The following is a 115343-nucleotide window of genomic DNA, read 5'->3' on the forward strand; positions in this document are numbered from 1 at the left end:
TTGGTGAAGTACACCACATAGCCGTTCGACGCAAAATAATTAAAACTCCGGCGCGAGGAACTTTTGCCATACTGCGTCCACGGTCCGCCGTGAATTTGGAGGATGGACGGATACTGGGTTTTGTTCGGGTCAAAATTGGGCGGAACGCATGATCCAGCCTTGCAGGTCGGTGCCGTCCGCGCCGCTGTGCCAAACCTCTTCCACCTTGAGCCTTCACCTGCAACAACAAAATAATCGCGACAGATGTGTGTCAGATATCGCACCGTGCTGCCGCCCAACTCGCGCACATGGACTTGCGGCGTATCGTGCATACTTCCATAAAAATACGCCACCTGTTTTTGGGATTTGTCGAACGAGATAGTTCCCAGCGCGCCGCCTTCGCCGATCACTTCCCGTGGCATTCAGCACACCCAGCGATGTCGATCCGCTTCAATACCGTGGACCCGTGAACTGCTGCCTGGAAGTAGATAGCTTTTCCATCGTTCGACCACACAGGCGCAACCGTCTCCGCCGAGGCAAAATCGGTGATGATATCTGCCGCGGTATACGGGTCATATTTCCTGGTCAGGTTTCCCGAGCCGGTTCAGATTAGAATCCTTGGGCACTACCCATAAACTCGTGTTCTGATAATCCAAGTGTTTCGCCTTCGGTGCCTAAATACGCCAGCCATTTGCCATCAGGCGAGAATACGAGAAAGAACTTTGCCCCAAGTGGTGTGATATTGAAGAACTTACGCGGCTTGCCGCCATCTGCAGGCATGACAGAAGATGTCATCGTGTTCAACATTAGCATCGGGGATCTTCTGAGCGATTGGATGTCCATAAGCAATCGACCTGCCATCAGGCGAATGGGGCGGAAAATTCTCCCGTACGGCACCTCAGTTGATTGCTTGCCTTTGCCCGTACGCGCATCGACGACCCCCAAATGTGAGGTCCGCTCGTCGGGAGGGTAGCCAGCGTATCCATCTTATAAAGAGACGTGTGTAATGACGCACCACCGCCCAAAAACTTTTTCTTCTGCTCATCTTTTTCGCGTTTCAACTCTTCTGCCTCCGTCTTGCGGATTGTACACAACGGTTCTCGCCCATCGGGCGACCAGCCTACGCGGTCGATCCCCCCGTCAATGGACGTAAACTTTGCGGTAGACCCACCGCCATCTCAAGGGAGTTGGGATGAATTTGCGGGTTGTCATTTCCCGCGCGGCTGGAAGAGGAAGGCGATCGTATTTCCATCCGGTGACCAACTCCCGGAGAATAATCTGACTGATTGCCATGTACGTGAACTATTGCGGCTCACCGCCTCCGCCGGGACGACCCACAAGTTGCCATATTTTTCTCAGTTTTTGCGGTCCACTCGCCCTTTGCGATACGCAACGTGCCACTTATCGGGTGAAATGCCCATTCGATGAGTGTTAGGGGAATACAGGTCTTCGGCGAGTGACTAAACGTTTCTTTGGGGCTGGCATAAAGACTCCTTTTCGGAATGTTGTTTGGAGAATGCAGTTGAATTTTGTAGCATTCCCGGGTGGGTAGATAATAAAAACGTAGTCATCAAAAGATGGCTGTGTCATACTATTCGGATGATACCTATTTCTGTTTCAAGGTATGTACGACGATCTCCGGCGGACAATAGAACCTCAGACGCTTACCCGAACAACCCCCGCCCGCGGAAGTGTATCCGTTCACCTCGTTGCTACTTCCACTGCCAGCAATATATTTCGATTTGCAGCGGGCATTTCTCAGGATAAGGATCCACTCGCAGCTGAGACATTTCCGCGGCATGGGTATACGCACGATTAAAGTGGGCAAAACCCAACTCCTGCCTCGAGGAGAGCAGTTCAGGGTATGTCGGGGGTGACTGCATCCGACGGCACATTTTTTTGATAACTGTTGAGAATCTTGTTGCAAATAAAATGGGCATCGTCCGGACCGACAGTCAAGTTTTCTCCATTGGTGTCGAGTGCATGCTTCGTTCATCAACAAGGGAATCCCCTGATTCGATCATGGGTACCATTTCAATAAATCATGGTTGCCAAGAATTCCGTAGGCTCCATGCACTACAAGGCAGGTGCCAGAGGCTACCCAGTTCTTCAACAATATGCAGGTAGCGCGGTATCCCAGAGTAAGTCGCCATTCACAACGCAAAGGTCGAAGGCTCAGCCTGAAATAGCCCTGGCAATATGCTTCCCAAAACAAGGGTAGCCGTCAATATGAATATCGGAAAGATGAAGGATACACGCAACCCGTTGAGGCATCAGGCAGGTTGGGGAAGGGGACAGGTTTCCCGAACAATGAACTGTAGTGCGTTTACGTTCCCAGATCTTTTTAGCCCGCTTATCCGTAGAGTAAACTCAACAAATTTCTCAAACGCGGAATGTTCTCGTGATGGAACGACCCCTTACACAGCCTTTATGACGTTGAGGATATGATCCACCTGGGTCCGCATTCGTCTTCCAAAATGCTCATCCCCAAGCGTTCACGCAGTGCGTGAAAGTTTGCTCGTCCGCAGGTCCTCAATTCCTTTTGCCTCATCTTTAGCATAGACTTGAGTTTAACCCCCCAGACTGTAATGAAGGGGTATTGAAAAACAACAGCCACTTATAAATTGTATTTTTAAATGTCTCTTCCATGCTTTTAAGCCCTTCACCATCAACTCTTCGCAACGATTTCGGGTCTGCTTTGCCTTTCGTGGACCTCGCGACCTGACCATGAACCATTGGAAGAAGAGTCTTTGCCTGCAGGACACTCTGTCCACTTCTTTGGGGTTGTCGTTCCAGAATTTTTGTCCTGCCAATTCTTGGAATGGCGTCCACATCTGTCATTTGCAAAGATTGCTTTTCTTTGACGATCTGCGCCGGGTCGCCGCCATTGCCAGAAGAGTTCAGTCCGCCTGGTCTTGCCTGCGCATTTGGCGCCGAAATGGAATTTTACGTCACCATGTCGATCAGTTTAGTTTCAGGGAGAGTTACATCGTCAATGCTTAAACCTGATTCGTTCAAGTAGCGCATGAATTCGCCCGCGATCCCACGCGTGGATGGTCCCCGCAGAGCCGGCACCGTTCGCGAGCCCGCTCTCAAAGCACTTGGCGTGAGTCCGCTCAGGGTGAAAAACGCGCGCCGGACGGAATTAAGCCAGATCCCGAAATCAAACGGGCGGTCTTTGCTAAAGGTAGTTGGGGTAATTGGCTGGAGATCGACTCGATCCACGCATCCGATAATTGTAGGGGAGGCAGGTCAGGCTCGGGAAGTAGCGTTCGTCGTGCGCCTCTTCCTTCGACCGTTGGCTGGTCGTCACTTCACGAAACTCATCCCCAGCCGAGAGTTTCCTGCCCGACCGTGCCGCCTTCTTCATAAAGTTTGATCAGACGTTCGATCTCATGGCCGCGAAGCGCAGCGGACAACCGCGCGGAAGGCTGTTGAAGTTCTTGATCTCGGTGCGCGTGCGAAACTCATCGCTGCCGACGGGGCGCTTGCTGAAATGTTGGCCTCCGAGCGTAACGCCTTTTCCATGTCACCAGAAGTTCACGCCGAGATAACGCAAGATCGCGCCCCCCTTCGTGGCGTAATCAATTGCGGCTTCAACGGTGCAGATCTCAGGCTCAGAGGCGATCTCAAGCAAGGGGACGCTACGCGATTGAAATCGACCAGCGCATGATTTTTTCGTGCGCAAGTTTCGCCGGCTGTCTTCTTCGATGTGAACGCGGTACTTTTATCATCCCCAGCCCTTCTCCGCAGGGAGGAGATTAAATCCCCCTCTTTCCTTTGGGAGGGTTGGGAAACCAGCCCCTTGTCAAGTACCCTTTTTCTGCGATCGGCAATTCGTATTGCGAGATCTGATACCGCTGGGTAGGTCGGGGTAGTAATAATTTTTTGCGCGCGAAGGTGTTGTGCTTGTTGATGGAACAGTTCTTGCGAGACCGACCAGCGCGGCAAGTTCTGACGCCTTTTTGTTGACGACGGGCATGGCACCCGGCAACCCCGTGCAGACCGGGGCAGATGTTAACACTATTCGGCTCAGGCGCGGAGCCATAGTCTGCAGAGCGGCTGGGGTTTGTTTGGAGTTGGTGACGAAAACCATAGCCTTGAATTTCAAATTCGATTGCAGGTTCGTGATGGGTCATGGATAGTCGCTGTTGTGTGAATTGACGATGGACGATTGACGATAGACGATGGACCATGTTTGTCCATTGTCGGTCGTCTATCGTCTATGGTCTAGAGGTTTTTCAACTTTCTTTTTCAACGGTGCTTCGGTTTGGACGTATTCTTCGGTCATCTTTCCACATTTTGCCGATTAGGTTTGCCAAGCCAGCCGTTGAAGGCGAAGGTCAATGTGACTTCAGATTGATTGGCATTGACTGATTGGCGACTATGCTCTGCCACCATATGCATGCCCGGAGATTTTGACTCCCACGTAAGTTAGCGAATTAAGCTCGGTTATAGTCAAACACGGGCTGGAGTTTGGGTTGGAATAACTGGCGGTTGCAGGTTTTTAGTTCGGGCGTGTTCAGCACTTCGACCTTGTTCACGGTCGGGGTCCACTCGTACCAATGGGCGACATTGGACAAAACGTTCCAAACAGCTACCTGGCTGGCATGGATGAGATGGAGGTTGAGAACTTAGTGTTTAGATTTCTAGAACACTTGCACTATAATGATTTCACTGAATATAAGGAGCAGCTTGTATGAATGCAGATGCCTTTCGTCATTTCTAACTATCACTTTGCCAGAACCGCAAGGTCTGGGAGCATGTCCTTCGTTGACCTTTGAGTAGTTCAACCAGAAAGTAGATTCTCACGCCTCCATCAGCCAACAGGTCGTTCACTTGCTGGACGTGGAAGATGTTTGGTTTCAGCGAGTTGCAGGTATCCAGCCCAGCGATCCATTGCCTGAGACTGTAGAGACTGACCGCGATACCATCCGTGCTCACTGGGATAAGGTGGAGAAAAAGTCCGCGCTTATCTTGCTGCTTTACAAGATGACCAATTGATTTCCAAACCGATCACCGATCCACGAGGACATAGACAGATCCTCTGGCAGGTGCTTCTTCATGTTGTTAATCATGCCACCGATCATCGCGCTCAATTGTTGCGTGCCTTGCATGATCTAGGCGTGGATACAAAATCTCAGGATTACATTTTTTTATGTGTACGAAAATCAATTGCAAGGGGGCGACTCGCGGGTCGCCCTACGGGGATTATAAATTCGGTTGCTGCTTATGCCAATCGGTCACTTGCTGGTAGGCATGCGCGACTTGGAACAGAGTTGACTCGTCCAAGTGCTTGCCGATGAGCTGCATACCGACGGGCATGTTGTTGGAGAATCCAGCGGGGAGCGCAAGGGCAGGGACGCCAGCGGGGTTGGTGGCGACGACGTAAATATCCAGGGTACATTTCAGGCGGGTCGCTGGTCTTTTCGCCGAGTTTGAAAGCGGTGGTGGGACAGGTTCGGGGCGAGGAGAAGGTCAACGGAGGAAAAAGCAGTTTCAAAGTCCCGACGAAGAAGCGTGCGCACTTTCTGTGCCTTCAAGTAATACGCGTCGTAATATCCGGCAGAGAGAGCGTACGCGCCAAGCATGATGCGGCGCTTGACTTCATCGCCGAAACCTTCGTGGCGAGTCTTGAGATAGATGTCGATGACATCCTTCGCGCCGTCGAAACGGAGAGACCAAAGCGCGTACCGTCCATGCGGGCGAGGTTGGCGCTGGCTTCGGCGAAAGCAGAAGATAGTAAACGGGCAAGCCGTATTTGGTGTGGGGGAGCGAGACTTCGTGAATCTCCATGCCGGTTTTCGTAGGTGCAGATCGCTTCTTGCATAGCGGACTCAACACCTGCTTCCATGCCTGCCACGAAATATTCTTTCGGAATGCCGAGTTTCATTCCCTTGACGGGCTTGTTGATGTTTGCAGTGTAGTTGGGAACGGGGGAATTGTATGTTGTGCTGTCATGCGGGTCGTGACCTGCGATGTGTTCGAGGACGGTCGCGCAGTCGTAGGCGTCGCGGGTCATGGGCCAATGCAATCGAAAGACGATGCAAGCGCGATAAGACCGTAGCGAGGAAACACGTCCGTAGGTGGGTTTGATGCCTGTGACGTTGGTAAAGCCCGCAGGCATACGGACAGAGCCGCCTGTATCTTCGCCGATGGAGAAGGTGCAAAGACTGGCTGACATACTCGCCGCCGCCGCCGCTCGAACCGCCAGGGGACGCGTTCAAGTCCATGGGTTATGAGTGGGGAAGAGGGCGGAATTCTCGCAAGGAGGACCCATGCCGAACTCGTCCATGTTGGTCTTGCCGACGAGGACCGCGCCAGAATCCGCGAGTTTGTTTGTGACAGTGGCGTTGTATTGCGGGATGTAATTTTCAAGAATCTTTGAAGAACAAGTCGTGCGGACATCCCGTGTGGAAATGCAATCTTTCATCGAAAAGGGGATGCCCGTCAGCGGGGTGACGTTCTCGCCTTTGGCAATGCGCTCATCGGCTTTCTTTGCCTGTTCGAGCGCAAGGTCATCCGTGACTGTGACATAAGACTTGACCTTCTTGTCCACGTCGTGGATGCGGTCGAGCATGGCTTGAGTCAATTCGACGGATGAGATTTTCTTGGTGGTGAGAAGTTCATGGGCTTCTCGGATGGATAGTTGAGTTAATTCCATAGTGCTCTCTGGTGACCATCGATATTCGAGCACTGAATATTAAAGTTCGAGTACCGTAATCCCTAATGGCGAATCCTTTTACTCGTCGCCTAAAACTGTCGGCACTTTGACATACCCGCGCTCAGACTTTGGCGCGTTCTTGAGAAATTCTTCGCGGCTCATGGACGGTTTGACCACATCTTCGCGCAGCACATTTTCAGCGTTGGCGATATCCGAAGCAGGCGGGACGTTCTCCGTGTCCACTTCGTTGAGCATGTTGAAGTAGTCAATGATGGACGAGAATTGTCCGCTGAAGGTTTGCGCTTCCTCTTCAGAGATGCCCAAGCGAACGAGGAAGGCGACGTGTTTGACGGTCTTAGTGTCTATGGTTTGGGTCATAAAACCTCTTTACCACGAAGTGTCACAAAGGGTCACGAAGGAAAACCTTTGTGTACCTTAGTGACCCTTTGTGGTTGAAAATTAACTGAACTTAATATGCAGTTCTTTCAACTGCTTCGGTTCCACTTCCGACGGAGCATCCGCCATCACATCGCGTCCGTTCTGATTCTTGGGGAAGGCGATCACTTCGCGGATGTTCGGTTCGTCTGCGAGCAGCATCACGAGGCGGTCAATGCCTGGAGCCATGCCGCCGTGCGGGAGGCGCCATACTCGAACGCTTCGAGCATGTGACCGAACTTCGTCTGAATTTCCTCATCGCTCAAGCCAAGCATCTGGAACATCTTCATCTGAATATCGCGGCGGTGAATTCTTATCGAACCCGAAGCGGTCTCGTAACCGTTGCAGACCATGTCGTACGCTTCCGAATACACGTCACCGGGGTTCGTATCGAACTTCGGCAAGTCTTCCATCTTCGGCATCGTGAACGGATGATGTTCAGACTCCCATGCCTGCGTTTCTTCGTTGAACGCAAAGAACGGGGAGATCCACCACCCATGCAAACGCCATCATGGATTTATCCGCCAGGTCGAGCTTATCGCGGAACCACAAGCGCAGTCCGCCGGAGTCTTGTTCACAACAGCACGAGCATCAGAAGCGAAGACGATCAGATCGACGAACTCCTGCTCCCGATTTTTCTTTCAACGCTGCGAGTTCTTCTTCCTTAAAGAACTTTGCCGCGCGCTCACGCCCTCGGCTGTTACCGCCAAATAGGGCATTCCCTTCGCTCCAAACGTCTTCGCCACTTCCGTGAGCGCATCCAGTTCCTTGCGAGACATCTCCGCCGACTTCGGCGCGACGATGCATTTGATTACCCCGCCTGCTTCAAGCGCAGACTGGAAGACCTTGAACTCGATCTTCGCCAAAATATCGGTGACATCGATCAATTCCATGCCGAAGCGCAGGTCGGGCTTATCTGAGCCGAAGCGTTCGAGCACTTCCTTATAAGAGAACTTGGGCCACGGCGACGAATACAACTTCTTATGTGGCGCCACGGCGGGAATCATCGCCGTGAACAAGCCTTCGACTAAATTCAATACGTCATCACGATGGACGTAGGACATCTCAAGGTCGAGCTGTGTGAACTCAGGCTGACGGTCGCCGCGCAGGTCTTCATCACGGAAACAGCGCGCGATCTGGAAGTACTTGTCCATGCCTGCCACCATTAGCAATTGCTTCAACTGTTGCGGTGACTGTGGCAAGGCGTAGAACTGTCCCGGGTAGACGCGGGAAGGCACGAGGTAGTCACGCGCACCTTCGGGCGTTGCTTTGAACATGATCGGTGTTTCAATTTCAATGAAGCCCTGTTCATCGAGATAGTCACGCATGAACTTGATGACCTTGTGACGCAGCACCATGTTTCGGGTCAGGCGTTCGCGGCGCAAGTCAATGTAGCGATACTTGAGGCGCATGTTCTCGTCAGGCAGATCCGCATCGGTGTTGACCATAAATGGGGAGTCTTCGAGGCGTTGAGCACGATCACGTTCTTGGCGATGATCTCGACTTCGCCGGTTTCCATTTTGGGATTCGCCATCCCTTCGGGGCGTTTCTGCACCATGCCTTCGATCTGCAAGACCCATTCGTTGCGAACGCTTGCGACCTGATCAAGCACTTCCTCGGGAAGGTCTGGGTTGATGGTAACCTGAACAAGACCGGCACGATCACGCAGGTCAAAGAAGATGCCACCCCGCCGTGGTCGCGGCGTCATTCACCAGCCCGCGAGCGTAACCGTCTGCCCGGTGTGACTTGTTCGTAATTCTCCACATAAATGAGTTCTGCACATACTTGCGCCTCCGATGATTTTCCTCGTCTTTGCGAGGAGGATGCTCTTTCCGACGACACCGTACTTACGTTCGGTGCAAGTGGAGCAATCTCATAATGATGGCTGAGATTGCTTCGGGCTAAGAACAAGAGCGCCCTCGCAATGACGGGGATGAAATGTATATAAAAAATCGCCCTGCGCTTTCGCGTTGGGCGATTTGGTTTCGACTTTTATTCGTCAACCAGCAAAGCTTCGCCCAACGATTTCGGGATCGTTATTATCATTATTATTATCGTTATTATTGGCGAAGTTGTTGTTGTGACGGAACATTGTGCGGCATTATAGCACAGAGTTTTCGTATTCGTTCTACTAGATCGATACCGAAATAGACGTAAGACAGGATATGAGCGCTTTGCGTGTAGTCATTTCGAGGGCTTATCTCTAGAATAAGAAGAAAAAAACAAATAAATGGAAAGATCGATGGGCAAACCAACTCATAGTTTGGAACGAGGCGAAAGGGTTTCTTCTTAAAATAGAACAGGATATTAAGATTTCATGAACATTTATCTAAAATAGGATTTTTCAAGGTACCATCCGGCGCGCTATTAATTCAAACAGACGGCCGTATCGCCGAGAAATGGAAGTATCAGAATGGTTGCAGGAACGATATTGACCTTGATCGCACTTGTCATATTGTATGGTTTGATCGCCTCGACAGAAAAAATACTGACCCAGCGTCAGGAACATGTGGTGATCGACGAACGCATGACAGAACATCGCTCACGCTTGTAGGTTAAAATAAAAAAGCGGTTTTGCCACTTGGCAAGACCGCTTTCGTTCTAATTCGTTTGGGCTTCTTTTGCCCGGGAGTATGCTGCCCAGCGTTTGTTGATCTCGTCGCGTGCCTGCGGACGGGTATAACCATACTTGACCTGGAGAATGGTCACGAATTTATCGAGCTTATCCTGTGCCTTATCCACTTTTTTCAAGTCGTGTTCGGCAATCAGACTCCACCATTCCACAGATTGCCCGCGGATAAGTTTCCATTTCTGATCAAATTTTGATTTTGGTTTCTGCATACGATTCTCCTCAAAGAGTGTGAAAATTGTTGGACTCAGTTTGGAGTTTTCAAGATTTCGTTTCTTGCTTATTCCCCTTTGAATAGGCAAAACAAAATTGACAAACTCTTTCAATCTCATTTACTACGTGATGGATGAAAAACGGTGCTTTTGGGGCGCAGATTTCAGAATTGATAATGCTCCATAACAGGAAAGATTGCTTCTACTTTTTTGAATAGAGGAGTAACGCTAAAGTACCATTGTGAATTATCTGCATACACATAGAATAAGGTCAGCTTTCCAAAGGAGACAGTATTCATGGAAGATAAGAAGTTGGTGGAATATTTTCAGTTCGATGAATTTGATTTTAACGCCAATCGTAATGGAACTCTCACTGAGAACAAAAGAAGCATTGGATTGCTGTCTTAAAACTCTGATCGCAAAGGCAGAAGACGCTTCGCATATTTCTTGTTCTTTTTAGCCGCCATCGGGCTGGCTGATTGCTGTGGGGGGTCTGGTTTATTCCAGAATCGAGTTGGGGTTTGCGGATCGGATTCGCGCTTGGTTTTTGGGATCGTGTGGCCCGTCATGTATGGATTGGTGGGGTTTGCATTTCTTCCGCCCGCCTCCTACATGGACCTGGAACTGACCAGCGAAACAGGGCGGGTCAACATTGTGAAAGTGGAAACACGCAATTCACAGACCAGCACCACCAGTACGCGTTACGATCTTTATATTGGGAAGCGCAGGTTTAATGCAGACCACCGCATTGGTTTTGTCTTGATCCAGGGCGATGAATATAAGGTCTATTATTTGAAGAACTCAAATCGCATTGTTTCGGCAGAGTTCATTTCACGAGGTAGCAATTGGGTTACTTTCGCTGCAACCGATGCGGCAAAATGACGGGGTCAAGCCGGGTTGGGTACCCATCCATTTGATAGGCGACAAAGGTAGCCTTGATACTCGTCCACTGAAAAGGCAGGGACTAACGTTGATCTCACCGTTTTCTACATGAAATTCCACCACGACTTCAGTCTCTTCAGCGTTGTGTGGGAAAACGGATAACCTCCCTAAGGCTGGCGCTTCGAAACAGAACTCAAAGACGGTGAGTCACACAGGTCGGTAATACGGTCAATGCGGTCGAACAAAGTTTGTGAAAGCTTGTGCTGCTGCAGTTGTGTTTGGATGCCTAGTGAGAATTCCGCATGCAATTCTTTGCGGATACTGCTCGTTCCGTAACTGGCAAGGCGCCGGAAGTGATATTTGACGATGGTATCTGCAACAACATCCGAGCATGGCATGTTGAACCCGCGGCGTGCGATGACCTGCCATTCTTCATCGCTCATGCCGCCGATGGGGGAGTTGTCAAGATAGCCATATCCGCGGTCATGCAAGCCTATCCCTGCGACCAGGGAATGTTGTTCGATGGGTGGAACTTCAAATTGTTCGTTTCCCCAAAGCATTGCCAATGTGCCAGCCAGCTTAAGATGTTCCGATTGCGGAGTGACGATCTGCCTGCGTTTAGACTTGGACATGCTGACCTCTCCTTGATACCTGTAAGACTTGAGAATGGAATTTTACTCATAAAAATGGTCTCGAACCTGTTGTCCGAGACCATTTTTTTTCTCTGAAACGTTTGCGTTTGGTTACTTCCGTCCGGGAATGCTGTTCTTTCGCGCTTCTTGCTTGACCTTGCGGTTATGCTTACGCTGTCCCTTGGAGGGACGTTTTGGTTTTCCTTGTTTTTTTCGATGGGGGTATTCAAGTTGTATTGCTCCTTTAGATCTTGCTTCGTTTTTGGTTTCGGTTTCAGACCAGAGTTTGCTGATCTCTTCTCTGGCTTGTTGGCGGGTGTACCCATATTTGACTTGCAGCATGGTGACGAACTTATCGAACTTCACATCTGCCTTATCCGCTGACCAGGTCGTATTCGACCATCAGACTCCATTGGCATTAAACCTGCCCGCGGAGCAGGTTCCATTTTCTTCGAACAACGATTTGTTCATAGTGCGCTCCTCCTCAAGGCGGCGCGTTTGGGGTGACACAGATTGGGAGTTTTGTGATTTCGTTCCCATCCATCTCCCCCATGAACAGGCATGACAAAATATTCAAACTCAAGCTTATTTTCATTGTACTATGATATCCGGCGATTCCCAGCCTTTTGGGTGGGTGTCGTAAAATGGATATTTTTGCGGCATCGTGAATTGAAAACAAAAGGAGATATCTGAGCAGCCCGAACGATTGGAATAAGAAGGTTATTGAGGAATTTCGTGCCAATGCAGGCAAAGTGGGTGGGAACTTTGAAGGTAAGTCCTTATTACTTTTGCATACGAAAGGTGCCAAAGGGGACAAGAACGAGTCAACCCAGTTGCCTGTGTACAAGATGGCGAGCGGCTGGTGGTGATCGCCTCCAAAGCTGGAGCGCCAACTCACCCAGACTGGTATTACAACCTGGTTGCCAACCCTGTAGTGACGGTTGAATACGGCTCGGATACATTTCAAGCCAAGGCGGTTGTTGCAGAAGAACCGGAGCGCACCCGCCTGTACGACAAAATGGTGGAAGTGATGCCCGGCTTTGCTGACTATCGTGCAAAAGCTGCGCGTGTGATCCCCGTCATTGTGTTGATACCGGCGAAATAAGGGCTGGCTGTGTAGAAAACCAAACGGTCTCGGTGAAATTTCACCGAGACCGTTTCTAAATTTGAAACCCACCACTTCTGCTGCGATCAGGCTTTTACCCAATTATTGCTGGAGCGGACTGCCTCCGCCAGTGTTTTTGATTTCCATACATCGTACTGGTTTCAAAAACCTGAATATCAATTGGCGGCAATCTATACAAAGGAATGCCTGGGTTTGGAACAAGGCAGGAAATTATCCTCCGCCAGCATTTGCAGGATAACGCCATCCTTGTGCCAATTATTACTCGTGTTCTTAAAACGTTAAACGAGCCACATTTCGAGCATTTTCGTTCTTGCATAGGAATCTCCTTCATACACATAAACGTACCCGCCTTGCCATTAAGACAGACGCGGTTGAATAATGGGTTTTCTGGAAGGTATCTTGTTATGAGGCACAAGCCATGCACTAAATTCCCCGTTTACCATCTGGTAGCCTAATTTCATTGTACTCCCTTCTACGAATAAAGCTATGCAGGCAATCGGAATAAATTTTAAAAGCATCGTCATTGTCCGTACCGTGCAGCAGTTACGTGTATGGGGAGGGCGCTCTTCCAGCACTTGCTCTGCGTTCGGTGCAGGGAAGTGTTCGGCACGCAATGACGGAATTCTAATTATTTTCAACAGCTCACATAGATACTTTTCATTAGAAATACAAAACGGTCGCGTTGATATGAAACCCGCGACCGTTTTGTTGTATAGAACCTGTCTCAAAAATGTCATCCTGCCTGCACCGTGCAGCAGGCACGCGTGAGCGATAGCGAAGACACCAATGTAAGAGACCCTTCGGTCGCAAAAAACGCTCCCTCAGGGTGACAAGGTATTTTTGAGATAACTTGTAGTAATTCTATTGTTCCCACCACCCTAATAATTCCTGAAATGCCAAGCTCGGCGTCGCATCGCCCTGCCTGCCAGTATTCCACGTCACGATCAAATCACGCTTCGCGCGGGTGATGCCCACGTATAACAGGCGCAATCTCTCTTTGACGTAATCCAAGCGCGAGCGCATCGTCGCTGCGCCTTCTTCGTACCAATCATATTCACTGGTCGACTCAAGCGCCGTCAACTGCGCCAGTGACTCAGCCGCCAAATCCAAGCCGCCGCGAATAAACCACTTCTCCGAAATAAAACGATCATTCGGCATGTTCGCAGGGAAGTCATAATTATTGACCGACATCATATACACGCGGTCCCACTCCATGCCCTTCGCCTTGTGCATCGTCGTCACCACCACCCGTCCGCGATGGCGCTCGGGGTCAAAGCCCGAATCATCCGACGAGAACCCGATGAAGCGCCGTTCATTCTTCGCGATCACCGCCAGCTCCGCCGTCAACTCGGGCAAACGCCAATCCGCGTGATCGTCCGCGGCGGCACGCAGCACCAACGCCAGCTTATTCGCCAGTGCTAAATCCGACACATCGCTGAACACATCCTGCGCCAGCGTCAACACCAACTGATCGATGGGCAGCGAAACCGCATTCAACCAACGCTGCACGTTGACTCGGAATTGCGTCAACTCTTCGATGACTTGCTCCGGTTCAGACTCACTCAAGCCTGCCAGCCAGTCCCTCTCCCCAGCCCCTCTCCCTGAGGGAGAGGGGTAAGGGGTGAGGGGTGCGATAAAGTTTTCCACATTAACCATGCGGCGGAGAAGATTTGATGTCGTTGCGAGGAGCGAACTTTGCGATATCATCCCTGTAGGGGACGAAGCAATCTCCCCGTCATCCATTTCCCGATTCCCGACTCCCTTCTCTCTCCAATCCCTTCTCCACACCTCATATGCCTTCGCCAATTTCCGCGCAGACCCCGGCTCGGATAGATACGACAGCAAATAGCTCAACGCTCCCGCCGCCGCACGCGTCTCCGACGTGGACGAGATCAACTCGATCGGCTCGATCCCACGCTGACGCAGCGCATTGACCATCTCCACGCCGCGTTGGTTGCGTGGCACCAGCACCGCAATCGTCGGCTGTTCTTCAATGGGGGAGTCTGCAAACGAATCGACAAATCCCTTAATAGACTTCGCCACCGCTTCGAGTTCCTGCTCCGGCGTGTACTTCGTCGAAATAAACTTGATCCCCTCCGGGTTATCGGGCGGATTTTGCTGTGGGTCATTTTCTGGCACCGGCACAATATACGGCACAGACAACGCCGTGCGCACATTCGGGTCGGGATGCGAGTTCATGACCCAATCGATCAAATGATTCGCCAACGCCAACACCGAAGGCTGTGACCGCCCCGACTCGGGCATGTCCACGCTCGGGTTTTCACGAATGAAGGCACGCAAGAGTTCAGGCGATGCCGTCGTAAAGGTTTCAAAGATGGCTTGGTTCGGGTCACCCACACGCACCCAATTGCCCTCACCCCTAACCCCTCTCCCAAAAGCGGGAGAGGGGGACTGTGCGCCAGATAACAAACTTAAAATTCTTTCCTGCGTCTGACTCGAATCCTGCGCCTCATCTTCCAAAATAAATGGATAGCGATATTGCAAACGCTCGCGGAATTCATCGTCGCTTTCGAGCAAGGTCAGCGCCAAACGGATGAGATCATCAAAGTCCACGGCGCCGCGATAGGCGAGGGCACGTTGATAGTCCGCGTAGATGCTGTAACCAAGCTCCGCCAAAGGTAACGGCGCGAACGAAGCGTCGAGTTGTTGACGCAGCTTCTCCGGAGTCAAGAGGCGATCTTTGGAAGAACGGATAAAGGCGAGGGCGATGGAGTCCAATAGATCAGGCAATTGTTGACGCTTGACCCAATCCCGCTTGGAGTTATCCAGCGCCGGGTCGAGGTAGTCATCCAACGAGTGACTCGCCAGCCAGGCATTGACCGCCTCACGGCGAATGAAACCCGCCTCACGTTCGTCAATGATGCTGAAGCGTTCATCCAAGCCCACGCTGGTTGGCTTCTCGCGGACAATGTCATGCGCCAGCCTATGCAGTGTGCGGACGCGATATTTGTACAACACCTGAATGGGGTTATCGAAAAAGCGTTTGATGCGCGTCTCGAAATTATCCACCGCCGAGTTGACGAGCGTAACGATGAGCACTTCCTGATCGTCGCCGAGCCGCCCTTCTTGAATGAGCTTTGCCGCGAGGGCAGATAGGATGTGCGTCTTGCCCGCACCGGGCACGGCGGCAATGCCCAACCTCCCGCCGTTATAGCGGAGGATTTGTTGTTGAGAGGGGCGGGGGTGAAGGTGGGTGTCAAGGGTTAGTCCGCTTTAGCGGGGTTTGTAGGGATAGCGCGGGGGTTCATCCCCGCGCGGTAGTCAGATGTGGATGCTGCCAAATAGGTAGAAAAAGCCTTCGGTAGAGTCGCTCCACGTTTTGGCATTCTCCTGTTTCAGTCGATTGATTTTACCCTGCGAACCCGTTTCGGCGGGCTAGGCGGCTTTAGCCGCCTTTGTAGGCATAGCCGTGGGGTTTATCCCACGGCGGATAATATTGCGCAACGCGATCTACCCAAGCAATTTACGTTTCGTCCACTCTCTCCATCGCCGCGATCAACGTCCCATCTGCATGATGTTGTTTTTGGTTATGAATATATCGTACCACTGCGGGAAGATTTTTCTCGCCGAAAGAAAGCACTCCATATTCATCCTGCCAATAAAATTCAAAATCAGGTTTGATAACGTGGTTAACGAAATGCGAGCTATTCCCTTTCACGTCACCAATGAATTTTGCAGGCGCGATCTTGGGTGGAACTGAAGCTGCAAGATGCATGTGGTCTTCCATTCCGCCGATGGCATAGACAAACCCACCGAACTCCTTGACCTTTGCGGCAATGACGCGATGGATTTCAGGTTCAATGGCGGACTCGATCAAAGGCAAACGTTGTTTTGTGCCCCAAATGAAATGATAGTACAACTTCGAATAGGGCATGGAGTATCTATGGTTTTTTCACGAACATCAGTAATGTGGATGGGAATTTATCAGTCACAAGCAAAAAGCCCTGGTCATTCAGCAATACCAAACCTTCGAGGTTGCGGGCGGTATCGCCGTCGAGCGTCAATTGGATGGGAGCTGCATCTGCAAATGTGATGCCATTTGGGGAATAGGTCATTTCAACGAGACGTTCCACCTGATCTTGCTGGGCGTGAGTTGGACCTTCGCCATATTTCTCGACAAGCGGATCTGTTTTGGGTGTCAGGTCTGTGTCACCGGGGAAGAAGTAGTTGATGACCCAGAAGGTGTTTCCATCCGCGGCGGCGTCAGTCAATCGATATTCGATATTCGGAAGAGAGACTGTGCCGGTTGGTTTTAATTCAAAATCGAAGGCGTGGGCAACCGGGGTCGAGTTCAGGGTTGCACCGTTGATCTCGAAAAGGGTCAGCACCGAATCACCCATGATGAGGACAGCTTCATCAGTGTGATTATCTGACGGGAACGCCGTTGGAATTTCAACGACGTTGGATGTATCCAGTGTGATCTTGCTTTCATCTGCAGAGATTTCACCTGCGACGATATACCCGTGCATATCCGTCCCTTCGCCTGCTTCAATGGTCAGGAAAACCTGGTCTCCGTGGAAAGCAATGGATTCGTAGCCCTGAAAATTCGGTATGGAATCTTTTAACCCAGGAGCGTTTAGAAAAATAACAGCAGGTGTGAGCGGAGTCTGACCGTCTATTGCGGTGAGAATATCAGCTTTGGGGAGGGCGAATAAAGCGCCATCCCCTTCACCGAAGCGCTCAGGATATTGCGGCAGGAGGATGAGAGTCTCGCCATGCCATCCCAAGCCGGAGAGTTCTGCTTCTGGAACTGCAATGGGACCTGTCAATTCGAGAATGGTCACGGGTTGTTCTGTGGCGGTTGCGGGGGCAACGGGGTTTCGCAAATAAAATAACCCTGCCAGCACGATCAATAGGGTGAGTAGTAAGATGGGCAGCCAATGTCTATTTTTTGATTCCATGATGTTCTCCTACATTTGTGAGTTATTGAGGATGCCTCGTCTGTGAAGGAAGTAACCGATAAATATGAACCCGGCAAGTTCGAGGATGCGGTACAGTGTGTGGATGTTGAGTTGTAGTGCAAAACCGCCGTAAAAGTTGCGGTAGGTTTGAATGTCCCAATCGGGGAAGTACATCCACAGGCGGTTGAAAATGAAGAGACAGGCGAGAACGATGATCAGCTTTTGATTTGTAACCTTGTTTTCGAGGGTGCCAAGCAGCATAACCTGCGGCAGGAAAAGAAATGTGGCGAAGCGGTTGTAATCGGTCCCGCCAAAAAAAGATAATAACAGTACAAGGATGGTATAGCCAGCCAGATACCACCGCTGACTTTCAGGCAATTCTTGTACAGCAAACCTGACTTCTTTGGGGCTTACCAACAGGAATAATGGCAGGAAATATGCGAGGATGGAAAAAATGAAATTGACCGGGAAACTGGGAATGAATGGCAGGACAATGGCATAAAGCAGACCGTTCGCACTTAAGTCAATGAGCTGATAACTTTCAGTGACGGGAATCCATATGCGCGGCAGGATCATGGCAAGCAGGATGAGTACAAGAGAGATGATGCCCTGCTGGATGATTATGGAGCGTTCCACTTTTTCACGGGTGAGCATGAAAATATAGGCGAAGATCGGAATGAGCGTGAACTCTCTCAGCATAGAGCCGATGAGGGTTAGCAGAAGCAGGGGCAGGAATTTTCGCTTGAGCGCAAAGTATGTTTGCAAAAGAATAAGCGCATATGCAAGGTGGTCTGGGCGGAAGGGGTCAAAGATAAGGAACTTGACATTAAAGAGGGAGAATGCCGTAACGAGTAAAGCAATCCATGCGCCGCGGCTGGATCTGCCCAGCCAGCGTACAAATAGAAAAATACCCGTCAGTTGGGTAAAGGCGCCAATATAGGCAATGAGTTTAAATCCGCTTTCGATGGAAAGACCGGTTCGAGACAACAGATTTACGAGTCCTGGTATCAAGAAGCGGTATGCGAATGGGCTGGCAAGCGGTTCAGCGTTGAGCCCATCCTTTGCCATGGAGATGTAATAGACAAAATCCCAGACGTTGCGGGTGGTATCCAGTGAGTTGGTGAGCAGATCCAACAACAGGATGACGGCGATGGAAACAAGGCTGACTGTGATGATCTCTTTTCGGTTCATGGTGTTTTCGGCTCGCGGGTAAAGATGAGAACTTCATTGGTTTGATAAACCGGCTGATATTCGGCATGGGTGGAAAGCTCGGTAATGAGCGCGTCGCCTCGCAGAAGCGGACTGGTGACACGGCACGATTGTTTGAGCGTAGACTGCCTGGCGATATAGATATATTCGAACTCGGTCTGATGCAGCCGGGTATTTTCTTCAATGCACTCCAGTGGGCTTTCAGAGTTGAGACAGGCTTGCAGGTCACGTTGTTGTTCAAGTGCCGTATTGAAGCCTGGCAGCCATTCTCTTCCTTGCACGGTGGTGGGGCTGATGCGCCCCGTCAATGCAGGGAACCATTCGGAGATGCCATCACAAAAGGTGTCGGTTTCGCCGGTGAGCACAAGGATGCGGCTATCGGCGGGCAGGTTGGTGTGGACCCAGTCGAAGGCGGTGCGATTCGCTTCGGAAACAGCGTTGCCTGCAAATTGAACATTGAGAAATGCAGCGCTTCCGAAAAGATACAAGACAAGATATATGAGCACAATCTGGGCGGGTCTGTTTTTGAGGAAAGGTTGATTGGATAGCGCCGGGAGGATCAACTCTACAAGTATGAATCCGGTAAGCATGGCAAGTGCAATCGTAGCATAGACAGGTGCGCTGCGTGGTTCCGTCAAATACGGCAGGATATACAGAATGGGGAGCAGGTACTGTTTCTTTACGATGGAAAAAACCCAGCCGATGAGTCCCAGTACGGCGATAAGGGTCATTTGTGGTTCGTCTGTTAGTGGAAGGAAGAAGGGAAGGAACAAGGCAACAGCGGAGTGAAAGCCCGTTTGGCTGGCTGTCAGGTAGGGGGTGAGCCCGAAGCGCAGCAGGATGGGCAGCCACCACATCGAAGTGAGGAGCAGCGTCCCGGCAGCGATGAGGAGTGTGTGCTTCCATCCCAATTTTGAGCGCCCGTGGAAAAGGAAGAAGATCAGGCTGATTCCTGCGGTATGAACTGCGGCTTCAGGGTGACTGAGAACGGTTAACGAACTGAATAAGATCGCGAATGGGAGGTATTTTTTTTCCTGCGTTTTATACAGACGCAGAATACTGGCGATGGCAAGTAAAAGGAAAACCAGCCCCAGGCTGCGCGTCAGCCCGCCGCCCATGTTTGCCCAACTGCTGGCGCGCGGAGTAAAGGCATAAATGAACGTTGCAAGCCCGGCTGTAAAATTCGATTCAAAGATGGAACGTGCCAGCCAATAAAATGCGGGGATGGCAATGATGGTCACGATGGCGGGCTGCCATTGCAAAATGGAAACGAGGTCGATGCCAAAGGCCTGCGAAAGCCAACTGCCAATATAGAAGCCGAGAGGCGGATAGGCAAATGGCAGGGTAAGCCCATTAAATTGGAAGGATGCCGGCAAAATGAAATTATTGTTTTTCAGCGCATCCATCATGATGAGGAACATGCCGCCATCGTTGAGTGGGAACCCGGCTGTGAGCGGCGCAAAGAGACGCACCCAGCCGCCAAGGAGGATGGCGGCTGCCAGAAAAAGGATTCCGATATCTTCTTGTGTGATGGGGTTTCGTTTCATTCAGATGCAGGAGTTTGGTTTATTAATACTTTTTGGAATGCCCGCAACAGAACTCCGCGTTGTTCGAAGCCCGCGGCGCCGAGGTCTGAGAGGGTGAGGAATATCTTTTCGCGGCAGCGTGCCAATAGCCCGCCGGTAAGGCGGGTGAGGGTTTCGATCTCCATTTCGACTTCGTCCGAATCCAACCAGACGCGCCCTGCGGAGGCGTCCCAATAACGTGAAAGCACGTAGGGATGGGTGAGGGGCTGGATGACGCGTTGCGACCAGCCATCGGAGCCGGGATCGAGCCAGAATTGATAAGTTGCGGGGCGGTTCATCATCAGGAAGGTATATGCGGGGGCGACCAATACGGCATTCTTGTCTTCACTGCGCCACGACTCAAGATACTGTGCGGCGATGACTCCATCCTGGAGCATGGTGATGTATTCCATGCCGAGGTCGAGATTGGACTGGTCTTTGATGGGGTCCATGGCATTCCTGAATTTCTTGATCGATTCGATCAAACTTGCCGCAATGCGGACTGCATCAAGATTGGAATGGAAACCAAACTCAGGTTGAGAAACAACCTCGCCAAACAATCGGCGCAGGAAAAAATCAAGCGGCAGGGAACCGTTGGCACGGTACTCTTCGATCCAATTACGAAGCGTGGTGTAGCGCGCACCGAGTGCATAGGTGATGCGTTCCTGGGTGTCAGCATTGATCTCCTCAAAGCTCGAGAGCCGCAGGTCGCGTTGACCGTAAATGATCTCGGTCAACAATTGTGCGCGGATCAAGTCGGTGTTTAAGGTGAACATCAGGGCATGCGCCACATCGAATTTCGGCGGGCGGACGTTCCAGTGCGGATGTGCCAGTGCGGACAGCGTCAATAAGGATTTGCTGGCGGGTTCGTCTCGCAGCGAGCGTGACGGGCGATTGCTGCGCCAGGGAATTCCGGCGGCTTCCAAACGGTCGGCGATCGAGAAGCGCAGCGAATCAGACAAGTACGGTGAAAGCACGACGATCTCTGCAGGCGGTGTGCCTTGCTCGATCAATGCCTGGATATTTGCAATGAGCACATCCAACATTTCAGGGTGGAAATGCGTCATGATAAATTCCATCGCAGACTCAGTTCCTGTTGCATCGATCTCCTCCTGTTTGGTGATGGAAGAAATCAGCGCATTGGATAGCTGGATGACATTTGCGGATGAGACGAAGGACTCATTCAACTCGATGACCATATCGCAATCGCCGCTCAACCCCAAACCGCTATCCGGGTCGCCGCCCAGGAATTTTCGATACCCTGCCGCCTGGTCATAAATCAAGAGCGCTGAATCGAGGTTCGGCAGCCAGTCGTGAACGATGACATGCGCACAGGATATATCTTCTTCCACATTGTCATAGATGAGATGGCGATACGTCTGGGTCAGATAGCTGCGTGATTGTGGGTTCTGCCATAAGATATTTTTGAAAATTTCAAGCTGCAAAGAGAAATCCAGCAGGTTGTTATCGAGGCAGTATTGCCGAAATAGAGTAGCACATTCCTGTGCATCGGCATATACACGCCTTTGGGCAGGGTCGCCGAACCAGGCAGAATCCAAGCGGGCGCCGATCTCTGTATGTGGAAACCCGACAATGGCAGCCTTGTTAAGGTTGTCGATGATCTGTGAGTACAGGCGGTTGCGATTAATAGTGACCGAGTCAAAATACCCCTGTTCCTCGATCATTGGGCGCACCAGATGTGCCATGTAATATTGTGCCGTTTCCAAGGTAAGGAAGATGGGCGGTTGTTCCGGGCGAGCGAACCCGGCTTCCTCTGCCGCGAATGACCAGAACAGGTCACACATGCGCCGAGCCAAACCACCAATGGTAGCGGGCGTCACTTCTCCGCCTGCCATGCGGGTGGGACTCTCAAGCAACTCAAGGTAAGGCTCTTGCAGAGTTCGCTGCGGGGTGAGTAAAAGGATCGAGTCGGCTGGCACGCCCTGGTCAAGCAGGAAGCGGATGCGTTCAACTCCGGCAGTGGTTTTGCCGGTGCCCGCCATGCCGGAGACAAAGAGACGAGAGTCAAGGGGCGACTCAATGATCTGGCGCTGATTCAGGCTGAGTGAAGTCATGAAGCGAATGTAAATTATCGCGGGGGTTTTGTCAATGAAAAGCCCCCGATCCTTGAAGGGTCAGGGGCTTTATTTCTGCATTTATCCGCTGGGGGTGGGGGATGCCTCAGGTGTGGCGTCCGTACCCGATTCAGTAGATGATTCAGTGGATGTTTCTGTGCCACTGTCGAAGGAAGAGGTATCGCTATAACCAACGCTGCAGACCGCTACATTCGCGCTTGTTAGACAAGAACTGAGCGTGCCTGAGTTCAATATACCCATCAAGGCGACGATGTCATCTTCTGTATCTGCCAATAAGACGAGGGTGTTGCCCTTCTTGCCAGTTTCAAACAGGATGATACCGTTGCCAGAGCGCACGATTTGACCAAAAGCCAATGTGTCGATCGTATCGCTGTTGATCTCCACATCTGCTTTTTTCAAATAGGCATCTAATTCCTCTGCTGTATCGAAAGAACCGATGATGAGAGTATCCCCTGATGAGGGTGCTTTATCCATGAATTCCGCAGTTAGATTCAGGGAATGAAGTGTCGCTTGCAGGCTTCCCAAGGCGGTCACGATCGTGGATGTCTTGGTCAGATCCTGTGCGATATAGACCTGAACTGTATCATTTGAATATATATACGGAAAGAGCTCGAGGCTGGCGACTTGTTTACCCGAGAGGGCAAAATCAGCCAAATTTTGGATGAGGGTCGCATTGTCGGTGTATGTACTGTAAGGTGAAGACAGGAATGTGAAGTCACCGAAGACTGCCACATTACCATCTGCACTCAATGCCGCGCCGCCCGCGTTGGGATCGTGCGCGTCATCCAGCGACGAGAGGTTGGTCTCTGCGCCCTGGAGCAGGATCAACCCTGAGGTCGACTCGACTGAACGCGCGCCGTATAAAGCCACTTCGCCCAAGCCAAAGGTTAGCTCATTCTTGCCGAATTCATCGAATAACACATTGCGAAAGTTACCTTCGTTCTTTGCGGTGTTGTATAAATAATCGTTGTTAATGGTGATATCAAAAAAGTTTAACAGCGAGTTAGCTGCAACGGAGTCGCCATAAGCAATGGGGTTGCCAGAGACGTAGTCGTAATATAGCGCGAAACGGGTCGCATCGGCAAAAACGAGGATCTTGCCGCCGCGTTCGGTAAAGCCTTTGAGAAGCTGCGCTTCATATGCAGTAAAGGTTACGCTGGGCGAAACGCTTACAAATGCGCTGGCAGATTTCAACTGTGTTTCCAGCGAAACGGCATCAAGGACTACTTCCGTCTTACCGCCGCGCGCTTGAAAGGCAGACGTTAGGGAATCGATCTCGTTCAACGTGAATTGGTTGCCGTGATAGCCATCCACCAGAACTGTCCCGCCAAGCTGCTGGATGTTATCCAAATCAGGCGTACTAACTGCTGCTTGCGGTCTTGTAAAGGAAGCGAAGTCAGGGGTGGCGATCTCAGTCCGTGCCGGCGGAAAGCCGGGGTAGAACCACAAGATGCGCGCAAGGATAGGAAGAAGTAAAAGGACAAGCGCAATGATAAGGTTTTGTCGTTTCATGTCATCCTCCTATTGTTTTACCGGCAAGGGTGGAATGTACAACATGTAGAACCCCGATTCTTTTGGATAGGGCAGGGTCATGCCATCCGGGCTTTGAATGAAGAAGAGACCGCCATACAGGTCAACACCTGCTGGTCCTGCCAGGTCGAGAACTTCATAATTGGCAATGTTGGCAAGGTCGGCGGCTTTCTTTGCAGCATCGTCTTCAGTACCGAATGCATCGATGATCCCCAGTCGGATCGCATCCATGCCAGACCAGATCTGTCCGCTGAAGATCTCGGCATCGCTGCCTTTGAGCTTGTCTCCGCGCCCAAGTTTGACCGCTTCGAAAAAGCCTTGCCGCATCATGTCCACCTGACGCATGTCCGAATCACGTGGTGCGCCCCATAACTTGTAAGGACCGGTCGTGATGATGTCTTCGATCACAAAGGGGGCAGGGGGCAGGTAGCCGATCACACCGATATTACCAACCATGGAAGCCGACTTGGCAAAAATGTAGTCAGTATTCACAGAGAGATAATATCCGCCGCTGGCAGACATGCCGTTCACCACCGTCACTACTGGTTTCTTCTCGCGCAGGCGGGTGAGTTCCATATAGATCGATTCTGTATCGACTACAGTTCCGCCGGGGCTGTCGATCACCAATACCACTGCGCGAATTTCAGGGTGGTCAATGGCGTAGTGGATCTGCTTGATCGTGTTCTGGGCTGAATACGTGTAAATGGCATCTTCAAGCCGGATCACCCCCACAACAGGCTGCGGCACAGCCGAAGCCAGCAGCAACCCCGCGATCAATGGGGTTACCAGCCAGAGCAGCATGTTCCGAATTCTTTCCCAACGTGCATCCGCATCGCTCATGGTCATCTCCTCTACTTGTTGGAATACGTCATGAGCATATACGAGAAAACAGCCTTTGTCAACAAGGTTGTTTTACGAAACGAATTAATGTATATTATGGTTCATCTGCCGCATTGGCGGCTTCACATTCTTTCACTGGAGGTAATCCCATGCCCACCCCGATCAAAGGTACTGCCAAGAGCGGTTCCACAGCGTCCAAAGCCGCTTCCGGCTCTTACGTTAAGTTCTCTGATAAATTAACCGCCTCGATCACCGATATATCCAAGATCATTGAACAGCACAAGGAAATGATCGACTCGATCCAGGAGGTTGCCATCGAGTTGACCTCTTCCATCGGTTCGCTGCATACTCTGACGGTTAAGTACGCCCGCACCGCCAACCAGATCCTGGATGTACTTCTACCCATCCTCAAGAATCTGCCCCTCATCCCCAAGAATGTAATGCAGATGCTGGTCAACCTCGAAAGCCTGACGCAGAAGATCATCGATAACGAAGCCGCCACCACCAAGACCATTACCGACGTCAACGCGGGCTTGAAGACCGGCGACGCCAACAAGTTAAAGGCGCATGCGGGTCAATTGCAGGCGGTAACCAAAACCATTACATCCATCATCCCCAAGGTGTAATCGCATCCTCCCAGACCTTCAACCTGCCCTGGCAAGCCTATCTGGACTCCATGCCGAAAACTCGTTGACAAGTCCGCATTTTTACATGTATAATATCGTCCGCTTCCACCCCGGAGGTCAAATTCCGGGGTAGTTGTTTGTTTACAACCCCAGCTTCCCCAAAAGTGGGCGAAGGGTGCAAGATCCCCGCAAACTTTCTCGGCGAAGTGAATGACTGGAGAAAATAAAAAATGAAATTTGCAATCGTTGAAAGCGGCGGCAAGCAATATCGTGCCGTCGAAGGCACCACGGTCGACGTGGATCGCCTCGCCCATGAAGTAGGCAACTCGTTCGATATTGAGCGCGTTCTGCTCATGGCAGATGGTGATGCGGTTTCGGTGGGTACTCCCACTGTCAGCGGCATCGTTGTGTCTGTCACTGTGGTGGATCACATCAAGGGACCCAAGGTTCTTTCCTTTAAGTATCGCCCGAAGAAACGCATCCGCGTTCGTGGCGGGAACCGCGCTCACTACACCCGTTTGATGATCGATTTCATCGGCAAGCCGGGTGACAAGCCTGCAAAGGCTGAAGCGAAGCCAAAGGCTAAAGCTGAAAAACCCGCCAAGGCTGAGAAAGAAGCGGCAGAGAAGAAGCCTTCCACTGCTAAGAAATCCACCTCAACCAAAAAGTCCGAAAAGAAGTAAAGGTAGGTAGACAATGGCTCATAAAACAGGTGGCGGTTCAACCCGCAACGGTAGAGACAGCAATTCCCAGCGCTTGGGTGTCAAGCGCTATGCCGGTCAGTTCGTGCTTTCCGGCAATGTTTTGGTTCGCCAGCGTGGAACCAAGATCAAGCCCGGCATCAATGTGATGGTCGGTAAGGATGATACGTTGTTTGCGGTTGCAGACGGCGTGGTGATGTTCGATGTGTTTCATGGACGCAAACGCGTCAACATCGTTCCTGTTGAGGCGGAATAATGAAGACTGATATCCATCCCAAGGTTTTTGATGCCAAGGTGACCTGCGCTTCCTGCGGTACCACCTGGGTAACCACATCCACCAGCAAGGAACTGCGCATCGACGTGTGTTCCAACTGCCATCCTTTCTACACCGGCGAATCTGCCAAGCTTCTCGATGTGGAAGGTCAGGTGGATCGCTTCTATAAGAAGCTCTCTGCCCGCCAGAACTATGTGGAAGACCAGAAAGCTCGCGAAGAATCCACCAACATTTCCAATCGTTCAGTGGACGATCTCGGCTTGACCCCCCGCGCTACAGATGGTCTCAAGCGTGCTGGTGTTTTGAACATTGGTCAGCTGGTTGAGAAGTTTGCAGAAGGCGATGCTGCTCTTCTGGCAATCAATGGTTTCGGTCAGTCTGCTTTGACGGCTGCCAAGAAGAAACTGCGCTCCCTCGAGATCGAACTTCCCGAACCGCCCAAGGTTGAGAAGGCTGAAAAAGCCGAAAAGGCAACTGAAACCCCCGAAGCAGGCGAGTAGTTCTGCTGTTGGGGCGACGCTTTGTCAGCCCGCTCATTATCAGTTAAACTAAACAGGCAGATGCAAAAGCGTCTGCCTGTTTTTATAATAAATCCCATTAGCAGATCCCCGATCGGAGGGGGAGGAGAGTTTCAATGATGCACACGCAGGGTATGATCGAAGTTGTCTGTGGTTCGATGTTTAGCGGCAAAACGGATGAATTGATCCGACGCTTGGTGCGGGCAACCATTGCAAAGCAAAAGGTACAGGTATTCAAACCCGCCATTGACATTCGATATGCGATTGAGAAAGTCGCTTCGCACACCGGTTCGACATTCAGTGCCATCCCTGTTCAGAAGGCGTCCGAAATTCCAGCCCGGCTCGAAAAAGATACGACTGTGGTCGGTTTGGACGAAGTGCAGTTCTTCGACCCTGAGATCGTGACCATTGCACAGACTCTGGCTGAACAAGGGATCCGTGTCATTGCCGCCGGGCTGGATATGGATTTTCGCGGCGAGCCTTTTGGAGCAATGCCTGAGTTGATGGCAAAAGCCGAAGTTGTGTTGAAACTTCACGCCATTTGCATGGTCTGCGGTGACGATGCTTCGCGCACCCAAAGACTTGTGAACGGAAAGCCCGCCCGCTACGATGAGCCGGTCGTCATTGTTGGTGCTTCTGAATTGTATGAAGCCCGCTGCCGCAAACACCACGAAGTCCCGAGATAAATTTTGGTCTAGTAGTTAATGGTTGCGTATTAATGATGGATTTTGATGTAAACTAATTAACAATGGAACTCACGGACTAAGGAACTACTTTCATGCAAAACTATCAGGACGTTCTCGCAGAAACCCTCATTGATTCAGATACCCTTCAAAAGCGTGTTGCCGAATTGGGTAAACAGATCAGCGCCGACTATCACGGTCAAGACCTGCTCTTGATCTGTATTTTACGCGGCGCAGTGCCCTTCTTAGTGGATCTGAGCAGGCATATCACCGTCCCGCATATGATGGATTTCATGGCGGTCTCGTCCTATGGTATCGGCAAACGCGAATCTACTGGTTCTGCCCGCGTCACCCTTGATCTGCAAATGGATATTCGCGATCATAATGTGGTGCTCGTTGAAGATATCGTTGATAGTGGGCATACCATTGCTGCTGTCCTGCAAATGCTGGGAACGCGTCAACCCAAGTCACTCAAGGTCTGCGCCCTGCTTGATAAACCCGAACGCCGTGAAGCGCATGTCCCCATTGATTACCTTGGCTTTTCCATCCCCAATAAATTCGTCTACGGCTATGGACTTGACCTCGATGAGTATCATCGCAATTTAACTTTTGTCGGTGTCGTCGATCTGAATAAATACAAGCCTGCCGAATAAATGCCCGGTTGGTAGGGGGATGCAATGACCACAGAAGAAACCAACACCACAACATACTCACCTTATTCCGGGCGTTGGGTTGCCCTTGTACGTGGACGTGTTGTTGCACAAGGCGGCACGCCCGAACAGGCACTGCTTGCTTCGCAAGCCAGTCGATATAAAGAAAGACCAGAGATCCGTTTCATGTCCGTTCCATTTAACTTCCCGCCTTTATTGAAAAAAATAATCGATGTACTCCCACCCGATGTGGAGGTGTATCTTGTCGGTGGCGCTGTGCGCGACTTGTTGACCAACCGCCTCTCGCCCGATTTTGACTTTGCTCTGCCTTCGAGTGGAATTTCCCTCGCCCGAATCATTGCCAATGCTTTAAAAGCCGATTTCATGGTTTTGGATGATGAGCGTGACACAGGTCGCGTCATTATTTCCAATGAAAATGAAAATCTGCTTTACCTGGATTTTGCCACCTACCGCGGTGCGACGCTTGAAGAAGACCTGCGTGACCGCGACTTTACCATCAATGCCATGGCATTGAACCTGCGCGATACCACTATCATTGACCCGCTGAATGGCGGCAGCGATATCCGAGCCAAAGTGATCCGAGCTTGCTCGCCCGATGCTCTACTGCACGACCCCGTTCGTATTCTGAGGGCGGTGAGGCAGGCAGCCGCATTTGGATTCACCATTGACAAGAACACCCGCGAGTTAATGAAACAAGCCGCCGGTACCATTGGCAACGTCTCAGTGGAGCGCCTGCGTGATGAGGTCTTTAAAATGCTTGGCGGACCCAAAGCCAGCGCGTCCGTTCGTGCGTTGGAGATGCTTGGTGTTTTACAACACCTTACGCCCGAACTGTTGAAAATGAAGGGCGTTTCTCAATCTCCTCCACATATTCATGATGTTTGGACGCATACGCTTACAGTGCTTGACCAACTTGATTATCTATTGACTACATCCTTGCGGCTCGATTTTGACCCCGAAAAGACCAGTGATATGTTCATGGGCTTGGTCAGTTTAAAGATCGGACGTTATCGTGAACAGTTTGCAAAACATTTTGCTGCTGCACTAAACCCCAACCGTTCACACCGTTCGCTTTTGTTCTTTGCCGCGCTATATCATGATATTTGCAAGCCGGACACAAAGACTATCGATGAGAACGGACGAATCCGTTTCTTTGACCATGACGTCAAAGGTGCCGACGTGACCGCTGAACGCGCCCGTTCTTTCAATTTAAGTAATGACGAAGTGGAACGACTGCATAAGATCGTTACTCATCACATGCGTATTCACTTCTTTGCGGATCGTTTGGAAAAAGAAAAACAACCGCCTTCCCGTAAAGCGGTTTATCGCTTTTTCCGCGATAGCGGTGCAGCAGGCGTGGATCTGGTTTTGCTTGCACTTGCCGATGTGCGCGGCACCAAAGGCAATGACCTTTCTCAGGACACCTGGACGGCATACCTTGATGTTGCGCGGATCTTGCTTGAGAATTATTGGGAACATCCCGAAGAAGTGGTCAACCCACCGCGCCTTTTGAATGGCAATGACCTTATGCAGGAATTGGATCTCAAACCTGGGCGTTTCGTGGGGCAGCTGCTCGAGGCGATCCGTGAGAATCAAGCGGCTGGTAAGATCATTGATAGGGAGCAGGCATTGGCATTTGCCCGAGAAGAACTTGCCAAAGGTACCGGTGAACTATGAATTATGTATTCTTTGACCTTGAAACCCAGAATCTATTCGATGATGTCGGCGGACGCGATAACATTGAAAAATTGAAATTGGCTTGTGCCGTCACATTTTCGACGGCAAAGAATGACTTTTCTGTATATTGGGAGCAGGATGTAAGCGCTCTTTTGGCGGAGTTGCGGTCGGCAACCAAAGTGATCGGATTTAACCTGCTTCAATTTGATTACAAGGTACTTCAACCCTATGCGCCGCAGGTACGCCTTGCCTCGATCCCGACCCTGGATATGATGCTGGATTTGCAGAAAAATCTTGGTTTTCGGGTTGGTCTTGATAATCTGGCGGGTGCTTCACTGGGTGCAGCGAAAACTGCAGATGGTATCCAATCTGTGGAATGGTTCCGCAAAGGTGAGTTGGATAAAGTCGCTGAATATTGCAAAGCAGATGTGGATATCACCCGGCGTGTGTTTGAATTTGGGCGGGATAATGGTTTTGTTTATTACAAATCTAAACTGGGGAGCAAATTAAAGTCTGTCGTAAAGTGGAAATAGGAGCTGGCATGAATAAAATAACTATTAATGGAGCTCAGCTGGCATACATTCGGCGAGGCAAAGGAACGCCGCTGGTGCTGATCCATGGTTATCCTTTGGATCATTCCATTTGGGAAGATGTTGTACCCCTGCTTCAGAAAGATTTTGACCTCATTGTGCCCGATGTGCGCGGGTTTGGCGGCTCAACTGTAATAGAAGCATCATATTCGATGACCGACATTGCCAACGACCTCGCAGCTTTACTTGATGGACTTGGGGTCGAAAAGGCGGCATTGGCTGGGCATTCCATGGGCGGTTATGTTGCACTTGCATTTGCCAAAGCATTTCCAAACCGCGTTCACGGACTGGCATTGGTTTCTTCGCAGGCGGCTGGCGACTCTCCCGAACGGAAAGAAGGCAGGTATAAGACAGCGGAGGAGGTGGATGCAAAGGGCGTTCAGATCGTTGCTGCAGCGATGACGGATAAACTGACCAAAAACCAGAAAGTGCGCGATGTTATTAAATTACTGATCGGACAGCAAAGCGCGGCAGGGGTGACAGGTGCTCTAAAGGCAATGGCGGAACGGGAAGATCTGACTTCCTTTTTAGCTTCCTTCAATCTGCCATTGGTACTCCTTCATGGCAATGCCGATGAACTAATCCCAATAGATCGTGCACGCGAAATCAAATTATTGAACCCGTCAGCTCACTTGGTCGAACTTGCAGGTGCCGGACATATGCCAATGATGGAATTTGCCGAAAAAACTGCCGAGGCGTTGAAACAGCTCAAATAAACGAAAAGCCCATCTAATTGGATGGGCTTTTCGTTTGTCGAGACAACTTCCGGTTAGGAGAGAAGCGGTTGGTTATTCGTCTGGATGAAAGGAGTTGTTTTTTTTAACTTGGAAACATCCAGCGCACCAGTATTGCGCCGGATCAATTTCTTGATATTAGCTACCAGAACGCCACTTGGAACAGGCTTGACGAGGAAATCGTCTGCGCCAACATCGAGAACGCTTGCAACCATGCGTGGATCGTTGATTGCAGAGAGAATCAAGATTGGAACGGTGCTAGTCTGGCGGATTGCCTTGCAGACCTGCCACCCGTCCAAATCGGGCATCATCAGGTCAAGCAGGATGACATTTGGATTGGCTTCTCGTGCGAGCCGAATCCCCTCTTCGCCGATATTGGTGGTAAGAACTTCAAACCCGAAGGTTTTTAGAAGCATGCTCATCAATTCGGTGATGGCTGTATCGTCATCGATCACTAGAATTTTTGCTGTAGGTGTCATAGTATTCTAGAAACATTATCGCTGATTTATGGATTTACGCACTTTGCAGTTCATTAACAGGTTGATTTTATTACATCTTGTCTGATTCACTGATTGAAATCCACCTATAGCATGATATTTGTCAGGTGCGAATTGGACTGTTTTTGGTACAATATTTCACAATCAAAATTTACATTGAAAAATATTTACTCGATCAGGAGGCTGTAATGTCAAAATGGGTTTATCTCTATAATGAAGTGAAAGAAGTTGAAAAACGCGCCGGTGGTTCCTGGGATGGTGTCAAATCCATCGTAGGCGGCAAGGGTGCCGGGTTGATGGATATGACCCGTGCGAATGTACCCGTCCCCCCGTTCTTTACGGTGACGACGGAAGCTTGCAATGCGTATCAAAAAGCTGGTAAGTTCCCCGCAGGGTTATGGGAACAGGAACTCACTGCATTGAAAGCGATCGAAAAGAAGACCGGCAAGAAATTTGGCGACAAAAAGAATCCTTTGTTGGTTTCATGCCGTTCCGGTGCAAAATTCTCAATGCCAGGCATGATGAATACCATCCTTAATATCGGTCTGACCGATGTGGTGGCGGAAGGTATGATCAAAGAGACAGGCAATGATCGTTTCGTGTGGGACTCGTACCGCCGTCTCGTTGAAATGTTTGGAACCGTGGTGATGGATATCGAAGACGAAGCTTTTGAACATCCACTCGCGAGTTTCAAAGAAAAGAAGGGTTATAAACTAGATATCGAAATGAGGGCGGAAGACTGGAAAGAAGTTGTAGGTATCTACAAAGAAGCATATAAGCAGGCATGTGGTCAGGAATTCCCGCAAGATCCCAATAAACAATTAGCATTAGCAACGGAAGCGGTCTTCAAGTCATGGAATGGCAAACGCGCAGTGGCTTACCGCCGTAAAGAAGGTATCTCCGATACCCTTGGAACCGCCGTCAATATTTGTACGATGGTATTTGGTAACATGGGCGATGATTGTGCCACTGGTGTGGCATTCACCCGCAACCCCTCCACCGGCGAAAAGGTGATGATGGGTGAGTACCTGCTCAATGCGCAGGGTGAAGATGTGGTGGCTGGCATCCGTAATGCGGATGAGGTTGCGAACCTCAAGAAATATATGCCCAAGGCTTATAAGCAGTTCATGGAAATCACTGCCCGCCTTGAAAAGCACTATACCGATATGCAGGATGTTGAATTCACGATCGAGCGTGGAACGTTGTGGATGCTTCAAACCCGTGTGGGGAAACGCACTGCCAAAGCAGCTGTGAAGATCGCCGTGGATATGGCAAATGAAGGCTTGATCACTCGTGACCAGGCAGTTCAGCGAGTCACTCCGGATCAGGTGGATGCTTTGCTCCATCCGCAGTTCGATGATGCCGCCATGAATCTGGCTGAGAAAGAAGGCAAGTTCCTTGCCAAGGGCGTAAACGCTTCTCCTGGTGCAGCGGTTGGGCAGATCTATTTTGATGCTGACAAAGCTGAACAATATGCAAAAGAACATAAACAGGACACCATCATGGTGCGCCCATTCACCAAGCCGGATGATGTTCACGGCATGATCGCTGCCAAAGGCGTGCTGACCAGCGAAGGTGGCGCGACCTCCCATGCGGCGGTTGTGGCGCGTCAGTTTGGCATTCCTTGTGTGGTGGGTGCTTCTGCCATCAAGATCGATCTTGAGAAACGCGTTATGCATGTGGGCGAAACCGTCTTGAATGAAGGCGATTGGATTTCAGTAGATGGGACAACCGGTAAAGTCTTTGCTGGCAAGATCCCGACCTCTGAACCTTCGCTTGAAGAACAAAAAGAATTGATGACCTTGCTCAAGTGGGCAGATGAAATTTCTGCGCGCAAAAATGTTCGCGAAGAAGTAAGACCTGGTTATCCGACCCGCGGTTTACAAGTTTGGGCAAATGCTGATTATCCTAAGGATGCCCGCCGCGCCCGTTCTTATGGAGCCGTGGGTATTGGCTTGTGCCGCACCGAGCACATGTTCTTTGAACCGGAACGCCTGCCCATTGTACAGCGCATGATCCTTGCTGAATCTAGTGAAGCCCGCACAGATGCCCTCAATTTGCTCCTGCCGCATCAGCGCAAGGACTTTGATGGTCTCTTTGAAGCGATGGATGGATTCCCTGTCATCATCCGCTTGATCGACCCGCCTTTGCATGAGTTTATGCCTGATGAAGAAAAACTCATGGAAGAAGTCATCACCATGCATGTCAAAGGTGAAACTGAAGGTTTGGAAGAAAAGGAAAAATTACTTGCTGCCGTCAAGGGTATGCACGAATCCAACCCGATGATGGGTCTGCGTGGTGTGCGTTTGAGCATCTCGATGCCTGAAATCGTGGAGATGCAGGTCCGCGCCATCTTTGAAGCTGCTGCTGATTGCACCTTGCGCGGCGTCAAGGTCAAACCGGAGATCATGATCCCGCTTACCGGAACCGTAAAAGAACTCGAATGGATCCAGCCGCGCCTCGAACGCATCGGCAAAGCTGTGATGAGCGAGAAGAAAGTCAAGTTCGCGTATAAGTTCGGAACCATGATCGAGATTCCGCGCGCGGCAGTGACTGCCGACCATATTGCCACCAAGGCACAGTTCTTCTCCTTTGGTACCAACGACCTCACCCAAATGACCTTCGGTTATTCGCGTGATGATGCTGAGCGTAACTTCCTTATCACTTATGTTCAAGAAGGCATCCTTGTCAAGAACCCATTCCAGACCTTGGACCGCAATGGCGTGGGGAAACTGATGAAGAACGCGATTTTTGAAGGTCGCGCTGCCCGCCCTGAACTTGAAGTGGGTATCTGCGGTGAACACGGTGGTGATCCCGAGTCCATTGAGTGGTGCCATATGATCGGTAACAACTATGTCTCTTGCTCCCCGTTCCGCGTGCCGGTTGCACGTCTTGCTGCCGCACATGCCGCATTGAATCACATGCCTGTGAAAAAGGCAGTGACCAAGAAACCCGCTGCCAAGAAACCGGTCAAGAAGGTTGTGAAAAAAGCTGTAAAGAAAGTTGCCAAGAAGAAGTAGTTAAACAAATCGCAGGAAGACTTGATTTCCCAATAGCCTTCCGCGTTTCGTAAGCCTGAAGACCTCCGAGCCATCGGAGGTCTTTTTTTCTATGAGACCGTTGCGGACGAGTTCCTCGATCTCTTTTGGGAAGACATCCGCAAGCCCGCTTCCGAATCTTGATCTGAAATCTGCATCAGCAATACCGGCTTGTACCAGCCGTAAATTATTGATCATGTAATCGGAGATGTCGTCTTTGCGTGTCTGTTTGTGGTGGTTGACAGTGGCGGGAGTTAGAGGGTAGGTGGTAACTGATGATTGGTAATTTATTAAGCGGTCAATATAGGTTTTTATTCTTAGGGCATTGGAATAACGATACCCGCCTGCATAGCCATGTGCGCCTGCACCAAGACCGAGATAGGGCAGGGAATGCCAGTATTGTAAATTATGTCTGCAAGCATAGGTCGGCTGATCGCTAAAAGCTGAGAGCGGGTTCACAGTTTTTGCCCAATTCGATATTTCATATTGCACATATCCATTGTCTGCAAGATGGTCCATCGTCCACTCGTACATATCGGCGGCAAGGTCGGGGTCGGGGAGGGGCAGGATGCCCTTGTTCGCCCATTTGCCGAAGGGGGTGCCGTGTTCGAGGGTGAGTGCATAAGCGGAGATGTGCTCGGGTTCTAATTCCAGAACGCGTTGGACGGTGGTCTGCCAGGACTGCAGGGTCTGTTCGGGCAGGGCATAGATCAGGTCGAGGTTGAGGTTGGTGAACCCGGCTCGTCTGGCAGTGGATACGGCTTCGATCACGGTGAAAAAGTCATGTGAACGTTCGAGCATGCGCAGTTCTTCGGTGTTTGAGGATTGCACACCAAAGCTGATGCGGTTGATGCCTGCCTTGCGAATAGCCTCCAGCTTTTCGGGTGAGATGGTGCCGGGGTTGGCTTCAATGCTCACCTCTGCATCAGCGGAAATGCTGAAGGCGGAGGATAAAGCCGACATGATTGAAGCAAATTGAGTTCCAGATAGAAGCGAGGGGGTTCCTCCTCCAAAGAAGATGGTCGAATATCGAGTATTCGAATATTCGATGCTTCGATTTTTTTGATTCCCAATGAATTGAATTTCTTTGACGAGGGCTTTGACATAGGCAGGGATCAGGGACTCCTGCCCGGCGTAGGTGTTAAAGTCGCAGTAGGCGCAGCGATGTTTGCAGAAGGGAATGTGGAGGTAGATCGAAGTGTCGGGTGTCATGTTTGAGGCTCAGAGTCTTGCACCATGATGCTGGCATGTTGATTGGGTGGGCTTGAGTATAACCGTCCTTGTAGAATGAGAAATTAACTTTGTGTGACCCATCCTCAGCTTTGCAATCTCATCCTTATCACAATGGCAGCAGGGATTTCGCTAAAGTTGCCGCCCCAACCGAGTGGGTGAGTCTGTGGGGTTTCTGGCGGAAAGGCACGTTCTTCAAAACCGTCGAGGACAAATCCATGTTGAAAAGCTAGGTTGAAATAGTATTGAAGTGGACGTTCAAAATAGACTTGCGGCATGGGCTGATTTCGAAGGGCAAGTCCGCGGGTGGAGTAGGGGGTCATATAGCGAGTGGTTTTGATGGCGTAGCTGATCTGCATTTCGCCATTGTTATCAATCTCTTCCACTACATGGGCAGATGAGGCGTTATTGAAACAAGGATGAGTGATGGAGAAGACGAACGTCCCGCCGGGTTTGAGCAGTTTGGGCAAAGTTCGAAAGAGCGGTTCGATATCTGCCATGTCGAAAAGCGCCATGTTGGAAAGGGCGGAGTCGAATTGGGACTTGCCAAGGGAGAGCAGTTGTTCTTCGTTTGTGGCATCAATGACGCGCAGAGTAATTTGTGATTGATAATTGGCAAGGCGTTGTTTGGCATATTCAATCAGGTTGGCGGAGAAATCGAAAGCGGTGACTTTACATCCCAGCTCGGCGAGGCGGCGGGTGGTAAGTCCGTTTCCGCAGGCGATATCCAGAATATGGGCAGCAGGCTGCGGGCTGAGGAACGAGACGAGTGTGGGCCAGCAAAGGATGTTGAAGAAATCGTTGCCGTCATCGCCCATGCGCTTATCCCAGACTTCGGCGTTGACTTCCCAGGCAGCGCGGGTTTCTTCATGAAGCGGGTTTTGGTTTGGTGACATCTCATCTCCTAAAGGTTGAGTGGAAACCTACTATACCGTAGATTTTTGGGTTGTATGTTGGCTGCCAACGTTAACCTTTGGAGGTGGTCTAATTCAGAACGAAACGCCTTTTGGGTTGTTAATTCCAGTAAAATCAGCTAAATTTTTCCCAGGAGAATGGCATGGACAAAGAACGAAAACGCGCGCAATGGGGCTGGTATTTGTTCGATTTTGGAAATTCTGCCTATGCGGCGGTGGTGTTGCTGGCGATCTATTCGGCGTATTTTAAGGGCTCTGTGGTGGGCGGGGCAGAAGGGTCGCGTTTATGGGGAATTTCGGTGGGAATTGCCATGCTGGTCAGCGCCATCGTTTCGCCGATTCTGGCGGTGATCGCGGATTACTCGGCCTTCAAGAAGCGATTCCTTTTCTTCTTTTCATCTCTTTCCTGGATATTTACGGGACTATTGTTCTTTGTGCAAAAGGGGGATGTGTTCCTTGGTATGTTGTTCTTCATCCTTGCCGAGATCGGATATCGTTCGGGACAGGTCTTCTATAACTCCCTGCTTACCGAAGTAGCGGAACCTGATGAGATCGGGCGTGTTTCTGCGAATGGCTGGGCGATCGGCTCATTGGGCGGCATCATTTGTTTGTTAATGGTGCTTCCGGCGATCGTATTGATAAAAGGTACCAACCTGCCTGTTCGTGGGGCATTTGTATTCACAGCGTTGTTCTTCCTGTTTTCGGCATTGCCTATATTCCTGTGGGTGAAAGAAACCGGTGAGCGTAAACCTTTACCAGAGGGTAAGAATTACTTTTCGTTGGCATTTAGTCGGCTGGGGCGCACTTTTGGTTCGGTGAGGCATTTCACTGAATTTCTCAAGTTCATCGTTGCTTTCCTGATCTTTAACGATGGCATTGTGATGGCGCTTGATTTTGCCGCCATCATCGGTTCGGTCTTGTATGGCATGAACCAGACTCAGCTTATCATCTTGATGATCGCTGTTCAAATGGCGAGTGTGGTGGGCGCTTATCTTTCCGGTTTGTATAGCGAACGTGCCGGGTTGATGCGCACCTTGTTCATTTCACTTGTTTTGATGATCGCTGCGGTTGTATGGATGTTCTTCAATAAAACCCTGACCGGGTTCTTCATTATCGCTTCTCTTGCCGGTTTGGCGTTGACCGGTGTGCAGGCAGTCACTCGTACGATGGCAGGGGTCTTTGCACCGAAAGGACAGAGCGCTGAATTCTTCAGTTTCTTCGCCATTGCCGGAAAGACCTCATCCTTTATTGGACCGACCATCTATGGTTTTCTTGCTACAGGTGTTGCCTTACGCCTTGAGGCGCAGGGGATGGAAACCCTGTTGGCTGAGCAGACGGGGCAGCGTGCGGGTATCCTTTCGATTGTGGTCTTTCTTATAGTGGGCACCCTTGTTCTGTTATCGGTGAGCGAAAAGCGCGCGCGTCAGGCGGCGCTCGAATACACCCCGGCAGATTAATGTATGAGTGCTGAAAAATTCTCATCCCCTCGACGCAAGCTGGTGCGGAATTTTCTGCGTTGGCTTGCAAAGCCGGTTTTCCATGCGGTGACAGACCTTGAGATCAACGGCGCGGAGAATTTCCCTGCGTCGGGTCCACTCATTATGGTGGGGAATCACTTTAGTTTTGTCGACCCAGCCAGTTTTGTGCGAGTTTCACCGCGGGAGATCGAGTTCCTTGGCGGTGCCGAAACTCCACACGCACCAAAGCTTTCACGCATCCTTCCATACTTGTGGGGATACCATCCCTTGTATCGTGGTACAGGTGCCAAAGACTCGATCCGTGCCGCAGAAGGTATTCTCAAAGAAGGAAAAGTACTGGCGATCTTTCCGGAAGGGGGCAACTGGGCGACTGTTCTGCGCCCTGCCCGCCCTGGGACAGCATTTTTGGCGGTCAAGACAGGCGCGCCTCTCCTTCCCGTTGGCTTGGTCAACATGCCCGAAGTGCTTCCCAACCTCAAGCGTGGACGTCGCGCCAGGATACAGGTCAATATCGGTAAGCCATTCGGTCCTTTCAAAGCCGAAGGACGCGGGCAACAACTCCGTGACCAGTTGGATGAGATCGGTCATGAGATCATGCGCCGAATTGCCGAATTGCTTCCAGGGGAAAGCCGCGGGCATTACTCCGAAGACCCAATCATTCGCGAAGCTGCCAAAGGCACTGAGATATACCCTTGGGCAGATAAAGTGGAAGGACAGGTTATTGGAATGGTGCGGTGAAAACTCAACAAAATTAAATCATCATAGAATAGGGTTAACGAATCATCATTGTGGACTGTGCAAAGTTCATAATGATGATTTTGATTTTACTGATGGACTGCAGTAAATAATATTCACCGCCCAAAAAGATTGACACTCCGTCAGCACATAGTATAAGTACTACAACAGAGTCTGCTTAGAGACAGTTTCATTTGTCACGCAGGGATACATCCTGCGGATCAATGGAAAAGGTTTTTAGGCGGGTTCTTTACTTTTTAACCCCAGAGGTGTGAATGAACGCAAGTTTAAAATTAGGTGAACATTATATTTTTGATCTTTCCGATTGCAACCGCGAAGTACTCATGGATAGCGAGAAGGCTTACTCGTTGTTTTCTCAAGCTGTGCGTGATAGCGGTCTGACCGTCGTTGATGAAGGGTTTTATAAATTTAGCCCGCATGGCTTTACCTGCTTCCTGCTGCTTGCCGAATCGCATGCCAGCCTGCACGCCTGGCCTGAGTATAATTACTGTGCCATTGACCTCTTTACTTGCGCCGTCGGTCAGGATTTTATGCCCGTGCTGATGCGCCTCAAAGAAGCCTTTGGTGCAGATGATTTCGCGGTTCGCAAGCTCGACCGCGAAGCTTCTGTCGAAACCAAAATGCCGATTGCGGCTTAAGGACATTGAATGAGTATCTGGTTTACCGAAGAATTACACCCTTACTATCGTAAAGGCATCCGCGTCAAACGCGTGCTTGCCGACGAGCAGACTCAGTATCAACATCTGCAACTTGTCGAAACCGAGTTTTTTGGCAATGCCATGATCCTGGATGGCATCATCCAACTCACCGAGCGCGACAACATGGGCTATCACGAGATGATCGTGCATGTACCCATGCTCGCAGTCGGAGCGCCGAAGCGTGTGTTGATCGTCGGTGGCGGAGATGGCGGCTCGCTGAAACAAGTATTGCGATATCCATCCGTGACGGAAGCTGTGGTCTGTGAATTGGATCAGCGCGTGGTGGATCTTTCCCGCGAATACTTCGCCGCCTCCTTCGGGGACCCGTGGTCTGATCCACGCTCCAAACTGCTCGTTCGGGATGCCTTTGGCTACTTGGAAGAAAACCCCGGTCAGTTCGATGTCATCATCTCGGATACCACCGATCCTATTGGCATGGCAGAGCGACTCTTTTCAGACGAATTCCAAAAGTTGGTGGTGCGTGCCCTCGTCCCTGGCGGTGCGGCGGCGACTCAATGTGAGCAGCCCTACTTCGACACGGCGCTGATCAAGACCATATATCAATCTGCCAAAGCGCTCACGAAGAATCCTGCTTATTACTATGCCAACATTCCCACCTACCCCGGCGGCGGGATCGGTTTCATGTATGTCTCGGACACTCCTTGGGAAAATGGACTTAAGACTCCGCTTCCACCTGGTGAGAATCAATATATCAATCCTGAAATTCACAAAGCGGCATTTGCTTTGCCTGAGTTTTTCCGAAAAGAATTATACGGGTAATATATTCAAAGCCTCTGCGGTCTACACCCGGAGGCTTTTTTGTACACAAATCCAACGAAATTTTTTTCCTGATGAACAGATCTGGAAAACAGGAGTAAAACATGGACCCTATTAGAGGTTTGCATCATGTGACTGCGGTAGCAAGCGACCCACAACGTAACGTGGATTTTTATCGAAACGTGCTTGGGCAGCGGCTGGTCAAGCGCACGGTCAATTTTGACTCGCCCGATACCTATCATTTTTATTTTGCCGATGAGGTCGGCAACCCCGGCAGCGTATTGACCTTCTTTGCCTGGCCCAATATGCGCCGCGGTGTGCGTGGTAACGGCGAAACCAATGTTGTGGCATACAACGTTCCGGTTGGTTCTTTTCCGTTCTGGCAAGAACGGCTTAAACAGAATGGTATTAAAACCGAAGCCATTGACACACGGTTTGGGCAGAATGTCCTTGCCTTTTCAGACCCCGATGGGATGGGTGTGGAATTGGTCGAAGTGGAAAGCCTGCCTGCCATTCACCATTGGGAAGAGGGTCCCATTCCACAGGCTTATGCGTTACACGGGTTTCACAGCATAACCCTTTGGCTGGAGGAAGTGGAGTCAACATCCGCATTGTTAACTGAGGGAATGGGTTATCAGTTCGCAGGTGCGGAGGAGAATCGTCATCGCTTCAAAAGTGACCGGCATGCACTCGGTCACATCGTAGACCTGATTCATCGCCCCGGTAAGATGCAGGCGGGGTTCGGTGTGGGCTCCATCCATCACATCGCTTTCCGTGTGGCGAATGATGAGGAGCAGTTGACCTATCAATCCATGTTGAGTGAAGCGGGGTTCCGCGTCAGCCCGGTCATGGACCGCAGCTATTTCCATTCCATTTATTTCCGCGAGCAGGGCGGTGTCCTGTTCGAGATCGCAACCGACACTCCCGGCTTTTTGATCGACGAACCCAAAACGTCGCTGGGCGAAGCCCTGAAGCTCCCGGCATGGGTTGAACCGCAGCGTGCTGAGATCGAAGCCAGCCTGTTGCCTCTTACTCTTAATCCCATTAAAAAAGCGAGCCTCTCATGACCATGCCTCATGCAACATCTCCTGTGTATACAGCGGGCGCAAAATTGGAAGATGCCAGCGCAGCAATGATCCTCGTCCACGGGCGGGGAGCCTCGGCGCAGGATATCCTTTCCCTTTCAGCGCCTCTGAACTTTCCCGGAGTTGCCTACTTCGCCCCACAGGCGGAAGGCTCCATCTGGTACCCAAATCGATTGATCGCGCCGGTGGAATCGAACGAGCCGTATCTTTCGGCTGCCATTGCCAAGATCGACGGACTGATCAAACATATCGAGGCGAGCGGCATTCCAGTGGAAAAGATATTCATCGGCGGGTTCTCACAAGGCGCCAGCCTCTCTACTGAGTATGTCATTCGCAATCCGCGCTCGTATGGTGGTCTGCTCATTTTTAGCGGGGGTTATATTTGGCAAAGTGGAAAACCGCGCGAGGCGGTGGGGAATGTGGCGGGGATGCCGGTCTTTAATGGTTGTTCCAATGTAGATCCGTTCATTCCACTGGAACGGGTGAAGGAAACTACTGCATTGCTCACTTCTCTTGGTGCGGAAGTTACGGAGAGGGTGTATCCCAATATGGACCATACCATCATCGATGATGAGCTTGAACTGGCGAGAGACCTGATCGCGAAACGTTTGTAGAAGAGAATCTTCACAAGAAACTGAAGATCGTATTCCAAGGCTCGAACGGACCCGTTCGAGCCTTTTTATTTTGTCATGCTACCGGAATTGTATTTTAGAATGCGCGTGCTATAGTGGAATTGAAAAGAGGCGTTTTCGTCTCATTGGTGTTCCTATGAAAGCAATCTCAGAATTTTCGAAGTTTTTTCGCCCTCTGGCCTTTGTTTGCATGATCGGGGCAATGGCGTTTTCTGTGGGTACGCCTGCGCAATCAGTTGATGCGAGTGCAGCGGGGGATTTTAGTCAGATTAGTTTTGTTGCGAATATCGAAACAGCGGGAGTTGTTGTCAGCGGTTCTGGGCTGCCCGCCTCTGCGCAATTGACCTACCGTCGCAGCGGTGAGGCGAATTGGAGTCCGGGTCACCCGCTCATGCGCATCAAGGATGGACGGTTGGTGGGGAGTCTATTCAATCTGACGCAATCCACGACCTATGAGGTAAAAGTTTCGGATGGTTCCTCTGAGGTCAGCGGTACATTTACCACCCAGCCGGACGAATTATCCTTTACACCTACCAATGTAATATATGTAAACGACGACGCGTTCCCTGGCGGGGACGGTTCGATTACCGCGCCTTTTCGTACGATCCAAGAAGGTGTCAACCGGGCACTGCCTGGCTCGCAGGTTTTGGTTGCAGATGGAATTTATAAAGAGGCGGTTACATTCCCAGACTCGGGCACATCCGGGAATTGGATACAGGTCAAAGCGGAGGGGGGCGGCGCGATTTTGGATGGGTCCATTTCCATTCCGGTGGAGGAGTGGAAGCCAATGGATGGGAAGCCGAATGTCTGGTTCACGAAGGTCAACCCTGGCATTAAATATCTGGCGCGGGATGGGCTGCGGTTTTATAAGTATGATTTTCTGAACGACCTGTTGGATGCAAATGGGCACAATAATGTGCCCATGGGTGAAGGCTGGTTCTACGACCCGGTTAACGCGCGCTTGTATGTTCATACCAACCGCGAGCCGTATAAATATACATGGCAGGTGCCGCAGTTCAATGCCGCCTTTTTGGCAGAAGAGCGCGATTGGATCTGGGTCGAAGGATTTGAGATGCGTTATTACGGCACCGAATTTGGCTGCGGTGTATGCTCGAAGAACTCCTCCCATATTGTGATCCGTAAGAACAGAATTCACAACGTACAGAATCCGGTCTTTGTAGAGTGGACAGGCGGGGAAGATCGCGGCAATGATACGCGTATTGAATACAACGAGATGTCTGATCCGGTGTTCGGCGAGTGGGCGTGGAATGCCGTCAAAGGGACTTCGATGGAGTCCATGGCGATTGTCCTACGTGGACATATCGGCGCGATCGTGCGCGGAAACACCATCCATCATTATTTCAACGGTATTTACACCAGCTCATCGGCAGCATTGAATGATCCGGGTGTTGCCTTCGATGCCGATATTTATAATAACTACATTCATCACATCGGCGATGATGCGCTCGAACCGGAAGGGACGTGTGTCAACCATCGCTTTAGGAACAACCGCATCGAATCGACATTGGTGGGGATCTCACTTGCGCCTATAACCATGGGACCCGTTTGGATTTTGCGGAATACCTTCGTAAACTTTACAGCTCGTAGTGTGAAATGGGACAGAAATTCAGATGGCTGGGTTTTGATGTATCACAATACCAGTTTTACGACATTTGCCAATACACATTCTGTTGAGTTGATCAGCGCGGCACAAAATTCCATCTTGCGAAATAATATTTTTCATGCCAATGGATATTCAGTAGAAGCCCATAACCCCGGTTCGATGGGTCACGATTGGAATTACAACAACTGGTTCACTTTAAACGCCAGTACCCGCTTTGTGTGGGAAGGTATTTCGTATGCCGATTTGAATCAATTGTGCCATTCAGCAGGTTTGGATTGTAATGGGCATGAAAGTTCGCCTGGTTTATCGACAGATATGACTTTGCTGCCGAATAGCTCAAATATTGACCGCGGTATTCTGCTTCTTGGAATCAATGATCAGTTTGGTGGCAGTGCCCCAGACTTGGGCGCGTTCGAGTCTGGGTATGGCATTCCGCCTACGACCAATACGCCTGCCCCAATTACAACGGATACACCTGCACCAGCAGAGCCTGCGTTTCCGACAGTCAGTACCATTTTGCGCACAGATCCGACTCCAAGTAATGCAGAGTTGGTACATTTTAATGTGACCTTCTCTAAAGAGGTCAGCGGTGTGGACGTGGGTGATTTTATTTTGACCACAACTGGCTTGATAGCTAACTCGTCCATCACCGAGGTTTTTGGTTCAGGAAATTCATATATAGTCACGGCAAATACAGGCACGGGCGATGGGACGTTACGTCTTGACCTGGTGGATAACGATAGCATCGTGGATTCGACGTTTATTCCATTGGGCGGGGCGGGCACTGGGAACGGGGACTTTTTCGCTGGCGAAATTTACGTTAATAACAAGAACGCTCCAAGCGTGACCTCGATCTTGCGCGCAGACCCAAGCCCTACTACGGCTGGAAGCGTAGGCTTCACCGTCACGTTTTCGGAGCCTGTCACCGGCGTGGATGCGGCTGATTTTGCCGCAACCGTTATCGGCTTGAGCGATGCGGGAGTTGCATCCGTGAACGGCGCAGAGGCAGCATATACCGTCGTCGTCAATACAGGCAGCGGCAGTGGGTCGCTGCGCCTGGACCTGGTCGATAACGACAGCATTCTCGATGCGGCAGGATCTCCGTTGGGTGGTGCAGGTATGGGGAATGGCGATTTTACTGCTGGCGATACCTATATTGTGGACCGTTTGACCCCTGTCATTCAGTCCGTCTCTTTTAGTTCTGATGGGGCGCAAGACGGCTGGATCCTCGAATCAAAAGAGACTAGTAACAAAGGCGGCACACTGAATTCGAACGCTATTACCTTTAGAGTGGGTGACAATGCACAGGATAATCAGTACCGTTCGATATTGCAATTCCCCACAGCGTCGCTGCCGGATACAGCCATTATTACGCAGGCGATCTTGACTTTGCAAACTGAAAAAATCGTTGGGACAAATCCATTTGATACCCATCGTGCCATGTGGGTGGATCTGCGTCAGGGTGCCTTCGGTAGTTTCGGTCCGCTTCAGATCGGTGCGCTGCAAATATCCGATTTTCAAGCACCTGCCAGTTTGTACAATGCCGGGCTGATCCTGAACAACCCGGTGGGCGGCTGGTATTGGACGAACCTCGACGTTTCCGCCTTTCCTTATATCAATTTGAAAGGGGGCACTCAGATTCGTTTGGGCTTTCAATTGGATGATGATGACGACCGACGCGATGATTATCTTTCCTTTTTCAGTGGAAATTATGGGGTAAATTCTGCCCGCCCTCAATTAACGATCAAGTATTACGTCCCAAAATAGGAACGTGCAGATCAAAAGTACCTTCGGTTAATGAAATCTAAGCCTGAGAAGTTTTTATGCCCAGCACAGGTATAATTTACTTTTATTCAATAGACTTCTTGTAAAAGTCTATTTTTCGCCCTGCTCAAGGCGGCGTCCTCGCCGCCGGGGATTGCGGCGAGAGCACTTATGCTAATTTACTTTTATTCAATTTATCTAGAGGTTGGTGACGCATGGCAGGTATTTTTATTTCATACTCGCGTAAGGACTCTGAAGTTGCCCACAAACTGATGGCGGATTTTAAGTCCGCTGGAATGGATGTATGGGTGGACTGGGAAGACATCCCTCCTGCGGTCGGCTGGCTCGACCAGATCCTTCAGGGCATTGAGCAGGCAGATGCTTTTCTTTTCCTTGTCAGCCCGGATTCTATAAAATCTGAGGTGTGTAAAGTTGAATGGATGCACGCCAAAAAGAACGCCAAGCGCATCATCCCCATCGTTGTTCGCGACGTTGATCCAAACGCCACCGAAACCACCATCCGTGATTTGAATTGGATCTTCCTGCGGGAGACGGATGATTACGCAAAGGGGATCGATAAAGTAAAACTGGCGATCGATCTGGATGTTGAATGGTTGCGTGAACATCGTCGGTTACAAGTCCGCGCCCTGGAGTGGGATCGTAAAAAAGAAGCCAGCCTCCTTCTGCGTGGAGCCGATTTGCGCAGTGCTGCACTGATGCTGGCTACACATGGGAATGGCGACCCCAAACCTTCTGAATTGCAGGATCTATATCTTTCGGTCAGTAAACGCAGTGAGCGGGCTCGAACAGCCGTATTTATTACCGCAGCCGCAACCCTCGTCATCATGATTTTGTTATCGCTTTTTGCCATCAGCCAGCGGCAAGTTGCTTTGGAAAATGCTCAAGCTGCCGAAGTAGCAAGACAAAAGGCTGTCGAAAATGAAGAACGCGCCAAAAGCAGCGAGAAAGCTGCCGTTGCAGCCAAAGCGAAAGCGATCACGAATGAGGCGATCGCAGAAGCCCAGCGCAGTGCAGCCCGTGGGCAGATCTACCAGTCCAGAACGGGTGGCTTATTCACCAGTACATTATTTGCGATCGACTCGCTTCGCAGAAAACCGTCTGTAGAAGCGGACGATATCCTTAGAAAGAATATCAGCCTGCTGCCGATTCCTGTTAAGCAGTCTGAAAGGGAAGGCTCGATCCTCCACATAGAAATTAGTCCAGATGGTTCAACCTTTGTATCGACCAGTGAAGACGGCAGTGCCTGTCTTTCCCGCTTTGAGGATGGTCAAAATAAATTCTGTGTAAACAGCCCAGGGGCAGTTCTAGATGCGGTCTTTAGTCCCGACGGAAAGATTCTGGTCATCAGTGATTCTTCCGGCATGGTTCAAGTCTTGAACGCAAATGACGGCACACCCTTAAAACAATTCGATTGGGGAGTTTCGGTGCGCGATGTGAACATCAGCCCGGATGGAGACCTGCTTGCAATGACGCGCGATGATGCGCGTATCAATCTGATCCGGCTTTCCAGCTATGAGCCATACGGCGAGTTCTCTGTATATGGGAATTTACGCGTCACTGCCTTCAGCCCCGATGGTGAATGGTTTGCCGCCGCCTCGGATATCGGCTCGATCACATTTTGGAATTTGGGCACCAAGCAGATCATCACCGGGGGAGCGCATCGCGATGAAATATTCGAGATCGCTTTCAGCCCGAATAGTAATCAACTGATCTCAGGTAGTGCCGATAACTGCGCTGTGCTAACGAGTCCCTTCACTGGTGAGGAGATCCTGCGCGTCCTTAATGAAGACCGGGTTACGAACGTAGCCTTCAGTCCGGATGGAACCTGGTTTGTAACCGCCTCCGATGATTTTCGTATCCGTGTTTGGGATACAAAGACAGGCGAAGAGCGTCTGCGCTTTTTGCAGGATAGCGTAGTGAGTGAAGTCAAGATCAGCCCCGACGGTTTATGGATCGCATCTACCGGCTCCGACCGAACCGTGCGCGTGTGGAGCGCTGCCAGCGGCTCCGAAATGTTCCAAATCCCTTTGCGCGAAGATGGAACCGTACTGGAATTTAGCGCGGATAATCGCTATCTTGTAGCAGGAGATTTGGGAGGTAACATTTCCATTTGGGATATCTCCGCTCTTTCGATGAACACCGGATATATGCGTTTCGACGAATTTGTCTCAAATATTGAAATGAGCCCCGATGGTGGGTGGTATGCCGCTTCAGCCGGGGGAGAGGTCTGGGTATTCGACCCCGCGCTTTTTGACACGCGGATAACCCCCCAAGGCAAGCCGATCATTGATTTTCATCCGGATTTCGTTTATGACCTTGCCATTGATCCGCAGGGTAACTGGCTGGCTGCATCAACCTTTGAGGGACAGGTCGCTCTCTTTAATAAATCTCAGGGCAATACTCGCTCCATTGCGAGCGCAGGTCCTGCTCAGTTATTGGCTTTTACACCCGATGGTCAATCTCTAATTCTTGGCAGCGAAGATGGCATGCTGCAAAACCGTGGCTTGGATGGCAGTGATAATGGCATTCTCTGGCAGGCTCCCTCGGCTGTATATGCAATCGCTGTCTCCACAACGAACCAACTTGCTGTCGGCATGGATGGCAAGGTCGTCATACTTGATCTGGATACGAAAACTGTTGTGAGCGAAGTCAGTGCGCCCGGCGCAAATTATCTGCTCACATTCAGCCCGGATGGAAAAACTCTGGCGTCGAGCGCATGGTCCAGCACCTCCTCCGGGCAGACGTATGTCTGGGTATTGGAGGACGGTGAGTACGACAAACTCGCTGAATATTCGGGTCCTCCAACATCTTCCATCTTGTTTGACCCCAAAGGCAGCCAGTTGTTCCTTGGCGGTACGGATGAGATATTCGTTTACGATGCAATTACCGGCATGGAATTGAATCGCATCCGTCAAAAGAGTGATGTGACCGGGCTGACATTTTCACCCGATGGAGAAACCCTCTTTGGATCTTCTCTAAAAACCATTCAAGTTTATGATCTCACGTTAATGAAGACCATACCTGAGGAAGAGGTTGTCGCGGCGGCGTGTAGTCGTTTGACACGCAACTTTAGTACATCCGAGTGGCGCTTTTTCTTCAACGATGAGAAATATGTGCAATTGTGCCCAAACTTGCCTATCCCATAAGAATGCACCTTTAATTGTCCTTAAAAACCGCCGTCTGACCCAACGAGATGGCGGTTTTTTCATTAAAATTTTGAAAGGTGTGGGAAAACTTTTATATGTGAATAATGGTACAATTCAACGGAATTCAGTAAATTCCCATATTTAATAATAAAATTTTTAGCCTTAATTTTAGACGCTGAAGTCGCACCTCGTGCAGGGTGGAATCGCACCCAATTCAACGCACCGAGAGATTGAATGCTGAGCCATCATCATGCGAATCTTCATCTCCTATCGTCGCGCAGATAGCACCTATCACATTGGTCGCATCAAAGACAGGCTTGAATCTGCTTTTGGAAACAAAAGCGTTTTTCGTGACCTGGATGATATCCCGGCCGGGGTCGATTTTCGATCCGTGTTGGAAAAAGAAACCCATGGGTGCCAGGTCATGCTTGTTATCATTGGTCCGCAATGGGCAGGTATTACCGATTCAGTAGGGAACAAACGACTCTTCGACCCAAACGATTTTACGCGCATTGAGGTGGAGACGGGTCTCAGGGGCTTGGAACAGAACCGTATCATGGTGGTCCCAGTCCTTTTGATGAATGCCCCCATGCCATCGCCGCATGATATTCCCGAAAGTCTATTACAACTTACCTTCCAAAACGCCATCAGCATTCGCAATGATCCGGATTTCAATGCGGATATCGAACGACTCATTCGCGATATCCGCCGTTGGCGCGGATATGCCGAAGAAGATATTGCCGTTGAATATTTTGAGCCAAAAACCGTTCACATCGCAGAGGGGAAATTTTGGATGGGCAGCCCAGCGGCTCAGGGCGGACCCGGAACCGAATCGCCGGAACATGAAGTTTTTCTACCCGATTATCGCATCGGCAAGTATCCCGTAACCAATGCCCAGTTCGAAGAGTTCATTCGCGATACCGGCAGGCTGGTCACGCCCAATATGGGTTGGGACGGTCAACATTCGCCAAAAGACCGCCTCAATCATCCGGTCACGGGAATCACATTCTATGATGCCATAACCTACTGCCAATGGTTATCGGGGCGAACCGGACGGAAATACACCCTTCCAAATGAAGCTCAATGGGAAAAAGCCTGCCGTGCAGGCGGGCGAACTTTATACCCATGGGGGGATGAGTTTGAAAATGGGCGCTGTAACCACGGCGCTGCCCTGCTTGCACCAGTGGACGCCTTTCCCGCACAAAATGAATTTGGCTGCTTCGATCTGGTGGGCAACATCCGGCAGTGGACATGTTCACTTTGGGGAGAGAAGCGCCTTGCGCCTGACCCTGATTTTACATATCCATGGAAGGATGACCGGCGTAATGACCTGAATGCCAGTCGTCAGGTTCGCAGAGTGATCCGCGGCAGTTCCATGAAAGATGATACGGCTTTACTACGTTGCGCTGCTCGGAGCGGGCAGGCTCCCGATGATGCGGGGCTTCCCGGTGCTCGCAACGGTTTTCGAATTGCCATGAGTGTTTAGAAGGCAGAAAATTGTAAAAAAATTGAGGCGGTGAACGATGGGAATCAACAAAAGATTTGCAGAAGCAAGGGCAAAGCTTTCACAGGAGTCTGGGGCAAAGCCAGGAGTGTTGGATGATATTCTGCCGCGCATTAATCAAGGCATTGTGATCCCGATCGTCAGTAATTCATTTCGGGTCGAGCAGATCTTTCGCGAAGGCGGTGAAACCCTCGAAGAAGGACTGCCTTCCATTAGTGAACAGTTGACAGCAGAATGGGCCAATTTCATTGAATATCCCATGCAGGATAAAGAAAACCTGGCGCGGGTGGCGCAGTATTTTTTGGTGGAACAAAAAGACGACCCGCATGCCCGTACTAAATACATTGAATTCCTGAAGACCGTTCTACTCACCATTGCCAAAGACGACCCCAACTATGCCGACATTGCCGAACGGCTGATGCCGCGTATTCATGAAATGCGATTTTCCGAGATCGCCAATCAGCTGGATTATCCGCGCTTTGCGGATGGGGGAGAAGACCCGCTGCGTTTGCTGGCACGCCTGCCGCTGCCGATCTACGTTACCACCAGTCAAAGTGACTTTTTAGAGCGGGCGCTCGAGGCGGAAGGGAAAAAGCCGCGGACGCAGATCTGTTTCTGGTCTGGGGAGATCTCAAGCGCTTCACCCGAACATCGCACCGACCTGGACTATCTGCCGACCGTCACCAATCCGCTGGTCTATCATCTCTATGGCTTGGAAGATTACCCGCAAACCATGGTTATGAGCGAAGACGATTATCTCAATTTCCTGATCGCCATGGTCGAAGATACCAATACACTGAACCCGGTGGTGCCGCTTAGCTTGCGGCGGGCGTTGGGCGAATCGCACCTGCTGCTGCTTGGCTATCACCTGCGCGATTGGGATTTTCGTGTGATGTTCCGCTTCCTCTTGAAATTCCGGCGCGACGAATTCTCTCCACGCGGCATGGTCATTCAATTAAAGAAAGATGACCGGCGTATCGAGAACGAAGAGCGCTCTCTCGATTATCTGGGGCGCTACTTCGACCGCCGAAAATTTGATGTGGAATGGAATGATTCGGAAGCGTTCATTCAAAAGCTTTGGAATGATTGGAATACGTACAGGCAGGGACAGGCATGAATACAATCGTGAAAAATCCCTATGTGGGTCCGCGCACATTTCAAAAAGAAGATGGCGCATTCTTTTACGGCAGAGAGCGCGAAGCCCGCGATCTGCTGGCATTGATCTCCTCTGAAAAATTGATCCTGTTCTATGCCCAATCGGGCGCAGGCAAAAGTTCCCTGCTTAATACCCGCGTGATCCCGGAGCTGGAGCAGGGTGACTTTGAAGTCCTGCCCGTGGGACGTGTGCTTGGCGACCTCCCCGAAGGGGTACAGATCGAAAATGTATATGCCTTCAATTTAATGAACAGCATTTTGCAGCAAAAGACCGAGCCCGCTGTGCTGGCACACAAGACCATCCCTGAATTTCTTGCCGGGTTGGATATTAATGACAACGGCTATTACTTTGATGCAACCCGCACATCTGGTGTGAATCAGGAATTGCACTGGCGGCGTGTGCTTATCATTGACCAGTTCGAAGAGATATTCACCACCCAATTGGATGCCTGGCTCAAGCATGGTGACTTCTTCCGGCAGGTGGCGCAAGCCTTGCAAGATGACCCGTACCTGACCGTGATCCTGATCATGCGTGATGACTACATTGCTTCACTGGATCTGTACGCGCATTTGCTGCCTGGCGGGTTGCGTACCCGTTATTACATGCAGCGCCTGACCCGCGAAGCCGCATTGAAAGCGGTGAAGAATCCGGTGGAGAATATCCGCCCGTTTGCTGAAGGCATCGCTGAAAAATTGGTGGAAGACCTTTCGGGTATTTTGGTGCATAAAGCGGGTGGTATTCCGGAAGTGCAATCGGGGCAGTATGTGGAGCCGGTGCAGTTGCAGGTGGTATGTTTTTCGCTCTGGCAGAATCTACCGCCCAACGGCACCCAGATCACCGGCAACGATTTGCTTGAAGTGGGTGATGTTAATCAATCACTTGAAGTTTTCTACAACGGACGCGTGTCTGCGGTTGCCAAAGAGAAGAACTTCCCTGAACGCCTCATCCGTGAGTGGTTCGATAATGAATTGATCACCGCCAACAAGACCCGCAACATGATCTTGCAAGAGACGGGCAGCAGCGCCGGGTTGAACAATGAGGTGATCCGCGCTTTGCAAGGTGATCTGGTTCGTGGAGAGTTGCGTGCCGGGCAGATCTGGTACGAACTTTCTCATGACCGTTTGATCGAGCCGGTGAAGACCAGTAACCGCAAATGGTTTGAGCAGAATCTGAGTGTATTTCAACAGCGTGTGTTGTTGTGGGGGCAGCAAGGTCGCAGTGAAGGCGTGCTGCTCAATGAGCAGGAACTGGCTCAGGCGGAGAAGGAAGCGGCTGCTCTTAATCTCACCACAGAAGAACAGGAATTCCTTGAACAATCCAGCAAGCAGGTGCGTCGCCGCAAACGTGACCAAATGCAGCGCCGCATGATCTTTGTTGGGTTTGTGGCTGCCATCATTGCGTTGGTGGTTGCGATCGGGTTTGGGGTGCAAGCCAATGGTGAAAAGACCAAGGCAGAAAGAGCCGAACAGGAACAGGCAAAGTCGGCGCAGGAAGCCAATGAGGCGAAAGTTAAAGCGGAGGAACAGGCAGAGCTCGCTCTGGCTGGCAGCCTTGCTGCGCAGGCAGATTCGGTCAAGAACAGTGACCATGCGCAGGCTTTGCTGTTGAGCATGGAAGCTTTCAAGCGTGATGAGTCCAGCCTGCTAACACGTTCAACTTTGTTCAACCTGCTTGAATTCGTGCCTTACACCCGTCTGTTCGGTTATCAAGGACCTGTCGGCAGTGTGGCGGTCAGCCCGGATGGCACTGTCTTCGCTGCTTCGAGCTGCCGCGAGTACGACAACAATCAATGTAAATACGGCGAGATCATCCTCGCCGACTCAAATGGTCAGCCGTTGGGGAAAGTGCTTGGCGATTACGGCATTGCCAATTCGTTGGTGTTCCATCAATACGACGGAACGCTTTTGTTGGCTGCTGGCGGATGTGTGCCGGTGGATGACCAATACCAGGGCTGCACCGATAACAAGGGGCAGATCACTCTTTGGGATGTGACAAATGCGGCAGAGCCGAGTCTGCTTGCCGATGTGCGCCAAAATCATAACAACCAGATCAAGACCCTTGCCATCAGTCCCGATGGCATGTTGCTGGCATCAGGCGCATTCGATACGCATATCATCATTTGGAATATTACAGACCTGAAGAAGCCCACAATGAAAGGTGCGCCGCTCACCGGACATTCCAGCTTTGTGAACAGCCTGGCATTCAGCCCCGATGGGGCAGTCCTTGTTTCGGCAGGCGATGACCAACAGATCATTTTATGGGATGTATCGCAGTCATCTTATGCGCAGATGATCGGAGAGCCGATCGTTCAGCATACATCTGCGGTCAACTTTATTGCTTTCGACCCTCAGGGTGTTAAGTTTGCCTCGGTCAGTGATGACCGCACGGTGGTGCTATGGGATTGGAATGCAGCAGCACAGCAATTGCAGGATCCGAACATCCTTGGCGAACATGGCGGCTATGTGCGCAGCGTGGCATTCAGCGCCGACGGTACTTTGCTTGCCTCGGTCGGTTTCGATAACAAGATCATGCTCTGGCAGGCAGATACAGGCGATCAGGTGGGTCTGCCGCTGGTGGCGCATACCAAGCCCGTCAATGCCGTGGCATTCGGCAAGTTGGCAGATGGGGAACCCTATCTCATTTCCGGCGGCGATGACCGTGTAGTTGTGCGTTGGGACCTCTCCACGTTTAGCCCGCTTAGCCAGCCGGTAACGAATGCCCCTGCTCCCAGCGATGTGGGCACAAGCGCCTCCAGTGGTGATATTCAAGCAGAAGTGGTGGATGAACAGAAGATTCGTCTCAGTGACAACGATACCCTTTTGACGGAACACACCGGCTCCATCCACGACTTGAGCCTGGGCACTCTTTCAGGAAAAGTGTTGCTCGCCTCAGCCAGTGACGACCTGACCGTGATCGTGTGGGATGTGACCAACCCAGCCGCTGCCCTGCCGTTCTTAAAACTGGAAGGCTTCGAACGCCCGGTGATGGCTGCCTACTTTGACGGTTCTTACCTTGTAACCGTGGAGAAGGGGCAAAGCGAAGACTACGGACGTACCATCCGTTGGAACATTGATCCGCTCACGTGGGTGGGGCTGGGCTGTAACGCCGCTCATCGCAACCTGACCGAACTTGAAGTGGAACGCTTTATGCAGAGACAAGCCATTCTCAATTCTTGCCCGGTGAATCCTTAAAGGCGTTGGAGGAATACTATGAAAACAAAACTATGGACGACCGTCTTTGTCGTTGGTCTGTTGATCTTATTGACCCACTTCGTATGGGTCACTCCTGCGTTGGCAGATGATGTCACCCCGCCGCCTGTTCCCACCGAAGAGGTGGTTGTAGAAACGCTGCCCCCAACCGAGGAACCCGTGGCGGAAGTATTGCCCATCGAACCTGTCGCTACAGAAGAACCTGTAGTTGTTGAGCCCGTAGCAACGGAGCCGCCTACAACAGAAGAACCCATCCCCGTGGACTTGCTCCAAGACCTGCCTGCAGATACCTCCCTTGTCGTGCTGGGCGAAAATGGCGAAGTCCTGCCGCTTGCCACACAAGAGGCGGCGGAGGTTATCGCAATTGCAGATCCGATTTGGTGTCCAGTTAATGTATCACCAACTCCCGGTGCAAATGGATGTACATCATCATTTGCTAGTTTATCTGATCTGGTTGCCGGGTTTGTGCCAACTGGAAATGGAACTATATGGATTGAATCGGGGAATCAGGGTGGCAGTGCTGCAATCATTAATGGCACCACCTATAACTTCCCTGGCATGATAGGGAATTGGTCTGCTGCCAAATCCTATGATTTGACGTTGCAAGGCGGTTGGAGTGGTGTAAGTGGAGATTCTGGACGATTGGAGAAAACTCAGTATTTAATGTTCCAATAGTAGTTGTATGGTGGAGTGGCGATCTTACTATTAACAATATTACTGTTACGGGTGTTACGAATCCAGTATTGTATCCAACAACCATTGACTGGGTAAATCGGGAAACCGAGACAATAGGTGTATACGGATTACAATTAACTCGTGTCAAAAAAACAAGCATTAATAAAAGTAATTTTAACAACAATACTAATGGCGCTTGGATTATGGGGTGGGAAAATCCAATAGAACCAAGAACTGAGCAAATGCCTTTATATATATCGAATAGTACTTTTAATAATAATTCTTACGCTGGATTGTTTGGTGGGCATTTCTCAGATATGTATATAGTTAATAGCGAATTTAATGGTAATCATAATAAAGGCGCACATATACAGGACTCAAATGGCGTTGTGGAAATTTCTAATAGCCACTTCGATAATAACTCGCTTGAAATGGGTTTTTGGCTTAAGAATTGGGATTCATACTACCCAAATGGGAAAAGTGTAACTATTACAGATAGCACATTCAACAATAATGTTGCTGGCATGCATGTCCAAACAAGTGGAATTTTTACCTTGAATAGTGTTTCTGCTTCCGGTAATAATAAAGGTGATAATGTCTCGGGTAATAGTGGCGTTGCTGCTTACGGTTATGGAAGTATTTTTGTAAATGGAGGTAATTATTCAAATAATTCGCATTGTGGTCTGTATATAGAATCAACTGTCTCAATTATGCTTAACGGTGTGACTGCAACTGACAATGAAGCATGTGGCTATTATGCATTGGCACCGTCTCTCACAATTGTGGAGGCAGAAGTACAATCTTCGCCTGTTGGAATTTTAGAATTCCTAGGTACTTCCACCGGCTCACAGATCGAATTCGAACTTTCCTGTGCAGACCGCAGTAACTACTATGCTACCCTGCCTAATGAAGACAAGATCCAGATCGTTTGCCCAGTAACTGGCAAAGCGATCATCAAGCGTTTGAACAACACAGCCATTCCCGGGGAGTTGCCAGCGGGCTACACCTATGCTTCAGCATTCTCGCTGGATATTCTGCAAAGCGGCAAGTCAATCTCCTACATCAGCGAGGGCGGGCGGGTCAACGTCTCCTTTGATGTGCCGAACCTGGAAGAAGGCACTGTCTACACCCTGCTGTATTGGGACAATGGCAGCTGGCTCCCGCTCAAAGATTTCATGCTGGATGAGAACGGCAATCCGCGTGAATTCAACCTGCATCCGAATGATCCGCGCATGATTCTGAGCGGATTGAAACTCGTCTTCGAAGACGGCACACCCCGCCTGGAACTCTCCACCAATTTCCCCGGCATCTTCGTATTGGTGCAACGCTAAAAGGCGAAACTTTCACACAGAAAGACGGTAGAGCAAGGCAGTCCAAAACTTAGGGCTGCCTTGCTCTTATTTTTTTACACAATCCAACATCGCCTGCCAGGCGATCTCCACATCTATTTCTTGGGTGCGCCAATTGCTGAATGCAGCCCGAATGCCGGGAGTGCCGAGGTAGGTGGTCGGTGTCATGAACACCCGCCCGTCCTCGCGGAGGTCTGCCAGAAATGTTTTCACTTTTTCTGCAGTGACCTCTCCGCTCAAGGTAAAGCAGACCACGTTCATGCGTACCGGGGCGAGCAGGCGGAACTCCTTGCTGGCTTCGATCCTGTCGCCCAGCAGCTTCGCCGTTTCACAATTTCGCTCAACGATATCCTGATAGCCTTCCTTCCCATAGGCCATCAAACTGAACCAGGCAGGCAGGGCACGCAGGCGGCGTGAATTCTCAGGTGTAAGGTGAATGAAATCCACTGGTTCTGAGATCGGACCCAGGTAGGCAGCACTGTTTTGGAAGACCGAAATTTGCAGGTCACGGTGCCGGGTAAAGACCATCGCCGAATCATAGGGCACGTTCAACCATTTATGTGCATCGATGGTGATGCTGTCCGCATGTTCAATGCCGTTGAGCAAATGCTTGAACTTTGGTGAGCAAGCCGCAAACCCGCCGAACGCCGCATCCACATGCAGCCAGAAATTAAATTCAGACTTCAGCGCCGCGATGGCTTGAACATCATCAAAGTCCACTGTGTTGACCGTGCCCGCATTGGCGATGACAATGCACGGCTCGCCGTTCAACGTTTCCAAAGCTTTTCGCAATTCGACGACGTTCATCGCCTCTCGATTTTCGGGCAGTCTGGCGATCACTTTCAGGGAGTTTCGCCCCAGCCCAAGCATTGCCATGGCTTTGAACGAGCTGCTATGCGCTTCACAACTCAAGACCTTTACGGGCGGAATTGCCTGCAGCCCTTCCTGCGCTACGGACTTGCCCGACTGCTGACCGATCCATTCACGTGCAATGGCTAACGCTGAAAAGTTAGACATCGTCGCGCCCGAAACGAACGTCCCTGAGAAAGAAGCGGGCAGCCCAAACAATTCACCCAGCATATTCAGCGCTTCCATTTCAATATCCGGTGCCACAGAATTAGCGGCATGGCTCAAATTCAGGTCATAAATGCTGGTCAGCCAATCTCCGATCACCGCCGCGGGAGTCGTGCCTCCGGTGACCAGCCCCCAGAAGCGCGGTCCATTGCTGGCGGGCATGGCGTCACCGTAGCGTTTGAGAAAGAGTTCCAGCGTTTTTTCTGCACCGATCCCGGGCAGGGGAATGCCAGGGTTTTCCTTTTTCAAATACCCGGTTGCGGGCGGGCGTTGTTCGATGGAATCAAGGTACTGCTTGGAAGATTCTTTGGTCTTTTCAAGCAGGTGGTTGAAATTTGCAAGGTCGTTTTTAAGAAGTTGATGCATGGTCACCTCAAAAGATTTTGGTCACATGAATTCATGTGACCAAAAAGATTCTACACTACCGCTTATTGAATAGATCCTATCCGAGCACCTGATCCAACCCGCGGCGCGGACTGGGAGACGCGGCGGTTGTGGGGTGTCCCATGCGGAAGGGCATGATGCCTGTCCAATTTTTATCGCCGATCAGTTCTGCAATTGCATTTCCAAATTCAGGTTCAATGCCAAGTTGCGCTTCGCGATCGGCGCGTTCGGTCATTTGGTTGAGGGGCTGCATGGCAAGTCCCTGCGTGGTTGCCCACAAGTGAATGCGCTGCCAGACCTGCCCGCATTGCAGACGTTGGGTATTGTCCCTGCCGTTGTTCACCGCCAGAATGCCAAACGCCCCGGCAGATGGAATGTAAATATCGCGCACGTTTTTGACAAAAGATTGATCGTTCGATGAACGCGACATATCGGGTAAAAACTTTGCCGCGCCCAAAATGAAAGGCGGGATACCTTGCGCGTCTAGGGTGATGCCATCGGCGTTTTCCTGCAATTCATCCCAATCCTGCCGCCACCATTTGTGACTGTCCATGCTTTGCTGCTCGTCAGCCACAAGGGCTTCAGCGGCGGCAATGGCAACTTCGCCAAATCTTTTATGGGATGAAGAACCACGCATCCAAATTAAGCGGACAGTTGATTCTGTTACCAGGGCATTGATTCCGCTGAAGGTGGATTCGTCCACGCTGCGGGTTGTATCGTAGGCGGCGCGATTGGTGTGGCGCTGGGGAATCGCTTCGAATAGCGGGGAAGTGGCAGGCGATGATTCGGTCAGGGAAATGCTTGCGGCGTGTAGTTCAGTTGTCGGGTCGGGCATGAGGCGGATGTCTGCTTTGAATCCTTCGGCTTCGGCGGCGAGTCGCATGTTTTCGAGCGCACAGCCGAGTCCGATATACATCTCGCGGCGGAAGGGATCGATCACACCGATCTGCCGTTCTGGTGCAGCGAACAGGTCGATCATTGATTCGGAAATGCGGAAGATCCACGGCTGCGAGTTGTGCGGGTTGGATGCGAGGATGCCCGCCGCAACGATCCGTTCGAGCGGATTTGTCGCGTCGCGCCAGTTTTTCCACGCTTCGTAGGCAACACCTTGACCTGCACTAAACATGCCCTGATCTGCGGCGCGGAATATACTTCCACCGACCGCGGCAATGAGTGTTACGCCGCCAAGTTTAAGAATGTCACGTCTTGTTAATTTCATCTTATTTCCCTATCACCCCCAAATGAGTATGTTGAAATGCGTCGGGGTACTTTAGCCCATAACCAAGGATGCGATCCATGCTGGAGTGCCCGAAGAGCATAATGCCTGTAAGCTGCAAAGGGGTGTTGGCAAGGGCAATGCCGAGCACATAAAGGCTGATTCCTACGGCTTTGTGATGAACGCTGTTATACGTCCACGCGCCGACTTTTGGATTTACCAGGTAGCCCACCATGCTGAGGTCGGGCACGAACAAAAGGACGGGATACCACCACCAGGCAATCTGTAAAGTTGAGAACAGGAAAATACTAAATGCGAACATGGACAGTTCTTCGAGCTTAAGGATATTTTTCACGCTTCCACTCCCATGACCTTGGATAATTGCGCGGTCATCATATTGTTTGAAAATGTATTTACTGCAAAATTGCGCATGGCGCATGCCAACGGATTTTCCATTTGTGCTACACGTCCGATCTGCCAGGATTGATTTGTGATGAAGGCTGTGCGCGGTTTGCGGCGGGTCTCGTATTCTTGAAAGGCGGTTTCAATGGCGGCGTTTTTTACCAAACATTGCCCCAGCACATCAGCAGACTCGATCGCCATACACGCACCTTGCCCCATGTTGGGAGTGGTGGCATGTGCCGCGTCGCCGAGCAAGGTAATGCGCCCCGAACTCCATTGTTTCATGGGTGCGAAATCTGAAATATCGTTATGCAAGATCGCTTCGGCGGGAGTGGCTTCGAGCAAGTGCTTTATCGGATGGTGCCAGCTGCCAAAAATCTTAAGCAGCATATTCTTGCGCTCATGGAGCGGATAGGTGACGCCTTGTTGTGCATTGGCAGTCGCGAACCAATAGATCCGTTCTGTGTCCATGCGAATGATCCCAAAGCGATATCCGCGCCCCCAGGACTCAGAAGTAATGCCAAGCGCGGCTTCGTCCTGACTGGTGACTGCTCCGCGCCAGGCTGTGTAACCAGAGTAGCGCAGGCTCACTTGCGGGAACAACTGTCGGCGGATGACTGAGCGGACGCCATCTGCGCCGATGAGAAAATCTGCGCGTGCTTCGCTTCCATCTTCGAAGCGAGCTGTTACACCATCCGGATCCTGATCCACGCTGATACATGGCGCTCCCAGCCGAACAGCCCCTTCGGGTAGGGCGCCCAACAAAACCTTGTGCAGTGCGGCACGATGGATGGCAATGCCAGGTGCGCCAAATAGATCTTCATAGTTGCTCATGTCCGTTTCTGCAAGGACATCGCCTGTGTGGGTGCGGATCTGTGTGCGCATGATCTTCGAACCAGCGGCAATGGCTTGCTCTGCCAATCCCATACGTCTTAGCGAACGGACTGCATTTGCGGCGAGCACCAGTCCTGCCCCCACATCGCCGAGCATTTCGGCTTTTTCAAAGACTGTTGTTTTGATCCCGTTATTTTGCAGGGCGATCGCAGTACACAGTCCGCCTACGCCTGCGCCAATGATGATGGCTGTTCTCATGCTGCCTCCAGATATGGTTTGTAATGCTGCACCATGATCTCCACCGCCTCGGTCAGCGCGGTTTCGTTGATCTTTTGCCCCATACTTTCGGCATAGGAAAGCCAGGTATTCCCCAGCACCCAGCCAATGAGCACCACCTTATGCAATTCTTCGGGGTGAAGGTCGCTTCGGACTACGCCTTCACCTGCCAGTTGTTTAATCAGATTTTCCTGCTCTGTTACGCGATACTCTTGGATCTCACGAAACCGCTTGGCAAGAACTTTGTCATTGCGGAGCAGTGCGGCAAACTCGCGATAAAAGAAACGATATTTCCAAATAATGCCAAAGTTCAGGCGCATGAGTTGCCGCAGCGTATCGAGTGTGAACTGTCCCTGGGCGGGTTGGTAGATCACATCGAACTCCTGAAACATCACCTCCAAAATGGCGCGGATGACCTCTTCCTTGTTGCGGTAGTGATATTGCAAATTCCCTGCGCTCATACCCAAAGACTCTGCCAGCGCATTCATGGATATGGATGCCGTGCCCGATTCGTTGAATAGCTCAATGGCTTTTTGAAGAATATTGGCTTTTGTCAGTTCCGATGCCTTGTATATTCGTGGGGACATGCTTTCTCCTGATTTAGTATGTATTTACTAATTTAGTATATTTATACTAAATTGTCAAGGGTGTGAAATTAACGTTGTATCCCCTATAAAACGGATAAGACCAACTCTTCTCGCGGGTATAATTCTCTGGATATTTTTTGTTTTGCCCACTTTGAATCGAAAGGAAGATTTTCATATTATGCAGCTATCGGAAAATGGAAAATGGTTTGTAGAGAAAGTGTTGATTCCACTGCTTGTGGCAGCTATTGCGGCATATGCAACACTGACTGTTGCTGGGATATTCCCTAGTCCATTTGGGAAGAGTGAAGCCCGATCGGCGACCTTCTCTTCACTTTCCTCGAATTCTTCTGTGAATTCCCTGAATGAGGGGCAGGTGTTGACATCACCAAACAAGCAGCATGAGTTGAAGATCGAAAATGGAAATGTGATTCTTTATTCGAACGGCAGCATTGCCTGGATGACAAACACGGAATGGAGTGGGGGGAATCATTTGGTCATGCAAGGTGATGGCAATCTTGTTCTATATGCTGACGAAAGATTTGTATGGAATACTGACACCCCGGAAGATCCGCCCGCAAAATCATATACCTTCAGTATTTTGGATAATGGCAATTTAGTCGTTTCTAATAGTACGGGTAAGATGATATGGTCGATCAAGTAACTAATTGTTAATCAAAAAACCGAAGCCATTAGCTTCGGTTTTTATTTTTACACCAGCATTCTTACAGGATTTTCAAGGAACCCAGCCAGTGCTTGCATGAACTGGGCGGCTTCGGCGCCGTCGCTGACGCGGTGGTCAACGGAGATGGTGGCTTTCATGCGCGAGCCGATCTTGATCTCACCGTTCGCGACCACGGGCGTTTCCTTGGCGGAGCCGATGGCGAGGATGGCAGCCTCAGGCGGGTTGACGATGGCGATGAATTCTTCCACGTCATACATGCCGAGGTTGGAGGTGGAGAAGGTCGAGCCGTCCACGTCTTCTGGCTTGACCTTGCCATCACGGGCTCGGGCAGCCATGGTTTTGATCTCGCCTGAGATCTGGCGCAGGGATTTGATGTCCGCATCTTTTACGACGACGGTCATGAGTCCGCCGGGGACGGTGACGGCTACACTGACGTTGACATGCCCGAACTGGATGATCTCGTTGCCTTTGAGGGTGGCATTGAGGTTGGGATATTGACGCAAAGTGAGCGCGGCGGCTTTGATGATGAAGTCGTTGACGGAGACCTTTTCATTATCAGGCAGGTACGCATTGATCTGTTTGCGCATGTCCATGACCGCTTCCATCTTGTACTCGTGAGTCACATAGAAGTGGGGGATGGTCTGCTTGGATTCGACAAGGCGGCGACCAATGGCTTGGCGCAGTTTGGTGGTTGGGATGGCTTTGTCTTCAGTAGAAACAGGTAATTGGTAATTGGTAATTGGTTGCGCAGACTGTTTACTGGTTACTGATGACTGCCCACTGGATAGTGTGGCTTCTATATCTTTGCGCACCACACGTCCGCCAGGACCTGAGCCCTGAACAGAGGCGAGGTTAACACCATTATCTTTGGCAACTTTGCGCGCGAGAGGCGATGGCTTTTACGGGACCGCCATCAGCGATGGACGAGGATTGGCAACGGGGAAGCTGCTTGGGTTGTTGAAGCAGGCTTCTCTTGAGTCTGAGGCGCAGCTGTGGTTTTTGGTCCATTGTCTGCGGTCGGTTTTGCATCCACTTTTTCACCTGCAGCACCAACGATGGCAATCGGTGCATTGACGGGAACCATGGTACCTTGTTCCGCAATATGTGAAAGGACGACACCGCTCGCGGAAGATTCAACTTCCACAGTGGCTTTGTCGGTTTCGATCTCGGCGAGCACGTCGCCTTTGTTGATATTTTCGCCCACCTGCTTCACCCAGCGGACGAGCAGACCTTCTGCCATGTCGAAGCCGAGTTTGGGCATGGAAATTGTTTCAGCCATTATTTCAAGACCTCCTTTGCCGCGGCGACGATATCGTGAACTTGCGGGAGAGCGGCTTGTTCGAGGGTGCGGTTGTAGGGAAGGGGAACTTCCTTTTGCGCCACACGGATGATGGGTGCGTCAACATAATCGAAGGCTTCTTCGTAGATGCGGCTTACGATTTCGCTGCCGACACCGTAAGACTTCCAACCTTCTTCAACGACAATAGCACGATTGGTTTTCTTGAAGGATTCGAGCACGGGTTCCATGTCGAGCGGGCGCAGGGTGCGCAGGTCCACGATCTCAGCTTCGATGCCTTGCTTGCTGAGTTCGTCGGCAGCCTTCATGGAGAGTTCAAGACCCTTGCAGTAGGTGACAATGGTGAGGTCTTTGCCGGGGCGCTGAATTTTCGATTTGCCGATCGGGATGGTGTATTCGCCTTCGGGTACTTCGCCACGGACCTGGTACATGGTGGCGTGTTCGATGAAGAGAATCGGATCATTCGAACGAATGGCGGATTTCAAAAGACCCTTGGCATCTTCCGGCGTTCCGGGGCTGACGACTTTCAGACCGGGGAAGTGCGCGAAGATGGCGTCGGGAGTCTGCGAGTGGGTAGCGCCAAGCTGACGTCCACCGCCGCCGACAGCGCGGATGACGAGCGGCAGCATGAACTGCCCGCCGAACATGTAGCGCAGTTTGGCAGCTTGATTGACGATGTAATCCATCGCCGAGAAGGCGAAGTTGATGGTCATCAACTCAGCGATCGGGCGTTGACCGACCATTGCCGCGCCGATCGCACCGCCAAGAATGGCGTTCTCTGCGATGGGGGTGTCCTTCACGCGGTCAGGTCCGTATTTGTCGTAAAAACCTTTGGTGACGGCATAAGTGCCGCCCCAAACGCCCACTTCCTCGCCCATGATAAAGACAGCGGGGTCGCGGTCCATTTCTTCCATTAAAGCTTGCGAGATCGCCTCGCGCATGGTTATCTTAGCCATAGTATGTTCGTTTCCTTGTAAAACGATATTCGATACTCGAGAGATCGAAGTTCGATTATCGAATATCGTTTTTAATCCGCGTAAATATCCGCGTACAGGTCTTCCATTGTCGGTTCGGGGGAAGTCTCGGCGAATTCCACTGCCTTGGCAACTTCCTCTTCCACGCGGGCTTCGATCTCATCGAGCGCCTTGCGAGTGGCAACTTTCTTGTCAAGCAGGTACTTGTTGAAGATACCAATGGGATCTTCTTCCTGCCACTTTTTTACTTCTTCGGCTTTGCGGTAGCGTTCCGGGTCGCCCATGGAATGCCCGCGGAAGCGATAGGTATCGATCTCAAGCAAATACGGTTGCCCTTCCTTGCGAATGTATTCCATTGCCTCTTTGGCGGCTTCATAGACTTTCGTCACATCCATGCCGTCAACTTGACCGTTCTTCATGCCGTAGCCTTCTGCCTTTTGGCGGATCTCGGTCACAGCAGAGGCGCGTTCCACAGAGGTCCCCATGCCATACTGGTTGTTTTCACAGACCCACAATACGCGCAGCCCCCAAGTTTTGGCGAGGTTCAAAGATTCATGGAAGTAGCCGATATTGGTCGCACCATCACCGAACATACAAATCGTAATGTTGTCATTTTTGGCATACTGATCGCCAATGGCAAACCCAGCCGCAACGGGGAGGTGTCCACCAACGATGGCATGCCCGCCCCACATGTTTTTTGAGACGTCTGCCATGTGCATGGAACCGCCCTTGCCCTTGGACATGCCCGTCGCCTTGCCAAGCAATTCCGCCATCACTTCATTGGCAGAGATGCCGCAGTTCAAGGCCACACCGTGGTCGCGGTAGGCGGTGATGACACGGTCGCGAGGTTCGCGTGCCGCGATCAAACCGGTCGAAACGGCTTCCTGACCAATGTACAGGTGCATAAAGCCGCCGATCTTGCCAGCCTGGTACAGTTCCGCGCCGCGTTCTTCCACACGCCGGATCAGTACCATCTGGTGATACAAATCAAGTAACTGTTCTTTCTTCATCTAAAAAACTCCAAAATAGAGGGGTGCATGCCTTAACGGCATGACAAAATTTGGCAGAATACTTAGGGAGTAAACACCGAAAGTTCTCGGGCGTTATGATTCCCGTAAGCCGAGTCGGGGATTATATCAGAGAAAAAACATCCGATTTTAGACTTGATAGGATTTGAAAGAACCAAAACAAAACTCCCTGCAGAAATCACAGGGAGTTTGTACAATTTATTTCAATGTTGTTACTTGCAAGCAGGGACGATCTGGGTTGCTCGTTCGGAAGTGCCGTTCTCATTCACCGCTTCAACCTCATAAACGAGGTTTTTGTTATACGGCGCATTGGTATCTTTATAGGTCAATCGGCTGGGCTTGTATTCGCCGATGCGATTCCCATCACGATACACGCGGAATGCCGTTTCACCGCCGCCGCTGGACCAACTCATTGCCACCGAGAATTTTTTTGGTCCTGGCTGGCACAGTTGGTCGGTGATCACAAAGTTCAAAGGGATGCCTGGAAGTGGGGGGGCTTCACCAATTGCCAGCGAACTAAAATCCTGGTTGGGGGTGGCATTTTCCATAAAGACCCAGCATTCCCGCCCTGTATTGTTGACAATCTGCCACCAATCACTTTTTTCGCTGCGCCCGATCACTGGCATTACACTGCCCGAAGCGATCTGATCCACTACATTGTAGTAGGTACTCGGACCCAGACGGCAATTGGAGTTCTTCGTTAAAGTCAGCTCAGGCTGAACCTGCGGCGTAGCTGTGGCAGGTATCGGCGTGTCGGCGGGGATTGCTGTAGATGTATTCTCCACGACCACCACATACGTCACGCCGGGGCTCACTACCGCCGCCGGCTCTCCACCACCGGTGGTACTGCCCGGAAGGGGCAGGTTGCATGCAAGAACGAAAAAGATAAAAACGACAAGAACAAACGCAAGTTCTCTTCCTGCTTTCATGACATCTCCTCTGGTTGTTGAACCGATATTTTTGTTATTATACACTTCGCAATATAAATCGAATTCGATTTCATGTAAAATAAATTTATGGCATGGTTCGCAAACCCCAAACAAGCTGAAGCAAAACGATGGATTCCCCTGCTGGCAGATTCTGCAAAGCGCGACCGGGCTGCACAGGAGTTGATCCGATTCGGTGCGGATGCTGTTCCCGCATTGATGGATGCGCTTCAGTCCCAAGACTTGAACCTGCTAGCCATCTATCAGCAGATTCTTGCCCGCATCCCTGCCGCCTCTCCCGAACTGATGAAGGCTTTCAAGTTTGCCCACCCAATTATCCGCGGACGGGTAGCTGATATTTTCGGTATGAGCAAGGATAAGCATGCCACCCCCGCTTTGCTTGAGGCTTTGCAAGGTGAGTTTTTTACAGTAAAGGCGCGTGCCGCGCTTGCCCTTGCGAATATCGGCGACCCGCAGGTGATCCATGAACTGCTCCCACTCTTGCAAGATCCTGAAGACGAAGTCCGTATTGCGGCATGCACTGCCATAGGAAAATTCCGCGACCCCTCTACATTTGACGAACTTGCCAACGTCACTTTGGATGACCCCATCATTGATGTACGTCAGGCGGCGGTAAGAGCACTGGGTGATTCACATAGCCCGGCAGCCATTCCCTTTCTAATGGAAGCCTTGCGCGACTCGTTTTGGTGGTTTGAGCGTGAACAAGCCGTACGTATTCTGCTCGCTGCCATCGAAAATATGGGCGAGCCGGTTGTTGAGCCGTTGATAGAAGCTCTGGGTGACCGCGAAGGAACTGTTCGTAAATTTGCCGCAAAACTGCTTGGAAGACTTGGCAACCCAAGCGCTATTGAAGAATTGGGCATGGCAGTCTATGACCTGCATCATGAAGTGAGTCAAACTGCGGCAGAGGCATTGGCAAAATTTGGAGCGCCTGCCATCGACGTTCTAGCTGAGGCACTTATCCACCCGGAAGCCTCTGTGCGCAAACATGCCGTCATTGGGTTGGGATCTATAAAAGACGAACGAGTTGTGCCGTATCTGATTGAAATGTTACAAGATTCAGACCGTGAGGTGAAAACGCAAGCTATTCAGGCTCTTGCAGACATGAAAGACACGCGCGCACTCCCTGCTTTACAGCAAATCGTTACGAACCGTGCAGATCGGGAAATGGCTTCCTTTGCAAAAGAAGTCATCGCAAGATTACAGAAGTAACCTGTTGATCGTGGGCGCAATTCCCGCCAGATCTGAGACGTCTGCAAAGGCGTCTCTTTTTGTTTTATCTCCAAATAATAGTAAGGGTACTTGTGCGGCGGTATGTTTGCGTGTGCCGAGGTCTTCCATGTTGCCATGGTCGGAAGTGAGCAATATGAGACCGTCTTCGTTTTGCCAGTTGGCAAGCAACCCTTTCAAGACACCGTCGAATGTCTCCAGTTGTCTTACGGCCCAGGGCATGTCCTGTTTGTGACCAGCATAATCGCTTGCCCAATATTCAAAAAAGGAGAAATCATAATGGCGGGCAAGGCTGCCAAGGTTGACTCCAGCATTTTCCGGGTCAAAGATCGGCGCATCAGGGAAGCCAAGAAAGTCGCGCCAGCCTTCGCCGGTGAAGTCTGCCGAGAGGGCGGTTCCGGCGAAATAATCTTTTTCAGTAAAGAGCGGGATGCCTGCATTGGTTAATGCGAGCGGTATGGAGGAGTACAGACGCTTGCCCGAGTCGATGCCGTCGAAGTAACGTGGGGGATAAGCGTTGAGCAAGGCGGCTTTTCTGCCAGCATTCACCGTGCTGGAGAAGATAGTTTGCCCGTTGAGATATTGCGCCACTTCAGGGTTGGGTTTTGGTCCATAGTGATAGCCAAGTTCTGCGGGAATATTGATGCCTGTGAGGAGCACAGCCTGCCCGGTTGCGGATTGTGGCAAACCTTTAACGCCGAGGTTGGGGTCAATCGCCTTGAGACTGATCGTTTCCCCTTCAAATGGCGCAGCGGATTTGGTCATCTTTTTGCCGCCGAGCAATGATTCTAAAAGCGGCATGTTTGCACGAAGAAACGGGTTTATTTCAGGGTTGTCTTCGCCGAGCCCGATACCGTCGAGAAATAGAAAGAGAATTTTCATAGGGGGATTTCACACATCATAGTCTATAGGTCGTGATGCGTGATATGGGAAAAGCCTTACGAGCCAGCCTGCCACAAAAACCATGCCGAGGGGCGTTCACGTTTGTCCCAGCCGTCTTTGCGGGAGACGAGGGTTAGTCCATGGTGTTGGATCAGGGCAAGGTCTGAATCAGCAAGCCCAGGCGCGGCAGGATCGGCGGCAGGTTTGAAGAATCCGTATAGCAGCCAAAATCCACCTGGGGCGAGGATTCGGGTGAGTTGGGTAAGGTAATCCGCTTTTTGTTCGATACCGTGAAAACAACCAAGGTCAAGCGCAAGATCAAAGGGCGGCGAGACATTCTTCATTTCGGTGGCGTCATCAATAAAGGCGGCGGCTTGAACACCTGCTTTTTTGATCTTTTGTTTTGCGAGGTTCACGGCGCGAGGGGCGAAGTCGAAGCCCTGGGTTTGCCAGCCTGCATTTGCAAGAGTGATGATATTGGTTCCGGTACCGCAGCCGATATCGAGGGCTCGCCCAGCGGGGTGAGCTGCCATAAAGTCATATAACTCGGGCGGTGTGATGCCGCTATCCCAAGGGGTGCTGCCAAATAAATAGGAGATGTCGAAACGCAGCCGACGGAGGAGTTTACTCATTTGCGAGGGTGTCACGCACGCGCTGGGGGTCAAATTCTCCGACCATGCGCCAGACTTCGCTGCCTTGCGCATCGAAGTAAATAAAAGTGGGGGTGAATTCAAAACCATATACAGGCGCGAGTTCCATGCCGATGGTTTCTTGAATATTGAGGCGAATGAAATGGATCTCATCGCCGATTTCCTGTTCGAGCTCGTCCACGACGGGCTTTATCGATACGCAGCGTATTCAGTAGGGAGATTGGAATTCGAGCAGGACGGGTTTGCCAGCCCCGATCATTGCCTGCACTTCTTTGGCATCATCCATTAACAGGGTTTGGCGCGGGTGCAGGATCGTCCAGGCAATGACCAGCCCTAAAACGATCACGCCAAAGGCTAGATAGTCGTTCCATTTGGGTTTATTGGAGAGCAGAATGACCCCGGCGACCAGCGCAAAGCCTGCCGCAATGAAAACAAAAGAATAAAGGGCAAAAAGAGCGCTCATTTATCGCACCGTTTGATAGTCCACAATGTCATGATTAATGGGTGACGCTCCACACTTTGACAATTCATTTGAGTTCTTTTACAATCGTGTAACCTGCTTTACATCCTAATAGACAGGAAGGTTATTTACGATGAAAGAGTATACCACCGAGTTTATTCGCAATATTGCGTTGGTTTCACACGGGGGTGCAGGCAAGACAATGCTTGCAGAAGCATTTTTGCACGTAACGGGGGCGACGACCCGCCTTGGCAAGGTAGAGGATGGGACATCAGCATCGGATTACGATGACGAAGAGCACAGAAGAAAAATTTCAATCTATACGAGCGTGATCCCGGTTGAACACAAGAATTACAAAATAAATTTTCTTGATGCGCCAGGCTACACTGATTTTGTAGGCGAGATGGTTTCCGCCTTGAGTGTGGCTGATGGCGCAATTATTTTAGTAGATGCCGTTGCGGGCATTGAAGTCGGCACTGAACTTGCCTGGCGTTATTGCGATCAGTTTAATCTGCCGCGCTTTATCGTTATCAACAAGATGGATCGCGAAAACGCGGACTTTGAAAAAGTCTACGCTCAGGTCGAAGAATTCATCAAACTTCATGACAAACGCGCAATCAAGGTGCATTTGCCTATTGGTCAGAAGCACGATTTCAAGGGTGTGGTCGATATTATCGGCATGAAGTCCTATTTGGGCGACGGCAAAACAACAGGAGATATTCCTGCCGAGCTCAAAGAAGAAGCAGAGAAAGCTCACTTTACGATGGTGGAAGCCGCAGCCGAGGGCGAAGATGAATTGATGGAGAAATACCTCGAGAACGGCTCTCTCTCGGATGAGGAGATGGTGCGCGGTCTTGAAGATGTGGTCTACGCCGGACAGTTTGTTCCGATCTTCTGTGCGGCAGGTGGGCATGAAGTGGGAACGATCGCCCTGCTTAATGACATCATTGACTTGATGCCTTCCCCGATCAATGCTGTGAAGCGCACAGCTCAGGGGAAAGACGGTGCAGAAGAACTAAAACCTTCCAACCAGTCTCCACTGGCGGCGTATGTTTGGAAGACCACCGCTGATCCGTTCGTCGGCAAGATGACTTATTTCCGTGTGTTTTCCGGTTCCCTTCAAGCAGATGCGCATGTGTGGAATCAGCCCAAAGGCGCAGATGAGCGCATGTCGAGTTTGCACTTCCAGCGCGGCAAGGAAATGCTGCCTGCCAAAGTTGTCCATGCCGGGGATATTGCCGTTGTTTCGAAGTTGACAGTGACCTCTACGGGCGACACCTTTTGCGACAAGGGTCATCCTTTAACCATTGAAAAGCCTGCTTATCCGGCAGCGTTGTATCGTGTGGCAATTGCCCCCAAGACCCAGGCGGATGCCGCAAAGATATCTACAGTTCTATCCCGCCTGAGCGAAGAAGATATGACGCTCGTTTGGCAGAATGACCCCGCCACTCACGAGACCGTTTTGCAGGGCATGGGTGACCAGCATATTGATGTGGCAGTCCATCGTGCCCAGGCAAAATTCCAGGTGGGTATCGTGACCCATGAACCAAAGGTTCCTTATCGTGAGGGTATTACCAAGAAAGCAGCTGCCCAATACCGCCATAAGAAACAATCGGGTGGTGCGGGGCAGTTCGGCGAAGTTCATCTGCGGATTGAGCCGTATATGGAAGGTGACTTCGATTTTCAGGATGCATTGGTGGGTATGAACCTATCCCGTTCTTACCTGCCTCCAATTGAAAAGAGCATCCGAGCCACGATGGAAAGAGGCGCGTTTGCCGGTTACCCGATGAGCAATGTGCGTGTGATCGTTTATGATGGCAAGGAACACGAAGTAGACTCAAAGCCGATGGCGTTCGAAATTGCCGGGCGTGAAGCCTTCAAACTTGCAGTGCATGATGCGGGTCCCGTTTTGTTCGAGCCGATCATGACGGTACGTGTCACCTGCCCGGATGCGAACATGGGCGATGTGATGAGTGACCTTAATACCCGTCGTGGACGTGTACAAGGCACCGAAACCGAGCGCGGCAACACCACCATCATTGCGCATGTGCCGATGGCAGAAATGTTGAAATACACCACGCAGGTCCGCTCGATCACTGGTGGACGCGGTTACTTCAGCATGGAATTCGATCATTACGACACAGTGCCATCTCATATTGCGGGTCCGATCATCGAAGCGCATAAGAAGGAAATGGAAGCAAAGAAGGAAGAGTAGTTTTAGTGAACAGTGATTAGTAATCAGTAAAAAGCCCCGAGCCATTCAAGTTCGGGGCTTTTTGAATTAAAATTCAAATCATGCCGACTGTGAAATTCCCCGCCTTGATGAAATATTATGTAGATAACCAGAGTGAGTTTCCTGTGATTGGCAATACTGTTTCTGAATTATTGGAGAACATTCTTGTGCGTTATCCTGCACTTAAGCCGCACTTATATGATGCAAAAGGCGACCTCCGCCGCCATTTCAATATTTTCGTGAACGGCGTCCATGTGCGGGACCTGAACGGAATGGAAACACCTTTAAAAGAGGAAGACAAGGTCATTTTAATGGCTTCTGCGGCTGGGGGCGGCGGTGATTTGGGAGAGATTTGATATTGACAAAATCGGTAAGATTCATAAAATAGGCGCAATCTATGTATAAAACCATGAAACCTTTTGAATCTTGCTTGTGTCTGTCGCGGGGCTCGTAACTACCGCCTGAGATAGACACTCCTTCCGCAGTCAACGGAATTAGACGGTAGAACGACCCCCGCTTGCGAATATTTCTAAAATCGCATGTGGCGTTTGTTCGCCGTCTTTTTGTTTGTCCGTTGACTGTTTTTATTTTAATGAACCAGAAGAGAGAAGAGAAATGACCTTACTAGACTTACGATTAACTGAGTCGAATACGATTCCATTGGATAGCCTTGCCTATCATGTGGGGAATACGCCCCTTCTTCCGCTTCACCGTGTGACCTCGAGTCTGTCGCCGCGGGTACGGGTTTTTGCCAAGGCTGAATGGTTCAACCCCGGCGGCTCGGTCAAGGACCGCCCTGCACTGAACATTATCCAGAATGGCATCATTAATGGCTATTTGGATGGCGGTAAACGCCTGTTGGATTCAACCTCTGGCAATATGGGCATCTCGTATGCGACCTTTGGCGCGGCATTGGGCATCCCGATCACGTTGGCGGTGCCTGCTAGTGCCAGCACGGAACGCATCTCCATTCTCAAAGCTCTGGGCGCGGAGTTGGTGTTGACTGATCCGCTTGAAGGCTCGGATGGGGCGATCCTCAAGGCGCGTGAGATGGCAGAGGAAAATCCTGATACATATTGGTATGCGAATCAATATAACAACGACGCGAACTGGCAGGCGCATTACGTCAGCACGGGACCAGAGATCGTGCGCCAAACGAATGGGCAGGTGACGCATTTCATTGCCGGGTTGGGCACTTCGGGTACGTTCACAGGCACAAGCCGATATTTGAATGAACAATTGCCGCATGTGAAAACGCTCGCCTTTCAGCCGGATGCTCCCTTCCATGGGTTGGAAGGACTCAAGCACATGCCTAGTGCGATCAAGCCCGGGATCTACGATGAGGCACTCGCGGGCACTCCGCTTGAGATTAAGACAGAAGCGGCGCATGAGATGGTGATTCGGCTTGCGCGCGAGGAAGGTCTGTTCGTGGGGATCTCATCCGCAGCGGCAGTTGTGGCTGCGCTTCGAGTCGCAAGTGAATTGGAAGAAGGCGTGGTCGTGACGGTCTTGCCGGATGCTGGGTACAAATATTTGAGTGATAAATCTCTTTGGGAGCGAGCGTAGATAATGAGTTTAAAAATAACGAACGAGTTAATTGAAAGAATTAATAAACATATCGAAGCGGCATACCCGGGGGAGGGGGCTGGGTTTTTGCTCGGCACGGATGGTGATGTGAACGATGTGTTGCCGTTGGATAATGCGCGCGAAGAGGAGGCAAGGCATAACCGCTTTCTTCTTACGCCTGAAGATTACCTGAAGGCGGAGATGAAGGCAATGGAGTTGGGCGTGGACTTGATCGGTGTTTTCCACTCGCACCCTGATTGTCCGAATGTGCCTTCTGAATATGACCGCGAATGGGCGCAGCCGTATTTCTCTTACATTATTTCGCGGGTCGATCAAGGCAAGACCGTCAGCCATCGTTCGTGGAGACTGCTGGAAGACCGTTCAAAATATGACGAAGAAGAAATTGAAATTCAGTAAAAAAGAGGAGAAACTTTAACATGGAAGTAATCAAGGAAGACCAACTGTTGGATTGCACAGGCTTGCTTTGCCCGATGCCGATCGTGAAGACGAAGAAAGCCATGAACGATCTTCAAGCCGGACAGATCTTGAAGATGATCGCCACGGATGCCGGTTCTCCGCCAGATATTGCGGCTTGGAGCCGTCAGACCGGGAATGAGTTGCTGCTTTCCACAGAAGAAAGTGGAAAGTTCGTTTTCTTTTTGAAGAAAGCCTAAGGAGATAGACATGTCTAAATCTGACCCGAATGCACCGAAGAGACTGGCACTGATCGCCAGCAAAGGTACTCTTGATTGGGCGTACCCGCCATTCATCTTATCCACTGCGGCTGCTGCCATGGGCTGGGAAGTTGGCATTTTCTTTACTTTCTACGGGCTGACCCTGCTCAAACCTGAACTTACAGCGGCTGTATCTCCGTTGGGCAACCCTGCCATGCCCATGAAAATGCCTTTTGGTTCTGAAAATTTTCAGAACATTTCCTGGCCCATGCCAAACCTTTTGATGGCGAACGTGCCCGGTTTTGAAAGCCTTGCAACCAATTTGATGAAACAGACTTTCAAGAATAAAGGCGTGGCTTCGATCGAGGAACTGCGGGATATGGCAGTGGAAATGGATGTGCGCCTGATCGGCTGCCAGATGACGATGGATGTATTTGGCTTCAAGAAGGAAGAATTCATTCCCCAGGCAGAGATCGGCGGTGCGGCTACTTTCCTTGAATATGCCGCAGACGCGGATGTACAATTGTTTATATAAGATCTTTAACCACAAAGGAACAAAGGCTCACGAAGGAAAAACCTTTGTGTTCCTTTGTGAGCCTTTGTGGTAAATAAAACAACGAAACGAGAGAGAAAAAAAGAATCCATGACAACCTTGAGAATCCCCACCCCTTTGCGCACGTACACCAGCGGGAAAAGCGAAGTGAACGTGAGCGGCGCGAAAATTTCCGAAGCGCTGGCAGATCTGACGACCCAGTACCCCGCTATTAAGCCGCATTTGTTCAACGAAAATGGCGAACTGCGCCCGTTCGTGAATTTGTTCGTTGGCGAGCACAATATCAAAGACTTGCAGGGCGTCGATACGCCCATCAAGGATGGCGATAAAGTGATGCTGATCCCGTCGATTGCGGGCGGGTAGAGACATCTGTCATTGCGAGGGCGATGCTCTTTCGCCCGACACTTGCGCCGTACGCCAGTGCGGTGAGCAATCTCCTAACTAATTTGAAGATTGCTTCGTCGGGCAAAGAACGCCCTCCTCGCAATGACGAGGAGATTGACATGATCGAAGAACTTTCACACGACCAAATTTTGCGCTACTCGCGCCATCTGCTCATGCCCGAAGTGGGCTTGCAGGGACAAATTAAATTAAAGAACTCCTCCGCGCTAGTCATCGGCACGGGCGGACTTGGCTCACCCGTCGCGTTGTATCTCGCCGCGGCGGGCATTGGGCGCATTGGCTTGGTGGACTACGACATTGTCGATTCGTCCAACTTGCAGAGGCAGGTCATTCATGGCACGTCCACGGTTGGCAAGTTGAAAGTGGAAAGTGCCAAGGAACGCCTGCAAGACCTCAACCCTGATATTCAAGTGGATATTTACAACGAGCCGTATACTTCCGAGAACGCCATGCGCATCGCGAAGGATTACGATGTCATCATTGATGGCACCGATAACTTCCCGACCCGCTACCTCACCAATGACGTCTGCGTGATGTTGGGCAAGCCGAACATCTATGGCTCCATCTTCCGCTTCGATGGGCAGGTGAGTGTCTTCCATGCCGAGAAGGGACCGTGCTATCGCTGTCTCTTCCCTGAGCCGCCTCCACCTGGGCTTGTCCCTTCCTGCGCGGAAGGCGGTGTGCTGGGCATCCTTCCCGGCACGGTTGGTACGCTTCAAGCCACTGAAGCCTTGAAAGTTTTGCTCGGCATCGGCACACCGCTCATCGGCAAGCTGCTGCTTTACAACGCGCTCGATATGAGCTTTGACTTTGTCACACTCAAGAAGAATCCCAAATGCCGCGTGTGCGGACCCAACGCCGATATCAAAGAGTTGATCGACTACGAAGAATTTTGTGGTGTCCCTGGTCACCACGCGGATGATACCTCTGCGGGCGCGAACTGGGATATTACGGCACAGGACCTGAAAGAACGCCTCGAACGTGACCCGAACCTGTTCCTGCTCGATGTGCGTGAGCCTCATGAGTTGGAGATCGCCGCCATCAAAGGCGCAAAGAACATTCCGCTCGGTGAGGTTGCCCAGCGCATGGCGGAATTGGACTCTGCCGAAGAAATGGTCGTCTTCTGCAAACGCGGATCCCGCTCGGCACGCGCGATCGAAATTTTATCCTCCGCTGGTTTCAAGAAAATGAAGAATCTCAAAGGCGGCATTAACGCCTGGGCTGAGGAAGTGGATACGTCTCTGCCGTTGTATTAATGGTAAAAAGTCTCAGCTAAGTGGTCGGTCGAAAATAATTAGAATTCCGTCATTGCGAGCCGCGCCTTTTGCGGCGAAGCAATCCCACGGCTTGAGGGCAAGATTGCTTCGTCGGAAAGAGCGCCCTCCTCGCAATGACGATGCTCTTTTTAAAATTTATTTCGATTACCTACTTAGGAATTTGTTTGGCAGAAGAGACCACAGAGTTCACCGAAGGTAACTTGGTGTTCTTTGTGGTCTCTCTTTATTGTCCGTCTTTTGGGGTCACGACCCTTCCCAAGGTATTATTGCAACTTAATTTGTAAACCGGGAAGATACCCGGATGGTATTGATTATCTATATATGAGGAGAGAGAATGAAACGTTATTTGTATGTCTTGCTGATCGTCGCTTTGTTCGCTTTACAGGCTTGCGCCACAGATGCTGCCCCTGTGGAAGGGGATGAGGCGGGCAGTTTGATCCCGCCGGTTTCTTCAGATGCTTCCAGTCTGTCACTTGAAGGTTCAGCAGGTGCAGCAAACGACCCAATTAAGGTCTCACCTGAAGGTCAATGTACTGCCAGCGATTCCAACGCTGCCCAATTTGCAGCGGATGTGATCGTCCTTGTTAACCAGGAACGTGCTGCTGCTGGGTTGAACGCAGTAACCAGCCAGGCTCAGTTGACCCAGGCTGCACAGGCGCACTCTCTCGATATGGGCTGCAATTTCTTTATGTCCCACACAGGCTCCGATGGTTCTTCCCCGTTGGATCGCATTAAGCGTACGAGTTATCCCTTCACATGGTGGGGCGAAAACGTAGCAGCAGGATACCGCACCCCGGCTACTGTCATGACCGGTTGGATGAACAGCGCGCCTCATAAAGCGAACATCCTGAATCCCAACTTTACCGAGATCGGGATCGGATATGTGTATAACCCCAACGACACTGTGAACCGATACTCCCATTACTGGACAATGGTCTTGGGCAGCCAGCAATAGATTTAAAGAGAGACGAAACGAAAAAGAACCCTCCCGCTGATTATTCGACGGGAGGGTTTATAATTTTGGTAATCGGGATACCCCATGCCAAGACAACTCCGCGTTTTTCTCTGTCATGCCTCACAAGACAAACCAGCCGTCTGGAAACTTCACCGTTACCTCAAACAGCATGGCATTTCACCCTGGCTCGACCAGGCGGATTTGCTCCCTGGGCAAAATTGGGAAGTGGAAATCCCAAAAGCCTTGTTCAATTCCGATGTCATTTTAGTTTGTCTCTCGAAGAACTCGGTCAACAAAGAGGGCTACGTCCAAAAGGAAATTGTATTTGCTTTGGACAAGGCAATGGAAAAGCCTCAGGGGACGATCTTCATCATCCCCGTCAAACTGGAAGAATGTGACGTTCCTAAACGCTTAAGCCCCTATCAATGGGTGGACTATTTCCGCCCCGATGGACGCAAGCGTTTATTAATGGGGTTGAACGTGCGGGCAAAAGACCTCGGCGACGAGGTTTCGCCCGTGATTCTGGAAGATACTCGCAGGGGAAAGCCTGTCACAAAACCTGCAGAGATTGAAAAGCAGGCAACCGCAGAAATTGCAGCGCGTGAAAACGCGGAACGCGAAACACTTGAACGAGCCGCACTTGAAAAAACTGAACGTGAACGAGTGGAACGAGAAGCACTGGAAAAAGCCGCACTCGAAAAAGAAGAGCGCGAAACCGCCGCAAGATTGACGCGGGAAAAAGAGGAAAGTGATGTTGCCGAAAAAATCATGCGCGAAAAAGTGGAACGCGAACGAGCTGAGCGCAAGAAAATTGAACTGGCGCAAGCCAAACAACCAGTAGGTCGGGTTTCCAACCCGACAATCACAACCAATGAAAAAGCAAGTCGGGCTGCAAGCCCGATCTACGAAGATGCGCCTGCCCGCGTAGTTGAAAAGAAACGGGATGCGCCAAAATTGAACGTGCGCCTATTTGGCATTGGCGGGATCGTTCTTGCCTGTTTGCTCCTTGCTGTGTTTGGCGGGAACTATTTATTCAAGAATATAAATTCTGCGCCAACAGACGAGATTCCCGTTGTTTTCGCTGCTACTGTTACAAAGACAATGCCGCCCGCCCCAACAAAGACTTTCACCCCTGTACCCCCAACCTTTACGCCTACTCCCGGCATTGGCTCGACCAAGAATGGCGAAGATGGTATGACGCTAGTCTTTGTGCCTGCGGGTGAATTTACGATGGGAAGTGATACGGGCGAGAGTGACGAACAACCAACTCACAGCGTAAATCTGGATGCTTTCTGGATCGACCAAACCGAAGTGACCAATGCCATGTATGCTCAATGCGTGGAAGATGGGGATTGCTCACCTCCCGCTTCTGTAAAGTCCTACACTCACGATAGCTATTATGGAAATTTAGAATTTGATGATTACCCCGTCATTTATGTTGACTGGAATCGGGCAAATGCATATTGCTCGTGGGCGGGGCGCAGATTGCCAACCGAAGCCGAATGGGAAAAAGCCGCGCGTGGTGAAGATGGGAGAACGTATCCGTGGGGGGAAGAGATAAGTTGTGCGTATGCCAATTATTATGATGGCAGTAAGTTTTGTGTAGGTGACACAGCCCCGGTCGGTTCATACCCTGATGGCGCAAGCATTTATGGCGCGTTGGATATGGCAGGTAATGTTTGGGAATGGGTGAGTAGTTTGTATCAAGGTTATCCTTATAGTGCATCTGATGGACGTGAGGATTTATCCGCCAGCGGTTCACGAGTGCTGCGGGGCGGCTCGTGGCGCGCGTCGTGGTACGCGGTCCTCGATAACAGCGTCGGTTCCGTTCTGCCTATTCCGTTCTCGCTGAAAGCCAGGTACGACCATCGTTTCAGACAAACTCGGTTGCTGCGGGCGTTCCCTCTTCACCCCAGTGAAAACTCCCGAAATGTCTGATTTCGTGGTTTTCTTGTGGTCTTCTGAAAAGCGGGTTTGTGTTTTTCCCCCGCCTGCAACCCCTACGATAAAATCACCTGCCCACAATACTCACACTTGTCCATACCTAATTCCAGCGTGCCGCCGCAGTTGGGGCAGGCGAAGGTTTCAGTTTTGCAGGGGGGCTGTTTTCGGTGTAATAAGGGCTTAGAGCCTTAACGCAAAGACGCAAGGGCGCAAAGGAAAGAGATTAAATCCTGGCGGCTTTGCGTCTTTACGTTAAAAATCTTGGTAAACTACAGTCTCGGTAACAATAGAGAAGGGATTTAAGATGGATGAAAATGAAATCAGCAAAATAATTGTTGAATCAGCGATTGAAGTACATAAAACCTTGGGCGGACCTGGATTATTGGAGTCCATTTATCGAGATGCGTTGGGGTTTGAGATCAAGCATCGCGGCGTTGAGGTTGAAATGGAAAAGCCTGTACCTGTCCAGTACAAGGGAGAATTAATAGCCGCACCTCTAAAGTTGGATTTACTTGCCGGAGGGTTGGTTATCGTGGAATGTAAAGCAGTATTAACCTATAATCCCATTTTTGAGTCGCAAACTTTAACCTATCTGCGCCTTACCGGCTTGAAACTTGGTATGGTCATAAATTTTGGTCAACGGCTTGTCAAGCATGGAATTCATCGGGTGGTTAACGGTTTGTAGGGAACGATCCAGCCCTTAACGCAAAGACGCAAAGGTGCAAAGAAATGATTTTCTTAGCGTCCTTGCGCCTTTGCGTTAAAGAATTAATTTTCCCACTACTCTAAAAAAACAGGTAACAACCATTTGGGCTGTCACCTGTAATCTTCAGTTTATAACCTTTAACTTGTAACTACGACAAAATCACCTGCCCGCAATACTCACACTTATCCATACCCAATTCCAAGGTGCCGCCGCAGTTGGGGCAGGCGAAGGTTTCGGTTTTGATGGGGAAGTTCGCAGTTTTGAAGGCGGCTTCGTTTTCGGCAAGGTCGCCGCGCAGGCGTTTGAGGCGCGAGAGATAAGCTTCATTGGACATCTCACCTGCTTTGCGCAGGCGTTCCACGTCCGCGATGTGTTCCTTCAACATGCGGCGTTCGGCTTCGAGGCTTTCGCGGCTCTTGTCTTGCAGCGAGAGCTTCATCTCTGGCTTGGGCGGAATGGACGCGAGGATGCCCGCGATCACAAGGATGACCGCCGAGACGATCAACCCCACCACCAGCGGCATAAACTGAAAGCCCGGAATGGAACTGAAGTTAACCTTGTTGGTTGTTACCACATCATGGTCGGCGATGACCACGTAACGCTCATTGCCGAGCTTGCCAATGTCAATGCGGGTGATGCCAGTTGAATGGTTAGGCAGGTTGTTGCGTGTGCCGTTTTCGGTAAAGACAGCAACATTCCCTGCATCGTCACCAATGACAGCTTCCTGTTTGCCGTCTTCGTTGATGTCGAGACCGGAGATCTCGGTCACTTTATCTGCCAGGGAACCGGTCCACATCTGGCTGGCGGTAGTGCCATTGAACGAGAACGCCCAAATGCCGCCATCTTTGCCGCCGACCACGATCTCACGCGAAGACGGGTCGCCATTCAATTCCACTTCGCGCACTTCGCTCACGGCTTGCCCCAATGATTTTTCAAAGAGCACTTGTCCATTTGCGGCGTTGTAGATTCGGAATAAACCATACTCGCCGCCAGTGATGATCTCACTATTGCCATCGGCATTGAGGTCGAAGGCGCGCATCCTTCTTAGCTGTTCCTGACTCACCGTCCAGACCGTTGTGCCGTCTGATGCAAAGACCTTCACGGTTCCATCATTGGATGCGATGGCAACATGCATCTGACCGCCGATCAGCGCATCATCCATGCCGCGGATCTCCGCTGAGCCGACTCTGCTGTTCCACAGCGGGGCACCGTCTGTACTCAAAGCGAGGACACTGCCTGAAGTATCGCCGAGGACAATTTCAGGTCCGCTAGCGAAGCGGATAACCGCCACGCGGGAGGGGGTTACTACATCAGTCAGATATTGCGCGATGGGGGTTGCATTTCCCTTGGAAATGACATCCACAGATGGACCGGTGCTCATATGATAAACAACGATATCTTCAACACCGTCGCCGTTCACATCCCCAAGTGTGGTCTTGAGAGATGAGTAATTGAAACTCCATAACGTTGTTCCGGAACCGTCCATAACGCTGACGTTGCTGGTATTCTGAATGAAAAGTTCGTCTTGTCCGTCGCCGGTCAGGTCGATGACCTTCATGCTTTCGGCAGTGGAATAGGGTTGTGACCATGCTTCGTCGCTGCCGAATTTTTCGGCCGTGGCCGCGCCGCTGAAAGCGAACACGCCTGCCACACCCATCACCAGACAGATCAATACGAATGCGATTACAAAAGGAATGATTTTACGACTCATTTATGCAGCCTTTCTTTCCAATAAGGTATATGCCGATTTCAGGAACGTCAGAATATCAGTCTGTCCAACTTCTTCGAAAGGGGAGATGGCAAGGATGTTGATCATGCCGCCTTCGGTGCTTAATTGTTCAACCTTGAATTTGCCAACATCTTTGCCTTGCGAGAACAGGTTATTCGCCTTGATAATATACGCTTCAGGGTTGACTACAATGCGCACCTTCAATGCCTGCGCTGAACCCTTGTACTTTTCTGGTTTGAGCTTACTCTTGCCGCTGATGCGGCTGCGCTTCCAATAGGATTTTCGTTTTTTGGATTTTTGCACCGCGGTTACTCGTAAGACGTTGCCGTCGTAAAGTTTTGCCTTGAGCGAAAGCCATGGGTCGCTAAAATGTTGGGTGGTACGGCTTTGAGTATCCTGTGTTTCGCGCGCCACCTTATTTTGAAGCATCGCACCTGTCAGGTCGAGATGACCAAGGAAGGTCGTGCCGGGTTTGAGGTCATCTCGCAGGGTATGCAGGATCTCTTTAGTCCCGTTATAGCGCGGAGAAAAATCGAGAATATCGCTTTGGCGCAGGCTGCGCGCCATGACGATGGCGGCGACCCAAAGCATCAGCCCGCCAACAATAAAAATGTAAGATGTGTAACCGAGCAGGAAAAGCAGGACGTCGACGAGTGCCAACCCAATGCCAGCAAAGAAAATGATCAACGGGATCCAGCGCCATTTGTCGCCGCTGGTTTCGGTCTTTTGCACCTGGGCAATGAACTGGTTCATGCCACGGATGATCGCATCGGGTTTATCGGCAATCGAAACATAAACTGGCGCAAAATCTTTCTTACCGAAAGCGTTGGTAACCTTTGTTTTCTTACGAGCTGTGTTTAGCAGGTAAAAGAAAATCGAGATGATGACGATGCCTGCAATGGCGATGCCGCATAAAAGACTTTCCATCCATGCCTCCGGGTTATAATTTCTCGTACAAAAGTGCGTTATACCTTACGCACCCAAGGTGAAAATGACAAACGTTCTGTATACTGCCTTTGATATCGTACCTAGCCCCAAAGGGGCGAGCACCCATATTTTGCACAATTTGCGCGGGTTGGTCAATGGGAATTTCAGCGTCCATCTTATCACGCCTAACGACGGTTTACTCCCCCCCGAAGATACTATTGAGGGTGCGCAGGTTACGCGTATTTCGCAAGACCTCTCGCAGAATTTTCTTGCCCGCGCCGTTCATTTTGGCAAGTCTGTGCTTGCCCATCTTGCACTCAACCCCGGGTATGACGTTGTCCATTTTCGCAATATTTGGGATGGACTTCACATTACCCAAAATAAAAAGAAGTTCGGTTATAAGACGCTTTTCGAGGTGAATGGGCTGCCTTCCATTGAACTCAAATATCACTACCCCGGCATGGATGCAGACCTGCTTGCCAAAATAAAGGAACAGGAACTGGCGACTCTGCACTTGAGCGATGCCATCATTTGTCCATCGAATGTGACTCGCGATTACATTGCTTCGCTCGGACTTAACCGCAAGTTGGTTACTGTCATTCCGAACGGGGTCAGCCCTTCAGATTTTCCTGCCACCCCGCTGCCCGTCCGTGATGGACGTGAGCCGGTTTTACTTTATATCGGCACATTAGCCGATTGGCAGGGCTTGGATATTGTTATTAAGGCGTTACCGAAGATTTTGGAACAACAACCTGTAAAACTGCATATTATCGGGCGCGGACGTTCACGTCAGCGCAAAATGCTGGCGAAGCAGATCCGCAAATTGGGTTTGGAAGAAAATGTGTTCGTTCAACCAGCCGTACCTCACCATGAGATCCCCGATCTGATCGCAAAAGCAGATATTTGTGTTGCTCCGCTCGGCTTGAATGACCGTAATGTTACCCAGGGGGCATGTCCCATCAAGGTGCTTGAATACATGGCGGCAGGGCGACCCTTAATCGCATCGAACATGCCCATTGTCCGCGAACTCGTCCGTGAGGATGTGGATGGGCTGTTGTTTTCTCCCAGCGACCCAGACGATCTTGCGCGGCAGGCGCGAGTTTTATTGAACGATGCGGACCTATCCAAACGGTTGGCAGAGTCTGGGGCGGCGCATGTGCGTGAAAAATTTACCTGGCACGAGTCGCAGAAGAAGTTAATAAAAGTGTATGAGAGATTGGTAAATAACGCTCATCCAATTGTCAATTAATTTTCACTTCTTGGCGCTTCAAAAATTTTCTCCACCTCAACAGGGATCGCCTTCGGGCGTCCCGTTTGGGTATCCATAAAAACCCAATCCGTTTCGCCTTTGACCAATACCTTTCCGTCACTTTTCCTCACAAATTCATACATGCGCAGGGAGCGTACTTTGCGCAGCTCTTCCACCCAGGTGCGGGCTTCGATCTCTTCGCCTTCGAAAGCGGGCAGGAAATATTCGATGCTGTGTTTGCGGATGACCCAGGTGGAGTTGGGTCCCTGTGCTTCAATGCCGCCTATGTTCGAGTAATGTTCGAGGGCGAGGTCTTGCATCCATTGCACATAGACCACATTGTTGACGTGTCCGTTCTCATCAATGGCAGAGGCGGGGATGATGATGATTTTTGTGTAGGTGGGGGAGATGGGCATGGACCAATTTTATCCGCTTCCCCCAAACGGGGGAGTTGGCAATTGAAACCTGGCTGATAAAATGAAGTTAATCAAAAATCATTTTTTGGAGAAATAAAATGGAACCATTCATTGGTGGTATGTCAATACTAATTACAGTGATTTCAATCGCTTGCGGATGTTTAATAACTCTTGTTACACTCGCTGGCACCGGTTTTCTTATGTATAAGGTGTTTGGGGGTACATTTAAGAGCATGTCTGCAAATCGAAATCTCATTCAAACTGGTGTTTCGGCTCCGGCTGTGATTCTTTCTGTGCAGGATACTGGTGTGACCATGAACGATAACCCGCAGGCGCGCATCCGTTTGCGCGTGATGCCGATGTACGGCGAACCATTTGAAGCAGAAGTCACTCAGATCATCGGGCGTTTTCAAATTGGGATGGTCGTTCCAAATGGTGCGGTAATGGTTAAATACGACCCGAACGACAAGACGAAGGTTGCCATCGAATCGTTCTCACCAGCACCAGCAGCCCAGTAACAATATTCGGTACTACAAAAAAGACGCGGACAATGCCGCGTCTTTTATTTTTGCTAGGGTGTGCTAGTCACTGCCGGGGTGGTGACACTCCCAACCACAATATTGACAAAGAGCGTATCTCCAAAAAAGATGCCATTCTCATCCGCCATTTGCCAGGCGCTTTCGATGACACCGTTAATGCCGCTTGGCACCACCAACTCGACGGATATCTCGCGTTTGGCTCCAGTGGGAATGGCTTCGGTCAATGTGACTGGGGCTCCGCGCATCGCTTCACCGCCAACATGTTGGAAGGTGAAGCCGGGGCGCCATGCGCATCCGCCAATATTTTGCACGAGCCAGGTCTTGGTGAATTTTTCGCCCGGCTTCATGCGTGTACCGTCATTAATGGTGATATCTTCAATGTAGAGCAGGTTGAAGCAGGGGTTGGAGGTGGGGGATGGTTCGGGGGTGGTGGAAAGCGCTGTTTCGGTCACGCCGACGGGCGTCAGTGTAGGGAAAGGTGTGGGGGATGGAGCAAGCCCGGTCAGGTTGGAGGCGAAGGTTTCCACGGCTTGGGTGCGGATGGCGTTTGTATCCAGCGCGGTGGTTTGGTCTCCCTGATTATTGGCGCACGAAAATAGAAATGCGCCAATGATCAAGATCGTACTGATAAGAATGGTTCTGTATTTCATTTGTTGGTAGTTTTCTCTCTTGCCAGCGCAATGCCGGTGGCGATCGCGCCGGTCAGTTCCCATACAGGGACGCCGATAAATTTAAGCGGGGCAATGCCGAGGATGACGACGGTAGTGAAGACTATGAATGTCAGCCCGCGGAAGGGGACGGTCCAACGATAAAAGATCTTTACATCATTCAGGGCGGCGAGAACGTAATAGATGCCCATGTTTAACGATGCCATGGAGGATGCGGTCATAAAGGTCAAGGTATAGTCGGAAGAGGCACGGGCGGCGCGTTCCACGACCTCGAAGCCAAGAATGGCAAGCAGAATCTCAGGACGAATGATGCCAACAACGCCAAGCAGGAATGCCATGACACCGAATATAAACATTGTCCAACCGGACGCGTCGCGAATTTTCATCGTTTTGATCTCCTGTGTTCCTAAAATTTATTTATAAATTATACCCGTAACCTTTCGGCATGATAAAATCACTAAACTATGGCTAAACATCTTGTATTGGTAGCTGGGAATATTGGTGCGGGCAAAACCACATTGACAGAACGCATCGGCGCACGCCTTGGCTGGTGGACGGGATATGAATCCGTGGCAGATAACCCCTATCTTTCCGATTTTTACGGAGATATGCGTGCCTGGTCTTTTCACTTACAAATATTTTTTCTTGGGCATCGTGCCGACCAGTATTTGGTGGCGGCGCGGGATGCGCGCTCTGCCATTTTAGATCGCAGTATTTATGAAGATACCCATATCTTTGCTCGTGCCCTGCATCACCTCGGAAACCTGAATGAGCGAGATTATCTTGCTTATCGAAAATTGTTCGAGCTGGTGGTTAACGGACTTCCTCGTCCTGACCTGTTGATCTATCTGCGGGCACCCGTTCCGGTTCTAATGGAACGCATTCGCCGCCGCGCGCGTAATATGGAAACCGGTATCACGGCAGAATATCTAACTTTATTGGATTCTTTTTACGATGAATGGCTCGGTTCATTTGACCTTTGTCCGGTGTTGACCATTCAAACCGATGACCTCGATTATGTGAATTACCCGAGCCATCTTGACCTTGTTGCGCAGCGCATTCAAGACAAGCTGGCTGGCAAGGAAATAATGGATCTGCGTGGAGATGCCAAGTGACCATCCCCAAAAAAGGAAGGCACCGTTTTTCTTAATATCCCCCTGTTTCGAGATATTCCAAAGCTGGAGTTGTACCAGCTCATTAATGAGTTGCCCATCGAAAATTACAAAGATGGCGATTTCATTTTCCGTGAAGGGGACCCCGGCAATAGCATGTATGTTGTGATGACGGGGGAGTTGCAGATCGTTCTTGCGGCTGGCTCAACGGATGAAATGTTCCTGCGCACCTGTGGACCCGGTGAGTATGTGGGCGAAATGAGCCTGATCATGCCCAAAGGCAAGCGCACTGCCAGTGTTCGCGCTTCGAAGGATAGCCGCCTGTGGGTGATGGACCGCGACAAGTTCAATGAATGCCTCCAGCGCTGGCCCCTTCTGGCGTATTCAATGGTTTCGATCATGAGCGAACGATTAGACTCGTCCAATGAGTCTGCGTTCCATGATCTGGTGGCGAAGAATCAGGCATTGCAAAAAGCCTATGATGAATTAAAAGAGGCGCAGGATCAATTGATCGAAAAAGAACGCCTCGAACGTGAACTTCAAGTTGCTGCAGACATTCAATTAAGTATTCTTCCTGATGTCCTTCCGGATACTGAGGAATTCAGTTTTGGCGCGCGCATTTTACCCGCCCGCCAGGTGGGCGGCGATTTTTACGATGTCTTTGAACTTAAAGATCACCGCATTGGCATTCTCATTGGCGATGTGGCAGATAAGGGTGTGCCGTCTGCACTGTTCATGGCGCGTGCGCATGCACTCATCATGGCAGAGGCGGATATCGGTGTGACCCCCGCCGAGGTGATGAACCTGGTCAATACACACATTACGCGGCTGCAAAAATCCACGCAGTTCGTTACGGTGCTGTATGGCATCCTCGATCTAAAGACCCGCGAATTTTCCTATGCACGTGCGGGGCATGAACCCCCTTTGATCATGCATGCCGATGGCAGCGTCGAGCGCATGCCGCATAGCCCGGGCATGGCGATCGGTTTATGGGAACCAGTGACGCTGGATGAGAAAATGATCAAGCTGACCTCTGGTGATACCCTCATCCTTTACACTGATGGCATGACCGACTGCCGCGACCCGAAAGGTGAAGCGTTTGGTCTGGAGCGCATCAAACGGACGCTCAGTGAACTACCCAAACAAAATGCCCAACACATTTGCAATACACTTCTTGAAACGTTGCAAGGTTATCAGGATGGTTCCAAGCAAGATGACGATGTGACTTTGGTGGCAGTCAAAGCAAAATAAAAAAGACCTCCCGAAAGGGAGGTCTTCGTTTTAGCGTAATGCTTGTTCAAGATCAGCGATCAGGTCATCTACATTTTCGATGCCCACCGAAAGGCGCACCAAGCCAGGGTCAACCTCAAGCGTGGAACCTTGAGTGGAGAGATGTGTCATCGCCGCCGGAACTTCGATGAGCGACTCTACGCCGCCGAGCGACTCAGCCAGTGTGAATAATTTGGTGGCTTCAGCGACTTTGACCGCTGCATCGCGCCCATCTTTCATGATGAATGAGATCATGCCGCCGCCATTTTTCATCTGTCGTTTCGCCACATGGACCTGAGGATGACTCTCATGAAATGGGTAGATCAGCCGTTTGACGTTTTTCTGCTTTTCTAAAAATGCAACGATCTTCTCGGCATTTTGCGCGTGCCTGTCCATGCGGATGGGCAGGGTTTTGATGCCGCGCAACACAAGGAACGAGTCCATTGGTCCCTGCACACCACCGATAGCATTTTGCAGATAGGCTAGTTTCTCGCCGAGTTCTTTATCTTTCCCAATGATCGCGCCGCCGACCACGTCTGAGTGTCCGCCGAGATATTTTGTCATCGAGTGAACGACCAAGTCCGCGCCCAGTTCGAGCGGACGTTGAAGGTATGGTGTCGCAAAGGTATTATCCACAACCAATAAAGGTTTATTCGGGTGATTCTTCACGACTTCTGCTACAGCGCGAATGTCTGACACTGCCAGCAGGGGATTGGTGGGGGTCTCCAACCACACGATGCGCGTGGACGGGGTTAAGGCTTCAGCGAGGTTCTCAGGATCGGTCGTGTCAGCAAATGTAAAGTCCAGACCGAAGCGGCGCAGGATTTTGTCAAAGAGACGGAAGGTACCACCGTAGACGTCATTACCAGCCACAACATGGTCGCCTTGTGCGAGCATGCGCAGAACGGTGTCTGTGGCTGCCATGCCGGAAGCGAACGCCAAACCCCACTGTCCGCTTTCGAGTTCGGCGAGACAATCTTGCAATGCCTTGCGTGTGGGATTCAATGTGCGCGAATATTCATATCCCTGACGCGGTTTGCCGATGCCATCTTGTTTGTACGTGGATGTGAGATACACAGGCGTCATCACAGCGCCATTATTCGGGTCGGGTTCCTGCCCTGCGTGGATGGCGAGGGTTTCAAATTTCATTCATGCTCCTTTGGTTGGTTTTTGTGATTATAAAAGAGAAAATTCATGTCACTCTGAGGGAGCGTTCTGTGCGACCGACACATGCACCGCAGTGCGGTGAGAGTCTCTTATATTGTAGTAGAGACCCTTCACTGTCGCTCAGGGTGACATCTTGTTGAACCTACAAGTCTTCGCGCTCAACCCCTGCGAACTGCATAATAAAATCTGCTCCATATACTTTGCTTGGTGTTTGAAAACCGGGTTTAAGGTCGTTCGATAGAATGTGCTTCATGATCTCCACCGAAGTGAGCGCGGTTAGATAATACGCTTCCGGCGTGCGCAGCTTGGCGCTGATAGTTTTTGTTCCGTCCGTTACTTCAGCGATCAGCAAGGAAAAACCCGTTTTGTTTTTCTCACGCGAAGGACCGGGCGCAAAGAAAATGCCGATCAACCATTTGATGAAGTTTCTTGCCGCTCGTGAGTAAAGCAATGGACCTGCTACCTTGGTAAATTTCATCACCGAGATCATGGATTTGGGAAAGCCCATGTACACGGTCACATTTGGAATACCTGTACTGTGGTATGCCGTACTCACATCGCCCCAGCCCATCGTAACAAGTTTCGAAGGTCCGCGCCCAAAATCAATATCTTTGCTATCGTATAAATTCGGCACGCTGACGATCTTTCCATCGCGGCGGATCCGTCCTGCTCTATGGCTATTCTCGACCCCAGAGCGAGCCGTACCGCGTGAGACTCCGCTGCCAATGCTTTTGATGTAGAGTTTCAAGTCTGTTGCGCCTGGCAATTTCCCAGCCGTGTATGCGATCAAACAATCAGAGGGCACCACGTCAAACCCACCGCCGGGCAGCAGCATCACGCCCGCACGTTTTGCTTCATCGTTCATCAATGCCAATTCTTCGAACTCTTCGATCTCGCCGCTGATATCTACATAATGTTTTTTATTGCGGATGCATGCTTCTGCCATTGCTTTGAACGTCAACACGAACGGACCGGCGCAATGCAGCACGGCATCCACTTCTTGTAATGCCGCATCGAGCTTGGCTGTTTCTTCCACCGCAAAAGAACGGTACGGCAGGTTGAATTTTTCTGCTTGTTCACGCAGGCGCTTCTCATCGCGCCCCGCGAGGATCAGATCCAAGCCTTCCTTCACAGCATGTTCAACGATCAATTGCCCTGTGTAGCCGTACGAACCGTATACTAAAATTTTTTTCATGAGCGCTCCGTCCACGAGGGGTGTGCATATTTTTCTTTGACAAGTTCTTCCGTGCGTTGAATTTCGGATGCAGACATTTCTCCGCGCTCGAATTGGATTTCCAACTCCGCCTCAAACCCGTGGACGAGGGACTGGGCAGCTCGTTCCCAATCAATTCCCACGCCGAGAACGGATTCGACAGTCGTTGCCCGAGCAAGTAATCGTTCCTTTGCATTTTGTCTCGCGGCTTCGTTTTCAAAGACCAATGCATCACAAATCCGAGTTAGGTCACCGGTCAATGGAAGCGAGCCGTGTTGCAGCACGCCTTCTTTCTTACGTGCCTGTGCCGAGTCGATCAGTTTTTTTCCATCAACAGTGATTTCATACGTCGAAGGAACTTCAAAACAAACCGGATTTAAATTTTGTTGGGTGTGCCCATCTTCATGTTCTTTCATTTCAACCGGCACACTCAATTCGCGCACAGCATGAAGCAATGCCTGCGCCAAGCGGTTATAGGATTCGAGCACACCGCCTGAAAGCACGGGCTCGTCGGCGGAACCGGTCACAGAGTAGGTCAATTCGTCGGTATGCAGAATCGCCCGCCCCCCGGTCACGCGGCGGACGACGTCCCAGCCGTGAGCATGGAGTCGTTCCACATCCACATCCTTGAAGGATTGGGCGTGCCCCAATGAAAGGCAAGGCGGATTCCATGAATACAATCTCAAAGTTGAGATCGATTCGCCGCGATGAATATGGTCGAGGATCGCTTCGTCCGCCGCCATATTCCATGCACCGCTGGATGGGGGAGTGTAAAGAAGTCGCCAGGTTGACATGGGCAGTATTGTACCTGAGTCAAAAGACCTCCGAGTTCTCAAAGAACTCGAAGGTCTGGGTTTGAAAGATCAAATCTTTAAAAATTCTCTGCAGCATCTTCGATCGTTTTCTCATCTGCACTTTCCAGCGGATGGCGGACCGCCCAATGTGGAAGCCCATACACTTTATGAAGCAAGCCTTTGAGGATGGGTGCAATTGGTGAATAGTTTTCAAGGAAATGCCGTTGTTCCGTAACTTTCGCTTGCACCCCTGATGGATCTTTGCCCGCTTGATATAAATCCCAAACCTCGCGAAGATTATCAGAGATGAGATTGGCAGGTGCCGTGATCGCACCTTGAGCATTGTTTATCAGCGCATGCTGGAAATAAGAGTCGGTTCCGTTTAGAACTAACAATTCCCTCCCAAAGCGCTGACCGAGTGCTGTAGCAAAGGCTTCATCATGCGACGAATCTTTGATGCCTGCAAATTGGTTCGGATATTTGGTTTTGAGCCTTTCAAGCAGGTCGAGCGAAAAGCCAACGCCGGTCATTGCAGGAATGTGATAGCCAAGCAGGTGTTTTCCTTGCGGTACAGCATTTTCGATCAATTCGCTGAACCAGCGGAATAGCCCTTCTTCATTGGCTTTGCGGAAGTAATACGGAGGAAGAACCACGGTTCCGTCATAACCCAGATCATAGGCAAGTTTGGTCAACTCGATCGTTTCGGTCAAACTGGGGGTGCCAGTCCCTACAATGAATTTGAAGTCACGCACCTGATGTTTGATGACACGGATGGAGCGAAGCAGGGCTTCACGTTCTCGCGGTGAGAAGGATGGACCCTCGCCTGTGGTTCCGAATATCAACGCGCCGTGGCATCCGCGCCCGGCGAGAAAATGGAGAAAGACTGCCAATGATTCGAAATCGAAAGCGGTATCTGGTTTACCTTCGGTACGTGGCTTCCCAAGGTATGGGGTAACGGCGGCGGCGTATACGCCAGCAAGGGGATGAAGATTAGTCATTGAGTTCCTGTAAATTTTGAAATTAGACGAGTCGACAGTTGGTTATTCGTTTTCTTCGATGAATTGTTTGGCGGCGGTCTCCGGCGGTTGCAGCGGCTGACCTTCCTGATACAGATAGTGCTGGTGGTCAAGTGTCCATAAATACAGATCACCTTCAGTCTTTTTCGGGAACTCGTCCAGCAGCCCACTTTCACGGACGATATTCACGATCGGCATATAAACCGTATCGTACCAGTGAACAACAGCCTCCTGCTCCGAGATATCACGTTTGAAATCAAGCCCCATAAAGTAGCGATGCACGGCAATGTGTTCGAGCATACGGTTGAAACCGTCTGGGATGTTGAGCTTGATGTTCGCTTCTGGTTTTAATTTATCCAAACCGCTGCGTTCGAGGAAATCCACTTTGGCACCAAGGATCTCAAGGTCTTCCGGCTTGATATCCGGCGTAATGTTGACACGTGTGGCACATTCGCGCACTTCGGCTTCGATGTATTCCTGTCCCTGCTCGCGGGCAACCGAGACGCGGTGGTGACCGTCCACTACGAAAAACACATCGCCGACCTTGTAAAGTACCACAGGCGGCAGGTGGATGTCTTCATAGAATGCCCGGTCCACTTTTGTCCAGCGTGTTGCGAGTTGGTCTTCCTTGGGCAGGAAGGCTCGGTCGAACTCATGATAGCGGTTCAAACTGCCTGCGATCTGATCCACGCGGACGGTTTTCATGCCCCGATAAATGGGTCCGCCAATGCGAAGCTTTTCCTTTACATCGTCATACGACAATAAGTTATTGCGCTGCCCGGAAAGAACGGAGAACACCTGGTTGATAAAAGATTTAAATCGGGCGCGGCTAAAGTCGGCACGAACCCTTGATTCCATTTCATTTGACATTTCATTACTCACTTTACGTTCTACGATCAATTTCTGATTATAAATATTGCGGTTACTTGGTGGTTATTGAAAGGTTAAGGTTTTGCATCTTTCAAGTCAAACTGGGTTTCGATCAGTCTGTACGGATAAACGTTAATGATCTTTGTAGGTCCCAGATCCGTGCTATGGTCAGCGATATTATTCCGATAGAAGTGTGTATGACCGTGAAATAGATAGCGCGGTCTGGCAAAGTTTATCAGCCAGTTCAGGGCTTTCAGACCATTGTGAGCTGGGTCGGTGTCGTCGTGGATCCCGAAAGGAGGGGAGTGGCTTATCAGGACGTCCATTGAGCGGCGATATTTAATCCGATTTATGAGAAGCTGCGGCACCATCTGGAATGCCCGCAAATAAGCTTCAGATTGAGAATATTGATTTGACCCGTTCGGGCGGTAGCGGATACAGCCCCCAAAGCCGCCGATCAAAATATTTTTGTGGTGGACAATTTTGAGATCCAGATTTGAGCCGCCTTCCGCTCTGGAACGGAGGTCGTGCAGATCGAAATTCGGGTCATGATTTCCTGGTACATAGAACATTGGGATTCCCAGAACTGTTAAAAGATATTCTAGGTATGTATAGGGCAAATCGCCGCAGCCAAGAAGCAAGTCGGCACCCTTGAAATGTCCGCTATTTGCCAGGGTATAAACCCGGTCTACTACCTGGTCGCTTACAGCCAATATCTTCACAGGGGCTCATTGTGCCGTAGAAAATGCCCCCGCGCAAGCCCAAAAGTGCTGATCCTCAAAATTGCATTACCCAGCAATCACAAATACCCTTATAATTTGTTAATTCGGACAATTAACAATGGAAACGAGAAATATCACCTCACCTATCGGGTCATCGGGTTCGAATTCGAATCCAGGAGACCAACCAGGGCGCCAGCAATTAATGGCTGGTGTAACCCTTGTTAACCGTTATAACATTCAGGATGTTATCGGTATTGGGGGTATGGGGTCTGTGTATCGTGCCCGTGATATGCACTTCCCGAACGTGGTGAAACTGGTGGCGGTGAAAGAAATGATCAACATGGCGCCTGACCCATTGGTGCGTCAGACGATTGTGCAAAACTTTGAGCGTGAAGCGAACCTGCTTGCCACGCTTCACCATCCTTCCATACCGCGCATTTACGATTATTTTTCACATGACGACCGCTCCTACCTTGTGCTTGAATTCATTCAAGGCAGAGATCTGGAAACGGTCATCAATGAATCAAGCGGCTTTCTGGCAGAAGACCAGGTCATTAGCTGGGCGATCCAGCTTTGTGATGTGCTTGAATATCTACATAGCCATAAACCTGACCCGATCATTTTCCGCGATATGAAGCCTTCCAACGTGATGATCAATCAGTATGGGGATGTGATACTTGTGGATTTCGGCATCGCAAAAACCTTCCAGACCGGCATCAAAGGAACGATGATCGGCACGGAGGGATATTCTCCGCCCGAACAGTATCGTGGAGATGCCACGCCTCTTGCGGATGTGTACGCACTCGGTGCCACTCTGCATCATGCCTTGACCCGTCGCGACCCGCGCCTCGAACCGCCCTTTACCTTTGCCGAGCGCCCAATTCGGCGCATCAACTCGAACGTTTCTATGGAGCTTGAATTGGTGGTAAGTACGGCGTTGCAATATAACCCCACCGAGCGGTTTGCATCCGCAGCAGCGATGAAGGAAGCACTGATGAATGTGGCTCGTAAAACGGGTACACTTTCCAAGCTTTCTTCAGCGGCGGTTCCATCTCCGGTCAGCAGTGGGGTGAAACCACTGTGGGATTTCAAATGTGAAGATGAGATTCGCGGTGCGCCCATGCTAAGCCAAGGGACACTGTTTATTGGCTGCTATGATAACAACCTTTATGCTTTGAATGCCGCAGACGGGGTTTTTCAGTGGAAGTATCCCACCGAAGGCGGCATCGTTTCTCGTCCGGCGATCTTTGAGAACAATGTTTATTTTTGCTCCGAAGATCAGTGCTTGCATGTTATCAGTTCCCGTACAGGTAAATTGCTGTGGACCTACTACACTGAAGGCAAGATATACTCCTCTCCGCGCATTTCAGATGGGCACGTCTTCTTCGGCTCAGATGACCATAATCTTCATGCTGTGAACTTGAATAGCGGCAGGGCAGTATGGAAATTCGCCACAGATGGGGAGATCCATTCCACTCCTTTGGTCGTGAATGAAATGATTTACTTTGGTACGGAGTCTGGGTCGTTTTACGGGCTTGATTTCCGTGGCGCATTGAAGTGGCGCTTCCAGGCAAAACGCGGCATGACCTCTTCTCCAATCAACAAGGGGCAGACTGTCTATACCGCCTCGTTGGACAGCACATTGTATGCCCTTGATGCGAAAAGTGGCTGGGCGATCTGGAAATTCCGCCTTGGGAAGGGCACCATATCCTCCCCGGCGATGATCGATGACCTTATCTTCATAGGGGCGGCGGATGGTTTCGTATATTGTGTAGATGCACGCACATCAAAGGAAGTCTGGCGTTATAAAACGGATAACCAGGTCAGCAGTTCGCCGGTGATCTATAAAGACTCCCTCTACATCGGTTCTGTGGATGGAGCCATGTACTGCCTTGAATACCGTACAGGGCGCCTACGCTGGAAGTTTGAATCCGGCGGTGCCATCACCGGTTCGCCGGTCGTTTTTGATGATATCGTTTATTTTGGCTCAACAGACCACCACGTCTATGCGTTGTTTGCCTAAAAGGAGAACTTGTGGCTGATTTCTTTCGTAAATTATTTGGTTCCAAGGAGGAGCCGGTAACAAAACCAAAACAGGTGGATTCTGCCACAACGGCTCCGCTTACTGATTCGCAGCTTCAATCGATCCTCTCGAGTCAGGCCCCCAAATATGAGATCAAACAACTGGTTGCCAGTGTTGGACAGTCTGTAGGCAAACAGCGCGATCATAATGAAGACAGCGTTCTGGCACTGACCAATACAATCTCCGGAAGTGTTGAGAGCGTCCCTTTTGGCTTATATATCGTTGCCGATGGAATGGGCGGGCACCAATTTGGTGAAGTTGCCAGCAATGCTGCCATCCGTATCGTTGGTGGAAATATTGCCAAAAAATTCCACTCCTATCTTTATAAAATCCCCACGCAGTCTTTACAGGAGTCGCTGCAGGAAGTGATGGAAAGTTCCATTCTAGAAGCGCACCAGTTCATTCAAAGGGAAGCTCCAGGCAGCGGTACTACCATCACCGCCGCGCTTGTGCTGGGTCAGCAAGTGACCATTGGGCATGTGGGTGATAGCCGCGCTTATGCCATCTACCCGGATGGAAGAATGGATCCACTTACACGCGACCACTCCCTCGTCAAACGCCTTGAGGAACTTGGTCACCTTAGCAAGGATGAAGTTGATACCTTCCCACATCGCAATGTTTTGATCCGCGCATTGGGGCAGGGCGAAATCCTTGAAGCAGATATTTTCACCGTTCCATTCCCGACGCCCGGTTATCTGATGATCTGTAGCGATGGTCTCTGGGGTGTGGTGAACGAAAAGGACATTCTCCGCATTATCAATGAAGCGCCAGATTTGCAACGCGCCTGCCAAAGTATGGTGGAAGCCGCCAATACTGCAGGTGGACCTGACAACATTACCGTGGTACTCGCTCAAATCGTTGGGTAACCTTCATTATGGCAACCAACAAGCCGGATCATTACTCCGTTCTTGGAATTTTTCGCGATGCTACGCAGGAAGAGATCAAGCGGGCGTATCTTGAAGCCGCCCAGCGTTTGCATCCTGATAAGAATAGCACTGCCGGGGAAACAGAATTGTTCCTGGGAATCCAGCAGGCATATGAGGTTTTATCCAACCCAAAACGCCGCAGTCAGTATGATTCGACCCTGCCCCCCGAGCAGATCGAAAAAAACAAGTTTATTCGCCAGGATGTTTTGTACAGCCGTCCCAGTCTTGTGCAGTTAAAAGAAGACCAGTTGCTGTACGCTCTGCTCGAAGTTGACCCGGCTGAAAAACAATCAGGCAGCCTGCCAGCACCACCATTAAATCTCTGCCTCGTTCTGGATCGTTCAACTTCCATGCAAGGCGAGAAGATGGATGTTCTCAAAGCGACTGCAATTCAGTTGATCCGCAGCCTGCGCCCGCAAGATGTATTGAGTATCGTCGTATTTAGCGACCGTGCTGAAGTCATTGTGCCTGCTTCGATTAGTCTCGACAAGCGCAAGCAGGAGGGCAGCATTCAAATGATCCAGCCTTCTGGCGGCACTGAGATCTACCACGGTCTGGAAGCTGGGTTAAAAGAAGTTCGCCGTACGCTTGACCCATCCAGAGTGAATCACATCATTCTGCTGACAGATGGAAATACATATGGAGATGAACAAGCCTGCCTAAAACTGGCGGAACAGGCAGCCGCCCTCAATGTTGGTATCACGGGCATGGGCATTGGGCATGAATGGAACGACATCTTTCTAGATACGTTGGCGGGGAAGACCGGTGGATCATCTGCATATATTTCGCAGCCCAAGGATATTGAACACTTCCTGATCAATAAGTTCAAGTCGCTTTCCAGCACCTATGCCGATGAGGTAACCCTGGAGTTTAAAGAACTTGAGCATGTCCGGCTAAATTTTGCATTTCGCCTCCAGCCTGAAGGTGGTGAAATCGAGACAGTCTCTCCAATGCGGCTTGGTCCCATTCTTAGGGATACCCCTTTGCATGTTCTGTTTGAGTTTGTTGTAGGTGCAGATGCGTTGAAAGAGGATCATGCCCTTTTATTGGACGGACTCATGAAAGCTTCGATAACCTCCAATATTGTACCTAGTGCCCCCATCCGCATCAGGATGACCAGGGATATTCACCAGAATCCCTCTGCCGAATCCCCGCCAACACGGGTACTCAAAGCACTATCGCGGCTTACTCTTTATCGTATTCAGGAACGTGCCCAGGCAGCCGCACGAGATGGGCAGTATGATATAGCAGCCCGTCAGCTTCAAAACCTGGCGACCCACTTGCTTTCGCAAGGCGAGCACTCTGCAGCAAAGACTGCATTGTTGGAAGCACAAAATCTGGAAAATAGACGATCCTGGAGCGAATCTGGGATCAAAGATATAAAATATAAAACACGAGCGCTGTTATTGGGCAGTGGCAAGGAGAAAAATCCATGATAGTTTGTTCTAATTGCAAGCATGCCAATATGACCGGCGCTATGTTCTGTGTGGAATGTGGCGCTCAGTTGGTTGGCAGAGATACGTTGACCACCCAATCCATCGTATCTGAAAATCTAGGAAAAGCGAGTAAACGGCTTACAGGGGAAGTTAGCCATCCGATCGAAGGAGTGGATGCATGGGCAAATCTGCATCTGCTTGATACCGGGCAAGTGCTGCCGCTTTCCTCCAGCAATGAGTTCACAATGGGGCGCATCAGCGAAGGGCAGCCCATCATGCCCGATATCGATCTTTCCCCTTATCAAGCATATGCTGCTGGAGTATCGCGTTTGCATGCAGTCATTAAACGTATTGGTCGATCGATCATTTTCATGGATCTTGGCTCCGCCAATGGAACATTCCTTAATGGGAATCGTCTGTCACCGAACAAGGAACAAGTTCTGGGGCACGGTGACATAATTGCATTGGGTAAACTGAGAATTCAAGTTCTGATCGATAGAAATTAATCAAAAAAGAAGGACTGGAAATGGCATTCACCGTTATTTTGCATATCGCCAATGAAGCCTCCGTAGCGGGCGAGGTGGATGAACTCCCCAAGGCGGCTGACACCATTATTACCATTATGAATCCCCGCCAGAAAGATGGCAAGGATTTACATTACATCGACCAAGGCACCGTCAAGGTTATCTGGCCTCTTGCCAAAGTCAGCTTCATCGAAATTATGGGTGACTCGGAAGAGGAAAAGATCATCGGTTTCGTGAGGGAATAACATGGCTGACATGGATAGACGACGCATCCTCGTAGTGGATGATGAAGAACGCATGGTACGTTTCATCCGTATGAATCTGGAGCATGACGGCTTTCAGGTGGGGGAGGCTTTCAACGGAAAACAAGCCATTCAAAAGATCCGTGATTTCACCCCGGACCTCATTTTGCTGGATGTAATGATGCCGGATATTGACGGGTTCGATGTGCTTGAAACCGTACGTGATTTTAGTAATGTGCCGGTCATCATGCTCACCGCAAAAGGGCGAAGAGGACGACCGGGTGCGCGGACTTGAACACGGCGCCGACGATTACATCACCAAACCGTTCAGCCCACGCGAATTGGTCAGCCGTATCAAGGCGGTTCTGCGCCGCACAGAGGGAACCTCCGGCTCCATGCACGGACTGATCGAGATCGACAAACGCCTCAAGATCGATTTCGAGCGCCGTGAGATTTGGCTCGAAGGGAAGCTTGTTAAACTTCGACCCACCGAATACCGCCTGTTGTATCACCTTGTGCAAAATGCGGGCTGGGTCGTTTCACACGATCAGTTGCTCCAAAAGGTATGGGGGTATGAGTATCGTGACGAACCGCATTACGTCCGCTTGTACATCAACTACCTGCGCCAAAAATTGGAGAAGGATCCCGCCAACCCGGTATACATCCTCACTGAACGCGGCGTAGGATACCGCTTCGTAGATTTCAAACGCAGCAAGGAATAGACCTGAACCGAAGGAAATAGAAGCATGTCTGAGCAGAAACCCGAAAATAAATTTAGCGTAGCCGGAAAACTGATCGGTGTTTGTGTGGTGTGTATCGGCATTGTGTACGGCATCGTAACCCTTGTCACCGCATTGACATCCTGATCATTTTTCTCTAATAAAATGAAAACAAAACGCTTGCGTTTTTTTAACGCAGGCGTTTTAAATTAAAGTTCGTAAGACAAATTTATTCACCTAAAAGGAGGTTGCTATGTCAAACTTAATTCGTTGGGAGCCCGCTCGTGAGATGATGACCCTGCGCGAAGCCATGGATCGCCTCTTCGACGATGCGTTCACCCGCCCGCTCAGCCTCGGTGGCAACAACTGGTCTATCCCTGCTGTGGATATGTACCAGACAGACAATGAAGTTGTGGTCAAGGTGGCATTGCCCGGTATTAAAGCCGATGAAGTCCAACTCAATGTCACTGGCGAGGTACTCACCATCAAGGGCGAGACCAAGCAGGAGAACGAGACCAAAGAGAAGGCGTATCACATCCGTGAGCAGCGCTGGGGCACCTTTGAACGCTCGCTCGTTCTGCCCACCGAAGTGGTGGCAGATAAAGCCAAAGCAGACTTCGAGAACGGCATCCTGACCATCACGCTCCCAAAAGCAGAAGAGGTCAAACCCAAGACCATCAATATCAAGACAAAGTAAGATCACCCAACCCAAAATAGGAGTCGAACAGACTCCTATTTTTGTTATGATAGGAAAGATACAGGAGAATCTGACTCATGACCCAAGCCTTTTCCTCTCTTCGCATCAACCCAGACCGGATGTTGGATGCCTTTAACCAATTAGCTGCCATCGGCTCGACGGGGGATGGCGGTGTGAATCGCATCACCTTCAGTGAAGCGCATCTTGCCGCTCGCAAATGGTTCCGTGAACACATCCAACAAAGCGGATTGGAATTTCGCACCGATGGGGCAGGGAATCACTCCGCGCTCTTGCCATGCACTGACCCAACCGCGCCCACGCTCATTCTTGGCTCGCACCTTGACTCTGTTCCCAAGGGTGGGCGCTTCGACGGCGCCTTGGGTGTGATGGCGGCACTTGAGGTGTTGAAAACGATTCGAGAAAGCGGAATCAAGCTCAAGGTTCAGTTGGAAGCGATGGATTTTACCGATGAAGAGGGGACACATCTGAGTCTGTTTGGGAGCAGTGCCATTTCAGGGCATTTGAGCCGCGAGGCGTTGAAGAATCCATACAGCGGGCGCGAAAATTTCACCGCCGGGCTGGCACGCGCCGGGTTGACCGAAGACAGCTTGTTTACGGCAAAGCGACCAAAGGAATCACTGGCTGGTTATCTGGAGCTGCATATTGAGCAGGGTAAGCGCCTTGAAAAACGTGGAATCAATATTGGAGTTGTCTCGGCGATCGTGGGGTACGGTTCGTACCGAATGGCGTATATCGGGCGTGCAGATCATGCCGGGTCGGCGGCAATGGAAGATCGCCTGGATGCAGGGCAGGGGGTGTCGGCATTTATTTTGGAAACCCGCCAGATCGTGATGCGCGACTTCCCGAATTGCGTGGCAAATGTGGGAAAGATCGAGTTTGCGCCGGGCGCCTCGAATATTGTGCCCGCCCGCGCCGACTTCTTGCTTGAGTTCCGCTCACCAGATGGAAAACAATTGTCAGACTTGGAAACTGCCTTGATGAAGCTGGCGCGTGAAAAAGCCGAACAATTTGGCTTGCAATTGAATGCCGAGCCGCTCGGTAGACATGCGCCAAATTTGATGAATACGAAAATTCAAGAAGCCTTTATTGCCTCGTGTGCAGCCCTGGAGTTGTCTAGCATTGTCATTCCATCTGGCGCAATTCACGATGCTCAATCACTGGTAGATCTATGCCCAGTGGGTATGATCTTCGTCCCCTCGGTAAATGGCACCAGTCACTCACCCTTTGAATTTACGGAATGGCAGGATTGCATCAACGGCACGAATGTGCTTTTACAGGCAGCACTTAAGCTCGGAAGCGGGTAAAATAAGCGGCTGATAAACATGGAACGTCCAACGTTTTATCTGTGCTCGATAACAGGATTTTTCATGAAGAATTTCGACCCCAAATACAACGCTATTCCCAAGACCGAGATCCACTGCCACCTGGAAGGCGCGATCCGTACACAGACCATTATTGATGTGGCACGCGAAAACAATATTTCCCTGCCTTCTTATGAGGTGGGGGAGTTGGATAAGCATGTCAAAGTCCTTGATCAGATGAGCGGACTGCAAGCCGTCTTGGACGCTTTCGATATTTTTCAGCGCACCATCACCTCACCGGCGGTTTTCGAGCGCATCTCTTGGGAATTGTTCGAAGACTGCGCAAAACAGAACATTAAACTCTTTGAAGTTCGCTTCTCGCCCGATTGGGCATTTCACGGTCACAACCTCGATTGGGATGCCTGCCTCGAAGGTTTGCTCCGCGCACAGGCGCGCGCTGAAAAAGAGTTCGACATGGCGATCGGTATCATTGCCATTACCTCGCGCGGCATGGGCGTGGACTCATGCGTTCGTACCGTGGATTGGGCGATCAAGCATAAGAAACATATCCAAGCCGTGGATCTCGCCGACGGCGAGAAACTCTACCCTGCAAAAGATTTCGTGAAGCCGATCCTGAAAGCCAAGGATGCTGGCTTGAAAGTAACCATCCACTCCGGCGAAGACACGCCTGCTTCGTATGTGATCGATACTATTAAGCATTTCCACCCCGACCGTATTGGTCACGGTATTCACAGCATTGAAGATATGAAAGCCGTTGAGATGCTTATAGAGAAGGGCATCACACTTGAGGTGAATCCCTGGTCAAATTATTTGACCAACGGCGTTCCAACAATTGAAGAACATCCACTCAAAAAACTGTTTGACCTGGGTGTGCGTGTAACCATCAATTCAGATGATCCGGAAGTGCTTGAAACGAATGTCAACAATGAATATCGAATTGCACATGAAATTCTCGGCATGAGCTTGGCAGATATTCATACCTGCAACCGTTTTGCCTTTGAATCCTCTTTCATTGAATCTGCTAAAACCAAGCCGATCTGGAATAAGTATTTTGCCTAGAATACAAATTGACCGATTCGCACCCCTTAGGGTAAAATAATGCGCTGTCTACCCCGAAATACTCATCCCATTGGGGATCGTGTAATCATCTTTTCAAGGAATAGGAAGAACGAAGAATGGTCAAGCGAACATATCAACCGAAGATCCGCCGCCGCGTACGCGTGCATGGTTTCCGCCAGCGCATGGCAACTGCCGACGGACGCAATGTCCTCAAGCGTCGCCGCCTTAAGGGACGCCACAAACTCACCGTCAGAATGAACGAGCACGTCAAGAAGACTCGTTGGTAATCTTCAGCGTCCCAGACGCGGAGACAATATGAGGCGCGGGTGCATAGACAATTTCGACTGTCCCGATCCGAAGACTTCAAGCGGGTGCGGCGAACAGGCAAGTCCTATGCCCATCCGCTTGTTGTGTTAGTAACACAAGCCAGTGAGATGAAAGATCACTTAAAGATCGGTGTTACAGCAGGGAAGACGACAGGCACAGCCGTCCATAGGAACCGCGCGAAGCGGCTCCTGCGTGAAGCGATGCGGACTCTAATTCCCTCCATCGCCTCCGGCTGGGACCTGATTCTGATCGCCAGACCCGCACTTGTGACTGCCACCTTAGAAGATACCCGCTCCGCGCTGATCAACGTACTTACCCGAGCCCGCCTATTCTCCGCGGACGAATCCTCCGGATGAACCAAGACCCTGAAGAGCAATTTATCCTGCACGATTATTCCCATGAACCGCGCCTGCGAGATATGCCGCGTACGCTTGGGAATTTTCCACGTATACTTGTCCTCTCTGTGATCCGTCTGTATCAATTGTTGATCTCCCCCGGTTTACCTGCCAATACCTGCCGTTTTTACCCATCCTGTTCTCATTACGGATATCAGGCGGTTTATAAACACGGAGCTTTCAAGGGTTCGTTCATGGCGGCATGGCGCGTTATGCGTTGTAATCCTTTTAACCCGGGCGGGTATGATCCTGTTCCATAACGATGCGTAATTCCGGCAAAGGTGAGTCCTTTGCTGTTTTCAGGAGTAAATCCAATTTGAATATGAAAAAGTTAAACTTTGTTATCTTGCTTGCGCTTGGTGCGATCTTGCTAAGCGCCTGTTCGGGAGGACGTGCCTCCATTGTGAACACGTGGGCAGGCCTTGCTGCTGATGGGGAACGGGCTTACCTTGCCTCCGGCTCGCACATTTATGCGGTAGATGTCACAACTGGTAAGGAAGTCTGGCGTTACCCGGCAGAAACCGATAGTAATATTATCTTTTATGCCAACCCCATTCTCACCCCCGATGGACAATTACTGGCTGGGAGCGAAGGCAACACTCACGAGCTGGTCAGTATCAATCCCGAAACTGGGAAAGACAATTGGACGGCTCCATTTTTAGGCGCAAAAGGCAAATGGGTGGCTACGCCCCTCATTTTCAATGAGACCATCTACGCCCCTAATTCTGACGGTTTCCTGTATATCCTCGATATGAATGGCGAGCAGATTTCTGACCCCATTGAATTGGGGGGCGCGCTCTGGTCTTCACCTGTGACTGATGGAACGTATATCTACGTCACAGCGCTAGATCATCATCTTCATATCATTGACCCGGCTACAGGCAAAACCGGAGAACCAGTTGACCTTGGTGGTGCCATTCCAGGCAGCCCTGTGGTAGGTGATGGCGGTGTGTATGTCGGTTCGTTCTCGTCGAACATTGAGTTCATCAAGCCCACCGGCAATCATGAAGTGATCACCACTGCCGCTGACTGGATCTGGGGAACCCCTTCATTGGATAATGGCACACTCTACTATGCAGACCTGAGTGGAAACCTGTATTCTCTGGACGTGGCATCCAATAGCCAGAACTGGGATGCCGTTCAACCGGATGGTCCCATTGTGGCAAGTCCGCTGGTGGCGGGCGATACCATTTACATTGTGACAGAGGCGGGCTCGCTCCTGTCTTTGGATCGCGACGCCAAAGTCGTCTGGGAAAAGACTGTGGGTGGAAAGATCTACACCAACCCCGTGCTCTCAGGCGAGATCGTACTTGTTGCGCCCTACAAGGCTGAATTTGCTCTCGCTGCTTACGACGCCGCAGGCAAGCAAGCCTGGACGTTTACCCTCGAGAAATAAGGAACCCAGATCATGTGGGAAACACTCATCATCCAACCGATGGTTAACCTTCTGTTGTGGATCTACGACATCCTTGGTCATGGTCCGCAAATGTTTGGTCTTGCCATCATTTTGTTCACTATCGTCATACGTCTCATTACTTGGCCGCTTAATGCTTCACAGGTAAAAGGCGCTCAAGCCATGCAGGAATTAAATAGCGACAAAGAATGGCAGGAAATTCAAAAGAAGTATGCCAAGGACCGCGAAAAATTGGCGCAGGAACAAATGCGCATTTACAAAGACCGCGGTATCAACCCCTTTGCCTCCTGTCTGCCGACCCTGATCCAGTTCCCGATCATCATCGGTTTGTATCAGAGCATCATACGCGCCATGGCTGCCACTCCGCTCGATATGCTCAACCTGGCTCGCACCATTTACCCCTTCCAGCATGTTTCAAATATCATCCCGCTTAACAGTACATTTTTGTGGATGAACCTCGGTCGTCCTGAAGGCATTCCTTTGCCGTTCGATGTATCTTTCCTGCCGAACGGGTTCCCGCTTCTTGCGATCGTTGTGGCGCTTACTACCTATATCCAAACCAAGTTAACTATGCCGACCACACCGCCCAACCCCAATGATCAGGCGTCGGCACAGACCGCTGCCATGAGTAGCAGCATGTCCATTTATATGCCGCTCATGCTTGGTTGGTTTGCTCTTACTTTCGCATCTGGTATTTCAGTTTACTTTATTACAAGCAACCTACTCGGCATAGTTCAATATGCCGCAACCGGACGCGCCAACTGGCGTAATCTTCTTCCCGGCGGAAATAAATCTACCCCGGCAAAAAAATAGGGAGGCACCATGAGTGAGCAGACCACCTTATAAATTATCGCTCCAACTGTTGAAGAAGCCATTCAGCAGGGTCTCGACCAACTCGGTCTTACTGCCGACGCGGTCTCAGTGGAAGTTTTGGATTCAGGCTCAAAAGGATTATTCGGACTCGGCGGACGCCAGGTACGTGTGCGTCTTTCTGTAGCTCCTCCGTCCATGCCGGACTTGCCCGCTACCCCTGTGCCCGCGGCAAAACCCGAACCTAAGACTGCTCCAGCCAAAAAGGCAGATTCCAAGCCGAAAGCGAAAGAACCCAAGCCGCGTGCCGAGAAAAAGCAGGCAGAACCGAAGCCACAGCAGCCCAAACCTGAGCAGAAACCCGCCGCACCAAAGCCTGCTCCGCAGCGTCCCTTGAACGTGGAGCACGATGCAGTCTTGAATACCGCGGAAGAGGTCGTCTCCAAACTGATCTATCACATGGGTATGACGGCGCAAGTCTCGGCTCATTACGATGAAGATGACTCTGCTGACAACCGCACCATTCAGGTTGATGTTCGCGGCGAGGACCTCAGCGCTCTGATCGGGCGTCATGCTGAAACGCTCACAGCATTTCAGCATGTTGCTTCGTTGATCGTCGGCAAACAGACCCAGCAATGGGTGCAAGTGATCGTGGATGTGGAAGGCTATCGTGCCCGCCGTGAAAAGCAGATCCGCCAGCTCGCCAACCGCATGGCAGACCAGGTGACCAAGACCGGTCGCAAAGTGACCATGGAACCCATGCCATCCAGCGAACGCCGCGTTGTTCACATTGAATTGCGTGGACACCCCGCCGTGAAGACCGAAAGCTCTGGCGACGAGCCGTACCGCAAAGTGGTGATCTTGCCGAAAGAATAATTAAGATGATGGATGATAGACCGTGGACGATAGTTCACGGTCTATTTTTTTATGGTCTATTGTCCATCGTCTATGGACTGCATCACGGTATAATTCACCCATGTCTGACCTTCATCCAGTGGATTATCTCTTGATCGGTCATGTGGCTGTGGATTTAACTCCATCGGGCAAACAACTTGGCGGGACGGTTTCATACTCTGCGCTGACGGCGCGGGCGATGGGGATGAATGTGGGTATTGTCACTTCCGCAGGGCAGGATGCTCCCCTGAGTCTTTTGGACGGCATTCAAATATTCAACCTTCCAACGGAGCAAAGCACCGTTTTTGAGAACGTCAAAACCGAACAAGGACGTAAACAAACCTTGCATCATCAGGCGGCGAAGATTGCGTTTGAGCACATCCCGCAAATTTGGCGGGATGCCCCGATCGTTCATCTTGCTCCGATCGCGCAGGAAGTGGACGCGGCGCTGGCAAGTCAGTTTCCGGACTCATGGGTGGGGGTCACGCCGCAGGGATGGATGCGCACCTGGGACGACAATGGTTCAGTGTCGGCTCAGGCTTGGGAAAACAGCGAGCAGGTCCTCGGTCAGATCGGAGGCGTGGTGATGAGTTTGGAAGATATCAACCACAACCTGGAACTCGTCGAATGGATGGCGCATCACACCCGTCTGCTTTGTCTGACGGAAGGGGAGCAGGGCGCGGTGTTGCATTGGCATGGTGACCGTAGACGCTACCGTCCCATTAAAGTGGAGGAAGTGGATGCGACCGGTGCAGGCGATATTTTTGCGGCGGCTTTTTTTGCACGGCTTTATCAAACCAAAGATCCGTGGGAGGCGGCACGATTTGCAACCAACCTCGCGGCGTATTCTGTGACACGGGTTGGCTTGCAGGGCATTCCAACCCATGCGGAAATTGAACATTGCAAGATGGAGGTTTTGTCTTGACGAAGATCTATACTCTGGTGAATCAAAAAGGCGGGGTGGGGAAGACCACATCCACGATCAACCTGGCGGCGTATTTGGCGAAGCTGGGGCAGCGTGTGTTGGTGGTGGACCTTGATCCGCAGGCGAATGCCACATCCTGTTTGGGTGTGGATAAATTGTTGGTGGAAGGCAGTACCTATGATGCCTTGCTCGGTGAAGAGGATATCTTTCCTTCGATCTTGTTGAATGAACGTTTGCAGTTGTCTCTGCTGCCGTCTTCGCCTGCGCTGGCTGGCGCGGAAGTGGAATTGGTGGATGAACTTGCGCGTGAGTCGCGTTTGCGCAAGGCGATCATGCAGGTGGCGAATCGCTATGATTATGTGCTGATCGATTGTCCGCCTTCGCTTGGCTTGTTGACCGTGAACGGACTGATGGCAGCGATCGATGGAGTCATCGTGCCGGTGCAGTGTGAATATCTCGCGCTTGAGGGCTTGGGTCAGTTGACCCAAACGATCGAACGTGTGCGTGCGGCTCTTTTCCCTGAATTGAAGGTGCGCGGTGTGATCCTGACGATGTTCGATAACCGCACCAATCTCTCGACCGATGTGGTGAAGGAAGTGAACCGGCATTTCCCCAATCAGGTCTTTAAGAGCATCATTCCGCGCAGTATCCGGCTGGCGGAAGCCCCCTCGTATGGATTGCCCATCTCGGAGTATGCGCCCACTTCGGTCGGTGCGGAGGCGTATGATGCGCTGGCGAAGGAATTGCTAAAAGGCGATAAGTAACCACAGATAAACACAGATGAAAAGGATTTTTTATCTTTCCGTTTTTGTTTATCCCATTCATCTGCGGTTAAAAGGATTTATCATGGCTCAACGAAAAGGTCTTGGAAAGGTTTGGATGCACTCATCCCTGGGGAAATCTTCCACGCCGCCAGCAGGTGGGAGCAATAGCAGCGCGGGTTCGCAAAGCGGCGGTGTGCAGCAGGTGGCGGTGGAAGCCATCAAGCGCAACCCCCGTCAGCCGCGCATGCACTTCAAAGAAGAGGATCTGAACGATCTGGCAGCCTCGATCCGCGAGCATGGGGTCATTCAACCGTTGATCGTTTCGCCGAAGAATGACGGCACCTTCATCCTGATCGCGGGTGAACGACGTTTACAGGCGTCGCAGCGTGCCGGGTTGTTGAAAGTGCCGGTAGTGACGCGGCAGGCAAATAATCAAGAATTGCTCGAGCTGGCATTGATCGAGAACGTTCAGCGTGCGGACTTGAATCCGATGGAAGAAGCTGAAGCCTACCACCAGCTTTCTGAGGAGTTTGGGCTATCGCATGAGATGATCGCCAAACGGGTGGGGAAGAGTCGTGTGGCGGTGACGAATACCATGCGCCTTACCAACCTCGCCGATGCGGTCAAGCAGGCATTGGTGGATGAGAAGATCACGGAAGGTCATGCGCGCGCGTTATTGGCACTCTCCACCCAAAAGGCGCAGACTTCGGCATTGCAGACCATCATTAACTTGCAGTTGAGCGTCCGTCAGTCCGAAGAGTTGATCCGTAAGCTGACAGGCAGCCGCCCGGTCAAGGTTAAGAAAGCAACCCAAAGCGCCGATGTGATCGATGTGGAAAAACGCTTGCAACGCAGCCTCGGTACGAAAGTGGCGCTTAAGCATGGCAAGAACGGCGGTACGGTGACGATCTATTATTATTCCGATGAAGAGTTGGATGCATTGATCAAGAAGATGTCGTAATCTATAGTGGCGCGGTTTCCGCGCCTTATTCTTAAAAAGGCTTTGGGTGGGGAGAACCCGCCCCTACAAAAATAATATGAAACTCCTCTACAACGCCAACATACACACCCTTGACCAGTCCAATCCGCACGCTTCTGCGATCCTCATCGCAGGCGGGCGGATTATTGCTGTAGGCAGCAAAGACCAACTCGAAAGCCTTGCGCATGGCAAGGTCGAAAAACAGGATATGAAAGGCAAGACCATCCTGCCGGGTCTCACTGACGCGCACATCCACATGCAGTTTTATTCGTTGGGACTTTCCAAAGTGGATTGCGAGACCAAGACGAAGGAAGAATGTCTGCGGCGGGTGGGGGAGCGTGCGCGGACTCTCAAGCCGGGCGAGTGGGTGTTGGGGCATGGCTGGCAGCAAAACGATTGGGATGGGAACTTCCCAACCGCGGCAGAACTCGATGCAGTCTCGCCGAACAACCCCGTTTATCTCACTGCCAAGTCTTTGCATGCAGCCTGGGCGAACACGTCCGCGTTGAAGTTGGCGAATATCACGGATGAAACGCCCGACCCGAAAGACGGCGCCGTCCAACGCGATGCGAAGGGTAAAGCCACAGGCATCATGATCGAAACGGCGATGGCGTTGGTCAATGCTGCGGTGCCAGAAGCAACTCTGGCTGAGTTGGAAGCGGCGCTTGAAAAGGCGCAATCCGTGTTGTGGAAGATGGGCATTACCGGCGTCCACGATTTTGACCGCCGCCAATCGTTCATGGCTTTGCAATCTTTGCGGGCAAAAGGCAAACTAAAATTACGCGTATGCAAAAATATCCCCGTCGAAAGCGTGGAGCAGGCGAATGACCTTGGCTTGCGCACAGGCTTCGGCGATGAGATGTTGTGGATCGGTTCGGTCAAGGCGTTTATGGATGGCGCACTCGGTCCACGCACGGCGGCGATGTTCCAGCCGTATGAAGGCGAGCAGGAAAACCGCGGCATCCTCAACATGGATGGCGAAGAGCTTTTTGAACATGCACGTAAAGCCGCCGATGTGGGTTTGAGTATGACGGTGCATGCCATTGGAGACCGCGCCAATCACGAAGTACTGAATGCCTTTGAGCAGTTGCGCAATTACGAAACACAAAATCATTTGCCGCATCTACGTCACCGCATTGAGCATGTGCAAGTCATTCATCCAGACGATGCGCCGCGCCTTGCCAGGCTCAATGTCATTGCATCCATGCAGCCCATTCATGCCACCTCCGATATGTTTGCCGCCGATCGCTATTGGGGTGACCGCGCCAAGTTCTCGTATGCCTGGCGTGACCAACTCAACTTTGGTGCGATCCTTGCCTTTGGATCGGATGCACCGGTCGAGTCGCCGAACCCGTTCTTGGGATTGCATGCCGCGGTCACCCGCCAACGGGCAGACGGTTCACCCTCCGCTGAGGGCTGGCGCGCCGAACAAAAGTTGACCCTCACCGAAGCCTTATCTGCTTACACCTTTGGCGCTGCCTACACAGCCAATGCCGAAGATCGTCTCGGCAAACTTGCTGATAATTTTCACGCCGACCTGATCGTTCTGGATGAGGATCCGTTCAAAGTTGCTGAAAAACACTTATTGACAATTTCCCCCTCCGCTGTCATGATTAATGGCGACTGGGTGGTGTATTAACCCTCAACATGCTGGTCATTTTGCAGAATTTGGAAATATTCATGGAACCTAAGTTGCCTAAGTTATCGCCCGAAATGCTCGTTCCTCGTTTGGGGGAATATTTGGTTCAGAAAGGGTTGATCAGTGAAAGCGACCTGCAGCATGCTCTGGCGTATCAGCAAGAGACGGCGTACAAAGGCGGGCAGGCGTTGCTTGGGCAGGCGTTGATCGACCTGAAGATGTTGGACAAAGAAACTCTGGATCAGGTCATTACCGAGCTGATCATTCAGTTGCGCTCCGCCTTGCAATCGGCAAACCGTAATTTGGAACAGCGCGTCCGCGAACGTACTGCAGACCTGAACGAGGCACTGAATCGCCTTTCAGAACTCAGTCAGATGAAAGCAAATTTTATTTCGAATATCTCGCACGAGCTGCGTACCCCGCTTACTCATATCAAAGGTTATATCGAGTTGATGGTTTCAGAATCGTTGGGACCTGTCACCGAGGAACAACGCCATGCGTTAACGGTCAGCCAGCGTTCTGCCGGTAAATTGGAAGATATGATCGAAGACCTGATTATGTTCTCGCTGGCTTCACGCGGCGAAATGAGCATGAAATTGGATAAAGTTGATATCCGTCGGGTCGTGTCCCTGCTTGTGAAGGCTGCTGCTCGTAAGGCGGATGAGCGTGGTGTCAAAGTGGATGTCCTTGCGTCGGATTCTATTCCGCTTGTGCAAGCAGATGGAGAGAAAATAGGTTGGGCGGTAACTCAATTGCTGGATAATGCCATCAAATTTACACAGTCAGGTGGAAGTGTAACGGTTGTATTGGAAGAAGATGGTAAAAATCTGGTACAGGTGATTGTTCGTGATACTGGGATAGGCATTCCCAGTCTCGCCTGCGAGAGATATTTGAACCCTTCCATCAGTTGGATGGTTCTTCGACCCGGCGTTATGGAGGCACAGGGCTGGGTTTGTCCCTTGTGCGTCAGATTGTGGAGGCGCATGGGTCTCTCCTCGACGTGAAGTCGACGGAGGGCAAAGGCACTACGTTTAATTTCCCTCTGCTCGCCCTTCGGGATTAATCCATGGACAAAGACACACTCTCCGAGCTTCACCGTATTTTTCAAGACGTACAATCAAAATCGGATTGGAAATCTGCGCTGGATACGTTGTTCAATTCCATGCGCAGCTCATTTGTCTTTGATAACGTCGCCATTTACCTGAGCGACCGCCAAACCCGTGGTTTGGATGTTGTCTATGCCCGCGCCATGGGGCGAGGGAAGGCTGCCGAAGCCGACGCCGCCTGGGGGGAGAGTGTGGCAAATGATGTCATCTCCAACGAGCACATGGTCATTCACGGACCGCAAAAGGAACGAACCGTAAAGATCGAATGACCCAGACTTTTTGCTGGGCATTCCATTGTATGTGGGTGAGAAGTTGCGCGGGGCGCTCTTATTCGTGCGCTTTGGTGGACCAGAGTATTCAGATATCCATATCCATGTGGCGTCCTTACAGGCGATCTGGGCGGCAGCGTTGATCGAACGCAGGAGTTGCAAGAGGCTCGTGCCGAATTAGACTCGGTTCAACGGCAAATGCGGCTGCAGGATGATTTTGTTTCAACCATCTCGCATGAATTGCGCACGCCGTTGGGATTCATCAAAGGCTATAGCACCAGTCTTCTGCGTCAGGATACCAAGTGGGATGATGCCACCCAGCGCGAGTTTCTTTCGATCATAGATGAAGAGACGGATCGATTGGCTAAATTGATCGAAGATATGCTTGAGTTCGGCGCGTTTGCAAAGCAAAACGATCCAATTTTAAATTTTCTCCCATCCGGCTCGATGCATTGGTGCGGGATGTGACTGCCCGGGTGCACACATCATACGCAACTCGAGATCGACTTGAAGTTGGATATTCTTCCGCCTGTGCTCGGCGATGGCGTTCGTCTTTCGCAGGTGTTGGAGAATTTATTCAGCAATGCCATTAAGTATGCACCTGGTTCGAGCATCACGGTCGCAGGAAAAGCGGTTGGCAATAAGGTCAGGTTGTCTTTTGCGGACGAAGGCGAAGGTATTCCTGAAGAATTTATCCCATTTCTTTTTGAACGCTTTTATCGAGTCCCTGGCGAGCGCACGGTGACGGGCACCGGGCTGGGGCTGTATATTTGCAAGCAAATTGTTATGGCACATCATGGTAATATTTGGGTAGAGTCAGTGTTGGATCATGGGACAACCTTTTTTGTCGAGTTGCCTGCCGACCCAACGCTTTGACCAGTACGCAATTAAACTCTCGAGGAGTTATTTTTATGGCAAAGCGTATTCTGATCGTGGACGATGAACCTCGTTACCTGCGCCTTTTGGAAGCGAACCTTCGCACCGAAGGGTATGAAGTAGTTACCGCGCAGGATGGGATGCAGGCGTTGGATGTGTTTTCCTCCAACCCGATTGATCTGGTTTTGATGGATGTGATGATGCCCCGCCTTGATGGCTTCGGTGCAACACAGCGTCTGCGTGAATTTACCAATGTGCCTATTGTGATCCTGACGGCACGCGGTGAAGAGCAGGATCGTGTGCGCGGGCTGGACCTCGGCGCGGATGACTATCTCATCAAACCGTTTTCTGCAACTGAGTTGCTTGCCAGAGTGCGAGCGGTTCTGCGGCGTGCCCAGGCTCCATCAGAAGCAGGTCAGGTGCGCTTCTTTACCCATGAGGAGCTTAAGATCGATTTCGCACGTGCAGAAGTTTGGCGCGGAGAAGAACCCGTTTCACTTTCTGCCACGGAATACAGATTATTGCTTCAATTTGCACATAACATCGGCAAGATCCTGACATCGGAAGAATTGCTGACCAGTGTGTGGGGGGTTGAATATAAGAACGACAAGGAAATTTTATGGGTGAGCATTGCCCGTCTTCGCCAAAAGCTGGAGAAAGATGCTCACTCGCCAAAACATATTGTCACGCGTTCAGGACTTGGATATTTGATGCCACCGAATGAAGCGTGATGCTGGCGCATGAGTACTGGCTTGCGCATGGAAAAGGTTATGACTCAAAAGAAAATCCTCATCATTGACTCAGATGCTGCAAGCCGGAATTTTATTGTTCGAAAACTCCAGGACCTGGATTTTGAAGTCTTACAGGCGGGTTCCGGTAAAGAAGGCTTGATCTTGATGTGGCGGGATCGCCCAGATCTTGTGATCGTGGATCCTGTCCTATCTGATATCAAAGGTGAGGAATTCGCCTTTAAATTACACAACGACTCACGCTCGGCTAATCTGCCGCTTATCGCATTGAGCAGCGACCATAATCCTGATCGTATAAAAACCTGCCGGGATGCCGGGTTTAATGAATATATTACCAAGTCTGGGCAGGCGGTTTCCATGTTGACGGATACGGTCAACCGTTTGTTTGGAATTACAACTGAAACAATGAAACAGGGCGGTTTGATGATGGTGTTCCTGAGCGCCAAGGGCGGCACCGGCACTTCTTCCGTCTGTGCCAACACTGCTTTGAACATTTCAAAACACCACCCGGACGCACGAATTGCCGTGGCTGATCTGGTGTTTCCGATCGGCTCGATTGCCCAGATCGTTGGTTATGAAGGCAAAGAAAATATCGTGACGATCTCGCGGAAAGAAGCGATGGAGACCGGCGTGGATTTTCTACAGACCGAACTTCCTAGAATGGATGTCTGGCAATTCAACCTTTTGGCAGGCTCTCCAGACCCTGAATTGAGCAATCAATTGAATGTTGAGCGGATCTGGGGGCTTGTTTCAGAATTGAAATCTGCGTACGATTATGTACTGGTGGATATCGGACGTTCTCTTTCAAAGATTACCCTGCCGTTGATTCAGCATGCTGACCTTGTTGCTGTGCTTATCAGCACGGATATCAGCACGATTTCACTGACCGGCACCATTCTCGACTATTTGAAGACCAAGGGAGTAAGCCAGGAGAAGATCTATACGATCTTGAATCGGCATGCCGGATTGGAAGGTCTCAGCAAGCGGGAGGCTGAAACCATGTTGGACATAAATATCAATACTGCAATCCCCTACCTGACAACAAATTTCGGTTTTGCAAACAGCCAACACCTGCCTTTTACGATAAAATTCCCTAACGATACCGCCTCAATCATCTTTCACGAGTCTGCCCGGGAAATGGCAGCCCTGGCTCAAAAGAACCGAAACGAATAGTCATCCCGGCAGGCGGGAGAACATCATGTCAATCGAATACGACGAAAAAGGGAAGTACTACACCAACGTCATCCAAAAAATCCCTGTCCCGTCCATCATCCAAACCACCACTAATTTGATCCATGGTTTGATCCATGTGCGTCAGGATGAACGGTTAAAGGATGAATTGGAAACCTCCGAACGTTACATTGCGGTGACGGAGGTAAACGTTTTGGATGCTGAAGGAAAAGTCGCTTTCAGCGGACCTTTCCTGGCAGTTCGCAAAGATCAGATCGTCTGGATCATGCCCCTGAATAAGGAGCGGAATGGCGAAGACGATCAA

The 115343-nt window shown here is 50.8% G+C and carries 119 protein-coding genes and 6 pseudogenes (2 of these 125 only partly in view); 74 read left to right on the plus strand and 51 right to left on the minus strand.

The annotated features are described in order from the left end of the window. The 5 genes and pseudogenes from IPG80_RS18615 to IPG80_RS18635 all read right to left on the minus strand — a co-directional run. Positions 1-401 (minus strand): annotated as a pseudogene (locus tag IPG80_RS18615) (hypothetical protein); the annotation flags it as partial. 187 nt (positions 402-588) lie between these two features. Next, positions 589-774, minus strand: a complete 186-nt coding sequence (locus IPG80_RS18620) for a hypothetical protein (RefSeq protein WP_345110178.1) — start codon at positions 772-774, stop codon at positions 589-591. Positions 775-2925: 2151 nt separating this feature from the next. After that, entirely contained in the window at positions 2926-3204 is a 279-nt protein-coding gene (locus IPG80_RS18625) for a hypothetical protein (RefSeq protein WP_345110181.1), read from the minus strand. Between the two features lie 536 nt (positions 3205-3740). Further along, a complete protein-coding gene (locus IPG80_RS18630; protein WP_345110187.1) occupies positions 3741-4175 on the minus strand; it encodes a hypothetical protein in 435 nt (144 codons plus the stop codon). A 246-nt stretch (positions 4176-4421) separates the two neighbouring features. Continuing rightward, entirely contained in the window at positions 4422-4595 is a 174-nt protein-coding gene (locus IPG80_RS18635; RefSeq protein ID WP_345110634.1) for an SRPBCC family protein, read from the minus strand. Between the two features lie 223 nt (positions 4596-4818). Between IPG80_RS18635 and IPG80_RS18640 the strand changes: the two genes are divergently transcribed. Beyond that, positions 4819-4983: a hypothetical protein gene (locus tag IPG80_RS18640; RefSeq protein ID WP_345110190.1), complete on the plus strand. Its 165-nt coding sequence runs from the start codon at positions 4819-4821 to the stop codon at positions 4981-4983. A 207-nt stretch (positions 4984-5190) separates the two neighbouring features. On the opposite strand, the gene IPG80_RS18645 is transcribed toward IPG80_RS18640, so the two are convergent. The 5 genes and pseudogenes from IPG80_RS18645 to aspS form a co-directional block, all read right to left on the minus strand. Beyond that, entirely contained in the window at positions 5191-5391 is a 201-nt protein-coding gene (locus IPG80_RS18645) for an amidase family protein (RefSeq protein WP_345110638.1), read from the minus strand. Then, positions 5388-5630 carry an amidase family protein gene (locus IPG80_RS18650; RefSeq protein WP_345110641.1) on the minus strand — a complete coding sequence of 81 codons (243 nt, stop codon included), beginning with the start codon at positions 5628-5630 and terminating at the stop codon, positions 5388-5390. Before IPG80_RS18650 ends, IPG80_RS18645 begins: the two co-directional genes overlap by 4 nt. Further along, positions 5519-6643: pseudogene (locus tag IPG80_RS18655) on the minus strand (amidase family protein). The gene IPG80_RS18650 and the pseudogene IPG80_RS18655 overlap by 112 nt, the downstream one beginning before the upstream one ends. Positions 6644-6721: 78 nt before the next feature. Continuing rightward, on the minus strand, positions 6722-7021 hold the full coding sequence (gene gatC / locus IPG80_RS18660; RefSeq protein ID WP_345110193.1) for an Asp-tRNA(Asn)/Glu-tRNA(Gln) amidotransferase subunit GatC: 300 nt from the start codon (positions 7019-7021) through the stop codon (positions 6722-6724). Between the two features lie 81 nt (positions 7022-7102). Continuing rightward, positions 7103-8861, minus strand: a pseudogene (gene aspS / locus IPG80_RS18665) (aspartate--tRNA ligase). A 630-nt stretch (positions 8862-9491) separates the two neighbouring features. On the opposite strand from aspS, the gene IPG80_RS18670 reads away from it, so the two are divergent. After that, positions 9492-9632 (plus strand): hypothetical protein, encoded by a 141-nt coding sequence (locus tag IPG80_RS18670; protein WP_345107946.1) that lies wholly within the window; start codon positions 9492-9494, stop codon positions 9630-9632. 47 nt (positions 9633-9679) lie between these two features. Here IPG80_RS18670 and IPG80_RS18675 read toward each other — a convergent pair whose 3' ends face one another. Then, positions 9680-9919, minus strand: a complete 240-nt coding sequence (locus IPG80_RS18675; protein WP_345107945.1) for a hypothetical protein — start codon at positions 9917-9919, stop codon at positions 9680-9682. A 540-nt stretch (positions 9920-10459) separates the two neighbouring features. Here IPG80_RS18675 and IPG80_RS18680 point away from each other — a divergent pair. After that, a complete protein-coding gene (locus IPG80_RS18680) occupies positions 10460-10801 on the plus strand; it encodes a hypothetical protein (RefSeq protein WP_345110195.1) in 342 nt (113 codons plus the stop codon). Between the two features lie 167 nt (positions 10802-10968). On the opposite strand, the gene IPG80_RS18685 is transcribed toward IPG80_RS18680, so the two are convergent. Both IPG80_RS18685 and IPG80_RS18690 read right to left on the minus strand, forming a co-directional pair. Further along, positions 10969-11433, minus strand: a complete 465-nt coding sequence (locus IPG80_RS18685) for a DUF3891 family protein (RefSeq protein WP_345110197.1) — start codon at positions 11431-11433, stop codon at positions 10969-10971. A gap of 111 nt (positions 11434-11544) precedes the next feature. Next, positions 11545-11775: a hypothetical protein gene (locus IPG80_RS18690; protein WP_345110200.1), complete on the minus strand. Its 231-nt coding sequence runs from the start codon at positions 11773-11775 to the stop codon at positions 11545-11547. Here IPG80_RS18690 and IPG80_RS18695 point away from each other — a divergent pair. Together IPG80_RS18695 and IPG80_RS18700 are read left to right on the plus strand one after the other, a co-directional pair. After that, on the plus strand, positions 11774-11998 hold the full coding sequence (locus tag IPG80_RS18695; protein ID WP_345110203.1) for a hypothetical protein: 225 nt from the start codon (positions 11774-11776) through the stop codon (positions 11996-11998). The genes IPG80_RS18690 and IPG80_RS18695 overlap by 2 nt on opposite strands. A gap of 124 nt (positions 11999-12122) precedes the next feature. After that, a pseudogene (locus IPG80_RS18700) lies at positions 12123-12538 on the plus strand (nitroreductase family deazaflavin-dependent oxidoreductase). A gap of 882 nt (positions 12539-13420) precedes the next feature. Here the strand turns inward: IPG80_RS18700 and IPG80_RS18705 are convergent. From IPG80_RS18705 to IPG80_RS18745, 9 genes and pseudogenes are all read right to left on the minus strand, one after another. Beyond that, a complete protein-coding gene (locus tag IPG80_RS18705; protein ID WP_345110644.1) occupies positions 13421-14824 on the minus strand; it encodes a 3'-5' exonuclease in 1404 nt (467 codons plus the stop codon). A 30-nt stretch (positions 14825-14854) separates the two neighbouring features. Further along, a pseudogene (locus tag IPG80_RS18710) lies at positions 14855-15745 on the minus strand (UvrD-helicase domain-containing protein); the annotation flags it as partial. Positions 15746-16043: 298 nt separating this feature from the next. Beyond that, the gene (tnpA, locus tag IPG80_RS18715; RefSeq protein ID WP_345110205.1) at positions 16044-16454 is read right to left on the minus strand and encodes an IS200/IS605 family transposase; all 411 of its coding nucleotides are present in this window, start codon (positions 16452-16454) and stop codon (positions 16044-16046) included. Between the two features lie 7 nt (positions 16455-16461). Further along, positions 16462-17481 carry a hypothetical protein gene (locus IPG80_RS18720; RefSeq protein ID WP_345110208.1) on the minus strand — a complete coding sequence of 340 codons (1020 nt, stop codon included), beginning with the start codon at positions 17479-17481 and terminating at the stop codon, positions 16462-16464. Positions 17482-17490: 9 nt separating this feature from the next. After that, positions 17491-18672, minus strand: a complete 1182-nt coding sequence (locus tag IPG80_RS18725) for a hypothetical protein (protein ID WP_345110211.1) — start codon at positions 18670-18672, stop codon at positions 17491-17493. Beyond that, positions 18669-20237, minus strand: coding sequence for a glycosyltransferase family 39 protein (locus IPG80_RS18730; RefSeq protein WP_345110214.1), 1569 nt, complete (start codon positions 20235-20237; stop codon positions 18669-18671). Before IPG80_RS18730 ends, IPG80_RS18725 begins: the two co-directional genes overlap by 4 nt. After that, on the minus strand, positions 20234-22330 hold the full coding sequence (locus IPG80_RS18735) for a UvrD-helicase domain-containing protein (protein WP_345110217.1): 2097 nt from the start codon (positions 22328-22330) through the stop codon (positions 20234-20236). The genes IPG80_RS18730 and IPG80_RS18735 overlap by 4 nt, the downstream gene beginning before the upstream one ends. A gap of 81 nt (positions 22331-22411) precedes the next feature. Then, on the minus strand, positions 22412-23863 hold the full coding sequence (locus tag IPG80_RS18740) for a hypothetical protein (protein WP_345110219.1): 1452 nt from the start codon (positions 23861-23863) through the stop codon (positions 22412-22414). A 9-nt stretch (positions 23864-23872) separates the two neighbouring features. Continuing rightward, entirely contained in the window at positions 23873-24721 is an 849-nt protein-coding gene (locus IPG80_RS18745; RefSeq protein WP_345110222.1) for a S49 family peptidase, read from the minus strand. A 149-nt stretch (positions 24722-24870) separates the two neighbouring features. Here IPG80_RS18745 and IPG80_RS18750 point away from each other — a divergent pair, with 149 nt between their 5' ends. The 9 genes from IPG80_RS18750 (at position 24871) to IPG80_RS18790 (ending at position 31177) form a co-directional block, all read left to right on the plus strand. Continuing rightward, positions 24871-25347 carry a hypothetical protein gene (locus IPG80_RS18750; RefSeq protein ID WP_345110224.1) on the plus strand — a complete coding sequence of 159 codons (477 nt, stop codon included), beginning with the start codon at positions 24871-24873 and terminating at the stop codon, positions 25345-25347. Positions 25348-25577: 230 nt separating this feature from the next. Further along, complete coding sequence (gene rplU / locus IPG80_RS18755; RefSeq protein ID WP_345110227.1) at positions 25578-26030, plus strand: 50S ribosomal protein L21; 453 nt, start codon at positions 25578-25580, stop codon at positions 26028-26030. Between the two features lie 13 nt (positions 26031-26043). Further along, positions 26044-26304, plus strand: coding sequence for a 50S ribosomal protein L27 (gene rpmA / locus IPG80_RS18760; protein WP_345110230.1), 261 nt, complete (start codon positions 26044-26046; stop codon positions 26302-26304). Continuing rightward, complete coding sequence (gene rpmE, locus IPG80_RS18765) at positions 26304-26822, plus strand: 50S ribosomal protein L31 (RefSeq protein ID WP_345110232.1); 519 nt, start codon at positions 26304-26306, stop codon at positions 26820-26822. The genes rpmA and rpmE overlap by 1 nt, the downstream gene beginning before the upstream one ends. Before the next feature lie 134 nt (positions 26823-26956). Continuing rightward, the gene (locus IPG80_RS18770; RefSeq protein ID WP_345110235.1) at positions 26957-27526 is read left to right on the plus strand and encodes a thymidine kinase; all 570 of its coding nucleotides are present in this window, start codon (positions 26957-26959) and stop codon (positions 27524-27526) included. A gap of 92 nt (positions 27527-27618) precedes the next feature. Beyond that, the gene (gene hpt / locus IPG80_RS18775; protein WP_345110237.1) at positions 27619-28176 is read left to right on the plus strand and encodes a hypoxanthine phosphoribosyltransferase; all 558 of its coding nucleotides are present in this window, start codon (positions 27619-27621) and stop codon (positions 28174-28176) included. A gap of 24 nt (positions 28177-28200) precedes the next feature. Further along, positions 28201-29871, plus strand: coding sequence for an HD domain-containing protein (locus IPG80_RS18780; RefSeq protein ID WP_345110240.1), 1671 nt, complete (start codon positions 28201-28203; stop codon positions 29869-29871). After that, positions 29868-30404 carry a ribonuclease H-like domain-containing protein gene (locus IPG80_RS18785; RefSeq protein WP_345110243.1) on the plus strand — a complete coding sequence of 179 codons (537 nt, stop codon included), beginning with the start codon at positions 29868-29870 and terminating at the stop codon, positions 30402-30404. The genes IPG80_RS18780 and IPG80_RS18785 overlap by 4 nt, the downstream gene beginning before the upstream one ends. Before the next feature lie 8 nt (positions 30405-30412). Further along, a complete protein-coding gene (locus IPG80_RS18790; RefSeq protein WP_345110246.1) occupies positions 30413-31177 on the plus strand; it encodes an alpha/beta hydrolase in 765 nt (254 codons plus the stop codon). A 53-nt stretch (positions 31178-31230) separates the two neighbouring features. Here the strand turns inward: IPG80_RS18790 and IPG80_RS18795 are convergent, their stop codons facing one another. Further along, positions 31231-31674, minus strand: coding sequence for a response regulator transcription factor (locus tag IPG80_RS18795; protein ID WP_345110249.1), 444 nt, complete (start codon positions 31672-31674; stop codon positions 31231-31233). A gap of 206 nt (positions 31675-31880) precedes the next feature. Between IPG80_RS18795 and ppdK the strand changes: the two genes are divergently transcribed. Next, entirely contained in the window at positions 31881-34712 is a 2832-nt protein-coding gene (gene ppdK, locus IPG80_RS18800; RefSeq protein ID WP_345110252.1) for a pyruvate, phosphate dikinase, read from the plus strand. Here ppdK and hemW read toward each other — a convergent pair whose 3' ends face one another. After that, positions 34713-35942 (minus strand): radical SAM family heme chaperone HemW, encoded by a 1230-nt coding sequence (hemW, locus tag IPG80_RS18805; protein WP_345110255.1) that lies wholly within the window; start codon positions 35940-35942, stop codon positions 34713-34715. It abuts the gene before it with no gap. Positions 35943-36046: 104 nt separating this feature from the next. After that, complete coding sequence (locus IPG80_RS18810) at positions 36047-36856, minus strand: methyltransferase domain-containing protein (protein WP_345110258.1); 810 nt, start codon at positions 36854-36856, stop codon at positions 36047-36049. A gap of 161 nt (positions 36857-37017) precedes the next feature. Here IPG80_RS18810 and IPG80_RS18815 point away from each other — a divergent pair, with 161 nt between their 5' ends. The 13 genes from IPG80_RS18815 to IPG80_RS18875 all read left to right on the plus strand — a co-directional run bounded on the left by IPG80_RS18815 (position 37018) and on the right by IPG80_RS18875 (position 56730). Beyond that, complete coding sequence (locus IPG80_RS18815) at positions 37018-38331, plus strand: MFS transporter (RefSeq protein WP_345110260.1); 1314 nt, start codon at positions 37018-37020, stop codon at positions 38329-38331. 3 nt (positions 38332-38334) lie between these two features. After that, positions 38335-39090 carry a lysophospholipid acyltransferase family protein gene (locus IPG80_RS18820; RefSeq protein ID WP_345110262.1) on the plus strand — a complete coding sequence of 252 codons (756 nt, stop codon included), beginning with the start codon at positions 38335-38337 and terminating at the stop codon, positions 39088-39090. A gap of 272 nt (positions 39091-39362) precedes the next feature. Then, positions 39363-39746, plus strand: coding sequence for an adenosylmethionine decarboxylase (speD, locus tag IPG80_RS18825; RefSeq protein WP_345110264.1), 384 nt, complete (start codon positions 39363-39365; stop codon positions 39744-39746). Between the two features lie 9 nt (positions 39747-39755). Beyond that, positions 39756-40586 (plus strand): polyamine aminopropyltransferase, encoded by an 831-nt coding sequence (gene speE / locus IPG80_RS18830; RefSeq protein WP_345110267.1) that lies wholly within the window; start codon positions 39756-39758, stop codon positions 40584-40586. Positions 40587-40687: 101 nt separating this feature from the next. Then, positions 40688-41650 (plus strand): ring-cleaving dioxygenase, encoded by a 963-nt coding sequence (locus IPG80_RS18835; RefSeq protein WP_345110269.1) that lies wholly within the window; start codon positions 40688-40690, stop codon positions 41648-41650. Continuing rightward, positions 41647-42282, plus strand: a complete 636-nt coding sequence (locus IPG80_RS18840) for a phospholipase (RefSeq protein ID WP_345110271.1) — start codon at positions 41647-41649, stop codon at positions 42280-42282. Before IPG80_RS18835 ends, IPG80_RS18840 begins: the two co-directional genes overlap by 4 nt. Positions 42283-42502: 220 nt before the next feature. Beyond that, on the plus strand, positions 42503-45691 hold the full coding sequence (locus tag IPG80_RS18845) for a DNRLRE domain-containing protein (RefSeq protein WP_345110274.1): 3189 nt from the start codon (positions 42503-42505) through the stop codon (positions 45689-45691). A 212-nt stretch (positions 45692-45903) separates the two neighbouring features. Then, complete coding sequence (locus IPG80_RS18850) at positions 45904-48855, plus strand: TIR domain-containing protein (protein ID WP_345110277.1); 2952 nt, start codon at positions 45904-45906, stop codon at positions 48853-48855. Positions 48856-49105: 250 nt separating this feature from the next. Further along, positions 49106-50341, plus strand: a complete 1236-nt coding sequence (locus IPG80_RS18855) for an SUMF1/EgtB/PvdO family nonheme iron enzyme (protein WP_345110280.1) — start codon at positions 49106-49108, stop codon at positions 50339-50341. Positions 50342-50378: 37 nt separating this feature from the next. After that, positions 50379-51476, plus strand: a complete 1098-nt coding sequence (locus IPG80_RS18860) for an SIR2 family protein (protein WP_345110283.1) — start codon at positions 50379-50381, stop codon at positions 51474-51476. Next, on the plus strand, positions 51473-54706 hold the full coding sequence (locus IPG80_RS18865) for a hypothetical protein (protein ID WP_345110286.1): 3234 nt from the start codon (positions 51473-51475) through the stop codon (positions 54704-54706). Before IPG80_RS18860 ends, IPG80_RS18865 begins: the two co-directional genes overlap by 4 nt. A gap of 18 nt (positions 54707-54724) precedes the next feature. Continuing rightward, positions 54725-55399 carry a hypothetical protein gene (locus IPG80_RS18870; RefSeq protein ID WP_345110289.1) on the plus strand — a complete coding sequence of 225 codons (675 nt, stop codon included), beginning with the start codon at positions 54725-54727 and terminating at the stop codon, positions 55397-55399. A 68-nt stretch (positions 55400-55467) separates the two neighbouring features. Beyond that, a complete protein-coding gene (locus IPG80_RS18875; RefSeq protein ID WP_345110292.1) occupies positions 55468-56730 on the plus strand; it encodes a right-handed parallel beta-helix repeat-containing protein in 1263 nt (420 codons plus the stop codon). A gap of 66 nt (positions 56731-56796) precedes the next feature. Here IPG80_RS18875 and IPG80_RS18880 read toward each other — a convergent pair whose 3' ends face one another. The 5 genes from IPG80_RS18880 to IPG80_RS18900 all read right to left on the minus strand — a co-directional run bounded on the left by IPG80_RS18880 (position 56797) and on the right by IPG80_RS18900 (position 61521). Then, a complete protein-coding gene (locus IPG80_RS18880; RefSeq protein ID WP_345110294.1) occupies positions 56797-58188 on the minus strand; it encodes a pyridoxal-dependent decarboxylase in 1392 nt (463 codons plus the stop codon). Between the two features lie 76 nt (positions 58189-58264). Continuing rightward, positions 58265-59425, minus strand: coding sequence for a hypothetical protein (locus IPG80_RS18885; RefSeq protein ID WP_345110297.1), 1161 nt, complete (start codon positions 59423-59425; stop codon positions 58265-58267). A 1-nt stretch (position 59426) separates the two neighbouring features. Further along, positions 59427-59777: a DUF4260 domain-containing protein gene (locus tag IPG80_RS18890; RefSeq protein WP_345110301.1), complete on the minus strand. Its 351-nt coding sequence runs from the start codon at positions 59775-59777 to the stop codon at positions 59427-59429. Beyond that, a complete protein-coding gene (locus IPG80_RS18895) occupies positions 59774-60916 on the minus strand; it encodes an FAD-dependent monooxygenase (RefSeq protein WP_345110304.1) in 1143 nt (380 codons plus the stop codon). The genes IPG80_RS18890 and IPG80_RS18895 overlap by 4 nt, the downstream gene beginning before the upstream one ends. Then, entirely contained in the window at positions 60913-61521 is a 609-nt protein-coding gene (locus tag IPG80_RS18900; RefSeq protein ID WP_345110307.1) for a TetR/AcrR family transcriptional regulator, read from the minus strand. The genes IPG80_RS18895 and IPG80_RS18900 overlap by 4 nt, the downstream gene beginning before the upstream one ends. Positions 61522-61699: 178 nt before the next feature. Here IPG80_RS18900 and IPG80_RS18905 point away from each other — a divergent pair, with 178 nt between their 5' ends. After that, entirely contained in the window at positions 61700-62182 is a 483-nt protein-coding gene (locus tag IPG80_RS18905; RefSeq protein WP_345110310.1) for a hypothetical protein, read from the plus strand. Positions 62183-62229: 47 nt separating this feature from the next. Here IPG80_RS18905 and IPG80_RS18910 read toward each other — a convergent pair whose 3' ends face one another. From IPG80_RS18910 to IPG80_RS18935, 6 genes and pseudogenes are all read right to left on the minus strand, one after another. Then, positions 62230-63018 (minus strand): dihydrolipoamide acetyltransferase family protein, encoded by a 789-nt coding sequence (locus tag IPG80_RS18910; RefSeq protein WP_345110313.1) that lies wholly within the window; start codon positions 63016-63018, stop codon positions 62230-62232. Next, positions 63010-63084: pseudogene (locus IPG80_RS18915) on the minus strand (E3 binding domain-containing protein); the annotation flags it as partial. The gene IPG80_RS18910 and the pseudogene IPG80_RS18915, both read right to left, overlap by 9 nt. Positions 63085-63116: 32 nt before the next feature. After that, positions 63117-63482, minus strand: coding sequence for a biotin/lipoyl-containing protein (locus IPG80_RS18920; RefSeq protein ID WP_345110316.1), 366 nt, complete (start codon positions 63480-63482; stop codon positions 63117-63119). Continuing rightward, a complete protein-coding gene (locus IPG80_RS18925; RefSeq protein ID WP_345110318.1) occupies positions 63482-64456 on the minus strand; it encodes an alpha-ketoacid dehydrogenase subunit beta in 975 nt (324 codons plus the stop codon). The genes IPG80_RS18920 and IPG80_RS18925 overlap by 1 nt, the downstream gene beginning before the upstream one ends. Positions 64457-64527: 71 nt before the next feature. Next, positions 64528-65484 carry a pyruvate dehydrogenase (acetyl-transferring) E1 component subunit alpha gene (gene pdhA, locus IPG80_RS18930; protein ID WP_345110322.1) on the minus strand — a complete coding sequence of 319 codons (957 nt, stop codon included), beginning with the start codon at positions 65482-65484 and terminating at the stop codon, positions 64528-64530. Positions 65485-65714: 230 nt separating this feature from the next. Continuing rightward, positions 65715-66431 carry an SH3 domain-containing protein gene (locus tag IPG80_RS18935; protein ID WP_345110325.1) on the minus strand — a complete coding sequence of 239 codons (717 nt, stop codon included), beginning with the start codon at positions 66429-66431 and terminating at the stop codon, positions 65715-65717. 87 nt (positions 66432-66518) lie between these two features. Here IPG80_RS18935 and IPG80_RS18940 point away from each other — a divergent pair, with 87 nt between their 5' ends. Further along, positions 66519-67661 carry a HEAT repeat domain-containing protein gene (locus IPG80_RS18940; RefSeq protein WP_345110328.1) on the plus strand — a complete coding sequence of 381 codons (1143 nt, stop codon included), beginning with the start codon at positions 66519-66521 and terminating at the stop codon, positions 67659-67661. On the opposite strand, the gene IPG80_RS18945 is transcribed toward IPG80_RS18940, so the two are convergent. Genes IPG80_RS18945 through IPG80_RS18960 form a run of 4 tightly spaced genes read right to left on the minus strand, consistent with a single transcriptional unit; the run spans position 67650 to position 69674 of the window. Then, positions 67650-68561, minus strand: coding sequence for a hypothetical protein (locus tag IPG80_RS18945; RefSeq protein ID WP_345110331.1), 912 nt, complete (start codon positions 68559-68561; stop codon positions 67650-67652). The genes IPG80_RS18940 and IPG80_RS18945 overlap by 12 nt on opposite strands. A 56-nt stretch (positions 68562-68617) precedes the next feature. After that, entirely contained in the window at positions 68618-69193 is a 576-nt protein-coding gene (locus IPG80_RS18950; protein WP_345110334.1) for a class I SAM-dependent methyltransferase, read from the minus strand. Then, positions 69186-69392: a thioredoxin family protein gene (locus IPG80_RS18955; protein ID WP_345110336.1), complete on the minus strand. Its 207-nt coding sequence runs from the start codon at positions 69390-69392 to the stop codon at positions 69186-69188. The genes IPG80_RS18950 and IPG80_RS18955 overlap by 8 nt, the downstream gene beginning before the upstream one ends. Positions 69393-69419: 27 nt before the next feature. Further along, a complete protein-coding gene (locus IPG80_RS18960) occupies positions 69420-69674 on the minus strand; it encodes a hypothetical protein (RefSeq protein WP_345110339.1) in 255 nt (84 codons plus the stop codon). 130 nt (positions 69675-69804) lie between these two features. Here IPG80_RS18960 and IPG80_RS18965 point away from each other — a divergent pair, with 130 nt between their 5' ends. The 11 genes from IPG80_RS18965 (at position 69805) to IPG80_RS19015 (ending at position 79960) form a co-directional block, all read left to right on the plus strand. Further along, positions 69805-71886, plus strand: coding sequence for an elongation factor G (locus tag IPG80_RS18965; RefSeq protein ID WP_345110342.1), 2082 nt, complete (start codon positions 69805-69807; stop codon positions 71884-71886). A gap of 80 nt (positions 71887-71966) precedes the next feature. Beyond that, positions 71967-72260 (plus strand): MoaD/ThiS family protein, encoded by a 294-nt coding sequence (locus IPG80_RS18970; RefSeq protein WP_345110345.1) that lies wholly within the window; start codon positions 71967-71969, stop codon positions 72258-72260. A gap of 259 nt (positions 72261-72519) precedes the next feature. Beyond that, positions 72520-73470 carry a cysteine synthase family protein gene (locus tag IPG80_RS18975; protein ID WP_345110347.1) on the plus strand — a complete coding sequence of 317 codons (951 nt, stop codon included), beginning with the start codon at positions 72520-72522 and terminating at the stop codon, positions 73468-73470. Positions 73471-73473: 3 nt separating this feature from the next. Then, complete coding sequence (locus IPG80_RS18980) at positions 73474-73887, plus strand: M67 family metallopeptidase (RefSeq protein WP_345110350.1); 414 nt, start codon at positions 73474-73476, stop codon at positions 73885-73887. A 20-nt stretch (positions 73888-73907) separates the two neighbouring features. Further along, the gene (locus IPG80_RS18985) at positions 73908-74144 is read left to right on the plus strand and encodes a sulfurtransferase TusA family protein (RefSeq protein WP_345110353.1); all 237 of its coding nucleotides are present in this window, start codon (positions 73908-73910) and stop codon (positions 74142-74144) included. 10 nt (positions 74145-74154) lie between these two features. After that, positions 74155-74679 carry a DsrE/DsrF/DrsH-like family protein gene (locus IPG80_RS18990; RefSeq protein WP_345110356.1) on the plus strand — a complete coding sequence of 175 codons (525 nt, stop codon included), beginning with the start codon at positions 74155-74157 and terminating at the stop codon, positions 74677-74679. Positions 74680-74787: 108 nt separating this feature from the next. Further along, complete coding sequence (locus tag IPG80_RS18995) at positions 74788-75060, plus strand: MoaD/ThiS family protein (protein ID WP_345110359.1); 273 nt, start codon at positions 74788-74790, stop codon at positions 75058-75060. A 140-nt stretch (positions 75061-75200) separates the two neighbouring features. After that, on the plus strand, positions 75201-76355 hold the full coding sequence (gene moeB / locus IPG80_RS19000; protein ID WP_345110362.1) for a molybdopterin-synthase adenylyltransferase MoeB: 1155 nt from the start codon (positions 75201-75203) through the stop codon (positions 76353-76355). Positions 76356-76710: 355 nt separating this feature from the next. After that, on the plus strand, positions 76711-77331 hold the full coding sequence (locus IPG80_RS19005; protein ID WP_345110364.1) for a CAP domain-containing protein: 621 nt from the start codon (positions 76711-76713) through the stop codon (positions 77329-77331). A gap of 84 nt (positions 77332-77415) precedes the next feature. Further along, positions 77416-79269 carry an SUMF1/EgtB/PvdO family nonheme iron enzyme gene (locus IPG80_RS19010; RefSeq protein WP_345110367.1) on the plus strand — a complete coding sequence of 618 codons (1854 nt, stop codon included), beginning with the start codon at positions 77416-77418 and terminating at the stop codon, positions 79267-79269. Positions 79270-79579: 310 nt separating this feature from the next. Continuing rightward, positions 79580-79960, plus strand: a complete 381-nt coding sequence (locus tag IPG80_RS19015) for a GxxExxY protein (RefSeq protein WP_345110370.1) — start codon at positions 79580-79582, stop codon at positions 79958-79960. Positions 79961-80129: 169 nt separating this feature from the next. Here the strand turns inward: IPG80_RS19015 and IPG80_RS19020 are convergent, their stop codons facing one another. Then, the gene (locus IPG80_RS19020) at positions 80130-81692 is read right to left on the minus strand and encodes a hypothetical protein (RefSeq protein WP_345110373.1); all 1563 of its coding nucleotides are present in this window, start codon (positions 81690-81692) and stop codon (positions 80130-80132) included. After that, positions 81693-82637, minus strand: a complete 945-nt coding sequence (locus tag IPG80_RS19025; protein ID WP_345110376.1) for a hypothetical protein — start codon at positions 82635-82637, stop codon at positions 81693-81695. A 64-nt stretch (positions 82638-82701) separates the two neighbouring features. Between IPG80_RS19025 and IPG80_RS19030 the strand changes: the two genes are divergently transcribed. Next, a complete protein-coding gene (locus tag IPG80_RS19030) occupies positions 82702-83886 on the plus strand; it encodes a glycosyltransferase family 4 protein (RefSeq protein ID WP_345110378.1) in 1185 nt (394 codons plus the stop codon). Here the strand turns inward: IPG80_RS19030 and IPG80_RS19035 are convergent. Further along, a complete protein-coding gene (locus IPG80_RS19035) occupies positions 83883-84302 on the minus strand; it encodes an acyl-CoA thioesterase (RefSeq protein ID WP_345110382.1) in 420 nt (139 codons plus the stop codon). The genes IPG80_RS19030 and IPG80_RS19035 overlap by 4 nt on opposite strands. Positions 84303-84535: 233 nt before the next feature. Between IPG80_RS19035 and IPG80_RS19040 the strand changes: the two genes are divergently transcribed. After that, positions 84536-84820, plus strand: a complete 285-nt coding sequence (locus IPG80_RS19040) for a hypothetical protein (RefSeq protein WP_345110385.1) — start codon at positions 84536-84538, stop codon at positions 84818-84820. A gap of 53 nt (positions 84821-84873) precedes the next feature. On the opposite strand, the gene IPG80_RS19045 is transcribed toward IPG80_RS19040, so the two are convergent. Both IPG80_RS19045 and IPG80_RS19050 read right to left on the minus strand, forming a co-directional pair. Continuing rightward, on the minus strand, positions 84874-85491 hold the full coding sequence (locus IPG80_RS19045) for an NBR1-Ig-like domain-containing protein (protein ID WP_345110388.1): 618 nt from the start codon (positions 85489-85491) through the stop codon (positions 84874-84876). Next, on the minus strand, positions 85488-85895 hold the full coding sequence (locus tag IPG80_RS19050; protein WP_345110390.1) for a hypothetical protein: 408 nt from the start codon (positions 85893-85895) through the stop codon (positions 85488-85490). Before IPG80_RS19050 ends, IPG80_RS19045 begins: the two co-directional genes overlap by 4 nt. A 78-nt stretch (positions 85896-85973) precedes the next feature. Here IPG80_RS19050 and IPG80_RS19055 point away from each other — a divergent pair, with 78 nt between their 5' ends. Continuing rightward, positions 85974-86624, plus strand: coding sequence for a deoxynucleoside kinase (locus tag IPG80_RS19055; RefSeq protein ID WP_345110392.1), 651 nt, complete (start codon positions 85974-85976; stop codon positions 86622-86624). Positions 86625-86693: 69 nt separating this feature from the next. Further along, positions 86694-87872 (plus strand): SpoIIE family protein phosphatase, encoded by a 1179-nt coding sequence (locus IPG80_RS19060; protein ID WP_345110394.1) that lies wholly within the window; start codon positions 86694-86696, stop codon positions 87870-87872. A 30-nt stretch (positions 87873-87902) separates the two neighbouring features. On the opposite strand, the gene IPG80_RS19065 is transcribed toward IPG80_RS19060, so the two are convergent. The 6 genes from IPG80_RS19065 to IPG80_RS19090 all read right to left on the minus strand — a co-directional run bounded on the left by IPG80_RS19065 (position 87903) and on the right by IPG80_RS19090 (position 93672). Next, positions 87903-89039: a cystathionine gamma-synthase gene (locus tag IPG80_RS19065; protein ID WP_345110396.1), complete on the minus strand. Its 1137-nt coding sequence runs from the start codon at positions 89037-89039 to the stop codon at positions 87903-87905. Between the two features lie 160 nt (positions 89040-89199). Next, complete coding sequence (locus IPG80_RS19070; RefSeq protein WP_345110398.1) at positions 89200-90252, minus strand: saccharopine dehydrogenase NADP-binding domain-containing protein; 1053 nt, start codon at positions 90250-90252, stop codon at positions 89200-89202. Next, positions 90249-91064 (minus strand): lipoate--protein ligase family protein, encoded by an 816-nt coding sequence (locus tag IPG80_RS19075; RefSeq protein WP_345110401.1) that lies wholly within the window; start codon positions 91062-91064, stop codon positions 90249-90251. The genes IPG80_RS19070 and IPG80_RS19075 overlap by 4 nt, the downstream gene beginning before the upstream one ends. 77 nt (positions 91065-91141) lie before the next feature. Further along, a complete protein-coding gene (locus IPG80_RS19080; RefSeq protein WP_345110404.1) occupies positions 91142-92062 on the minus strand; it encodes a dihydrodipicolinate synthase family protein in 921 nt (306 codons plus the stop codon). A gap of 42 nt (positions 92063-92104) precedes the next feature. After that, positions 92105-92980, minus strand: coding sequence for a hypothetical protein (locus tag IPG80_RS19085; RefSeq protein WP_345110407.1), 876 nt, complete (start codon positions 92978-92980; stop codon positions 92105-92107). Between the two features lie 44 nt (positions 92981-93024). Further along, on the minus strand, positions 93025-93672 hold the full coding sequence (locus IPG80_RS19090; protein ID WP_345110409.1) for a metallophosphoesterase: 648 nt from the start codon (positions 93670-93672) through the stop codon (positions 93025-93027). A 118-nt stretch (positions 93673-93790) separates the two neighbouring features. Here IPG80_RS19090 and IPG80_RS19095 point away from each other — a divergent pair, with 118 nt between their 5' ends. Then, complete coding sequence (locus IPG80_RS19095) at positions 93791-95695, plus strand: serine/threonine-protein kinase (protein WP_345110411.1); 1905 nt, start codon at positions 93791-93793, stop codon at positions 95693-95695. A gap of 11 nt (positions 95696-95706) precedes the next feature. After that, a complete protein-coding gene (locus IPG80_RS19100) occupies positions 95707-96621 on the plus strand; it encodes a protein phosphatase 2C domain-containing protein (RefSeq protein ID WP_345110414.1) in 915 nt (304 codons plus the stop codon). A gap of 8 nt (positions 96622-96629) precedes the next feature. Then, positions 96630-98117, plus strand: a complete 1488-nt coding sequence (locus IPG80_RS19105) for a DnaJ domain-containing protein (protein WP_345110417.1) — start codon at positions 96630-96632, stop codon at positions 98115-98117. Continuing rightward, positions 98114-98623 (plus strand): FHA domain-containing protein, encoded by a 510-nt coding sequence (locus tag IPG80_RS19110; RefSeq protein ID WP_345110420.1) that lies wholly within the window; start codon positions 98114-98116, stop codon positions 98621-98623. The genes IPG80_RS19105 and IPG80_RS19110 overlap by 4 nt, the downstream gene beginning before the upstream one ends. A 20-nt stretch (positions 98624-98643) precedes the next feature. Then, the gene (locus IPG80_RS19115; protein ID WP_345110422.1) at positions 98644-98886 is read left to right on the plus strand and encodes a hypothetical protein; all 243 of its coding nucleotides are present in this window, start codon (positions 98644-98646) and stop codon (positions 98884-98886) included. A gap of 10 nt (positions 98887-98896) precedes the next feature. Beyond that, positions 98897-99178, plus strand: coding sequence for a response regulator (locus tag IPG80_RS19120; protein ID WP_345110424.1), 282 nt, complete (start codon positions 98897-98899; stop codon positions 99176-99178). Further along, entirely contained in the window at positions 99165-99605 is a 441-nt protein-coding gene (locus tag IPG80_RS19125; RefSeq protein ID WP_345110427.1) for a response regulator transcription factor, read from the plus strand. The genes IPG80_RS19120 and IPG80_RS19125 overlap by 14 nt, the downstream gene beginning before the upstream one ends. 250 nt (positions 99606-99855) lie before the next feature. Next, positions 99856-100299, plus strand: a complete 444-nt coding sequence (locus tag IPG80_RS19130; RefSeq protein ID WP_345110430.1) for an Hsp20/alpha crystallin family protein — start codon at positions 99856-99858, stop codon at positions 100297-100299. A 77-nt stretch (positions 100300-100376) separates the two neighbouring features. Continuing rightward, the gene (locus tag IPG80_RS19135) at positions 100377-101624 is read left to right on the plus strand and encodes a Zn-dependent hydrolase (protein WP_345110432.1); all 1248 of its coding nucleotides are present in this window, start codon (positions 100377-100379) and stop codon (positions 101622-101624) included. A gap of 63 nt (positions 101625-101687) precedes the next feature. Continuing rightward, positions 101688-102701 (plus strand): adenosine deaminase, encoded by a 1014-nt coding sequence (add, locus tag IPG80_RS19140; RefSeq protein ID WP_345110434.1) that lies wholly within the window; start codon positions 101688-101690, stop codon positions 102699-102701. Positions 102702-102817: 116 nt separating this feature from the next. Beyond that, positions 102818-102988 carry a 50S ribosomal protein L34 gene (gene rpmH, locus IPG80_RS19145; RefSeq protein WP_345110436.1) on the plus strand — a complete coding sequence of 57 codons (171 nt, stop codon included), beginning with the start codon at positions 102818-102820 and terminating at the stop codon, positions 102986-102988. A gap of 39 nt (positions 102989-103027) precedes the next feature. Further along, on the plus strand, positions 103028-103384 hold the full coding sequence (gene rnpA, locus IPG80_RS19150; RefSeq protein ID WP_345110438.1) for a ribonuclease P protein component: 357 nt from the start codon (positions 103028-103030) through the stop codon (positions 103382-103384). Continuing rightward, positions 103381-103683, plus strand: coding sequence for a membrane protein insertion efficiency factor YidD (gene yidD, locus IPG80_RS19155; protein ID WP_345110440.1), 303 nt, complete (start codon positions 103381-103383; stop codon positions 103681-103683). The genes rnpA and yidD overlap by 4 nt, the downstream gene beginning before the upstream one ends. A gap of 62 nt (positions 103684-103745) precedes the next feature. Further along, a complete protein-coding gene (locus tag IPG80_RS19160) occupies positions 103746-104819 on the plus strand; it encodes a PQQ-binding-like beta-propeller repeat protein (protein WP_345110442.1) in 1074 nt (357 codons plus the stop codon). Between the two features lie 12 nt (positions 104820-104831). After that, a complete protein-coding gene (locus IPG80_RS19165; protein WP_345110444.1) occupies positions 104832-105650 on the plus strand; it encodes a YidC/Oxa1 family membrane protein insertase in 819 nt (272 codons plus the stop codon). A 36-nt stretch (positions 105651-105686) separates the two neighbouring features. After that, positions 105687-106523 (plus strand): RNA-binding cell elongation regulator Jag/EloR, encoded by an 837-nt coding sequence (gene jag, locus IPG80_RS19170; RefSeq protein ID WP_345110647.1) that lies wholly within the window; start codon positions 105687-105689, stop codon positions 106521-106523. 100 nt (positions 106524-106623) lie between these two features. Beyond that, entirely contained in the window at positions 106624-107466 is an 843-nt protein-coding gene (locus tag IPG80_RS19175) for a PfkB family carbohydrate kinase (RefSeq protein ID WP_345110446.1), read from the plus strand. Continuing rightward, positions 107463-108230, plus strand: coding sequence for a ParA family protein (locus tag IPG80_RS19180; protein ID WP_345110448.1), 768 nt, complete (start codon positions 107463-107465; stop codon positions 108228-108230). Before IPG80_RS19175 ends, IPG80_RS19180 begins: the two co-directional genes overlap by 4 nt. Before the next feature lie 82 nt (positions 108231-108312). Beyond that, a complete protein-coding gene (locus tag IPG80_RS19185) occupies positions 108313-109191 on the plus strand; it encodes a ParB/RepB/Spo0J family partition protein (RefSeq protein ID WP_345110450.1) in 879 nt (292 codons plus the stop codon). 76 nt (positions 109192-109267) lie between these two features. Then, on the plus strand, positions 109268-110848 hold the full coding sequence (locus IPG80_RS19190) for an amidohydrolase (protein ID WP_345110455.1): 1581 nt from the start codon (positions 109268-109270) through the stop codon (positions 110846-110848). A gap of 41 nt (positions 110849-110889) precedes the next feature. Next, on the plus strand, positions 110890-111852 hold the full coding sequence (locus IPG80_RS19195) for a histidine kinase dimerization/phospho-acceptor domain-containing protein (RefSeq protein WP_345110457.1): 963 nt from the start codon (positions 110890-110892) through the stop codon (positions 111850-111852). A 62-nt stretch (positions 111853-111914) separates the two neighbouring features. After that, positions 111915-112223, plus strand: a complete 309-nt coding sequence (locus IPG80_RS19200) for a hypothetical protein (protein WP_345110460.1) — start codon at positions 111915-111917, stop codon at positions 112221-112223. 10 nt (positions 112224-112233) lie between these two features. Next, complete coding sequence (locus IPG80_RS19205; protein ID WP_345110463.1) at positions 112234-112404, plus strand: hypothetical protein; 171 nt, start codon at positions 112234-112236, stop codon at positions 112402-112404. A 17-nt stretch (positions 112405-112421) separates the two neighbouring features. Further along, positions 112422-112691, plus strand: coding sequence for a histidine kinase dimerization/phospho-acceptor domain-containing protein (locus tag IPG80_RS19210; protein ID WP_345110466.1), 270 nt, complete (start codon positions 112422-112424; stop codon positions 112689-112691). A gap of 39 nt (positions 112692-112730) precedes the next feature. Then, positions 112731-113099 carry a HAMP domain-containing sensor histidine kinase gene (locus IPG80_RS19215; protein ID WP_345110469.1) on the plus strand — a complete coding sequence of 123 codons (369 nt, stop codon included), beginning with the start codon at positions 112731-112733 and terminating at the stop codon, positions 113097-113099. Between the two features lie 35 nt (positions 113100-113134). After that, positions 113135-113830, plus strand: a complete 696-nt coding sequence (locus IPG80_RS19220) for a response regulator transcription factor (protein ID WP_345110472.1) — start codon at positions 113135-113137, stop codon at positions 113828-113830. A gap of 39 nt (positions 113831-113869) precedes the next feature. Continuing rightward, complete coding sequence (locus IPG80_RS19225; protein ID WP_345110475.1) at positions 113870-115021, plus strand: response regulator; 1152 nt, start codon at positions 113870-113872, stop codon at positions 115019-115021. A gap of 25 nt (positions 115022-115046) precedes the next feature. After that, a protein-coding gene (locus IPG80_RS19230) for a hypothetical protein (protein WP_345110478.1) crosses the window boundary here: on the plus strand, positions 115047-115343 show its 5' portion. 3 nt of this gene lie beyond the right edge of the window; only the first 297 of its 300 coding nucleotides appear in the window; it begins with the start codon at positions 115047-115049; the stop codon falls past the right edge of the window. Beyond that, on the plus strand, position 115343 holds a 1-nt sliver of the coding sequence (locus tag IPG80_RS19235; RefSeq protein WP_345110480.1) for a CpaF family protein. It continues 1319 nt past the right edge of the window; just 1 of its 1320 coding nucleotides falls inside the window; only part of the start codon is in view: it crosses the right edge, with 1 base visible at position 115343; its stop codon lies beyond the right edge, outside the window. Before IPG80_RS19230 ends, IPG80_RS19235 begins: the two co-directional genes overlap by 4 nt.

It is taken from the genome of Candidatus Villigracilis vicinus, from assembly GCF_016702885.1.
GTDB lineage: Bacteria > Chloroflexota > Anaerolineae > Anaerolineales > Villigracilaceae > Villigracilis > Villigracilis vicinus.

Excerpts from the sequence above, each read along its gene's own strand:
- IPG80_RS18620 (WP_345110178.1), bottom strand. The coding sequence starts at position 774 with ATGACATCTTCTGTCATGCCTGCAGATGGCGGCAAGCCGCGTAAGTTC.
- IPG80_RS18630 (WP_345110187.1), bottom strand. The coding sequence starts at position 4,175 with ATGGTCCATCGTCTATCGTCAATCGTCCATCGTCAATTCACACAACAG.
- gatC (WP_345110193.1), bottom strand. The coding sequence starts at position 7,021 with ATGACCCAAACCATAGACACTAAGACCGTCAAACACGTCGCCTTCCTC.
- IPG80_RS18670 (WP_345107946.1), top strand. The coding sequence starts at position 9,492 with ATGGTTGCAGGAACGATATTGACCTTGATCGCACTTGTCATATTGTAT.
- IPG80_RS18675 (WP_345107945.1), bottom strand. The coding sequence starts at position 9,919 with ATGCAGAAACCAAAATCAAAATTTGATCAGAAATGGAAACTTATCCGC.
- IPG80_RS18685 (WP_345110197.1), bottom strand. The coding sequence starts at position 11,433 with ATGTCCAAGTCTAAACGCAGGCAGATCGTCACTCCGCAATCGGAACAT.
- IPG80_RS18695 (WP_345110203.1), top strand. The coding sequence starts at position 11,774 with ATGGTGACGAACTTATCGAACTTCACATCTGCCTTATCCGCTGACCAG.
- IPG80_RS18690 (WP_345110200.1), bottom strand. The coding sequence starts at position 11,775 with ATGCTGCAAGTCAAATATGGGTACACCCGCCAACAAGCCAGAGAAGAG.
- IPG80_RS18705 (WP_345110644.1), bottom strand. The coding sequence starts at position 14,824 with ATGCCCGAGTCGGGGCGGTCACAGCCTTCGGTGTTGGCGTTGGCGAAT.
- tnpA (WP_345110205.1), bottom strand. The coding sequence starts at position 16,454 with ATGCCCTATTCGAAGTTGTACTATCATTTCATTTGGGGCACAAAACAA.
- IPG80_RS18720 (WP_345110208.1), bottom strand. The coding sequence starts at position 17,481 with ATGGAATCAAAAAATAGACATTGGCTGCCCATCTTACTACTCACCCTA.
- IPG80_RS18725 (WP_345110211.1), bottom strand. The coding sequence starts at position 18,672 with ATGAACCGAAAAGAGATCATCACAGTCAGCCTTGTTTCCATCGCCGTC.
- IPG80_RS18730 (WP_345110214.1), bottom strand. The coding sequence starts at position 20,237 with ATGAAACGAAACCCCATCACACAAGAAGATATCGGAATCCTTTTTCTG.
- IPG80_RS18735 (WP_345110217.1), bottom strand. The coding sequence starts at position 22,330 with ATGACTTCACTCAGCCTGAATCAGCGCCAGATCATTGAGTCGCCCCTT.
- IPG80_RS18740 (WP_345110219.1), bottom strand. The coding sequence starts at position 23,863 with ATGAAACGACAAAACCTTATCATTGCGCTTGTCCTTTTACTTCTTCCT.
- IPG80_RS18745 (WP_345110222.1), bottom strand. The coding sequence starts at position 24,721 with ATGAGCGATGCGGATGCACGTTGGGAAAGAATTCGGAACATGCTGCTC.
- IPG80_RS18750 (WP_345110224.1), top strand. The coding sequence starts at position 24,871 with ATGCCCACCCCGATCAAAGGTACTGCCAAGAGCGGTTCCACAGCGTCC.
- rplU (WP_345110227.1), top strand. The coding sequence starts at position 25,578 with ATGAAATTTGCAATCGTTGAAAGCGGCGGCAAGCAATATCGTGCCGTC.
- rpmA (WP_345110230.1), top strand. The coding sequence starts at position 26,044 with ATGGCTCATAAAACAGGTGGCGGTTCAACCCGCAACGGTAGAGACAGC.
- rpmE (WP_345110232.1), top strand. The coding sequence starts at position 26,304 with ATGAAGACTGATATCCATCCCAAGGTTTTTGATGCCAAGGTGACCTGC.
- IPG80_RS18770 (WP_345110235.1), top strand. The coding sequence starts at position 26,957 with ATGATGCACACGCAGGGTATGATCGAAGTTGTCTGTGGTTCGATGTTT.
- hpt (WP_345110237.1), top strand. The coding sequence starts at position 27,619 with ATGCAAAACTATCAGGACGTTCTCGCAGAAACCCTCATTGATTCAGAT.
- IPG80_RS18780 (WP_345110240.1), top strand. The coding sequence starts at position 28,201 with ATGACCACAGAAGAAACCAACACCACAACATACTCACCTTATTCCGGG.
- IPG80_RS18785 (WP_345110243.1), top strand. The coding sequence starts at position 29,868 with ATGAATTATGTATTCTTTGACCTTGAAACCCAGAATCTATTCGATGAT.
- IPG80_RS18790 (WP_345110246.1), top strand. The coding sequence starts at position 30,413 with ATGAATAAAATAACTATTAATGGAGCTCAGCTGGCATACATTCGGCGA.
- IPG80_RS18795 (WP_345110249.1), bottom strand. The coding sequence starts at position 31,674 with ATGACACCTACAGCAAAAATTCTAGTGATCGATGACGATACAGCCATC.
- ppdK (WP_345110252.1), top strand. The coding sequence starts at position 31,881 with ATGTCAAAATGGGTTTATCTCTATAATGAAGTGAAAGAAGTTGAAAAA.
- hemW (WP_345110255.1), bottom strand. The coding sequence starts at position 35,942 with ATGACACCCGACACTTCGATCTACCTCCACATTCCCTTCTGCAAACAT.
- IPG80_RS18810 (WP_345110258.1), bottom strand. The coding sequence starts at position 36,856 with ATGTCACCAAACCAAAACCCGCTTCATGAAGAAACCCGCGCTGCCTGG.
- IPG80_RS18815 (WP_345110260.1), top strand. The coding sequence starts at position 37,018 with ATGGACAAAGAACGAAAACGCGCGCAATGGGGCTGGTATTTGTTCGAT.
- IPG80_RS18820 (WP_345110262.1), top strand. The coding sequence starts at position 38,335 with ATGAGTGCTGAAAAATTCTCATCCCCTCGACGCAAGCTGGTGCGGAAT.
- speD (WP_345110264.1), top strand. The coding sequence starts at position 39,363 with ATGAACGCAAGTTTAAAATTAGGTGAACATTATATTTTTGATCTTTCC.
- speE (WP_345110267.1), top strand. The coding sequence starts at position 39,756 with ATGAGTATCTGGTTTACCGAAGAATTACACCCTTACTATCGTAAAGGC.
- IPG80_RS18835 (WP_345110269.1), top strand. The coding sequence starts at position 40,688 with ATGGACCCTATTAGAGGTTTGCATCATGTGACTGCGGTAGCAAGCGAC.
- IPG80_RS18840 (WP_345110271.1), top strand. The coding sequence starts at position 41,647 with ATGACCATGCCTCATGCAACATCTCCTGTGTATACAGCGGGCGCAAAA.
- IPG80_RS18845 (WP_345110274.1), top strand. The coding sequence starts at position 42,503 with ATGGCGTTTTCTGTGGGTACGCCTGCGCAATCAGTTGATGCGAGTGCA.
- IPG80_RS18850 (WP_345110277.1), top strand. The coding sequence starts at position 45,904 with ATGGCAGGTATTTTTATTTCATACTCGCGTAAGGACTCTGAAGTTGCC.
- IPG80_RS18855 (WP_345110280.1), top strand. The coding sequence starts at position 49,106 with ATGCGAATCTTCATCTCCTATCGTCGCGCAGATAGCACCTATCACATT.
- IPG80_RS18860 (WP_345110283.1), top strand. The coding sequence starts at position 50,379 with ATGGGAATCAACAAAAGATTTGCAGAAGCAAGGGCAAAGCTTTCACAG.
- IPG80_RS18865 (WP_345110286.1), top strand. The coding sequence starts at position 51,473 with ATGAATACAATCGTGAAAAATCCCTATGTGGGTCCGCGCACATTTCAA.
- IPG80_RS18870 (WP_345110289.1), top strand. The coding sequence starts at position 54,725 with ATGAAAACAAAACTATGGACGACCGTCTTTGTCGTTGGTCTGTTGATC.
- IPG80_RS18880 (WP_345110294.1), bottom strand. The coding sequence starts at position 58,188 with ATGCATCAACTTCTTAAAAACGACCTTGCAAATTTCAACCACCTGCTT.
- IPG80_RS18885 (WP_345110297.1), bottom strand. The coding sequence starts at position 59,425 with ATGAAATTAACAAGACGTGACATTCTTAAACTTGGCGGCGTAACACTC.
- IPG80_RS18895 (WP_345110304.1), bottom strand. The coding sequence starts at position 60,916 with ATGAGAACAGCCATCATCATTGGCGCAGGCGTAGGCGGACTGTGTACT.
- IPG80_RS18900 (WP_345110307.1), bottom strand. The coding sequence starts at position 61,521 with ATGTCCCCACGAATATACAAGGCATCGGAACTGACAAAAGCCAATATT.
- IPG80_RS18905 (WP_345110310.1), top strand. The coding sequence starts at position 61,700 with ATGCAGCTATCGGAAAATGGAAAATGGTTTGTAGAGAAAGTGTTGATT.
- IPG80_RS18920 (WP_345110316.1), bottom strand. The coding sequence starts at position 63,482 with ATGGCTGAAACAATTTCCATGCCCAAACTCGGCTTCGACATGGCAGAA.
- IPG80_RS18925 (WP_345110318.1), bottom strand. The coding sequence starts at position 64,456 with ATGGCTAAGATAACCATGCGCGAGGCGATCTCGCAAGCTTTAATGGAA.
- pdhA (WP_345110322.1), bottom strand. The coding sequence starts at position 65,484 with ATGAAGAAAGAACAGTTACTTGATTTGTATCACCAGATGGTACTGATC.
- IPG80_RS18935 (WP_345110325.1), bottom strand. The coding sequence starts at position 66,431 with ATGAAAGCAGGAAGAGAACTTGCGTTTGTTCTTGTCGTTTTTATCTTT.
- IPG80_RS18940 (WP_345110328.1), top strand. The coding sequence starts at position 66,519 with ATGGCATGGTTCGCAAACCCCAAACAAGCTGAAGCAAAACGATGGATT.
- IPG80_RS18945 (WP_345110331.1), bottom strand. The coding sequence starts at position 68,561 with ATGAAAATTCTCTTTCTATTTCTCGACGGTATCGGGCTCGGCGAAGAC.
- IPG80_RS18950 (WP_345110334.1), bottom strand. The coding sequence starts at position 69,193 with ATGAGTAAACTCCTCCGTCGGCTGCGTTTCGACATCTCCTATTTATTT.
- IPG80_RS18960 (WP_345110339.1), bottom strand. The coding sequence starts at position 69,674 with ATGAGCGCTCTTTTTGCCCTTTATTCTTTTGTTTTCATTGCGGCAGGC.
- IPG80_RS18965 (WP_345110342.1), top strand. The coding sequence starts at position 69,805 with ATGAAAGAGTATACCACCGAGTTTATTCGCAATATTGCGTTGGTTTCA.
- IPG80_RS18970 (WP_345110345.1), top strand. The coding sequence starts at position 71,967 with ATGCCGACTGTGAAATTCCCCGCCTTGATGAAATATTATGTAGATAAC.
- IPG80_RS18975 (WP_345110347.1), top strand. The coding sequence starts at position 72,520 with ATGACCTTACTAGACTTACGATTAACTGAGTCGAATACGATTCCATTG.
- IPG80_RS18980 (WP_345110350.1), top strand. The coding sequence starts at position 73,474 with ATGAGTTTAAAAATAACGAACGAGTTAATTGAAAGAATTAATAAACAT.
- IPG80_RS18985 (WP_345110353.1), top strand. The coding sequence starts at position 73,908 with ATGGAAGTAATCAAGGAAGACCAACTGTTGGATTGCACAGGCTTGCTT.
- IPG80_RS18990 (WP_345110356.1), top strand. The coding sequence starts at position 74,155 with ATGTCTAAATCTGACCCGAATGCACCGAAGAGACTGGCACTGATCGCC.
- IPG80_RS18995 (WP_345110359.1), top strand. The coding sequence starts at position 74,788 with ATGACAACCTTGAGAATCCCCACCCCTTTGCGCACGTACACCAGCGGG.
- moeB (WP_345110362.1), top strand. The coding sequence starts at position 75,201 with ATGATCGAAGAACTTTCACACGACCAAATTTTGCGCTACTCGCGCCAT.
- IPG80_RS19005 (WP_345110364.1), top strand. The coding sequence starts at position 76,711 with ATGAAACGTTATTTGTATGTCTTGCTGATCGTCGCTTTGTTCGCTTTA.
- IPG80_RS19010 (WP_345110367.1), top strand. The coding sequence starts at position 77,416 with ATGCCAAGACAACTCCGCGTTTTTCTCTGTCATGCCTCACAAGACAAA.
- IPG80_RS19015 (WP_345110370.1), top strand. The coding sequence starts at position 79,580 with ATGGATGAAAATGAAATCAGCAAAATAATTGTTGAATCAGCGATTGAA.
- IPG80_RS19020 (WP_345110373.1), bottom strand. The coding sequence starts at position 81,692 with ATGAGTCGTAAAATCATTCCTTTTGTAATCGCATTCGTATTGATCTGT.
- IPG80_RS19025 (WP_345110376.1), bottom strand. The coding sequence starts at position 82,637 with ATGGAAAGTCTTTTATGCGGCATCGCCATTGCAGGCATCGTCATCATC.
- IPG80_RS19030 (WP_345110378.1), top strand. The coding sequence starts at position 82,702 with ATGACAAACGTTCTGTATACTGCCTTTGATATCGTACCTAGCCCCAAA.
- IPG80_RS19035 (WP_345110382.1), bottom strand. The coding sequence starts at position 84,302 with ATGCCCATCTCCCCCACCTACACAAAAATCATCATCATCCCCGCCTCT.
- IPG80_RS19040 (WP_345110385.1), top strand. The coding sequence starts at position 84,536 with ATGTCTGCAAATCGAAATCTCATTCAAACTGGTGTTTCGGCTCCGGCT.
- IPG80_RS19045 (WP_345110388.1), bottom strand. The coding sequence starts at position 85,491 with ATGAAATACAGAACCATTCTTATCAGTACGATCTTGATCATTGGCGCA.
- IPG80_RS19050 (WP_345110390.1), bottom strand. The coding sequence starts at position 85,895 with ATGAAAATTCGCGACGCGTCCGGTTGGACAATGTTTATATTCGGTGTC.
- IPG80_RS19055 (WP_345110392.1), top strand. The coding sequence starts at position 85,974 with ATGGCTAAACATCTTGTATTGGTAGCTGGGAATATTGGTGCGGGCAAA.
- IPG80_RS19065 (WP_345110396.1), bottom strand. The coding sequence starts at position 89,039 with ATGAAATTTGAAACCCTCGCCATCCACGCAGGGCAGGAACCCGACCCG.
- IPG80_RS19070 (WP_345110398.1), bottom strand. The coding sequence starts at position 90,252 with ATGAAAAAAATTTTAGTATACGGTTCGTACGGCTACACAGGGCAATTG.
- IPG80_RS19075 (WP_345110401.1), bottom strand. The coding sequence starts at position 91,064 with ATGTCAACCTGGCGACTTCTTTACACTCCCCCATCCAGCGGTGCATGG.
- IPG80_RS19080 (WP_345110404.1), bottom strand. The coding sequence starts at position 92,062 with ATGACTAATCTTCATCCCCTTGCTGGCGTATACGCCGCCGCCGTTACC.
- IPG80_RS19095 (WP_345110411.1), top strand. The coding sequence starts at position 93,791 with ATGGAAACGAGAAATATCACCTCACCTATCGGGTCATCGGGTTCGAAT.
- IPG80_RS19105 (WP_345110417.1), top strand. The coding sequence starts at position 96,630 with ATGGCAACCAACAAGCCGGATCATTACTCCGTTCTTGGAATTTTTCGC.
- IPG80_RS19110 (WP_345110420.1), top strand. The coding sequence starts at position 98,114 with ATGATAGTTTGTTCTAATTGCAAGCATGCCAATATGACCGGCGCTATG.
- IPG80_RS19115 (WP_345110422.1), top strand. The coding sequence starts at position 98,644 with ATGGCATTCACCGTTATTTTGCATATCGCCAATGAAGCCTCCGTAGCG.
- IPG80_RS19120 (WP_345110424.1), top strand. The coding sequence starts at position 98,897 with ATGGATAGACGACGCATCCTCGTAGTGGATGATGAAGAACGCATGGTA.
- IPG80_RS19130 (WP_345110430.1), top strand. The coding sequence starts at position 99,856 with ATGTCAAACTTAATTCGTTGGGAGCCCGCTCGTGAGATGATGACCCTG.
- IPG80_RS19135 (WP_345110432.1), top strand. The coding sequence starts at position 100,377 with ATGACCCAAGCCTTTTCCTCTCTTCGCATCAACCCAGACCGGATGTTG.
- add (WP_345110434.1), top strand. The coding sequence starts at position 101,688 with ATGAAGAATTTCGACCCCAAATACAACGCTATTCCCAAGACCGAGATC.
- rpmH (WP_345110436.1), top strand. The coding sequence starts at position 102,818 with ATGGTCAAGCGAACATATCAACCGAAGATCCGCCGCCGCGTACGCGTG.
- yidD (WP_345110440.1), top strand. The coding sequence starts at position 103,381 with ATGAACCAAGACCCTGAAGAGCAATTTATCCTGCACGATTATTCCCAT.
- IPG80_RS19160 (WP_345110442.1), top strand. The coding sequence starts at position 103,746 with ATGAAAAAGTTAAACTTTGTTATCTTGCTTGCGCTTGGTGCGATCTTG.
- IPG80_RS19165 (WP_345110444.1), top strand. The coding sequence starts at position 104,832 with ATGTGGGAAACACTCATCATCCAACCGATGGTTAACCTTCTGTTGTGG.
- IPG80_RS19175 (WP_345110446.1), top strand. The coding sequence starts at position 106,624 with ATGTCTGACCTTCATCCAGTGGATTATCTCTTGATCGGTCATGTGGCT.
- IPG80_RS19185 (WP_345110450.1), top strand. The coding sequence starts at position 108,313 with ATGGCTCAACGAAAAGGTCTTGGAAAGGTTTGGATGCACTCATCCCTG.
- IPG80_RS19190 (WP_345110455.1), top strand. The coding sequence starts at position 109,268 with ATGAAACTCCTCTACAACGCCAACATACACACCCTTGACCAGTCCAAT.
- IPG80_RS19195 (WP_345110457.1), top strand. The coding sequence starts at position 110,890 with ATGGAACCTAAGTTGCCTAAGTTATCGCCCGAAATGCTCGTTCCTCGT.
- IPG80_RS19200 (WP_345110460.1), top strand. The coding sequence starts at position 111,915 with ATGGACAAAGACACACTCTCCGAGCTTCACCGTATTTTTCAAGACGTA.
- IPG80_RS19210 (WP_345110466.1), top strand. The coding sequence starts at position 112,422 with ATGCGGCTGCAGGATGATTTTGTTTCAACCATCTCGCATGAATTGCGC.
- IPG80_RS19220 (WP_345110472.1), top strand. The coding sequence starts at position 113,135 with ATGGCAAAGCGTATTCTGATCGTGGACGATGAACCTCGTTACCTGCGC.
- IPG80_RS19225 (WP_345110475.1), top strand. The coding sequence starts at position 113,870 with ATGACTCAAAAGAAAATCCTCATCATTGACTCAGATGCTGCAAGCCGG.